At 60.4% G+C, this 105620-nt stretch carries 150 protein-coding genes, 3 tRNA genes and 1 pseudogene (2 of these 154 only partly in view); 109 read left to right on the top strand and 45 right to left on the bottom strand.

Translation table 11 applies throughout. From position 1 onward, the window contains the following. The 3 genes from ACWF6P_RS19080 to ACWF6P_RS19070 form a co-directional block, all read right to left on the bottom strand. Nucleotides 1–1002: the 5' portion of an aminotransferase class I/II-fold pyridoxal phosphate-dependent enzyme gene (locus tag ACWF6P_RS19080; protein WP_378635222.1), read on the bottom strand. It extends 162 nt beyond the left edge of the window; the window shows 1002 of its 1164 coding nt (coding positions 1–1002); the start codon lies at nt 1000–1002; the stop codon falls past the left edge of the window. Between the two features lie 822 nt (nt 1003–1824). Next, complete coding sequence (locus tag ACWF6P_RS19075) at nt 1825–3075, bottom strand: amidohydrolase (RefSeq protein WP_452622072.1); 1251 nt, start codon at nt 3073–3075, stop codon at nt 1825–1827. A gap of 97 nt (nt 3076–3172) precedes the next feature. Beyond that, nucleotides 3173–3592, bottom strand: coding sequence for a hypothetical protein (locus ACWF6P_RS19070; protein ID WP_452622071.1), 420 nt, complete (start codon nt 3590–3592; stop codon nt 3173–3175). Nucleotides 3593–3930: 338 nt separating this feature from the next. Here ACWF6P_RS19070 and ACWF6P_RS19065 point away from each other — a divergent pair, with 338 nt between their 5' ends. Next, nucleotides 3931–5628: a 3-ketosteroid-delta-1-dehydrogenase gene (locus ACWF6P_RS19065; protein WP_452622070.1), complete on the top strand. Its 1698-nt coding sequence runs from the start codon at nt 3931–3933 to the stop codon at nt 5626–5628. A gap of 777 nt (nt 5629–6405) precedes the next feature. Continuing rightward, a complete protein-coding gene (locus ACWF6P_RS19060; RefSeq protein WP_452622069.1) occupies nt 6406–7191 on the top strand; it encodes a peptidoglycan DD-metalloendopeptidase family protein in 786 nt (261 codons plus the stop codon). A 46-nt stretch (nt 7192–7237) separates the two neighbouring features. Here ACWF6P_RS19060 and ACWF6P_RS19055 read toward each other — a convergent pair whose 3' ends face one another. Beyond that, nucleotides 7238–8533 (bottom strand): MFS transporter, encoded by a 1296-nt coding sequence (locus ACWF6P_RS19055; protein ID WP_452622068.1) that lies wholly within the window; start codon nt 8531–8533, stop codon nt 7238–7240. Between the two features lie 81 nt (nt 8534–8614). Here ACWF6P_RS19055 and ACWF6P_RS19050 point away from each other — a divergent pair, with 81 nt between their 5' ends. From ACWF6P_RS19050 to ACWF6P_RS19040, 3 genes are all read left to right on the top strand, one after another. Next, nucleotides 8615–9064 carry a winged helix-turn-helix transcriptional regulator gene (locus ACWF6P_RS19050; protein ID WP_452622067.1) on the top strand — a complete coding sequence of 150 codons (450 nt, stop codon included), beginning with the start codon at nt 8615–8617 and terminating at the stop codon, nt 9062–9064. A gap of 22 nt (nt 9065–9086) precedes the next feature. Further along, nucleotides 9087–9848 (top strand): pentapeptide repeat-containing protein, encoded by a 762-nt coding sequence (locus ACWF6P_RS19045; protein WP_452622066.1) that lies wholly within the window; start codon nt 9087–9089, stop codon nt 9846–9848. 90 nt (nt 9849–9938) lie between these two features. Continuing rightward, nucleotides 9939–10349, top strand: coding sequence for a hypothetical protein (locus ACWF6P_RS19040; protein WP_452622065.1), 411 nt, complete (start codon nt 9939–9941; stop codon nt 10347–10349). A 14-nt stretch (nt 10350–10363) separates the two neighbouring features. Here the strand turns inward: ACWF6P_RS19040 and ACWF6P_RS19035 are convergent, their stop codons facing one another. The 7 genes from ACWF6P_RS19035 to ACWF6P_RS19005 form a co-directional block, all read right to left on the bottom strand. After that, nucleotides 10364–10783, bottom strand: coding sequence for an HtaA domain-containing protein (locus ACWF6P_RS19035; RefSeq protein ID WP_452622085.1), 420 nt, complete (start codon nt 10781–10783; stop codon nt 10364–10366). Nucleotides 10784–10957: 174 nt separating this feature from the next. Then, on the bottom strand, nt 10958–11590 hold the full coding sequence (locus ACWF6P_RS19030) for a TetR/AcrR family transcriptional regulator (protein WP_452622064.1): 633 nt from the start codon (nt 11588–11590) through the stop codon (nt 10958–10960). Between the two features lie 76 nt (nt 11591–11666). Further along, nucleotides 11667–13139, bottom strand: coding sequence for an MFS transporter (locus ACWF6P_RS19025; protein WP_452622063.1), 1473 nt, complete (start codon nt 13137–13139; stop codon nt 11667–11669). 898 nt (nt 13140–14037) lie between these two features. Next, nucleotides 14038–14586: a hypothetical protein gene (locus ACWF6P_RS19020; protein WP_452622062.1), complete on the bottom strand. Its 549-nt coding sequence runs from the start codon at nt 14584–14586 to the stop codon at nt 14038–14040. A 53-nt stretch (nt 14587–14639) separates the two neighbouring features. Further along, nucleotides 14640–15524 (bottom strand): MBL fold metallo-hydrolase, encoded by an 885-nt coding sequence (locus ACWF6P_RS19015; protein ID WP_452622061.1) that lies wholly within the window; start codon nt 15522–15524, stop codon nt 14640–14642. Between the two features lie 167 nt (nt 15525–15691). Then, entirely contained in the window at nt 15692–16972 is a 1281-nt protein-coding gene (locus ACWF6P_RS19010; RefSeq protein WP_452622060.1) for a wax ester/triacylglycerol synthase domain-containing protein, read from the bottom strand. Nucleotides 16973–17018: 46 nt separating this feature from the next. Then, nucleotides 17019–18683 (bottom strand): hypothetical protein, encoded by a 1665-nt coding sequence (locus ACWF6P_RS19005; RefSeq protein ID WP_452622059.1) that lies wholly within the window; start codon nt 18681–18683, stop codon nt 17019–17021. Between the two features lie 210 nt (nt 18684–18893). Between ACWF6P_RS19005 and ACWF6P_RS19000 the strand changes: the two genes are divergently transcribed. Both ACWF6P_RS19000 and ACWF6P_RS18995 read left to right on the top strand, forming a co-directional pair. Next, nucleotides 18894–19511 (top strand): DUF1109 domain-containing protein, encoded by a 618-nt coding sequence (locus ACWF6P_RS19000; protein WP_452622058.1) that lies wholly within the window; start codon nt 18894–18896, stop codon nt 19509–19511. 200 nt (nt 19512–19711) lie between these two features. Beyond that, nucleotides 19712–20203, top strand: coding sequence for an FBP domain-containing protein (locus ACWF6P_RS18995; protein ID WP_452622057.1), 492 nt, complete (start codon nt 19712–19714; stop codon nt 20201–20203). Between the two features lie 147 nt (nt 20204–20350). Here ACWF6P_RS18995 and ACWF6P_RS18990 read toward each other — a convergent pair whose 3' ends face one another. The 4 genes from ACWF6P_RS18990 to ACWF6P_RS18975 form a co-directional block, all read right to left on the bottom strand. After that, nucleotides 20351–21091: an ABC transporter permease gene (locus ACWF6P_RS18990; RefSeq protein ID WP_452622056.1), complete on the bottom strand. Its 741-nt coding sequence runs from the start codon at nt 21089–21091 to the stop codon at nt 20351–20353. Further along, nucleotides 21088–22023, bottom strand: coding sequence for an ABC transporter ATP-binding protein (locus tag ACWF6P_RS18985; RefSeq protein WP_452622055.1), 936 nt, complete (start codon nt 22021–22023; stop codon nt 21088–21090). Before ACWF6P_RS18985 ends, ACWF6P_RS18990 begins: the two co-directional genes overlap by 4 nt. Continuing rightward, nucleotides 22023–22382: a GntR family transcriptional regulator gene (locus ACWF6P_RS18980; RefSeq protein ID WP_378548251.1), complete on the bottom strand. Its 360-nt coding sequence runs from the start codon at nt 22380–22382 to the stop codon at nt 22023–22025. The genes ACWF6P_RS18985 and ACWF6P_RS18980 overlap by 1 nt, the downstream gene beginning before the upstream one ends. 779 nt (nt 22383–23161) lie before the next feature. Next, nucleotides 23162–24766: an MFS transporter gene (locus tag ACWF6P_RS18975; RefSeq protein ID WP_452622054.1), complete on the bottom strand. Its 1605-nt coding sequence runs from the start codon at nt 24764–24766 to the stop codon at nt 23162–23164. 271 nt (nt 24767–25037) lie between these two features. Here ACWF6P_RS18975 and ACWF6P_RS18970 point away from each other — a divergent pair, with 271 nt between their 5' ends. Together ACWF6P_RS18970 and ACWF6P_RS18965 are read left to right on the top strand one after the other, a co-directional pair. Beyond that, nucleotides 25038–25436, top strand: a complete 399-nt coding sequence (locus tag ACWF6P_RS18970; protein WP_452622053.1) for a DUF7144 family membrane protein — start codon at nt 25038–25040, stop codon at nt 25434–25436. Nucleotides 25437–25809: 373 nt separating this feature from the next. Continuing rightward, nucleotides 25810–27060: a tyrosine-type recombinase/integrase gene (locus ACWF6P_RS18965; protein ID WP_452622052.1), complete on the top strand. Its 1251-nt coding sequence runs from the start codon at nt 25810–25812 to the stop codon at nt 27058–27060. Nucleotides 27061–27125: 65 nt separating this feature from the next. On the opposite strand, the gene ACWF6P_RS18960 is transcribed toward ACWF6P_RS18965, so the two are convergent. Next, complete coding sequence (locus tag ACWF6P_RS18960; RefSeq protein WP_452622051.1) at nt 27126–27632, bottom strand: hypothetical protein; 507 nt, start codon at nt 27630–27632, stop codon at nt 27126–27128. Then, a complete protein-coding gene (locus tag ACWF6P_RS18955) occupies nt 27632–28042 on the bottom strand; it encodes a helix-turn-helix domain-containing protein (protein ID WP_452622050.1) in 411 nt (136 codons plus the stop codon). The genes ACWF6P_RS18960 and ACWF6P_RS18955 overlap by 1 nt, the downstream gene beginning before the upstream one ends. A gap of 162 nt (nt 28043–28204) precedes the next feature. Between ACWF6P_RS18955 and ACWF6P_RS18950 the strand changes: the two genes are divergently transcribed. The 35 genes from ACWF6P_RS18950 to ACWF6P_RS18780 all read left to right on the top strand — a co-directional run bounded on the left by ACWF6P_RS18950 (nt 28205) and on the right by ACWF6P_RS18780 (nt 43060). Continuing rightward, nucleotides 28205–28426 (top strand): helix-turn-helix domain-containing protein, encoded by a 222-nt coding sequence (locus tag ACWF6P_RS18950; protein ID WP_452622049.1) that lies wholly within the window; start codon nt 28205–28207, stop codon nt 28424–28426. Between the two features lie 41 nt (nt 28427–28467). Next, nucleotides 28468–28896, top strand: a complete 429-nt coding sequence (locus tag ACWF6P_RS18945) for a hypothetical protein (RefSeq protein ID WP_452622048.1) — start codon at nt 28468–28470, stop codon at nt 28894–28896. A 340-nt stretch (nt 28897–29236) separates the two neighbouring features. Next, nucleotides 29237–29419, top strand: a complete 183-nt coding sequence (locus ACWF6P_RS18940) for a hypothetical protein (RefSeq protein WP_452622047.1) — start codon at nt 29237–29239, stop codon at nt 29417–29419. Then, nucleotides 29416–30369, top strand: a complete 954-nt coding sequence (locus ACWF6P_RS18935; protein ID WP_452622046.1) for a hypothetical protein — start codon at nt 29416–29418, stop codon at nt 30367–30369. The genes ACWF6P_RS18940 and ACWF6P_RS18935 overlap by 4 nt, the downstream gene beginning before the upstream one ends. Continuing rightward, nucleotides 30366–31433 carry an AAA family ATPase gene (locus ACWF6P_RS18930; RefSeq protein WP_452622045.1) on the top strand — a complete coding sequence of 356 codons (1068 nt, stop codon included), beginning with the start codon at nt 30366–30368 and terminating at the stop codon, nt 31431–31433. Before ACWF6P_RS18935 ends, ACWF6P_RS18930 begins: the two co-directional genes overlap by 4 nt. A gap of 35 nt (nt 31434–31468) precedes the next feature. After that, the gene (locus tag ACWF6P_RS18925) at nt 31469–31693 is read left to right on the top strand and encodes a hypothetical protein (protein ID WP_452622044.1); all 225 of its coding nucleotides are present in this window, start codon (nt 31469–31471) and stop codon (nt 31691–31693) included. 395 nt (nt 31694–32088) lie between these two features. Then, nucleotides 32089–32937 carry a hypothetical protein gene (locus ACWF6P_RS18920; protein WP_452622043.1) on the top strand — a complete coding sequence of 283 codons (849 nt, stop codon included), beginning with the start codon at nt 32089–32091 and terminating at the stop codon, nt 32935–32937. Then, a complete protein-coding gene (locus ACWF6P_RS18915) occupies nt 32934–33464 on the top strand; it encodes a hypothetical protein (protein WP_452622042.1) in 531 nt (176 codons plus the stop codon). Before ACWF6P_RS18920 ends, ACWF6P_RS18915 begins: the two co-directional genes overlap by 4 nt. 135 nt (nt 33465–33599) lie before the next feature. Continuing rightward, entirely contained in the window at nt 33600–33956 is a 357-nt protein-coding gene (locus ACWF6P_RS18910) for a hypothetical protein (protein ID WP_452622041.1), read from the top strand. After that, a complete protein-coding gene (locus ACWF6P_RS18905) occupies nt 33953–34162 on the top strand; it encodes an FDXHR family putative zinc-binding protein (RefSeq protein ID WP_452622040.1) in 210 nt (69 codons plus the stop codon). The genes ACWF6P_RS18910 and ACWF6P_RS18905 overlap by 4 nt, the downstream gene beginning before the upstream one ends. After that, complete coding sequence (locus ACWF6P_RS18900) at nt 34159–34365, top strand: hypothetical protein (protein WP_452622039.1); 207 nt, start codon at nt 34159–34161, stop codon at nt 34363–34365. The genes ACWF6P_RS18905 and ACWF6P_RS18900 overlap by 4 nt, the downstream gene beginning before the upstream one ends. A 56-nt stretch (nt 34366–34421) precedes the next feature. Further along, complete coding sequence (locus ACWF6P_RS18895; RefSeq protein WP_452622038.1) at nt 34422–34727, top strand: DUF6197 family protein; 306 nt, start codon at nt 34422–34424, stop codon at nt 34725–34727. After that, nucleotides 34724–35347, top strand: coding sequence for a hypothetical protein (locus tag ACWF6P_RS18890; RefSeq protein WP_452622037.1), 624 nt, complete (start codon nt 34724–34726; stop codon nt 35345–35347). The genes ACWF6P_RS18895 and ACWF6P_RS18890 overlap by 4 nt, the downstream gene beginning before the upstream one ends. After that, nucleotides 35344–35754 (top strand): DUF4326 domain-containing protein, encoded by a 411-nt coding sequence (locus tag ACWF6P_RS18885; protein WP_452622036.1) that lies wholly within the window; start codon nt 35344–35346, stop codon nt 35752–35754. The genes ACWF6P_RS18890 and ACWF6P_RS18885 overlap by 4 nt, the downstream gene beginning before the upstream one ends. Continuing rightward, the gene (locus tag ACWF6P_RS18880) at nt 35751–36005 is read left to right on the top strand and encodes a hypothetical protein (protein WP_452622035.1); all 255 of its coding nucleotides are present in this window, start codon (nt 35751–35753) and stop codon (nt 36003–36005) included. The genes ACWF6P_RS18885 and ACWF6P_RS18880 overlap by 4 nt, the downstream gene beginning before the upstream one ends. Nucleotides 36006–36016: 11 nt before the next feature. After that, complete coding sequence (locus ACWF6P_RS18875; protein WP_452622034.1) at nt 36017–36322, top strand: WhiB family transcriptional regulator; 306 nt, start codon at nt 36017–36019, stop codon at nt 36320–36322. Beyond that, complete coding sequence (locus ACWF6P_RS18870) at nt 36319–36906, top strand: HNH endonuclease signature motif containing protein (protein ID WP_452622033.1); 588 nt, start codon at nt 36319–36321, stop codon at nt 36904–36906. Before ACWF6P_RS18875 ends, ACWF6P_RS18870 begins: the two co-directional genes overlap by 4 nt. Next, the gene (locus ACWF6P_RS18865) at nt 36828–37340 is read left to right on the top strand and encodes a hypothetical protein (RefSeq protein ID WP_452622086.1); all 513 of its coding nucleotides are present in this window, start codon (nt 36828–36830) and stop codon (nt 37338–37340) included. The genes ACWF6P_RS18870 and ACWF6P_RS18865 overlap by 79 nt, the downstream gene beginning before the upstream one ends. Further along, entirely contained in the window at nt 37337–37681 is a 345-nt protein-coding gene (locus ACWF6P_RS18860) for a hypothetical protein (protein WP_452622032.1), read from the top strand. Before ACWF6P_RS18865 ends, ACWF6P_RS18860 begins: the two co-directional genes overlap by 4 nt. Before the next feature lie 158 nt (nt 37682–37839). Continuing rightward, nucleotides 37840–38367: a hypothetical protein gene (locus ACWF6P_RS18855; RefSeq protein ID WP_452622031.1), complete on the top strand. Its 528-nt coding sequence runs from the start codon at nt 37840–37842 to the stop codon at nt 38365–38367. Nucleotides 38368–38369: 2 nt separating this feature from the next. Beyond that, nucleotides 38370–38585: a hypothetical protein gene (locus ACWF6P_RS18850; protein ID WP_452622030.1), complete on the top strand. Its 216-nt coding sequence runs from the start codon at nt 38370–38372 to the stop codon at nt 38583–38585. After that, the gene (locus ACWF6P_RS18845; protein ID WP_452622029.1) at nt 38582–38974 is read left to right on the top strand and encodes a hypothetical protein; all 393 of its coding nucleotides are present in this window, start codon (nt 38582–38584) and stop codon (nt 38972–38974) included. Before ACWF6P_RS18850 ends, ACWF6P_RS18845 begins: the two co-directional genes overlap by 4 nt. Then, complete coding sequence (locus tag ACWF6P_RS18840; protein WP_452622028.1) at nt 38971–39186, top strand: hypothetical protein; 216 nt, start codon at nt 38971–38973, stop codon at nt 39184–39186. The genes ACWF6P_RS18845 and ACWF6P_RS18840 overlap by 4 nt, the downstream gene beginning before the upstream one ends. After that, nucleotides 39183–39647 carry a hypothetical protein gene (locus tag ACWF6P_RS18835; protein WP_452622027.1) on the top strand — a complete coding sequence of 155 codons (465 nt, stop codon included), beginning with the start codon at nt 39183–39185 and terminating at the stop codon, nt 39645–39647. The genes ACWF6P_RS18840 and ACWF6P_RS18835 overlap by 4 nt, the downstream gene beginning before the upstream one ends. Next, entirely contained in the window at nt 39644–39832 is a 189-nt protein-coding gene (locus ACWF6P_RS18830) for a hypothetical protein (RefSeq protein ID WP_452622026.1), read from the top strand. The genes ACWF6P_RS18835 and ACWF6P_RS18830 overlap by 4 nt, the downstream gene beginning before the upstream one ends. Beyond that, nucleotides 39825–40016 (top strand): hypothetical protein, encoded by a 192-nt coding sequence (locus ACWF6P_RS18825; protein ID WP_452622025.1) that lies wholly within the window; start codon nt 39825–39827, stop codon nt 40014–40016. The genes ACWF6P_RS18830 and ACWF6P_RS18825 overlap by 8 nt, the downstream gene beginning before the upstream one ends. After that, nucleotides 40013–40414: a hypothetical protein gene (locus ACWF6P_RS18820; RefSeq protein WP_452622024.1), complete on the top strand. Its 402-nt coding sequence runs from the start codon at nt 40013–40015 to the stop codon at nt 40412–40414. The genes ACWF6P_RS18825 and ACWF6P_RS18820 overlap by 4 nt, the downstream gene beginning before the upstream one ends. Next, the gene (locus ACWF6P_RS18815) at nt 40411–40653 is read left to right on the top strand and encodes a hypothetical protein (protein WP_452622023.1); all 243 of its coding nucleotides are present in this window, start codon (nt 40411–40413) and stop codon (nt 40651–40653) included. Before ACWF6P_RS18820 ends, ACWF6P_RS18815 begins: the two co-directional genes overlap by 4 nt. Nucleotides 40654–40655: 2 nt before the next feature. After that, nucleotides 40656–40871 carry a hypothetical protein gene (locus ACWF6P_RS18810; RefSeq protein ID WP_452622022.1) on the top strand — a complete coding sequence of 72 codons (216 nt, stop codon included), beginning with the start codon at nt 40656–40658 and terminating at the stop codon, nt 40869–40871. An 89-nt stretch (nt 40872–40960) separates the two neighbouring features. Next, nucleotides 40961–41365 (top strand): hypothetical protein, encoded by a 405-nt coding sequence (locus ACWF6P_RS18805; protein ID WP_452622021.1) that lies wholly within the window; start codon nt 40961–40963, stop codon nt 41363–41365. A 187-nt stretch (nt 41366–41552) separates the two neighbouring features. Further along, nucleotides 41553–41786, top strand: coding sequence for a hypothetical protein (locus ACWF6P_RS18800; protein WP_221742327.1), 234 nt, complete (start codon nt 41553–41555; stop codon nt 41784–41786). Further along, a complete protein-coding gene (locus ACWF6P_RS18795; protein ID WP_452622020.1) occupies nt 41783–42088 on the top strand; it encodes a hypothetical protein in 306 nt (101 codons plus the stop codon). Before ACWF6P_RS18800 ends, ACWF6P_RS18795 begins: the two co-directional genes overlap by 4 nt. Continuing rightward, on the top strand, nt 42088–42276 hold the full coding sequence (locus tag ACWF6P_RS18790) for a hypothetical protein (protein ID WP_452622019.1): 189 nt from the start codon (nt 42088–42090) through the stop codon (nt 42274–42276). The genes ACWF6P_RS18795 and ACWF6P_RS18790 overlap by 1 nt, the downstream gene beginning before the upstream one ends. Beyond that, on the top strand, nt 42273–42590 hold the full coding sequence (locus tag ACWF6P_RS18785) for a hypothetical protein (RefSeq protein ID WP_452622018.1): 318 nt from the start codon (nt 42273–42275) through the stop codon (nt 42588–42590). The genes ACWF6P_RS18790 and ACWF6P_RS18785 overlap by 4 nt, the downstream gene beginning before the upstream one ends. A 2-nt stretch (nt 42591–42592) precedes the next feature. Next, nucleotides 42593–43060: a single-stranded DNA-binding protein gene (locus tag ACWF6P_RS18780; protein ID WP_452622017.1), complete on the top strand. Its 468-nt coding sequence runs from the start codon at nt 42593–42595 to the stop codon at nt 43058–43060. 302 nt (nt 43061–43362) lie between these two features. Here the strand turns inward: ACWF6P_RS18780 and ACWF6P_RS18775 are convergent, their stop codons facing one another. Next, entirely contained in the window at nt 43363–44025 is a 663-nt protein-coding gene (locus tag ACWF6P_RS18775; protein ID WP_452622016.1) for a serine recombinase, read from the bottom strand. 87 nt (nt 44026–44112) lie between these two features. On the opposite strand from ACWF6P_RS18775, the gene ACWF6P_RS18770 reads away from it, so the two are divergent. The 24 genes and pseudogenes from ACWF6P_RS18770 (at nt 44113) to ACWF6P_RS18655 (ending at nt 53751) form a co-directional block, all read left to right on the top strand. After that, a complete protein-coding gene (locus ACWF6P_RS18770) occupies nt 44113–44403 on the top strand; it encodes a hypothetical protein (protein WP_452622015.1) in 291 nt (96 codons plus the stop codon). Further along, nucleotides 44400–44930: a hypothetical protein gene (locus ACWF6P_RS18765; protein WP_452622014.1), complete on the top strand. Its 531-nt coding sequence runs from the start codon at nt 44400–44402 to the stop codon at nt 44928–44930. Before ACWF6P_RS18770 ends, ACWF6P_RS18765 begins: the two co-directional genes overlap by 4 nt. A gap of 74 nt (nt 44931–45004) precedes the next feature. After that, entirely contained in the window at nt 45005–45454 is a 450-nt protein-coding gene (locus ACWF6P_RS18760) for a hypothetical protein (RefSeq protein ID WP_452622013.1), read from the top strand. Further along, nucleotides 45451–45780, top strand: a complete 330-nt coding sequence (locus ACWF6P_RS18755) for a hypothetical protein (RefSeq protein ID WP_452622012.1) — start codon at nt 45451–45453, stop codon at nt 45778–45780. Before ACWF6P_RS18760 ends, ACWF6P_RS18755 begins: the two co-directional genes overlap by 4 nt. Beyond that, nucleotides 45777–46421, top strand: coding sequence for a hypothetical protein (locus ACWF6P_RS18750; protein WP_452622011.1), 645 nt, complete (start codon nt 45777–45779; stop codon nt 46419–46421). The genes ACWF6P_RS18755 and ACWF6P_RS18750 overlap by 4 nt, the downstream gene beginning before the upstream one ends. 82 nt (nt 46422–46503) lie before the next feature. After that, the gene (locus ACWF6P_RS18745; RefSeq protein WP_452622010.1) at nt 46504–46962 is read left to right on the top strand and encodes a WhiB family transcriptional regulator; all 459 of its coding nucleotides are present in this window, start codon (nt 46504–46506) and stop codon (nt 46960–46962) included. A gap of 8 nt (nt 46963–46970) precedes the next feature. Further along, on the top strand, nt 46971–47138 hold the full coding sequence (locus tag ACWF6P_RS18740; protein ID WP_452622009.1) for a hypothetical protein: 168 nt from the start codon (nt 46971–46973) through the stop codon (nt 47136–47138). Next, the gene (locus ACWF6P_RS18735; protein WP_452622008.1) at nt 47138–47383 is read left to right on the top strand and encodes a hypothetical protein; all 246 of its coding nucleotides are present in this window, start codon (nt 47138–47140) and stop codon (nt 47381–47383) included. Before ACWF6P_RS18740 ends, ACWF6P_RS18735 begins: the two co-directional genes overlap by 1 nt. Continuing rightward, entirely contained in the window at nt 47383–47679 is a 297-nt protein-coding gene (locus ACWF6P_RS18730) for a hypothetical protein (RefSeq protein ID WP_452622007.1), read from the top strand. The genes ACWF6P_RS18735 and ACWF6P_RS18730 overlap by 1 nt, the downstream gene beginning before the upstream one ends. Continuing rightward, nucleotides 47676–47885, top strand: coding sequence for a hypothetical protein (locus ACWF6P_RS18725; RefSeq protein WP_452622006.1), 210 nt, complete (start codon nt 47676–47678; stop codon nt 47883–47885). Before ACWF6P_RS18730 ends, ACWF6P_RS18725 begins: the two co-directional genes overlap by 4 nt. Beyond that, nucleotides 47882–48055 carry a hypothetical protein gene (locus ACWF6P_RS18720; RefSeq protein ID WP_452622005.1) on the top strand — a complete coding sequence of 58 codons (174 nt, stop codon included), beginning with the start codon at nt 47882–47884 and terminating at the stop codon, nt 48053–48055. Before ACWF6P_RS18725 ends, ACWF6P_RS18720 begins: the two co-directional genes overlap by 4 nt. Continuing rightward, nucleotides 48052–48222, top strand: a complete 171-nt coding sequence (locus ACWF6P_RS18715) for a hypothetical protein (protein ID WP_452622004.1) — start codon at nt 48052–48054, stop codon at nt 48220–48222. Before ACWF6P_RS18720 ends, ACWF6P_RS18715 begins: the two co-directional genes overlap by 4 nt. Then, nucleotides 48219–48614 carry a hypothetical protein gene (locus tag ACWF6P_RS18710; protein WP_452622003.1) on the top strand — a complete coding sequence of 132 codons (396 nt, stop codon included), beginning with the start codon at nt 48219–48221 and terminating at the stop codon, nt 48612–48614. Before ACWF6P_RS18715 ends, ACWF6P_RS18710 begins: the two co-directional genes overlap by 4 nt. A gap of 168 nt (nt 48615–48782) precedes the next feature. After that, nucleotides 48783–49133 (top strand): hypothetical protein, encoded by a 351-nt coding sequence (locus ACWF6P_RS18705; RefSeq protein WP_452622002.1) that lies wholly within the window; start codon nt 48783–48785, stop codon nt 49131–49133. Beyond that, on the top strand, nt 49123–49569 hold the full coding sequence (locus tag ACWF6P_RS18700) for a DUF6378 domain-containing protein (protein WP_452622001.1): 447 nt from the start codon (nt 49123–49125) through the stop codon (nt 49567–49569). Before ACWF6P_RS18705 ends, ACWF6P_RS18700 begins: the two co-directional genes overlap by 11 nt. Then, nucleotides 49566–49802 carry a hypothetical protein gene (locus ACWF6P_RS18695; RefSeq protein WP_452622000.1) on the top strand — a complete coding sequence of 79 codons (237 nt, stop codon included), beginning with the start codon at nt 49566–49568 and terminating at the stop codon, nt 49800–49802. The genes ACWF6P_RS18700 and ACWF6P_RS18695 overlap by 4 nt, the downstream gene beginning before the upstream one ends. 29 nt (nt 49803–49831) lie before the next feature. After that, nucleotides 49832–51016 carry a hypothetical protein gene (locus ACWF6P_RS18690; protein WP_452621999.1) on the top strand — a complete coding sequence of 395 codons (1185 nt, stop codon included), beginning with the start codon at nt 49832–49834 and terminating at the stop codon, nt 51014–51016. Further along, on the top strand, nt 51016–51273 hold the full coding sequence (locus ACWF6P_RS18685) for a hypothetical protein (RefSeq protein WP_452621998.1): 258 nt from the start codon (nt 51016–51018) through the stop codon (nt 51271–51273). The genes ACWF6P_RS18690 and ACWF6P_RS18685 overlap by 1 nt, the downstream gene beginning before the upstream one ends. A 76-nt stretch (nt 51274–51349) precedes the next feature. Beyond that, nucleotides 51350–51691, top strand: a complete 342-nt coding sequence (locus tag ACWF6P_RS18680) for a DUF6221 family protein (RefSeq protein ID WP_452621997.1) — start codon at nt 51350–51352, stop codon at nt 51689–51691. Further along, entirely contained in the window at nt 51688–51927 is a 240-nt protein-coding gene (locus tag ACWF6P_RS18675) for a hypothetical protein (protein ID WP_452621996.1), read from the top strand. Before ACWF6P_RS18680 ends, ACWF6P_RS18675 begins: the two co-directional genes overlap by 4 nt. 168 nt (nt 51928–52095) lie before the next feature. Further along, nucleotides 52096–52665: a hypothetical protein gene (locus ACWF6P_RS18670; RefSeq protein ID WP_452621995.1), complete on the top strand. Its 570-nt coding sequence runs from the start codon at nt 52096–52098 to the stop codon at nt 52663–52665. Nucleotides 52666–53233: 568 nt separating this feature from the next. Next, a pseudogene (locus ACWF6P_RS18665) lies at nt 53234–53318 on the top strand. Nucleotides 53319–53385: 67 nt separating this feature from the next. Next, a tRNA-Asn gene (locus tag ACWF6P_RS18660) sits at nt 53386–53458 on the top strand. 219 nt (nt 53459–53677) lie between these two features. Beyond that, nucleotides 53678–53751: transfer RNA gene (locus ACWF6P_RS18655), tRNA-Ile, on the top strand. 67 nt (nt 53752–53818) lie between these two features. Here ACWF6P_RS18655 and ACWF6P_RS18650 read toward each other — a convergent pair. From ACWF6P_RS18650 to ACWF6P_RS18640, 3 genes are all read right to left on the bottom strand, one after another. Then, nucleotides 53819–54205, bottom strand: coding sequence for a type II toxin-antitoxin system HicB family antitoxin (locus ACWF6P_RS18650; RefSeq protein ID WP_452621994.1), 387 nt, complete (start codon nt 54203–54205; stop codon nt 53819–53821). Then, nucleotides 54202–54402 (bottom strand): type II toxin-antitoxin system HicA family toxin, encoded by a 201-nt coding sequence (locus ACWF6P_RS18645; RefSeq protein ID WP_452621993.1) that lies wholly within the window; start codon nt 54400–54402, stop codon nt 54202–54204. Before ACWF6P_RS18645 ends, ACWF6P_RS18650 begins: the two co-directional genes overlap by 4 nt. Before the next feature lie 318 nt (nt 54403–54720). Then, nucleotides 54721–54927, bottom strand: a complete 207-nt coding sequence (locus tag ACWF6P_RS18640; RefSeq protein ID WP_452621992.1) for a hypothetical protein — start codon at nt 54925–54927, stop codon at nt 54721–54723. Nucleotides 54928–55080: 153 nt separating this feature from the next. Here ACWF6P_RS18640 and ACWF6P_RS18635 point away from each other — a divergent pair, with 153 nt between their 5' ends. From ACWF6P_RS18635 to ACWF6P_RS18590, 10 genes are all read left to right on the top strand, one after another. Then, the gene (locus ACWF6P_RS18635; protein WP_452621991.1) at nt 55081–55452 is read left to right on the top strand and encodes a RyR domain-containing protein; all 372 of its coding nucleotides are present in this window, start codon (nt 55081–55083) and stop codon (nt 55450–55452) included. Next, entirely contained in the window at nt 55449–55679 is a 231-nt protein-coding gene (locus tag ACWF6P_RS18630; RefSeq protein WP_452621990.1) for a hypothetical protein, read from the top strand. Before ACWF6P_RS18635 ends, ACWF6P_RS18630 begins: the two co-directional genes overlap by 4 nt. A gap of 574 nt (nt 55680–56253) precedes the next feature. Further along, entirely contained in the window at nt 56254–56424 is a 171-nt protein-coding gene (locus tag ACWF6P_RS18625) for a hypothetical protein (protein WP_376134763.1), read from the top strand. A gap of 7 nt (nt 56425–56431) precedes the next feature. Continuing rightward, entirely contained in the window at nt 56432–56980 is a 549-nt protein-coding gene (locus ACWF6P_RS18620) for a cutinase family protein (RefSeq protein ID WP_452621989.1), read from the top strand. A 127-nt stretch (nt 56981–57107) separates the two neighbouring features. Then, nucleotides 57108–57677, top strand: coding sequence for a helix-turn-helix domain-containing protein (locus ACWF6P_RS18615; RefSeq protein WP_452621988.1), 570 nt, complete (start codon nt 57108–57110; stop codon nt 57675–57677). Next, nucleotides 57670–58944 (top strand): PBSX family phage terminase large subunit, encoded by a 1275-nt coding sequence (locus tag ACWF6P_RS18610; RefSeq protein WP_452621987.1) that lies wholly within the window; start codon nt 57670–57672, stop codon nt 58942–58944. The genes ACWF6P_RS18615 and ACWF6P_RS18610 overlap by 8 nt, the downstream gene beginning before the upstream one ends. A gap of 16 nt (nt 58945–58960) precedes the next feature. Next, the gene (locus tag ACWF6P_RS18605) at nt 58961–60604 is read left to right on the top strand and encodes a phage portal protein (protein WP_452621986.1); all 1644 of its coding nucleotides are present in this window, start codon (nt 58961–58963) and stop codon (nt 60602–60604) included. 178 nt (nt 60605–60782) lie between these two features. After that, nucleotides 60783–62765: a phage minor capsid protein gene (locus ACWF6P_RS18600; RefSeq protein ID WP_452621985.1), complete on the top strand. Its 1983-nt coding sequence runs from the start codon at nt 60783–60785 to the stop codon at nt 62763–62765. Nucleotides 62766–63088: 323 nt separating this feature from the next. Continuing rightward, on the top strand, nt 63089–64033 hold the full coding sequence (locus tag ACWF6P_RS18595) for a hypothetical protein (RefSeq protein WP_452621984.1): 945 nt from the start codon (nt 63089–63091) through the stop codon (nt 64031–64033). Nucleotides 64034–64041: 8 nt separating this feature from the next. Next, nucleotides 64042–64287: a hypothetical protein gene (locus ACWF6P_RS18590; RefSeq protein WP_452621983.1), complete on the top strand. Its 246-nt coding sequence runs from the start codon at nt 64042–64044 to the stop codon at nt 64285–64287. Between the two features lie 532 nt (nt 64288–64819). Here the strand turns inward: ACWF6P_RS18590 and ACWF6P_RS18585 are convergent. Beyond that, a complete protein-coding gene (locus ACWF6P_RS18585; RefSeq protein ID WP_452621982.1) occupies nt 64820–65722 on the bottom strand; it encodes a pentapeptide repeat-containing protein in 903 nt (300 codons plus the stop codon). Nucleotides 65723–65919: 197 nt separating this feature from the next. Between ACWF6P_RS18585 and ACWF6P_RS18580 the strand changes: the two genes are divergently transcribed. The 19 genes from ACWF6P_RS18580 (at nt 65920) to ACWF6P_RS18490 (ending at nt 81807) form a co-directional block, all read left to right on the top strand. Next, nucleotides 65920–66579 carry a hypothetical protein gene (locus ACWF6P_RS18580; RefSeq protein WP_452621981.1) on the top strand — a complete coding sequence of 220 codons (660 nt, stop codon included), beginning with the start codon at nt 65920–65922 and terminating at the stop codon, nt 66577–66579. Between the two features lie 15 nt (nt 66580–66594). Further along, entirely contained in the window at nt 66595–67506 is a 912-nt protein-coding gene (locus ACWF6P_RS18575) for a P22 phage major capsid protein family protein (protein ID WP_452621980.1), read from the top strand. Nucleotides 67507–67562: 56 nt separating this feature from the next. Beyond that, entirely contained in the window at nt 67563–67838 is a 276-nt protein-coding gene (locus ACWF6P_RS18570) for a hypothetical protein (protein ID WP_452621979.1), read from the top strand. A 70-nt stretch (nt 67839–67908) separates the two neighbouring features. Further along, nucleotides 67909–68331, top strand: a complete 423-nt coding sequence (locus ACWF6P_RS18565) for a hypothetical protein (protein ID WP_452621978.1) — start codon at nt 67909–67911, stop codon at nt 68329–68331. 44 nt (nt 68332–68375) lie between these two features. Further along, entirely contained in the window at nt 68376–68657 is a 282-nt protein-coding gene (locus tag ACWF6P_RS18560; RefSeq protein WP_452621977.1) for a hypothetical protein, read from the top strand. A gap of 2 nt (nt 68658–68659) precedes the next feature. Then, nucleotides 68660–68989, top strand: coding sequence for a hypothetical protein (locus ACWF6P_RS18555; protein WP_452621976.1), 330 nt, complete (start codon nt 68660–68662; stop codon nt 68987–68989). Continuing rightward, nucleotides 68989–69372 carry a phage tail terminator protein gene (locus tag ACWF6P_RS18550; protein ID WP_452621975.1) on the top strand — a complete coding sequence of 128 codons (384 nt, stop codon included), beginning with the start codon at nt 68989–68991 and terminating at the stop codon, nt 69370–69372. The genes ACWF6P_RS18555 and ACWF6P_RS18550 overlap by 1 nt, the downstream gene beginning before the upstream one ends. Nucleotides 69373–69386: 14 nt before the next feature. Continuing rightward, nucleotides 69387–69878: a phage tail tube protein gene (locus tag ACWF6P_RS18545; RefSeq protein WP_452621974.1), complete on the top strand. Its 492-nt coding sequence runs from the start codon at nt 69387–69389 to the stop codon at nt 69876–69878. A 158-nt stretch (nt 69879–70036) separates the two neighbouring features. Further along, entirely contained in the window at nt 70037–70573 is a 537-nt protein-coding gene (locus ACWF6P_RS18540) for a DUF7426 family protein (RefSeq protein ID WP_452621973.1), read from the top strand. Nucleotides 70574–70671: 98 nt separating this feature from the next. Continuing rightward, on the top strand, nt 70672–70929 hold the full coding sequence (locus ACWF6P_RS18535) for a hypothetical protein (protein ID WP_452621972.1): 258 nt from the start codon (nt 70672–70674) through the stop codon (nt 70927–70929). A gap of 76 nt (nt 70930–71005) precedes the next feature. After that, a complete protein-coding gene (locus ACWF6P_RS18530) occupies nt 71006–71497 on the top strand; it encodes an HNH endonuclease signature motif containing protein (RefSeq protein ID WP_452621971.1) in 492 nt (163 codons plus the stop codon). A gap of 101 nt (nt 71498–71598) precedes the next feature. Further along, complete coding sequence (locus ACWF6P_RS18525) at nt 71599–75822, top strand: hypothetical protein (protein ID WP_452621970.1); 4224 nt, start codon at nt 71599–71601, stop codon at nt 75820–75822. After that, entirely contained in the window at nt 75822–76628 is an 807-nt protein-coding gene (locus tag ACWF6P_RS18520) for a hypothetical protein (protein ID WP_452621969.1), read from the top strand. The genes ACWF6P_RS18525 and ACWF6P_RS18520 overlap by 1 nt, the downstream gene beginning before the upstream one ends. After that, a complete protein-coding gene (locus ACWF6P_RS18515; RefSeq protein ID WP_452621968.1) occupies nt 76625–78139 on the top strand; it encodes a Gp37-like protein in 1515 nt (504 codons plus the stop codon). The genes ACWF6P_RS18520 and ACWF6P_RS18515 overlap by 4 nt, the downstream gene beginning before the upstream one ends. A 69-nt stretch (nt 78140–78208) precedes the next feature. After that, entirely contained in the window at nt 78209–79222 is a 1014-nt protein-coding gene (locus ACWF6P_RS18510) for an N-acetylmuramoyl-L-alanine amidase (RefSeq protein WP_452621967.1), read from the top strand. Then, entirely contained in the window at nt 79222–79443 is a 222-nt protein-coding gene (locus tag ACWF6P_RS18505) for a hypothetical protein (RefSeq protein WP_452621966.1), read from the top strand. The genes ACWF6P_RS18510 and ACWF6P_RS18505 overlap by 1 nt, the downstream gene beginning before the upstream one ends. After that, complete coding sequence (locus ACWF6P_RS18500; RefSeq protein ID WP_452621965.1) at nt 79440–79685, top strand: hypothetical protein; 246 nt, start codon at nt 79440–79442, stop codon at nt 79683–79685. The genes ACWF6P_RS18505 and ACWF6P_RS18500 overlap by 4 nt, the downstream gene beginning before the upstream one ends. 8 nt (nt 79686–79693) lie before the next feature. Then, a complete protein-coding gene (locus ACWF6P_RS18495) occupies nt 79694–81622 on the top strand; it encodes a hypothetical protein (RefSeq protein WP_452621964.1) in 1929 nt (642 codons plus the stop codon). Beyond that, a complete protein-coding gene (locus ACWF6P_RS18490; RefSeq protein ID WP_452621963.1) occupies nt 81619–81807 on the top strand; it encodes a hypothetical protein in 189 nt (62 codons plus the stop codon). Before ACWF6P_RS18495 ends, ACWF6P_RS18490 begins: the two co-directional genes overlap by 4 nt. A 46-nt stretch (nt 81808–81853) precedes the next feature. Here the strand turns inward: ACWF6P_RS18490 and ACWF6P_RS18485 are convergent, their stop codons facing one another. From ACWF6P_RS18485 to ACWF6P_RS18465, 5 genes are all read right to left on the bottom strand, one after another. After that, nucleotides 81854–82120, bottom strand: coding sequence for a hypothetical protein (locus ACWF6P_RS18485; protein ID WP_452621962.1), 267 nt, complete (start codon nt 82118–82120; stop codon nt 81854–81856). 223 nt (nt 82121–82343) lie between these two features. Further along, entirely contained in the window at nt 82344–82523 is a 180-nt protein-coding gene (locus ACWF6P_RS18480; RefSeq protein WP_452621961.1) for a hypothetical protein, read from the bottom strand. Between the two features lie 17 nt (nt 82524–82540). Beyond that, nucleotides 82541–82807 carry a hypothetical protein gene (locus ACWF6P_RS18475; protein ID WP_452621960.1) on the bottom strand — a complete coding sequence of 89 codons (267 nt, stop codon included), beginning with the start codon at nt 82805–82807 and terminating at the stop codon, nt 82541–82543. A gap of 39 nt (nt 82808–82846) precedes the next feature. Then, nucleotides 82847–83305 (bottom strand): hypothetical protein, encoded by a 459-nt coding sequence (locus ACWF6P_RS18470; RefSeq protein ID WP_452621959.1) that lies wholly within the window; start codon nt 83303–83305, stop codon nt 82847–82849. A 225-nt stretch (nt 83306–83530) separates the two neighbouring features. Beyond that, a tRNA-Gly gene (locus tag ACWF6P_RS18465) sits at nt 83531–83604 on the bottom strand. A 304-nt stretch (nt 83605–83908) separates the two neighbouring features. On the opposite strand from ACWF6P_RS18465, the gene dcd reads away from it, so the two are divergent. From dcd to ACWF6P_RS18445, 4 genes are all read left to right on the top strand, one after another. Continuing rightward, entirely contained in the window at nt 83909–84478 is a 570-nt protein-coding gene (dcd, locus tag ACWF6P_RS18460) for a dCTP deaminase (RefSeq protein WP_019747488.1), read from the top strand. Nucleotides 84479–84503: 25 nt separating this feature from the next. Next, nucleotides 84504–84788 (top strand): hypothetical protein, encoded by a 285-nt coding sequence (locus ACWF6P_RS18455; protein WP_378535855.1) that lies wholly within the window; start codon nt 84504–84506, stop codon nt 84786–84788. 91 nt (nt 84789–84879) lie between these two features. After that, a complete protein-coding gene (locus tag ACWF6P_RS18450) occupies nt 84880–85086 on the top strand; it encodes a hypothetical protein (protein ID WP_452621958.1) in 207 nt (68 codons plus the stop codon). 30 nt (nt 85087–85116) lie between these two features. Continuing rightward, nucleotides 85117–86640 carry a hypothetical protein gene (locus tag ACWF6P_RS18445; RefSeq protein ID WP_452621957.1) on the top strand — a complete coding sequence of 508 codons (1524 nt, stop codon included), beginning with the start codon at nt 85117–85119 and terminating at the stop codon, nt 86638–86640. 2 nt (nt 86641–86642) lie between these two features. Here ACWF6P_RS18445 and ACWF6P_RS18440 read toward each other — a convergent pair whose 3' ends face one another. After that, a complete protein-coding gene (locus ACWF6P_RS18440) occupies nt 86643–87395 on the bottom strand; it encodes an IclR family transcriptional regulator (protein WP_452621956.1) in 753 nt (250 codons plus the stop codon). Then, complete coding sequence (locus ACWF6P_RS18435) at nt 87395–88906, bottom strand: APC family permease (protein ID WP_452621955.1); 1512 nt, start codon at nt 88904–88906, stop codon at nt 87395–87397. The genes ACWF6P_RS18440 and ACWF6P_RS18435 overlap by 1 nt, the downstream gene beginning before the upstream one ends. A 238-nt stretch (nt 88907–89144) precedes the next feature. On the opposite strand from ACWF6P_RS18435, the gene ACWF6P_RS18430 reads away from it, so the two are divergent. From ACWF6P_RS18430 to ACWF6P_RS18415, 4 genes are all read left to right on the top strand, one after another. Beyond that, the gene (locus ACWF6P_RS18430; protein WP_452622084.1) at nt 89145–90725 is read left to right on the top strand and encodes a flavin monoamine oxidase family protein; all 1581 of its coding nucleotides are present in this window, start codon (nt 89145–89147) and stop codon (nt 90723–90725) included. 39 nt (nt 90726–90764) lie between these two features. Then, nucleotides 90765–91436 (top strand): Rid family hydrolase, encoded by a 672-nt coding sequence (locus ACWF6P_RS18425; RefSeq protein ID WP_378635355.1) that lies wholly within the window; start codon nt 90765–90767, stop codon nt 91434–91436. Further along, nucleotides 91436–91612 (top strand): Sec-independent protein translocase subunit TatA, encoded by a 177-nt coding sequence (tatA, locus tag ACWF6P_RS18420; RefSeq protein WP_019747480.1) that lies wholly within the window; start codon nt 91436–91438, stop codon nt 91610–91612. Before ACWF6P_RS18425 ends, tatA begins: the two co-directional genes overlap by 1 nt. 74 nt (nt 91613–91686) lie before the next feature. Beyond that, entirely contained in the window at nt 91687–92571 is an 885-nt protein-coding gene (locus tag ACWF6P_RS18415; protein WP_452621954.1) for a DMT family transporter, read from the top strand. Here ACWF6P_RS18415 and ACWF6P_RS18410 read toward each other — a convergent pair. The 5 genes from ACWF6P_RS18410 to ACWF6P_RS18390 all read right to left on the bottom strand — a co-directional run bounded on the left by ACWF6P_RS18410 (nt 92568) and on the right by ACWF6P_RS18390 (nt 96605). Next, complete coding sequence (locus ACWF6P_RS18410; protein WP_452621953.1) at nt 92568–93182, bottom strand: class I SAM-dependent DNA methyltransferase; 615 nt, start codon at nt 93180–93182, stop codon at nt 92568–92570. The genes ACWF6P_RS18415 and ACWF6P_RS18410 overlap by 4 nt on opposite strands. Continuing rightward, nucleotides 93179–93937, bottom strand: coding sequence for a PIG-L deacetylase family protein (locus tag ACWF6P_RS18405; protein WP_452621952.1), 759 nt, complete (start codon nt 93935–93937; stop codon nt 93179–93181). The genes ACWF6P_RS18410 and ACWF6P_RS18405 overlap by 4 nt, the downstream gene beginning before the upstream one ends. Continuing rightward, a complete protein-coding gene (locus ACWF6P_RS18400; protein ID WP_452621951.1) occupies nt 93931–94869 on the bottom strand; it encodes an acyl-CoA dehydrogenase in 939 nt (312 codons plus the stop codon). Before ACWF6P_RS18400 ends, ACWF6P_RS18405 begins: the two co-directional genes overlap by 7 nt. Then, on the bottom strand, nt 94866–95570 hold the full coding sequence (locus ACWF6P_RS18395; RefSeq protein ID WP_378535874.1) for a glycosyltransferase: 705 nt from the start codon (nt 95568–95570) through the stop codon (nt 94866–94868). Before ACWF6P_RS18395 ends, ACWF6P_RS18400 begins: the two co-directional genes overlap by 4 nt. A gap of 267 nt (nt 95571–95837) precedes the next feature. Continuing rightward, the gene (locus tag ACWF6P_RS18390) at nt 95838–96605 is read right to left on the bottom strand and encodes an ANTAR domain-containing protein (protein WP_452621950.1); all 768 of its coding nucleotides are present in this window, start codon (nt 96603–96605) and stop codon (nt 95838–95840) included. Between the two features lie 136 nt (nt 96606–96741). Here ACWF6P_RS18390 and ACWF6P_RS18385 point away from each other — a divergent pair, with 136 nt between their 5' ends. Beyond that, the gene (locus ACWF6P_RS18385) at nt 96742–97413 is read left to right on the top strand and encodes a HemK2/MTQ2 family protein methyltransferase (RefSeq protein WP_452621949.1); all 672 of its coding nucleotides are present in this window, start codon (nt 96742–96744) and stop codon (nt 97411–97413) included. On the opposite strand, the gene ACWF6P_RS18380 is transcribed toward ACWF6P_RS18385, so the two are convergent. After that, nucleotides 97370–98419 carry an iron-containing redox enzyme family protein gene (locus ACWF6P_RS18380; protein ID WP_452621948.1) on the bottom strand — a complete coding sequence of 350 codons (1050 nt, stop codon included), beginning with the start codon at nt 98417–98419 and terminating at the stop codon, nt 97370–97372. The genes ACWF6P_RS18385 and ACWF6P_RS18380 overlap by 44 nt on opposite strands. Here ACWF6P_RS18380 and ACWF6P_RS18375 point away from each other — a divergent pair, their 5' ends adjacent. Further along, complete coding sequence (locus tag ACWF6P_RS18375; protein WP_378535882.1) at nt 98420–98659, top strand: CDGSH iron-sulfur domain-containing protein; 240 nt, start codon at nt 98420–98422, stop codon at nt 98657–98659. Between the two features lie 146 nt (nt 98660–98805). Here ACWF6P_RS18375 and ACWF6P_RS18370 read toward each other — a convergent pair whose 3' ends face one another. From ACWF6P_RS18370 to ACWF6P_RS18360, 3 genes are all read right to left on the bottom strand, one after another. Beyond that, nucleotides 98806–99009 (bottom strand): cold-shock protein, encoded by a 204-nt coding sequence (locus tag ACWF6P_RS18370; protein WP_003943666.1) that lies wholly within the window; start codon nt 99007–99009, stop codon nt 98806–98808. A 316-nt stretch (nt 99010–99325) separates the two neighbouring features. Further along, the gene (locus ACWF6P_RS18365; protein WP_378535884.1) at nt 99326–100303 is read right to left on the bottom strand and encodes a YihY/virulence factor BrkB family protein; all 978 of its coding nucleotides are present in this window, start codon (nt 100301–100303) and stop codon (nt 99326–99328) included. Nucleotides 100304–100397: 94 nt separating this feature from the next. Then, on the bottom strand, nt 100398–100835 hold the full coding sequence (locus ACWF6P_RS18360) for an STAS domain-containing protein (protein ID WP_452621947.1): 438 nt from the start codon (nt 100833–100835) through the stop codon (nt 100398–100400). 330 nt (nt 100836–101165) lie between these two features. Between ACWF6P_RS18360 and ACWF6P_RS18355 the strand changes: the two genes are divergently transcribed. After that, nucleotides 101166–101414 carry a hypothetical protein gene (locus ACWF6P_RS18355; RefSeq protein ID WP_030535920.1) on the top strand — a complete coding sequence of 83 codons (249 nt, stop codon included), beginning with the start codon at nt 101166–101168 and terminating at the stop codon, nt 101412–101414. A gap of 16 nt (nt 101415–101430) precedes the next feature. Here the strand turns inward: ACWF6P_RS18355 and ACWF6P_RS18350 are convergent, their stop codons facing one another. Next, nucleotides 101431–102213 (bottom strand): SigB/SigF/SigG family RNA polymerase sigma factor, encoded by a 783-nt coding sequence (locus ACWF6P_RS18350; RefSeq protein ID WP_378535889.1) that lies wholly within the window; start codon nt 102211–102213, stop codon nt 101431–101433. Next, a complete protein-coding gene (locus ACWF6P_RS18345; protein ID WP_452621946.1) occupies nt 102210–102644 on the bottom strand; it encodes an ATP-binding protein in 435 nt (144 codons plus the stop codon). Before ACWF6P_RS18345 ends, ACWF6P_RS18350 begins: the two co-directional genes overlap by 4 nt. 236 nt (nt 102645–102880) lie before the next feature. Between ACWF6P_RS18345 and ACWF6P_RS18340 the strand changes: the two genes are divergently transcribed. Then, the gene (locus tag ACWF6P_RS18340) at nt 102881–103318 is read left to right on the top strand and encodes a hypothetical protein (RefSeq protein ID WP_378535893.1); all 438 of its coding nucleotides are present in this window, start codon (nt 102881–102883) and stop codon (nt 103316–103318) included. 30 nt (nt 103319–103348) lie between these two features. Here ACWF6P_RS18340 and ACWF6P_RS18335 read toward each other — a convergent pair whose 3' ends face one another. The 5 genes from ACWF6P_RS18335 to ACWF6P_RS18315 all read right to left on the bottom strand — a co-directional run. After that, nucleotides 103349–103669 carry a WhiB family transcriptional regulator gene (locus tag ACWF6P_RS18335; protein ID WP_378535895.1) on the bottom strand — a complete coding sequence of 107 codons (321 nt, stop codon included), beginning with the start codon at nt 103667–103669 and terminating at the stop codon, nt 103349–103351. Between the two features lie 185 nt (nt 103670–103854). After that, nucleotides 103855–104592 (bottom strand): ANTAR domain-containing protein, encoded by a 738-nt coding sequence (locus ACWF6P_RS18330; protein ID WP_452621945.1) that lies wholly within the window; start codon nt 104590–104592, stop codon nt 103855–103857. 48 nt (nt 104593–104640) lie between these two features. Further along, nucleotides 104641–104775 (bottom strand): hypothetical protein, encoded by a 135-nt coding sequence (locus tag ACWF6P_RS18325; protein WP_020968725.1) that lies wholly within the window; start codon nt 104773–104775, stop codon nt 104641–104643. A 73-nt stretch (nt 104776–104848) separates the two neighbouring features. After that, a complete protein-coding gene (locus ACWF6P_RS18320; protein ID WP_230816410.1) occupies nt 104849–105394 on the bottom strand; it encodes a Dps family protein in 546 nt (181 codons plus the stop codon). A gap of 84 nt (nt 105395–105478) precedes the next feature. Next, a protein-coding gene (locus tag ACWF6P_RS18315; RefSeq protein ID WP_378548304.1) for a hypothetical protein crosses the window boundary here: on the bottom strand, nt 105479–105620 show its 3' portion. 17 nt of this gene lie beyond the right edge of the window; the window shows 142 of its 159 coding nt (coding positions 18–159); its start codon lies off the right edge, out of view — the gene reads right to left on this strand; it ends in the stop codon at nt 105479–105481.

Genomic DNA, 105620 nt, shown 5'->3' with positions numbered 1-105620 from the left:
GATGGTTCTTTCTTCCTCGTGGAGTGTGACGAACCGGATCGGGAGGCCATCGCCCGATGCCGGCGTGTCGACGAGTGAATCGAACTGTTCCACAACCGTTTGCAGTCGCCGTTGGCGCTTGTCGACCTCTCCGCTGTGGTGAAGTTCCACGGACGCTGCGATAGCGCCCAGCCCGGCTACGTTCACACGTTGTGACCACGTGAGTGGGCCGCCGTAGCGAAGTGCTAGATCACGATTTCGGCTGCCACTGGTGCGGCTGAGTGCGATCGCGCCGCCGGAAGCGCCGAATCCCTTGTTCAGCGATGTCAGCAAGAATGTTCGATCATTCAAGCTGCCAATGAGATCCAGTACTGCACCACGGCCGTTGTGTCCGAGGACCGAGGTGCTGTGCGCCTCGTCGAGAACGAGGATCAGTCCGTATTTGGCCTGTAATGCGAACAGTTCGTTCAGCGGTGCCTTTCCACCGGTGCTGTAGACGGTGTCCGCCACGTATGCCACCTGAGAATTTGTGCGGCAGAGACTTTCGAGTTCATCGACGTCGTCGTGCCGAATGGTCACGATCGTCGTTTCGTCGGCGACGCTCGCCTTCATTGCATTCAGGCAGAAGTGTGCGTTCTTGTCGAACACCATGAGGGGAGGTTCGCCGCCGGTGAGCAATCCGGATGCGACGAGGGGGAGCAGACTCCACGCCGCGTTGGCCGCGGACCCGAGCGTGAGAACATGCGCGTCCAACAGTTCGCTCAGTGCGGCCTCGGTGTCGTCGAGGAGACGGGAGTGAACCCTCATCCGTGAGATGGAACTGTTCAACGTTCGTTCGCGCTCGAGAGCGGCGATTGCACCCGACCGAATCCGATCGTCGGTGTCGAGACCCAGGTACGAGTAGGTGGAGAAATTCTCGAATTCGTACCCTTCGGTCGTCCGGTGTTCGAAGCCTGCGACGCGGTCGGCGGTGATATCTGCCAGGCCCTCGCCGACTGCGCGATCCCAGAATGGGTTGCTCAAATCGGCAGCACGCCTGAGGTTCGAGTACAGGTTCCTATCTTTCAAGCTCTCGGCAACCGTCATTTTCGCGGCTGATCCCTTCACTGGATTCGATAGCGGAATTAATACGTTGATGCACGAAGGAGCATCACGTCAGTGGGCATCGCTAATTGAGAACGAAAGACAATTCGATGTCAAGCATTGCCAATTGAAATGCCGCGAAAAGTGAAGAGAACCCTGCGGTTTGGAATTAGTTGAATCTAGGACTTTTGCAGTTCTTCCAGTTCAAGGCCGGTGATGAATTATCACGATTTCCCGTGGTAAATCGGAAAATGCCGTGAGTCACACGCTGATCAGTGTTTACCGGCGATGATCGAGGAATATTATGATCCGGGTGCGTCAAAGGGTTGGCCTGGATGCGATGAGGCTTCGGCCTGATAGTTTCCGTCAATACTTCGGGGTGTTTTGTAGTCAGGCGTGGCCTATCTGGAATTGAATTTGTTCGAGGTAAATAGTGTGAAACTCGAAGACGGAGATGGGTAAAGCTTGTCAAGTTCTTTACTTGCGGCTATTGATGGTGTGCGGTTGAACCGGCAATGATTCAGCTTCGTCGGAACCACTTACCGCGCAGAATCATCAGTATCCGGTCTGTCCGCCTATGACGACGAAGACGATCCAGAGGAACTGCGCCAAGAAAGCTCGAGATCGACTGTCATTGCTCGGGTATGCGCGTACTTCGAATCCTGCACGTCCATCGATCGGTCTGCTGCAGCGTCATGCAATGTCAAACTGCCTCGCTCCCTTGAATTCTCATGGAGGGAGCCCAGTGGAGACGCTATGACGTCAGGGAATTGGTAGCCACGTCCTGGCCGCGACCACCAAGGCGTTCACGCCGATTGTCAGGGTCGGCTCGATCACGGGAGCGTAGTGCGGCGAATGGTTCGACGGCACGCTTCGCAGGGCTGGGTCGGTCATGTCACCTGTCGTGAACAGGTAAGGGTCGGTGCCGCCGAGCAACCAGTACGACAGCGGCGCACCGGCGCTGGTCGCGAGAATGCCGACATCCTCGCTCCCTGCTCCTGCGCCAGGGTCGAGAATCTTGTTGTTTCCCAGCCATTCGGCAAAGGCATCGAGTGTCTTGTCCAGCGCTGCCGGATCATTGACGACGATAGGAAAGTGCTCTGTCTCGGTGATGGTCGGTGGGGTGGGTGCGCCGGCGGTGGCCGCTTCGCCCCGGACGATGCGGTCGACGCTGTCGAGGATGCGTTGACGCACACCGGCGTCGTAGCTACGGATGTTGAGTTGGAGTTCCGCTTCGCCGGGAATGACATTGGCGGCATCTCCAGCATGAATGGAGCCGACGGTGAGGACCGCCGTCGCAGTGCTCGGCACTTCGCGTGAAATGACAGTTTGCAGGCGGAGCACGGTTTCAGCTGCCATGACCACGGGATCGACGGAGTTCTCCGGCATCGATCCGTGCGCGCCTTTTCCGACCAGTCGCACACGCAACGAGTCCGATCCCGCATACGAGGGCCCAGCATGCCCGGCGATGGTGCCTGCCGGTAGCGGAGCCACGTGTTGTCCGAGGACGATGTCGGGCTTCGGGAATCGCTCGAACAGTCCGTCGTCGACCATGGCTTGCGCACCCGCGCCAAGTTCTTCGGCCGGTTGGAAGACGAGGACAAGAGTGCCGGACCAGGACGACGTGTCCTGAGAAAGAATTCGGGCCGCACCGAGTAGGCAGGTTGTGTGCAGGTCATGGCCGCACGCGTGGCTGACCGAGACGGACTTCCCCTGATCGTCGGTGGTCGTCACCGTGCTGGCATAGTCCAAGCCGGTTTCTTCTCGAACCGGGAGGGCGTCCATGTCCGCACGCAGCAGCGCAGTAGGTCCCGGTCCGTTCTTCAGGACGGCGACGACTCCGCTCGAGCCGACGCCGGTTGTGATGTCGAATCCCAATGCTGCCAAATGTTTTTCGACAATCTTGGATGTTCTACCCTCGTGAAACCCCAGCTCCGGGTGACTGTGGAGGTCCTTGTAGACGTCGATCAGATTTGGATCTACGGCGACGGTTTCGTGCATAGTCGAGGTCATGAGCGTCCTCTCGGTAGCGTCTTTTCAGGCTAACCGGGATGACGTGTCGGCAAACACGACCCAGGTCCCATCGCGCCCGTGATTCGGAGTTCGGGTGCTACGGCACGTAGAACGATGCGACGCCTGGGGTGATCGTCCCGGCGACGGACAGGACAGCGACAGCGACGTGGCCGGTTCCGGTCTGAACGATCGCCTCTGCCGGGAATCCGTGCAGGCCGTCCGAGAGTCGGGCGGAACCGGAGGCCCCGGTCGAGAGGTTCAGCCAGCGCACTTCGGACGAGAGCAGGCATCCCCACCGGTCTTCCTTGCCGCCGGTGATCGTCACCGTGCCTGGTTGGTCGCCGACCACAGCTACGCAGCGGACTGCGGGCGCGTCGAAGCTGCCGTTCGGGTTGCCGTACGGCGCAGGGTTGACCTGGAATGGAATGGTCACCGCTGCAGATGCGAGCGCTACCGGCGTCAGAGCCGAAACGATCACGACAGATGCGCAGACGCTCAGTCGGCGAACGAGATTCATCACGAGAGACCTCCAATGTCCAGGTTGTTCATTCCCCGACGCACAGCTCGGTTCTTCGTGTGCCCGGAACTCGTCCAGCAATGTCGTTTGCAGTGGCCACTTTCCAACACTGTCGTGATCGAAGGGACAGCCTCACCATATCCGCTCGAATCGGAGAATTCAGAGATTGGCGATGATGCGATCGACGGGACCCTGCATGGGCGCCGCAATGGGCCAACCGTGACCGGTGTTGTTGAGTCAACCCGCTTGCAGTGTCCCGCTGAATGGGCATCCGGACCCTACTGCGTCTCGACTGCCCTAGCGTTTGCGTCGATAAACCACGTGAAGGGATTCGTTCAATGGCTAAGAATCAGGCACCCCCCGCGACTCGAGCCCATGACATCGCTGTCGACCTGCTTGTGATCGGGTCCGGTACCGGCATGGCTGCGGCCCTCACCGCGAACGAGCTCGGCTTGTCCACGCTGATCGTGGAGAAGACGCAGTACGTTGGCGGTTCGACGGCGCGGTCCGGTGGGGCGTTTTGGATGCCTGCCAACGCGGTACTGGCGGAAGCCGGTGCGGGCGACACCGTTGCGCGCGCGAAGACCTATGTGCATGCGGCGGTTGGTGATACGGCACCCGCCGCACGTGGTGAGGCGTTCGTCGACAACAGTGCCGCCACGGTCGACATGCTCAGTCGCACGACGCCCATGAAGTTTTTCTGGGCCAAGGAATACTCCGATTACCACCCCGAACTGCCGGGCGGCAGCGCGGCCGGCCGCACTTGCGAGTGCCAGCCGTTCGACGCGTCGGTACTGGGCACCGAACGCGCTCGCCTGCGCCCCGGCCTGATGGAAGCCGGGCTTCCGATGCCGGTCACTGGCGCGGACTACAAATGGATGAACCTGATGGTGAAGAAGCCGACCAAGGCTTTTCCGCGCATCATCCGCCGCTTGGCGCAGGGCGTTTACGGTAAGTACGTCCTCAAGCGCGAATACATCGCCGGCGGTCAGGCGCTCGCAGCGGGCCTGTTCGCCGGTGTGGTGCAAGCAGGTATCCCGGTGTGGACGGAAACGTCGTTGGTTCGGCTCGTCACCGAGGGCGACCGCGTGACCGGTGCGATCGTCGTGCAAGACGGTCGCGAGGTGACGGTGACGGCCCGCCGCGGTGTCGTTCTGGCCGCCGGCGGGTTCGACCACAACATGGAATGGCGTCACAAGTACCAGTCGGAGAGCCTCGGAGAGCACGAGAGCCTGGGCGCAGAGGGCAACATCGGCGAGGCGATCGAGGCTGCCCAGGAGTTGGGCGCGGGTATCGGCTCGATGGATCAGTCGTGGTGGTTCCCCGCAGTGGCGAGCATCAAGGGACGACCGCCAATGGTGATGCTCGCGGAGCGTGCGCTGCCTGGCTCGTTCATCGTCGACCACACCGGTCGTCGATTCGTCAACGAGGCAACCGACTACATGACGTTCGGTCAGCGCGTGCTCGAGAGGGAGAAGGCGGGCGACCCTGCCGAGTCCATGTGGTTCGTTTTCGACCAGGAGTACCGCAACAGTTATGTGTTCGCAGGCGGCATCTTCCCGCGTCAGCCCCTTCCACCAGCGTTCTTCGAGTCCGGTATCGCGCACAAGGCGAGCAGTCCTGCCGAGCTTGCCCGCAAGGTCGGACTTCCCGAGGATGCTTTTGCCGAGTCCTTCGAGAAGTTCAACGAGGCCGCAGCTGCCGGTAGCGATGCGGAATTCGGTCGCGGCGGAAGTGCATACGATCGGTACTACGGCGACCCGACAGTGTCGCCGAACCCGAACCTGAGGAAGCTCGACACGAGTGCCCTCTACGCGGTGAAGATGACGCTCAGCGACCTCGGCACCTGCGGCGGCGTGGAGGCCGACGATCGAGCGCGCGTGCTTCGTGAGGACGGCAGCGTCATCGACGGCCTGTACGCGATCGGCAATACCGCGGCCAACGCATTCGGACACTCTTACCCGGGCGCTGGCGCGACGATCGGCCAGGGCTTGGTTTACGGATACATCGCCGCGCATCACGCAGCAGAGCGGTAGCTCTACCGAACAACAGATCTACCTGAACGGGAGATCAGCGCACGTTCCGATACCGGGACATGCACTGGTCTCCCGTTCGACGTTCGGTGACGTCGAGGCGGGTGCAATTTCGACCGGTCGGGTCGACCTGGCAAAAACAGGTATGTATCCAGGTAATTCAACCGTCGTGTGGAGCACCACGAAGCGACAGCGTATGGGGTGATTCTCATCCGCAACGCAAGGATCCGCATGTTCCACCCCAATCTCGACCGCCCGTGCAGACACCCGCCCTGTCGATCTGCAACCGAAATGCCTTCGGTTCGCCGTGACGACATTCGTGGCCCACGATCAAGGATCGGTTCCCGCCCTGCCGCGAGTTGGCTCGGGATTTTGCCAGTGCTGTCACCAGTACTGACGGAATAGTCTCCGGACCTGCTCTCCGTCCACCCGCGTGACAAGTCCGCGGCGCACAGGATGAGCGCACCACAGTGTGGTCCGTGATGCGAGCTAGCGCACTCAGGTGTTCGCTGTTGTGGCCGTTTCCGTGCCACAGACCATGCCGTCGAAGATCCACGAGCTCGTCGGATTCTCGACATTTCGATCAGTACCCATGCGTCCCGCTGTCGCAAGAGTTGTCGCTCTGGTTATCGCCGTGGCGCATTCCGAAAAATTCACTCCAACGGAGTCGGTGCTGTCTGCCGTACCGCTCAGCACGTACCGAGTGCTGCCTGCAGGTAGAGCGTTGCACCTGCTCCGATCACATCAGTCAAGGAAAAAATGAGTAAGCACAGAAAACCCATGCGTTCCAACACGAAACGATTCATCGCTGCTACTGCGGGCGTGAGTGCTCTTGTGGGTGCCGGAGCGGTCGTCAATGCAGGTATCGCCGGTGCGCAAGGTTGGTCGGCGAGTTGTAACTGGGAGTGGCCGGTAGACGGGGCGCTGTCACAGGGCTTCCATGCAGGACATGACGGCGTCGACTTCGCCGTAAACGTAGGCACCGTACTCCACGCACCGACGTCGGGCACTATTTCGGTTGCAGGACCGAACGATCCGGGTGGATACGGAACATACATCCAGTTGGAAGCGGACTCGGGCGCGCAGATTCAGATGGGTCACCTCTCCGAAACATGGGTCGGTGTGGGGCAGCATGTCGAGGTAGGCGATCAGATCGGGGCAACGGGCAACACCGGCAGTTCCACCGGGCCACACTTGCATCTGCGGATTCACAATGGCGGTGCCGTCGATCCCATGACCTTCCTGAGTTCGGTCGGCGCGTGCGACACCGGCTCGAGCATTGTTCCTGCACCTGCACCTGCACCTGCACCTGCACCCGAGCCCGAAGTGGTACCCGAATCTGTGCCGGATCCGGTAGTCGAGTCTGCATCATTCGAATCTTCACCGGCAGAGAGCATTCCGGAGATCAACTCTCAGGCGTCGGGCGAAGTGGTGACCGTTGCGGCAGGGGATACGTTGTTCGGCCTCGGTGCCGAACGTGGGCTCACCTGGCAGCAGGTTTGGGACATGAACCCACAGATTGTCAATCCCGATCAGATCTTCGTGGGAGACGCAATCACTCTGTAACAGTGGAGGATTCGATGCCGAGTGAGGGTGGACGACTGGTGCTCGATCAGGTCCAGTAGTTGCGCTCATCCGGAATCCCAGTTGGTGCGTGAGAACTCTGCAGCCGGGCCGTGTTGCGGCCCGGCTGTTTTCGTGCCCGTGATGTGCGCGTCAGGTCGACGATCCAGACGATCAATGCAGCGGCAGCGTACCCGCCCCCGACGGCGCTCGAAGCACCCCAACCCGATACATGGAAGACCATGGTGGTGGAGATCGCTCCGATTGCGCTGCCCAGCGAATAGAACACCATGTAGCTGCCGATGATGCGGCCGGCTGATTCCGGTGCATGGGCGACGATGAGATTCTGACTTGTGACGTGTACAGCCTGGACGGCGAAGTCCAATGCAATCACGCCGATCGCGAGCAGAACAAGAGAGTGCGTAGCCTGCGCGCTCAGCACCCACGAGAGTACGAGAACGATCAGGGACAAGCCGGTGACGCGCTGCGACTTGCCTTCGTCTGCCCATCGGCCGGCGCTGATTGCACCCAGTGCGCCGACAAGTCCGGCTATGCCGAACAGCCCGATCTGTGTTGTGGACAATCGCCACGGTTCCTCGCTCAGTGGCAGGGTCATACCGCTCCACAATGCACCGAAGGACGCAAAGAGGAACAGGGTGATCAGCGCCCGGGTGCGGAATACTCGGTTCGTAGTTGTCAACGTCACGACTGACCCGACTGCCCGCGCGTAACTGCTCTTATTCCGTCGTGGGCACACGTCTTTCGGCAACATCGCCAAAGCGACCGCGGCGATCAGAAGAGAGAGAACGGCAGACCCCGAATAGACCGCCCGCCAGCCGGCCAGATCGGCAACCAGTCCCGCCACGGTGCGGGCGAGGATGATGCCCACCACGACGCCACTGGTGATGACGCCGATGTTTGCGCCCCGCTCCTCCGGGTGGCTGATTGCTGCGGCGTAGGCAACTATGACTTGGACGACGACTGAGAATGCGCCTGCGACAGTGATGCCGATCAACAGTTGAAGACTCGTGGTGGAAAATGCGACAAGCATCATTCCCGTTGCGGCAGAGCCTATCTGGAGTGCGATCAGTTTCTTGCGGTCCACCAGGTCGCTCAGTGGCACCAGCACGATCAGCCCTGCGAGGTAGCCGAGTTGGGCGAGTGCAACGACTAGTCCGAGACCGGCCGCTGGAAGTGACAGGTCCGCCCCGATTTGGCCGAGAAGTGGCTGTGCGTAGTAAATGTTTGCTACCGAGACCCCGCAGAGGACAGCCAAAAGGATGCGCAGTCTGTGAGGCATCCCGTGCCTGGTCGGCGCGGCCTCGTGCGCGGCATGATTGACCACTTTCACTCCATTTGGTTGCGTTTTGATACCATTTGAAGGCTATGTCATATCGGTTTCAAAACGCAACCAAAGAGGAATTTGATGGCTGATCGCATGCAGTGGACGGACTCTCACTGCCCGGTGGCCAGAGCAGCCGACATCATCGGGGACCGCTGGTCGCTGCTGATCGTGCGAGATGCCTTCGACGGGGCGCGTAGATTCAGTCAGTTTCAGCGCAACCTCGGCATCGCGAAGAACATTCTGACCGACAGGCTGCGGAGCCTTGTCGAACAGGAAATCCTGGAGGTTCGAGCAAACGAACAGGGGACCAGGAACGAGTACGTCTTGACCGCACGTGGCGCGGATCTATTCATCGTGATCGTGAGTTTGCGTCAGTGGGGCGAGCGCCACGCGTTCGACGACGGTGAACCATTTTCGACGTTGATCGACGACACGACGGGAGATCCTGTGCCGACGCTGCGATTAGCCAATGCACAGGAAATCGAACTTGATGTGGCAAATACGCACGTACGGAAGGTCGATCTCGATTGATACTTCATTCAGCGGGACCGCTGTGAAGCGAACCGACATCAGTGTTCTGCGTCGCCGTTGGTCAGACGAGGATGTCGAGAAATTACGGGCAGAGTTGCTTGATCAGTCGCGGATCGTCAAGCCACCTCACGCGCTCACCTCGCCATGGACGGAGACTGCCGACGGGTTGGTGGATTTGCGTGGCCTGACGGCAGGTAGCGGTGGTATCGACATCAGATTCCTCACTCTGGAACGCATCGACCTGAGCTTCGTCAAGGGTGCACTGTCAGTCTTCGAGTCCGAACTATTCGACTGCCGTTTCGATTTCGCCATGTTGACCGGTCAGCCGCGCATCAATCGCAGATTCGAGCGGTGCAGTTTCCGCGGTGCCACGCTCTCCCGTCTGGCTCTGGGGCCGCAGATCGTCGATTGCGATTTCACCGGAGCGAAAGCACTGCGGCTCAGGTCAGTGCCCAATACTGTGTTCGAGCGCTGCATATTCGACGGCGCGGACCTGACCGGTGCGCAGTTCTCGGACACGTCTTTCGTAGATTGCACCTTCGGCGCCGCGCGATTCTCCCCATCCTCGAGCTTCCTGCGGTGCTCCTTCACCCGCACCGTCGTCGAGTTCTCCACCGCGCGGGTGTCGCGAACGACGAGCGACGGGCTCGAGGTGCCGGACCAGTGGGCGGGTGAAGCAGATGCGACCGTCGCGTTGGAGCAGTATGCCGCGGGCTACGCCCAAACAATTGACGCGGGAGAAGAGGGTGGAATGGGACTCGATCCCGAAACTCAGGATCGATAGTTCGAGTTGGAATCGGGGGAGCGTCGTCAGGTGATTTCGGCGAGCGCTTGCTCGAAGGCCAGGTCACAGATATGTCCTAGTGTTTCGACCATGGATACTCGCAGGATCTCGTTCAGAACGGTGTTCGGTGGGCCCTCGATACCGCCAGACTTCATCGAGGAGTTGGTTCGGCTCCGGAACCGAATGAGAAGTGTGGAGTTCCAGTACGACTTCGACCTGTTCGTCGTCGTTGGTGGAGACATCACCGTGGTGACCGACCCGACCGGACTTCGGGTTCCGCGCGTGTTTCTGGGGCGACGTACGACAACGGCGCAGATTCAGATGAACAGTGCCGACGTGATGAATGCTTCCGACCCGCGTGCATTCCTGTCCCAGACAATCCATTCGACCATGGTGGAATTGATCAGCCGAATCGCCGCCCGCGACAACGACTTCGACGCGGACGACGAACTGCGGAAGATCGAGTTCCTGGTCCTGGACGGTATCGGTGAGCCGCGGTGACCATCCTCATTCTGTCAGCGTGAGCCAACCCCGATTGTCAATGGCGAAAGCTTTGTTCCCGAAGGGTAATTGGCGCCGAACACCATCGAACCTGCGGCAGTTACCCGCACCTGGGCCTGCACGGCTGATTCTGAGTTCTCGACGCTGTCGAGGGTCGCAATCACGATGCGTTCCGACCCGTCAAGGGTCGTCCTGACGCTCAATTGCCCCTGCGCCTCGGTCAGGAGAACCTCGGGATCGGCGATGACGATATCCAGGAGTCCGTCGTGCGCGCGGAGGTGGATCTCGCCGCTGTACTGGGCGATCCGAGTCCCATCGGGTTCATGACGATCTGCGACGAATGGCCAGATCAGTTCGTCATTCTCCTCGACTACGGCAGACACATATGTAATCTCGCCAAGTGCTCGAACGTATTGCAGCAATGACTCTTTCACTGACCATCTCAGTGGTGTGACGTTTCTGTGCTTTGGTGTTTCCACAGTCTTCTCAATTCTTTTCTGCCGGCGGGTCGGCAACGATCGGCTCTCAACGCTAACCGGAGATTGGACCAAGCGGGGGCTGACATGGTCGGCTCCCGGTTCGGTCGAGTTTTTTTCTACAACTCGAGATTATGTTTCAGTAGAACTGCTGTTGAACTTGAGGCCGCCGAGAACGAGGTCGACCACTGATTCGATGTATTTATCCGCGCTGGATTCGAACTCTTTGATTTTAGACATCGGCGTCATCAGGAAACGGTGCTCGATTGTTCCTGCCACGGCATCGAGTATCAAAGCTGGTGATGTGCCTTTGGAAATCTCTCCGCGTTCGATTGCGCGAAATATGGTTTCCCGACCGCCAACGATACTTTCATTGCGGAATTCAGCGATGTCGCCCTCGAAGAGTTCTGGGAATATTTTAGCGTCGATCATGGCTCGCATTCGTGCCGAACCATGTTCGCCGAGCAACCGCTCTACCGTTACTTGGCCGATAGCGACCAGATCCCCGCGAAGGGTTCCGGTATCGAAGTCGGCCACGGACATTTTGCTGGATCGCAGCGCTGCTGTCATTATTTGTTCTTTTGTCTGCCATCGTCGATAGAGGGCTGCTTTTCCGACTTTGGCGTGTCGCGCAATCAAGTCCAGATTCAGCCTTGCCCATCCAAGATCGCCGTACAACTCCAGCGTCGCGGATAGAAGACGTGCTTCTATCTCTGGATCGCTTGGTCGCCCACGGCCAGACGGTTGCGGGATGGCGCGTGACATCGGCCTATCATGCCACGCGCCATCCCTTGCGGTGCCAGAGAATCCCCGTCTGACGGCGGAAATCTCGTAGGCAGTATCAGGATGATTCTCGGACCGGAATGTCGGCCACTTGCTCCGGCAGGTCCGGTTGGTAGGCCTTTCCGCCTAGCTTGTTGAGAAGTGGGACCAGCACAAAGATGAGAACACCCACGCCGATGCAGGCGGACCAGATCGTCAGGAACGCAGTCTCACTGGGAATTTTCGACCCACTGATCACCATGCCGGACATGATCGCAGCGCACATCGCTCCAGCGGCTGCCCCGGCTACCGTTCGAGAGGTGTTGTACAGAGCGCCCGCGATCCCGGAGTCTTCCGGGCGTGCGCGAGAAATTACAAGTGCGGGAAGCAGTGCAACGAATAGTCCGATTCCGGTACCGCCGATCAATCCCATCGAAATGAAGCCCGTCAGACTGTGTCGAAATACGATCAACCCTCCAAACCAAATGGAAATCAGAAGAGCCGACATCTGCAGCACCGTTCGAGTCCCGAATCGTCGCGCGAGGCTGTCGGCGAGCGACGACGAAATCATGATGGCGAGGGGTACTGGGGTTATCGCGAGTCCGATGCCCATCGAGTCGAGGCCAAATCCGTAGCCGACGATCTCGGGTTTGGATGCAAAATACAGTGTAGAAACAGTGGCGGCTCCGTAGAACTGCAATCCGAATAATGCTGTCAGTCCTAGAAGGAATCCGACTCCTCCCTTCGTCAACAATGTCAAGTCGACCAACGGGTTGCTGATTTTCTTCTCGAGTACAACAAACGCGACAAGTAGTGCCAAGCCGCCGCCAATTGACATCAGGGTCGTTGTAGAGGTCCACCCCAGTTTGCTTCCATTGCTTATCCCGACGAGGAAGGCCGCGAGGCCGGTACCCAGTATTGCCGCACCTGTCCAGTCGATGGACCCTGTCGCACGAGTGGTGGTTTCGGGCACAAACCTGGCAATGGTCACAAGGCTTGCCAGTACCAGTGCGGCAGGCACGAAGAGGACAAGAGTCAGGTCGGCATGAGCTCCGAGGACTCCGACCAAAAGGTTCCCCGCCGCTCCTCCGGCACCAAGGCACCCGACAAGTATTCCGATTGCGCGTCCTGAACTGGCGCCCGCTCGTTCTCGGAGAATTGCCAACTCGAGTGGGAGCAGTGCCCCCAGCGTTCCTTGGATGATTCTGCCCAACAAGAAGATTCCAAATGATGGTGCTATCGCTGTCAGGAGCGTTCCGACGGTCACTGTGCCAAGGACAAATAGGACCATGCGCCGGTGGCCGTATCTGTCGCCCAGTTTGGCCAACACGGGTACGCAGATGACGGTCGAAAGTAGGTATGAAGCCAGTACCCAGTTGAGTTGCGCTGGATTGACGTCGAGCCTCTGTCCAATTTGCGGTATGAGTGGTATGTACCACGACTGCAGCATTCCGCTGGTGACTTCGGAAAATGCGAGGAAGCCAACGGCTGCGAGTCCTCCGACTTGGCGTGGGGACACCGCAAGGTTCGACTGAATGTTCGGTTCGGTCACTGGCACCCCTTGGTGGCGTATTCATTGCTGGTTGGGTTGCTAGGCATCGGTTCTCGCGTCCTTCTTATCGGGATTCGGAAGTAGGTAGAATTAGAGACGACTATCGTCCGCTGAACAGTATTGAGTGGGTTGCGGATGTGTCAAGGCTCACAATGTTGTTACCGGGAGGTAGTCAATGCAGTTGGTCGAACGGCAGAATCCTGACGGCCGGACATGCGTTCACTTCGCCGGGATTACGGCAGGGTGAGGGTGTTCCACGAGTTCGTGTCACGGATCATCTGTCGGTCGTGAGTGGACACCACAACGGCCGCATCAGTCGCGTCGAGAGTCGGATGGAGGGCAACGACACTACCGTGCCGGCGGACACGACTCGGTCGGAGGCCAATTTGTCTGTGTACGAACGGAAATGCTCTCCAACCTTGCACTGCTGGGGGAGGGGAGATTTGTGAACAAGAGTCAAGACGGAAGAGGCGTTGGTTCGGGTTGCTGCGCTGATTTGTGGGCTGGTCTCGAATCGAAAGACGCCTCGGATCAGTCTCGGCGCCTGTCAGAAGTCATCTTCTGCAATCGCTTTCATGGGGGCATTGACACGAGGCGACCTCGACGGCCACACAATTGAGGGGACCGACGAGGCCGGTAACCGTCGTAAGATCACTGACGTTTACATTTCTACCGTACGTGTCACGATTGGCCGGCGTCGGATAGCTTCGTCCTGATTGTGTGAGTGTTTCGTCCTGCTTCGCCCATTTCGGACGATTCTTCGTCTCGCGCCGATTGGTGCCCCGGCGTCGGTGTTGAGGATTTCGAGTTCTGAGGGGCGGGGACCTCGTAGATGTAGAGCCAGTGTCTCGAGTGACAGCGGGTGAGGGAGGGGTCAATCCCTGTCGGCACCGCTGTCTCAGATGTTACTGAGGTCGGAGATCACCTGATCCAGCGCGCCGGTACGGCCCGGTGTGACTACTTTCTGGAATATCGTCAGCACGCATTCGTCGAGGGCATCGGCCAGCGACACAGTTTTCCGAGTGACGTTGTTTCGGTTGGACCAGCGCCCGCGGGCCATATGTGCGAGAGCGATTCCGTCGCGCAGGGCCGTCGCTCTCCGGCTCGAGGAATGCGTGAAGATGTACGTCCGACCGGAGATGTCGACCTCACATCGCTTGTTCTTTCTGCGCATGGCCCCGCGCTTCTCATCAGTCACGGTTCCGATCGTTCCGTCGGCCAAGTGAAGTGTTGCGGGGTGACCTTTGCGGAACGTGAGTACATGTCGGTCTCGATCGGCAACCGACGATTTCGGCTTCCGTCTACCGGGAGTTCGATCGCCCTCGTCCGGGTGCCTGGGGGACACTTTGCCGTACAGACTTCCCGCTGGATCGAAAATGGCTACGGCAGAGCCATCTTCGGCAAGCTTGACGAACCATCCGACTTCCGTGGAACTGTCCCAATTCATGTCGACGATTATCCTACGAGTGATCGTTGAACGGCGCGCTGCCTGCTCGAACGTCAGAGGGCACGCCGGAACACCTTGTCTTCGTCTGTGGTGACGGCGCCGGAGGCGATGAGTCGTTCGAGGTGCAGCTGTGCTGTTCGTCGTTCGACTGCGTCGACGTAAGGGGCGGCGACGTGGGGGCGGTAGACGAGTCGATGGGCGACGATGTCTTCCAAGCGTTTTGGTTCACTGAGGAATCGAACGAGACGTTCTTCACGGCTGAGCAGTTTCTCACGGTAGGCGGTCAACCGGCGACGGAACTCGTCGCTGCCCTCGACCACGCCTTTCTGGTGGAAAGTTCCGTACCAGCGTGCGTCGATCATTGCGACGTGGTCGATGGAGTCGAGGAAGTCGTTGACGCTGCTACCCAGATCGCCGTACATCGGGCCGAAGGAGGTGAGGTCGATGTCGGCGACGTAGAAGAAGCCGTCGGGTTCGACGAGTACACCGCAGTGCCCGCGCGTATGCCCCGGCAAATGAATGACCGTCGCCGTGCGGTCACCGAGCTCGAAGATGTGGCCGTCCGCGATCCCCGCCACGTTCTCGTGCATCGGAGGTATGCCGTACTGCGTTGCTATCGATAGTCGGACCTCTGCTCGTTCGTCTGCGCGGAGGCCGTAGTTGTCGAGCAATGTTTCGAGTGATGCGACCGAGGGCGCGTCGAGGTGGTGTGCGAACGTCGGCACGTCGAAATGATGGAGGCCGGCGATGTGATCCTCGTGGCCGTGGCTGATGAACGCCAGGTCTGCACCTACGGGATCTCGGTCGAGGGAGAGTGAGGGGTCGATGACGAGAGTGCTTTCGGATCCGTGCACCACCACGGTGTTTCCGTAGGGGACGGCACCACCGTTCTCTGGAACCAATACCGACACCTTGCCGAATTCTGCAGGTGTGAACATCTTTCGCCTCCCTCGTGACGATCGTGTCGTGATGACACCGGCTTGCCGGCTCGTCTGACTCGAGTTGTAGTCGAGACCTCTCGACAGTATCCGTCGTCCAAGCGGCGGGGTAAATCGGATAGCGGCTCGATGGCATTGTGATCCACGAAATCCTCGGTTAGATCCAGTCAGGTTGCGGTGCTGGCTATTTCGTTGAGAGTCCGTTCGACGGCTTGTGCGATCCTGTGTGCAGGAGGGAGATGCTCGGCATCTGTCTGGATTCCGATCCAGAATCTGTCGTTGTAGGACGCTGCGGTGAATCCGACTCGAACATTGCCGGCCAACGGGCCCAACGGCCAGAGTTCGACGAGCGTTGCCCCGTCGAGCGTGAGCGGGCCACGCGGTCCGTGGACATTGGACACCACTGCACCGATCATGTGCTGGCGCTTCGCGAGCCTGTCGAAAATGCGGGCCATACGTGGTGACCGAAATGTTGTTCCCGCTGCGCGTGCGGACGGCTTTGCCGCAGCGGTTTGCTTCGCGACGATCGCGACGGCGCGTTCTCGGTCGGTTTCGAGAAGTGGGAGGTCGATGATCATGAACCCGACGGCATTGCGTGCGTCACCGATCGCGCTGACTGCGACGGGGACCGACACCGCGATCGACTTGGGAATGTGTTCACCGCAATCTTCGAGGATGAATCGCAGTCCGGCGCCCGCAGCAACGAGATAGGCGTCGTTCAATGTGCCTCCAGCCTTTTGCGCACCACGCTCGATCAACGAGGTGCCGACGTTGACGGACGAGATCGATCTCGTGGGGCCGATGGTGCCCAGGAGCGCCCGCGACCGGATCGGCCGGTGTAGGAACGTCCCCATTCGAAATCGGAGAAGATCCCCGGGGCTGGCTTTCTTCTGATCGCGGAGTTCGAGAGTCGGACGGATCTTCGTCCTTGGTGAGTTGCCCGTGCTTGGTTGTTTTGTCGGTGGAGCCGAGGTGAAGAGTCGTTCGAAAAGCTCGCTGGCTCTGGCACCGTCGAGTACCGCGTGATGGACTCGGATGACGATGCCGCACTGCCCCGGTCGAGCTGCGGGAACCACTGCGATGTGCCACAGGGGTCGGGAGGGGGCGAGGGGCAGCATCACGAGTCGACTGCAGATCGCTTCGAAGTCGGGTTCGGTGGGACCGCGTTCGTCCAGTGAGACATGGAGGTCGACGTCGATGTCGTTGTCAGTCCACCACCATGACCCATTCCGCATGATCGGTCGCTGCCGAAGTAACGGCTCCTTGGCGATGTGAGCGGCGAGTGTGCCATGAAGACGCGCAAGATCTGGTCGACCGTCGCGATCGACGAAGCCACCCGGAGAAAGCAGTCCGGCAATAGTGACGAGGTACGGCTGGACGTGCACGCCGAGCTGGAAGCTAGCAGCGTCGACGGGGGATACCGGCACGTCGCGTGTGGTTTCGACCATCTGCTGAGCCTAATCGAGTCGACAGGGAGGACGGCGCTGGTTTCGGCTAGCGGATCACCAAGTCATGGTCGGTGGCGCTGAGCGTGATCGCCGCAATGTGATTGCCGCGCATCCAGTCCTGTACGAACGCGTCCAGAGCGGGGTTCGATGCCCGATCCGCAAACGCGTCCGACGGAATTTCGATTGCCCCGACGAGGTGGCGCGGATCGGCGTCGAGGCCGGACGAGCGGGGAGTCATCCGTAGCCCGTCGGCGGTGTGCAGGACGACCGGAAGGACCGTGCCATCCGGTGCAGTCACGGTCGCGGTCCGGCTAGTGGCGACCGGGTCGAAGTGGTCCACGTCCAGTCGGTATCCGGAGGGCTGTGCGTGCTGGCCGATCGCGTCGAGTAGGCGCGGGTCCACCACAGAGTAGGGAAACCCGATGTCGATCAGAGTCTGACCGTCGATGGCACCGTTGCGGGCGGGCAGTGTCGTGGACAGGTGCCAGGGTGCGGTGGGGGACAGTGTGTCGGTCGAACGGTCTGTCGGCGAGTTCTCGACCGACATGCCGAGGAGGGCCGCGCCGGTCGGTGTGAAGTCCCAGTCGCCGCCGACGAGATCCTTGTGCCAGAAACCGGATTCGGCGCCGCGGAGGCCCTCGACGCGCAACTCCCGCCGGTTCGGGCCAGGACCGAGGGAGTGCACACTGATCGCGGATGTGACGTCACCGGGAATCTTGGGTTGGTGCACCCAGTCCGGCGCCGGCAGTTGGATCGCGGCGGTACTGCGGTCGAGGGTTTCGGCGACGAGGTTGGGTGCGCTGGGCTTGCCCGACTGGTCATCCCAGCTGTAGCGGAAGAAGATCGAGTCAGAACCCGAAGAGTCGAAATCAAATGTGCGGGTGTACATGTCGCCGTACTTGTTCATCACGAAGGTGGTTGACCCGGCCGCCGACAAGGACTCGGCCTGGAACCGTCCGCCGAGCGGACCGCCGATCTCGTAGCTGTCGTCGTTGGGCAGCCACGGGTCCGCGTAGGTTATTCGGCTGCCGTCCCCGGTCAACGTGGGGATCATCGTCATCTTGGCGAGTCCGACGAAGTGAATCCGTCCTGCGACGTCGGTGAAAGTTTGGTTGTCCCACGGCGACGAGACGCTCAGTGCCCACCCGTTCGGGCGGTCTCCGGGGAGTTGTCGGCCGGGACCGCTCCACAGAGGTGCACCCCATGCCGAGGTCCAGTTCCACACCAGCGGATCCTGGGATGCGTTGTCCATCGTGTAGATCCAGCCGTTGTCGTCGACCGCGACGAGTTCGTCGTCGTCCAGTGATATCCCGACCAGTCGGCCGCGCAGGCACTCCGGCATCGGCACGAAACGCCACGGTTCAGCCGTTGATGCGCCTGGCTCTCGGGGCCGAGTGAGTAAGTCGTGGTCGACGAGCGCGAAGTCCCAGAAACGATTGAACTGGGTAATTGGCGTGCGGATCTCGACCGAGCCGGGGGCGGTTGAGCTGGTGAATGCCGGTAGGTTTGCCAACCCGGCTCGACCTCCACCAGAGGGCGCACCTGGTGGCAGTTGGGCGGTTCCGAATGGTATGCAACTGGCCGGTCCGGGTTCGGTGGGCGCGGCGGCGGCGAGGGGAGTGGACCACAGCAGGGCGGCGGAGAGGAGGATGCCGACGCTCAGTAGTCGCGATCGGCGCGGTTGCGAAACTCCACTGTCGGTGTCGTTCACCGTCTGATTGTCGCACGATTCGCATTATTTGCTCGAATTATGAGTATTGTCCATGTTTGCCGATTGGCGCAGAGTGCCGATCGGTGTGCTCGGAATTCTTTTGATGGTTGGAGAGATTGTCCTGCAAGTGCTTTCGGAGGAATCGTCAGACCACTCCGTAGGTTTACCGTTCAGATGAGGCTTGCCATCACCGGCAGATACGGTGGGGTGATGAGAAGGCCGAAGTCGTTGGGTGAATGGTTGGTAGCTGATCCTCCGGCGTCCGCCAAGCCCCCAGGGCCGATTCTTCTTGCCTTCACCGTTGTTCCGCTTGTTGCGTTGATCTGCGAGCATTACGGTTGGTGGCCTTCGCCGTTCGGGGAGTACAGATGGTTGGATCCCTTCCTCGTCAGCGCTGCGGCTCTGCTCATCTTGATCGTGGTCGGTCTGGTGTGGGCGATCCGCACCCTCTATGTCCTTGGCCAAGACCGACGGTGGTCGTGGTCGATCCTGCCCTCTCCGATCGCCGTTATCGCTGCAGTCGCTCTGGTGTTGTTGATGCCACCGGCTACTTTCCTCGACAAGAGCGGAGAGTTCGAGACCATCGCGATTGGTCTTCTGGAGCAGCCTGAATCGACCGTGGAAAAGCTCGAGATCGGCCAGTTCGATATCAGTAGAGCCCATGTTGTGCGTCCCGATGAGGTCTACTTCATCGACGACAAAAGCATGTTCATCACCTCGAGTGGGTGGGTGTACTCGCCCAGCGGCCCACCATCGGGGTTCGATGATTTCTCCGCAACTCACCTCGGTGGACCTTGGTACGAGTTCACGGCGGTATGGCGTGACTGATAAATCGAGTGGCCTGTAACGCAGACCTGTAGCTACCATCGCGGTGTGGATACGTACACGGTGAAGCCCTATGGGCGTGAGGGGGTTGTCGGCGTCGCCTTCGCCGGCAACAGATAGCGCATTTCAGGCCCGACAGCACTTGGTGCTGGTCGGGCTATGAGCTGTACCCACCTTCACCGAGCCACGATTGGTATACACCCATGATCATTTTGACCGATACATCGATCCGTTCCAGCCTCGTCAACGCGAGTCGTAAGGAGAAGTCCGATCTCACCCTGCCGGACCGCTTCGACACCATCGACTTCGACGCTATCGATTTCCTGGGCTGGCGAGATCCGAAAATGGGCCGACGCGCCTACGCTATCGTCCCGGCACTCGACGGGGAGACCATCGGAGTCTTGCTCGTTCAAGCGGAGGCCACTCCGCGGTCGCGCGCCCAGTGTTCCTGGTGCCGAGACACGCGACTTCCCAACGAGGTCGTCTTCTACGGCGCCAAGTTGGCCGGGCCTGCTGGTCGACGCGGCAGCACAGTCGGAACGCTGATCTGCCGAGACTTCCAGTGCTCGGCCAATGTTCGCAACGACCCCCCGCTCCCTTATACCGGCTACGATGCCGCGGCTGCGCGCCAGGATCGGAAAGATGAACTGGTGCTGCGGGCTTCGAGTTTTGTCGAGCGGGTTGCTCGGCAGTAGAGCGGACCAAATCGGGGACGAGATAGCACCCTGTTGCGACGCTCGTCCCCTTCCCGGCTCAGGGAGGGGGACGAGCTGCCTAGACGGTTTTGATCCGAGGAGCAATCCCAGACGGCGCGACATGTGGCGTCGCACATGATTCCGCGGTCACGGCGTTGCGCGACGCAACGTCGCCCAGGCTCCGGCGATGCACGCGATGGCAAGGGCCAAGGGGAGTAGTGCTATTGGGACCACTCGGGGAGTATCGACAAACCACGAACCGATCGCCGGCCACCAACCAGCCCACGTGACAAGGATCGCTGACAAGCCGAGCAAGCCGAAAAGCCCGGTGAGGGAGGCGAGTAGGCCGGTGGTTCTCCACCGCTGGTAGATAGCACCTGTCAGCATTGCGATCGAACTGGTCAGCAGCAGCGTCGCGAACAGTGCGAGCAACTGTACGGCGGTGTTGTCGGTGAAATAGCGTGCGATGCCGAACATGCGCATGTGCACACCCCAGCCGTTGGTGGCGGACTCCACCACGGACAGCAGTTGCAGCGCGGTAGCGAAGACTGCGGACTGTGCCAGCGCGATTACCGTGGTGGCAGTGAAGAACTCGCGGCGAGTCACGCTCAGTCCGAGCGCGAACGGGAACGTCTGGGTCATCGACTGGAGGTAGAACGCCAAGACGAAACCGTATACGGAGAACACGCTGCCGGTGAACCCCTCACCCTCATCGTTCCGGACGATCGCGTAGATGGTGAAGCTGATCAGGAACGATATCAACAGGATGCCCACCGGCCAGGCGATCAGCAACGGCCACGCGACCGTGTGCAGTTGTAGGACGGAACCGATCCTGGACCGGGTGGGCGCCTTCGAGACCGTCCGTGGCGATGTCGTTGCGTTGCTCATACGGTGATCTCCTTGCGCTGAGTCGTGGTCGCGATGACAAGTTCCTGTAAAGACGCCGGTTCCACTGCGACACCCGCCTCCCGAAGTCGGTTTCGGTTGGTGTCTGTCAGATGGGCCTGCAACGTGATTCGGCTGTGGGCGCCCAGCGTCTCCCGGTGCAGGACGGTGCCGGACGTGGCAACAGCATCCACCGCGTCCAAGGGGCCGGTTACCACTACTGCGCGGCTTCGCAGTGTGTCCGCATCCTCGTCGACGACAATCCGGCCGGCGTCGACGACGATCACGTGCTCGAGCAGATTCGCTACCTCGTCGATCAGGTGAGTCGAAAGCACTACAGTGCGAGGATGTTCGGCGTAGTCGGCCAGTAGGCGGTCGTAGAACAGTTGGCGCGCAACCGCATCGAGACCGAGATATGGCTCGTCGAAAAGCGTCAGGGGTGCGCGGGAGGCAAGTCCGATGATTACCCCCAACGCCGACCGCATGCCGCGTGAAAGCTTCTTCACCTTGCGGCACAGGGGAAGTTGGAAGTCCTCGAGCAGTGTCTCGGCGAACGCGTGGTCCCAATGCGGGAGAAGATGGCCGGCGGCGACGAGTACGTGCTTGACCTTGAGGTCTTCGGGGTACGTCTGGCTTTCCTTGACGAAGCACACGTTCGCCAGTACGTCGGCATTCTCGAACGGGGCAGCCCCGAATACCTTGACGTCGCCGCTGGTGTGCAGGTCCTGCCCGGTCAGTATCTGCATGATCGTCGTCTTGCCTGCGCCGTTGCGGCCGAGCAGGCCGTAGATCTTGTTGCGGCTGATCTCGAACGAGACGTCCGCGAGCGCGTCGACGTCTCCGTACTTTCTGTCCACGGAGCGCATCGAGGCGATGAGTTCAGTTTCGTCGAAACGCCTGACATGGGGCTCGGTCGTTGTCGTGCTTGCGTTCATCAGTCCGCCTTCCTGTCGTCCAGCATGGATTTGAGTTCGTCGAGGGAAATTTGGAGGCGGTCCGCCTCCGCGACCAGAGGCTCGATGTACTGGCGCGCGAACGCTTCTCGGCGTCTGAACCTGAGTGCGTCGCGGGCGCCGACAGTGACAAACATTCCGATTCCCCGTTTCTTGTAGAGAATCCCCTCGCCCACGAGTTGATTGAGGCCCTTGGCTGCGGTGGCCGGATTGATCCGGTGGAAGGCCGCCAGTTCGTTCGTCGACGGCACCTGCCCGTCCTCGGGCAGCGAGCCGTCGACGATCGAGCTCTCGATCTGCTCGGCGATCTGCTGGAACAGTGGTCGTCCGTCGTCGATCACGATGATCGACGCTCGGTGTTCACTGGTTCATTACTCATGTAATGAACCATAGAACGTCGTGGGGCATGTTGGCAATGAGATCGCGGAAACTGGCATCGATGACTTGGGTCTCCGAGCGCTGCCCATCGGGACATTCACCGAGGCGACAGCGGTGGACAGTTCTGCTCGTGGGGGCATTCCGCATGGACGCTGTAGATGGGGAGTTCACCACTCGTTGGCGCGAACACCCGTCATCATCGGCAACCCGCCACCCAACGTGAAGTAGGCGAATTTAGAAGCCTCGGCTTCCGGTCGTAACCCGCAGTCGTAGAACAGAAGCCGGACCGCACGCCGCGGTCGGGCTGTTTTTCGTCACCCCAAAGACGGAGTCGTATCCACCGCAAGTAGGGACTTAGCGCCCCGTTTTGGTGTTTCTGTACTGATTCGCAATCCCGATACGTACGCTTCCGGCCAGGGAATCGGACACTCGACCAGCAGGGGTATCTATGCCGAATGTGACCGTGAAATTCGGGGGTTCAGACCCGGAAACAGCAGACCTTGCACGCCGGGCACTGCAACCAGTACTCGACAGCATCTACCGCACATACCGCAGGAAACCGCTCCCATTCGTCGAAGCCGCACTGAAACGCGCAGGCCGAGGAAGCTTCTCACAAGCAGGAATTGAACGATTCGCCAATTACATTTCAAGAGGAGACCGACCGATCCTCACCAAATAGTGGCCAAGGGTTTCATTCGGCGGCAGCTGATTTGAGAGCTTTCGGCTCCGGAGATGTCGAGTGTCAGAGCACATCCGGCTCGTCGCCGGAAGCCGTCGACGGGGTTTCCGGGATCCGGATCATCCGAAACGAATTGAACACCCCGACGAGGCCGGCGAGGAGGGGAATGAGAAGCGCGACCTGAAGCGCGAGAGGTCTTGTGTCGGTGTTGATGCGGATGATTTCGTTCTGAATTTCCGGAGGCTGGTTGACGAGTAGTTGTTCGAGCTGGGTGTTGCTCATGACTTCGGCATCGTCTTCGAGTACTTGCGCCACCTGCTGCTGCTCTGCCTGGGGGAGCACGCTGCTCGATTGCGCCATGGTGGTGAAAGTGATCGAGAGTGTCGCCAACATGATGGCGCCGGCGAATGCCAACCCGAATGACAATCCGAAGGACCCGGCCGCGGAATTGACGCCGGCAGCTTCGCTGATCCGCTGCTCCTCGATCGGGGCGAGTGTGTAGTTGTTGAGTTGAGAGACCAACAATCCCAACCCTGATCCCGCGATCAGCAGGGGGATTATCAGGCCCCAGCCGAACTCTGCCCGTGGCACGATCGGGATCAACGCCACGATTCCGATCGTGAGCAGTACGAAACCCCACCTGATGATTTTGCTCGGGCGCCGATCACCCGCCTTCTTCGCCGCAAGCAACGCCACTGCGAACATACTCAGGGAGAGGGGCGCGAGAGACAAACCTGCTTGCATGGCGTTGTACTCGAGCACCATTTGCAGGTAGATCGGCAGCGCGATCATCGTGCCACCCAGGGCTATTTGTTGGAGCATCTGTCCGGAGATGCCCAGCCGGAAGATCTTGGAGCGGAACAATTCCGGATCCAGCAGTGTCGGCCCTCCTCGGCGTTTGCGCCGCACGAGCCAGTACGCCAACAACGCCAGTGCAATCGCCCCAACCGCCAGCAGCGCACCAACGGCTTCACCGCCTTCCTGCCAGACCAGGATTCCCAACACGATCCCGCCCATACCCAGAACGGACAGGACCGCACCCACCAGATCGATGCCGGTAGGGCCCGTGTACGGCACATCGCGGACCAGCTTGATGCCGGAGAGGACGACCGCGATGACGACGACCTCGAGCACGAAACCGACGCGCCACGAGAGATAGGTGGTGATGAATCCTCCGAGTAGCGGTCCGACGGCGGCGGCAATCGCTGCCGCTGCACCGACCAAGGCGTAGACCTTCTTCTGCTCTGTTCCTTCGAAGTTGCCGTGGATGAGGGATTGCATTGCGGGCAGCAGGAGGGAGGCGCCGATCCCACCGAGCACTGCCCAGAAGATGACGATTGCGGTCAAGGACTGCGCAAACGCCATTGCCGAGGCACCGATGGCGTAGCCCAGGAGGCCTAGCACATAGGCCCGTTTGCGCCCGATGAGATCGCCGACTTTGCCTCCGATCAGAATGAATGCCGCGGATACCAGTGCTTCGAGTGCGATCGCCGCCTGGACGCCGCTCACTGTCGTGTGGAGGTCGCGGACGACGGAGGAGATCGAGACATTCATCAGTGATGTGTCGACGACGAGAACGAACATCGCCATCGCGAGCAGGAGGGCGAGCAGGCGTGGCGGACCGGCTGCCTGCTCGGCGGTGCTTTCGGTTGTCGGTTCCTCAGTCATGACGGATTAGCTGCCTCCGTAGTTAAGACACTCTCCCCGCAGAGTTCCACCTCGCGACGAGTCCCAATCTGCGCTCGCCCGTGGATGCCTGCGGTATCAGAGCGAACGTGCGGAGCGCCTGTGAACGACCCGACATCGCCGTGGTCGAGGGCCGCATGAGGCTGTCGACTTCGCGCCCCGCGATTGAGGACCGAGCAGCGGGTATCCACCCGTCGTGACCCTAGGGCAGGGGCACCCGACCGATTCGCACGTGAGACCTCGAGGGGCGGCTATGTCCGAGAAAATTCTGGTCCAGCAAAGTGTGGCAAAGGGAGCGACGATGGGCGGTGCGGTACTTCTCGTCACTGTCGGCGTGCTCGAGTTCTTACAAGGTGTCTCCGCGATAGCGAAGGACGAAGTGTTCGTCGTAGGTCCCGGTTACTCCTACCAATTCAATCTCACTGCGTGGGGGTGGATCCATCTTGTACTAGGTGTCGTCGTCGTGGTGGTCGGCGCCAGTTTGTTCACGGGGTCGATTTGGTCCCGGGTGGGCGCTTTGGTGATCTGCGGTGTGTCGGTTCTCGTCAATTTCTTGTGGTTGCCCTACTACCCGTGGTGGGCGACGATCATCATCGCGCTCAATGTTTTCGTGATCTGGGCGGTCACGACCTGGAATCGCGAGATCATCTGAGGCGCAACGCTGTGGGCACCTCGTTTGTATGTACACGTGTTCGAGAGTGTATGTACACGTGTTCGAGAGTTCGAAGTGCTCGGAGAATCATCGACACCGGCTTCGGACGCCTGATCAAGCAGAAATCGCCTATCGGAAGGAACTACGGATCGAATAGGTGAACTCAACAGTGCTTGATGGGCGAGAACCCTGTGGAGCCGATGACGGGAATCGAACCCGCGTATTCAGCTTGGGAAGCTGTCTAGAATCGCGTAATGACCATGCGATACGCAGGAAATAGCCAGTTGTCGCCCAATTAGAGTGCGTTCTAGTACGCAATCGTGCGATACTGTTTGCTGCCAGAACTGCTGCCACCAAAACTGCCAGGAGAATCATGCCGGAACGACTCAGTGACGCGAAGCCGTACAAGACTAAAGATGGTCGATGGCGAGCTGTTTTCAACCTCGGGCACAACCCGGATGGCACTCCCATCCGTCGGTACGCCTCAGGTCGCACTCGAAATGAGTGCATTGACAACCGCAATGAACTGAGAACCAAGCTTGAATCCGGCGATCTGTCGTCACCGAATAAGATAACCGTTGCTCAGTGGATGGAAGAGTGGCTGAACGATATCGCCAAACCTCGACTCCGGCCGCGGGTTTGGGAGACCTACAAATCCACAGTGAAATGCAACATCGTTCCTCATATCGGCGCACGCAAACTGAAGGACCTGACACCGACCGATGTCCGAACAATGCACAAAGCTGTAGCCAAGGCCGGTAAATCATCCCGCACCGTCGAAATAGCGCACAACACCTTGTCAAAGGCGCTGAGTGACGCGATCAAGAACCATAAGACCACCGGCATCAAAGAGAACGTCTGCGATCTAGTCGACAAGCCGAGAGTGGCATCCAAGAGTCGCGGCGCACTAACAGCAGAACAAGCACGCACGCTCCTAACCGTTTCCGCTGACACGAACGATCCAATGGTGTCGAGGTGGGCGACCGCACTCATGACCGGCGCGCGACAAGGCGAAGTTCTCGCGCTGCAGTGGGACCGGATCGACTTCGACAACAACCTCATCGACTTCTGTTGGCAATTGCAGGACATCCCGAAGAGACATGGATGCGGAGACATATCCGTCAAAGGCAACTACCCATGTGGGAAGAATCCCAAGCGACCATCAACCTGCCCCCAATCGACATGGGATGTCGAGCCAGGCTTCGAGTTGATTCCACTCGGCTCTGGCCGGCGCTGCATGGTGAAGCCGAAGACACCCAAGTCGATCCGTGTGATCCCTATGATCCCGCCACTGGCAGCGGCCCTTCGACAGCACAGGGACTCCGCGGAACCGAATCCGTACAACCTCGTGTGGGTGAGCGAACAGATTCGACCCGTTGCCACACGCGAAGACGAGGAAGCCTGGGATGACGCTCTGTCTCGCGCCGAACTACCGTCGATTGCATTGCACGCGGCCCGCCACACCACCGCGACGCTTCTGCTCGAAGCTGGCGTCGATCCGATGGTGATCGCACAGATCCTCGGCCACGTCTCCATCCTGACAACTCAGATGTACGCGCACGTCGATCAAACCCTCGCCCGAGCGGCGCTCGGCAAGCTCGACAAACTGATCCAAATCGCCTGACTTACAAAATTGCCCCCAACTGTCCGGGAATTCCGGACAGTTGGGGGCTTCTTTTGTGTTCTATATCAGGCGATCTTCCGGGCTTGCGTCCTTCGGAAGCGCTTCTGCGATTCGAGATCAACGACGACACATCGAAACTCTTGAACCTCGTTGGAATCCGGCCAGGAAACCTGACTCCACAAGCGCGCTGCGAGTTCCGAGTCCAATCCGGCGAGTCCGCTAATTCTGTTGCTCAAGGCCTGAACAGTCACGCCCAGCATCGCAGCGGCGCAGTGAGCAGACTTCGATTCGTGCAGTGCGATTTCCATCAGGCGCAGGTTCGGAATCAAGTGCGTAGCTGCGACCTGATCGGCCTCCGCGCAATCGTCAACACTGCGCATCAACGCGTGGAATCGTAAATGCGTTTCACCATAGTCGCGTTGCGGAGCGGACATCGTATGGTCGAGAAGAATTGCAGCCTGGTCGGCAACGTAGTAACCGCCACCCTCTGCCTCGCCTCGTACTGATACGTAGTCGACGCTGATATGCCTGTCATCGCCTAGGGGACGGACGTGGTGAGGTCGTGCGTTCATCAGACTGTTCCTTTGGTCGATCGGATGGTGTTGACGAGGGCTTGGATCTTCTCGATCTCGTCGTCCGACAAGCCGCTGGCGTCGATTGACTTCGAGATGATTGGTTTAACCGTATCGGAGCGAGAGTTCGGCGTCAGGTGTTTCCCAGCAGCGCTTCGTAATTGGTTTGGGTCTAGGCCGAGCGCGAGCGCGATTCTGTCGAGGGTGTCTTCGGTAGGGGCGGGCCAGCGCCGTTCTTCGGATCCCGGTATCGCGATACCGTTCTCGATTCCTCGCACAGTAGGTTCTTTGATTCCGGCGGCGCGCGCGAGTGCATACCGGCTGAGGTTCTTCTCGGCGCGGGTTTTCGCCACTAACTCTCCGAGCGCTTCTGCGCCGGTCTTGCTCTCGTCGGGTTTCCTCTTGGCCATGCGTAACAGTATGAGGTTGGTCCGGTGAAGTGTCCAACGACCTGCACATTCTGTGCGTATCAGGCGGTCGAACGTGCGCTACAGGCCGTTTCCGTTGGTTGGCATACGAAATGATACGCATCGACTGTTGACATAGCGCGAATCATTACGTAACTTAGGGATATGCCAGAGACAGGAACCAACCACATCGATCCAGAAGAACTTCGAATCGCATACTCCGACAAAACACTTGCCGCAGCGCTGGGGGTGTCAAAGGACATGGTCTTCAAAGCCCGTCATGCCGGCCAACTCAAGGCTTACAAGATCGGCGGCTGTGTCCGGATACTCCGAGAAGACGCCCACGAGTGGTACACCGCGACACCGTGGGAACCGTCGGCCGCATAGCAAGTGCAACTCAGCCCGACCCATCTATCGAAGGAATTGACATGGCTCTCGATCCGATCACCTTCAGCTATCCGACGCAGTTCGAGGACGACGACAGCATCATCACTTTCATCGGCAACACGCAGGCCAATGACAAGGGCATCGAAGTTCAGGTGTGGCGCTGGAACGAACCTACCGAACCCGTACGCATCACGATGAACCTGGATCTGATCGAGGCCACCGGATTCTCCGAGTCGATCATCGAACTCGATCAGCAGCAGGCACAGGAGCTTCGGGTTGCGCTTCGTCAGGACGACCTCGGGATGCGATGGCTGCTCCAGTTCGCCGCAAAGGAAGCTTGCGAGGCCTCGATTCACTGCGCCGCACTGATCGCGTTGCTGGCCAGCTCACCGGCGGTGAACGCGAAACTTCGTGATCTCGTGGACGGCGCACTGATAGCCATGAGTGAGCACGCGCAGATTCCGGCGTGACATGGCGAAAGCATCGAACGCTGAAATGACTGAACCGTGCCGGTGCAACACACCGCAAATGATGGATTACGCAACGCTTTCCCGCGAATACTGCATCGGGTTACGCACATCGAAGCGGCTAGTCGCCGAAGGTCACCTTCGTGCATATCGAACTGGCCCAACCGGGGTCCACGTTCGCATCAATTGCTGCGATGCGTTCGCATACTTCCACTCGACACCGTGGGAACCGAAAACCGTCTAACTCGCTGCCAGGCGAATCGAACCAACCAACAAAAGTGCCCGACCCACCTCTGCCAGGAGGAAATCAGGGTCGGGCGTGCACGAAAGGAACCAACCAAACATGCCCCTCGACAATACCGCACTCGGTTTGACCGAGAAGGACTTGGAGCAGGACTACGACGACATCCCCACTTGGGCGCTTGCCGTTGTAGCGGTCGTCGGACTCGGCGCCCTGTACGCCACCGTCTACATCGCACTCCACATCGCACTCCACATCGCAGTCACCCTCGGGTGGCACGCATGACCACCATCGCAGCCATCATCGAACCCGGCACCAAGCCGTGGCAGCTCACAATCTCCGCATCCAAAGTCCCCAAGATTTACGGCGTCGCCGGCGACTGGGGCGGACCCCGAAGCGTGTACGAACCGATGCGCGCAGCCCTCATGAATGAACCGTTCGACGACGAACCGTCTTCTCAGATCCAACGCGATGGGCACTTCCTCGAACCAGCCGTCCGGGCAATGTGGCATGACCGCAACCCCGAGCTGATCCTTCACGGCGAGGAAATCCAGTTCGTCACCGACGCATTCGGATTCCCCGCAATGGCAACGCCCGACGATCTAGCAACCCTGCCTGACGGGGAGCGCGTCACCGTTCAGTTGAAGACCGACCGCCACGGGTTCAAATTCGGGAAACCGGGCACCGACGAGATTCCACTCGTCTACTACGTGCAAGTCTTGTGGGAACTGCACGTTGCCCGCCAGACGGACCCGACGATCACCCGCGCATTCGTCGTCGTGGGGACGCCCTACTACGGCATTGCGGTGTACATCGTCCACTACAACGCGGAGCAAGCCGCGGCCCTCGAAGCGGTGTGCCTCGACTTCTACGTCAACAACGTGCTCGCAGGCGTGCCGCCGGCGGCCGACGGATCGAAGGGTGACTACGACATCATTCGTCGCCAGCATCCGGAGATTGAAGCGGACAGCAAGTGGGAGATCCATCCGCAGCTTGCGATCGATTTGGTCACGGCGCAGGGCGATGCGAAAACGGTTGACTCGCGGATCAATAAGGCGAAGTCCGACATTCTCGACCGCGTCGGCAACGCGAAAGAAGTGTGGTGCGGAGGGCAGAAGATCGCCCAGCGCCAACCCACCAAAAAGGGTGTCGCACTCTACCCAGCGCGCAAAGACGTGGACCTCGACAAGCTCCACGCACATCTCATCGACTTCGAAAGCGGGACAGCAGCATGACAACGATCAAGACACGCAAGCCGACCGGCGCTGTACCGTGGCCGCTGGTACTCGTCGAAGGCCCCGAGAAGACTGGAAAGTCCTGGGCGCTCGCAGAGTTCACCGGATCGAAGAGGGTAGGGCAGTCGTACTGGCTGGATCTCGGCGAAGGCGCGGCCGACGAGTACGCAGCCATCGAAGGGGCGGACTACCTCGTCCTCGAACACGACGGAACGTGGCGCGACATTCACGGCCAGGTCGCGGCAGTTCGCCAAGAAGCTCAGCGCGCACACGACGCCGGCGAGAAGCCAGTTGTCTTGCTCATCGACTCCATGAGTGCCGAATGGGACATGCTCAAAGACTGGGTCGGCAGCCGCGCGCGGCAATCGAACTACGCCAAGAAGCAACTCAAAGATGATCCGGACGCGGAAATCAAGCCCGCCATGAATCTCTGGAATGACGCGAACGAGCGCCACAACAGGCTCATGCACATGTTGATGACGTTTCCCGGCATCGTCGTCGTCACGGCCCGCGGGAAAATGGTCGCCTCGCTCGACAAGAATGGTCGACCGATTCCGAATGAGAAGGAATACAAGGTCGAAGGTCACAAGAACCTCGCCTTCGATGTGTCGGCGTGGGTACGCCTTTCGCGTGACGAAGCGCCCAAGATTGTCGGCATTCGCTCGGTGAATCACGGACTTCGGCCTGGCGTCGACAAAGCAAAACCCGCACCGCAGTTCACCCTGGACTGGCTGATCTTCGACGCGCTGCAGTGTGATCCAAAGACCGCGAAAGTTCGAGAGCTGCAAGCGTTGGACTCGACGCCTGATCCGGCGCCGGAACAGACTGCGCAGCAGTCGCGGTCGGCTGCGGATCGGTTTGGCGCGCAGCAGGCTGAGGGGGCGCAGGTGACGGCGGAGGGGTTGGTCACGAAGGCTCGTGCCGCGGACAGCATCAAGGCGCTGGGGGAGTTGTGGGGTCAGGTGAAGTTCCTGCCCGAGTCGAAACGTGAAGCGGTGTACAGCCTCATTCGGGAACTGAAGGCAGACATGACCGCTTTGGCTGCAGCATCGGAGGCGAGCTGATGGCCGCGGGACCGGGGATCCGGCACAGGCGGCGCATGGAATACGCTCCCGGGCACCGGCTGTGGTCGAACTGCGAGTACTGCGGGAAGCGCACGTTCGAGAAGAAGGCGCACGCGAAGCTGGCGCGCAAGCAGGTTCGCGATGCTCCGCGCGGTGTGTATCAGTGCGAGTCCGGTTCCGGCTGGCACTTTGGGAGGCTTCCCGCCGCGGTGAAAACCGGGGACACCACGCGAAGTGAGCATTACGGTGACGTGGCATGACAACTGTTGAACGAACGTCCAAAACCGCCGTCACCCCACTGTCCGCTGACCAGGACCAGAACCAGCCATCCTGTTCAGTTGGCGTCTTCCACGACACCCAATGGCCACCCTGCAACAACAAAGCCACCTGGGAAATGTGTGCGCACGGATGCCAAGGCATCGGGCAAGACGTAACCGGCTACATCACCGCCCAAATCTGCGACCAGCACGCAGAACTCGCACGCCGGATCCCCGCACCGATGCTGTGCCGGGAATGCGGGAAACCGTTCACCCACTGGGAAGACTACTTCCGGTACCTCCGCCGACTCTAACCCCTCGGTGTGGCGGTCCGGATGCCAGACCAGACCGCCACACCACCCCCGCAAAACTCGTAGGAACCAACCACCGAGGTAGATGTGAAGTACGTAAATCTGTCGACGACCTACTACATGGATCAGGCTGTGCAGCAGCTCTCGCCGAACGGTGAGCGGTTCCTCCTTCGCGCACTCGCCTACTGTGGCAACGCCGAAAACCGTGGAACCTTCACGCATTCTGATGCGAAAATGCTCGGAATTCCTGGCGTAAAGTCGCGCATATCTGAACTAGTTTCTGCCGGTATTTTGCGCGAAAATTCGGACGAAACTTTGACGTTCACGACGTGGGATAAGTGGCAAGAAAGTGGCAACAAGCTGCTAGAACGCCAAGAACGCGACCGTGAACGTAAGCGAAAAGTCCGCGGACAATCCACTGGACTGTCCGCGGAAAATCCACCCCTAGAGGAGAGAAGAGAAGAGAAAAGAGTAATTACTGACGTAATTACTCCCTCTACTCCCGACGCCGAACCGAAGCTCGACCTAGCCGTCGCCCCTGAACCGAAGCCGACGCGCAAGCGCGCGGAACGTGGAACCAGAATGAAATCCGACTGGTGGCCCACCGACGAAGACGCGGCGAAGATCAAACCCGACGTCCCAGACGTAGACCTCCGAGCCGAAACGACAATCTTCGTCGACTACTGGCTCGGCACCTCAGGCGCCAAGGGCATCAAGCAAGACTGGACCGCCACATGGCGGAACTGGATGCGACGCAAACAGTCCGATATCGACGAGCGAACCGTACGGACCGCGCCGACCCGGAACCTCCCTGCCCAATACGGCACCCCAGCCGCAACGTCCCCCGGCGTCGGCAAACCCACCATCAAAGCCATGGGCTGGCAACAAGCCGGCCAAGACCTCATCCGAGAAATGCGCGAAGGGCAAGCATCGTGAACATCAACGCCTCAGAGAGAACCATCGTTGCCGTAGCCGCAGCACTCGGCCGCGCAGCACTCTTCGACGACAAAATCACCGCCGACGACAAAGCACGCATCGCAGCCTGGTCAGAAGCACTGGACCCCTTCGGAATTGACCAAGCGACCATGCTCAACGCAGTCACCGCCTACTACCGCGACCCACGCGACCGATCCATCACAGTCGGTGAACTCACCCGCATTGCGAGAGACATTCGGCAAGTCGAAGCGACCTCCGAATCCCTTGCCGCACTGGAAGAACGCAACCTCCGCAACGATATCAAAAACGGACTGGAGCCACCCTCCGCGCTCACCGAACTCCAGGCCGCGCCACCCAAAGTGCGGGGTTCCGAGAGCGAGACCTTCCAGTACTTCCGCAGAAGCCAGCGCGGTGGAGAGCCAGCACAGGCATTCGTCGGCACAGGAAACACCAACCGGCCGAAGGTCACCGAAACGGAATCCATGCGGAAAGCGGCGCAGATCGTTGCAGAGTTCCGTTTAGCCTGAATTTGGGGGTGAACGTAGGAGTGGTGAACATTCGGCCCGCAAATCGATTCTGACGGTTTCGGCAGGCCGATACGCACCGAATCAGGTTCCAGTCCGTCACCGTTCGAACCAGCCGTGAAAGCGAGCAACGTAGGCATGCCGATCAGACCCGAAAATCGACATAGGTACCCGAAAGACTGGAAAGCCATCTCCCAACGCATCCGATTCGACCGAGCTCAAGGTCGATGCGAATGTGCTGGCGAATGCGGTCGAAACACCCATGAGGGCCGCTGTCCGAACGTCCACGGTGGGGCTGCGTACGGCACCGGTTCGCGGGTCATTCTGACGACAGCGCATTTGAATCACATGCCGGAAGACTGTGGTGACGGCAACCTGAGAGCGATGTGTCAGGGCTGTCATTTGCATTACGACCGGGAGCATCATGCGGAGACTCGTCGGGCGACGTTGGATGCGGAGCGTGCGCAGTTCGCGTTGTGGGGTGATGTGGCGTGACTGTGTGTCGTGATTGTGGTGCGAAGTGGTTCGGGTTGCGTGTGTGTCATTGTGCCGCTTGCCATGTGCGGTTTGAGACGCCGGCCGCGTTCGATGCGCATCGGGTTCGGGGGAAGTGTCCGCCGCCTATTGCTAAGTGCGTATCGGTACGCATACGATCATCGTGTCGGATGCCAGTCCGGCCAACTCGAAAGGAACCAACATGAACGACACCGCACTCCTCGCGAAGATCGAGGACGTTAGGGCTGTGCGAGATCGGTTTACTGCCAGCGCGAAACGCGCATCAAGTGAAGGTCGCGTCGACGATGTAGCCCGCGCCCTGAAGCTAGCGCAGGAAAGCTCCAAGGAACTCGTGCAGCTCCACTCGGAGCGCATCGCGCGCGGCCTCGAAATCCCTGCCAACGCTTAACCATCCGGGTTGGGGTGTCTGCCAGGGCACCCCAACCTCTCGAAAGGGAACCAACCATGTCTGAAGTATCGAACGTGCTCAACCATGCCGCCGACCTCCTCGAACACGACGGATGGACACAAGGAATGCTCCGCAACTACGCCACCGGATGTAGGTGTGCCCTCGGAGCGCTCAACGACGCCACCAACGACTGCCTGAAAGGGCCAGCGGTGCGCGGTTCATCGAAGGTTTGGCGGGCAGCGGAAGACGCGCTCCGGTCTGAAATCGCTTGCGTCAACATCCCCATCTGGAACGACACCCCTGGCCGCACCGCGACAGAAGTCATTGCAGCACTACGCAACGCAGCAAAGGACGCAGCATGACACGCTACGCAACGCCCAAAGAAGTGTTCGACCGCGACACCACCGAACATGAAATGACGATCCTTCACGATGACGGCGTGTACCGGCACGTTCGGTTCGCTCGGCCCGGAACCTCGATGATGCACTGGGATCTCGTCACCTGGCCGGGGCACCTGTGCATCGACGGTGACCTCGACTCGTTCACGTTCTCCCGTGAGCACGACATGTTCGGGTTCTTCGCGATGGACCGCGGGCGGATCAACCCGCATTACTGGGCGGAGAAGATCACCAACCGCAGTGTCCAGACCCGCGTCTACGAGCCCGACAAGGCCAAGGCTCGGATAGTCGAGGCTTTCCTCGAACAGCGCCACTGGATGTCGGACCCGGCCGGCCCTGCCTGGCGGTCACTACGCGAAGAGGTGCTCGACGAGTTCACCCTCGGTGACGAGTCCCTGACCCGCGATGCGCTCGCACGGTGGAGTTTCACCGACGTGGACTCGTCAGAAAGGTGGGAGTTCTCCGACACGTGGGAGTGGGATCTCCGCGAGTGGGACTACCACTACCTGATGGCCTGCTACGCGATCGCGTGGGGCATCCAGAAGTACCGGGCAGCAGCGGCGGACAAGTTGGTGGCAGCATGAGTGGCCCGAAACGTATCCAGCGCAAGCGAACCAAAGGCTGGAAGATGCCCGAGAACACGGTGTACGTCGGGCGGCCGAGCCGGTGGGGAAACCCGTTCGTAGTCAGCGAGTACTTCGTCAACCGCGGCCCGTGGGCTGACTGCCCCTATCGTGCAGCGGCCCCAGCGCGAGAGCGAGAAGCGTTGACCGGATGGGGCCAAGCGTACCGCGAGGTCGTTGCTCCGGTCGCGAACAGGGCGCACGCCGTCGACCTGTTCCGCGCCCACATCGCTTACGAGGACATCGACTGGGACCCGAAGATTATCCGCGCCGAACTAGCGGGCAAGGATCTCGCCTGCTGGTGCCCGCTCGATCAACCGTGCCACGCAGACGTGCTCCTCGAAATTGCCAACGGCGGTGAAGCATGAACGCCGTCGTGCTAGTCGAAACCCAGATCCGCGAGTGGGCTGCCGAGAACGCCCTCGAAGACGAAGCGTATCAACGCAACCAGCAGACCGCCGACGACTTCCCACCCGGAACCAGCGTGCTCCTGACCGGCGACTGCCGACGCTGGACCGTCGACACCCGATACCTGAACGGCGACATCACACTCGTACGACTTCCACACCACCTCTACGTCACCGCCGACCAACTCTGGCGCATCGACCCCACCCGATAGGACCACCCCACATGACCAACAACACCTGGCGGCAACTCGCCAAATGCCGCAACAAACCCGCCTACCAATACGAAACCCGCAACCTCCCCACCGCACCCACCCTCCGCGCAGAAGCAGCCGAACGAGCCTGCCAAGGATGCCCATCCCAACGCGGATGCGGACTCGCCGCACTCGAAAACACCCCAATCGGAATGGTCATGTGCGGCATCGCATTCCCTGACCACCCCGCCAGCGTCACCAACGCCCGAAACCGCGTCGCCCTCAAACTCGGAATCCCCATGCCCACCGCCCGAACCAAACAGCAGGCAGCCGCATGAAAGGACCAAAGCCTCACCCGCGGAAGCCCTGCGGAACCTGCGGGCAACCAGTCAAAAGAGCTGCAGCCAAGTACTGCACACGTGAATGCATGCACAAGAGCCAGATCGGTCGAAAGAACCCCGTAAAAGTCACGGATCCCATGACGCACATCCTCGCCCGAGTTCGCAAGGATGACAACGGATGCTGGAATTGGCTGAATGTCCCAACCAGTGAGGGATACGGCGAAGTCAACCTGACGATACTCGGCAGGAAACGTCTAGTTCACACCGTGACCTACGAGCTGTCGATAGGGCCGGTCCCGGACGGACTTGAGCTTGACCACCTATGCCGAAACCGACTGTGCTGCAATCCGGATCATCTTGAGCCGGTGACGCATACCGAGAACATACGCCGCGGCGAGATGGAGCCAAAGAAGCAGGAGTGGTTCGCCTCTCGAACTCACTGCAAGAACGGTCACGAGTACGCGGCTGAGAACACCGCTCGCCGGGTCGACGGTCGCCGCCGATGCCGAACCTGTCTACACGCGAGCTACCTACGGTCGCGGGACAAGAACATCAAGCATGCGCAACCGGTAGCGGCATGATGGTGGCACTCGGGATCGGCATAGCCCTCGCGATTGCCGCCCTCATCGTCGGGTGGCTGTGCCGCACCGACATCCGAAACAGAATCAACGAAGCTGCCGAACACGGAATCAGATTCGCGACCTTCAACCCGTACGCGCCAACGATCGCGGATGCTCGGAAACTGTTGGCCTCGGCTGAGTTCGAAGCGTGGACGCATTGCCCTAACTGTGGTCGGTACGCCGTCCACCAATGGCGGGAGCCCGCGAGGACACGAGAAGCCATCATGCGCGCCTACGACGACTTCGACGAGGAACGGGCCGGCAAGCCTAGTCGATACGGTTTGCCGTGGCAACGTGAACCCGGCCGCTCACTGAAGATGTCGTTCCCGTCCGCCGAATGGCTGTTCTCGGTGATCCGGGTCTGTGAATGCGGCAAGGAATGGGGGCAGCGATGACCAACCGTGTTCCGTGGCAGTGGCATCCGGACATGGAGACCGAAGAGTCGCGTCGCGCAGTGAGGGAACTCGTTGCGCGACGCGGTGTACCCGATCCGCACGACCCGGAGTTCCTGCTGTGCCTCGACAAAGTCGACATCATCAGCCGCTACCAACTCCTCCTGCAGCAGACGAACGCCCGCGAGCAGTCCGACAGGCTGCACCACGACCGCGAACTCCGCCGACTCCGTGAAACCGTCGAACACGCCGGCCGATGGTGGAATCACTGCCTCGCGCTGCGGCACAAGAAACGAAAGACAGCGAACCTCGCAGATATGATGCGTACCGATACGCAAAAGTGATACGCTCACGATGCTTGCCAGAGCACCCGGAAGGAACCACGATGACCGACAGCGAAACCAATGCAGCCTGACATCGAAGAAATCCAGGCCCGCAACCAAATCCACACTTATTTGCACCGTCTGTGCCAGCAGACCAACACCGAACTAAGGAACCAACAATGAGCGTCCGCGAATACCTGCCGAACACCAGCACACGACTCGCGATGGTGGCCCTCGACGATCAGCGTCCGTTTCGCGCCTACTGGCCGATGCGCATTACCCAAATCATCGGCGGAAAAACTTGGTCATTGTCTGTAATCAATCACCGCGCAACGCAGCTCGTGAAAGCCGATCCCGCCGAGGAGGAGACGAAAGCGGAGCGTTGCCCGTCTGAGATTGAGGGCTGGGGATGCTCGCTGACGAACGGTCACGACGGCGATCACACTGCACACGACCAGGACGGACCGGCTTACGTATGGCCAGCCTCCTCGCCGGTTGTCCCTGCCCCCACCGAAACCGAGTGGCAGACGTTAGATGCCGTGCCCGCCGACGTGCACACCGTATGGGACATGTCAGGTGACGAGTACCGGCGACGCAAGAACGGCGGCTGGAAGTTCCGTTACCGCGGCGGCAAGTGGCAGAAGATCACCCTCCCGCTAGCCGACTTCGACAATTACGCCCCGTTCGTTGCGGCCGAGGAGAGGTGAGCATGAGCAGAATCATCGACGACATCCAGTCCGCACGCGACAAGCTGCCTCTACCCCTTCCGATCGACTTCGTTCACCGTCACGTCGAAGCCGCCCGCAAAGCCACGCACGAGAGCACCGACGACGGACTCTACAAGCGCGACAGTCTGGTTCGTGCCGCAGCTGAATTGATCGTCGCACTCGAAATCCTGGACCGAGCAGACGAGGAACGGCGATGAGCGGCGTGACAGGGGTGGATGTTGAGCACACGAAAGCGCTGGAGGCAGCAGCAACACCAGGGCCTTGGGTTGCTCGACCTTCCCCGATGGGTGCGATGCTCCCGGATGAAGTGTTCGCGTCCGGCGAATCATTCGGCCGGAATGTTCCCGCCGAGTGTCACCAGCGGGAGGATGCGGAGTTCATTGCTCACGCTCGGACTGCGGTACCCGCCCTGGTTGCGGCTGTCGAGCGAGTCCAAGCGCAAGTCGACAAGGCCCTCGAAATCCTCGAAGAGTACGACATTTCCGAAGAAGAAGACTTCCATCAGTGCGCGCCTGAAGACCGCTGGCGGCTGTATCGCGACCTCACTGCCGCACTCAAGCCCGAAGCATTGGAGACAAAGCCATGAGCGAGAAGACATTCAATCTCCCGGAATCTCCCGAAGGCAGTGGCGTCTGGACTTCACCCATGTCCACAGTCGTTGCGGCAGGCGGGTCCGATGGCGCCGAGGTTCTACTCGTGAGCACGCTATGGGGCGATCAGTTCTATCCGGCCGCAGATGTCCGCGAGTTCGCGTTGGCTCTGCTTGCCGCCACTGATGCGGCCGAGGTGTCGTCGTGACCGCGCCTGATCCGGGGTTGACCGACCTCATCGCAGCGGAGATCAAGAAATTCCTGATCAACAGGTCCTGGGGCATATCAACTTCCGAAACCGAGGTCCGCGCATTCGGCAATGGCCAGATCAACGTGACCGAACTTGCTGACGCTCTCACCTCCGTGGTGGAGCAGCATGTCAACGGGCGGATGGCGGCGGTCGAAGCGGAGCTGGCTGAGGCGGAGGATGACAAGTTCTATGCCCGAGTCGAGTTGAACGCCGACATGCAGTGGAAAGTCCGCGCCGAGAAGGCTGAGGCCGCAGTCGCCAGAGTGGAGAACGCGTTACCGAACATCGAAGGCATCAACCCCGCCAGTTGCGACTACGACAAAGGCTGGGACCGGGGACAGCAGATCCTCACCGAATACATCCAGTCAGCAATCACCGGCGACGACAGCCCCGCAGCTTTGGAAGGGGAACAGCAATGAGCGCACTGGCAAGTATCGGAGTGGCGGCAGGAATGTGCATCTTCATGACCGCCACAATGTTCGTCGCCCTGAGGATCGCAGTAGGAGACGCGGACAGATTCAGGGAGATGCTCAAAGACGCCTGGAACGACAGACCTCGGCCATTCAGGAATCCCGGCCACTTCAAAAGGAACAACCATGAGTGAGACCTACGGCCCAGTACACAAATGGTTCGCATGGAGGCCGGTCGACACCAACGACCAGGGCTGGAAGTGGCTACGCACCGTCTATCGACGCCGCACCTACCTCGACATCGCAGACCATCCCGCACAGCGATTCTGGGACTACTCGATGACAGTCAGGGCCAAGCCTTCTGAGGAGTCGTTGTGAGTGGGATCCGATCACAGGCCACACCCGCGAGGGACGAACTGGCCGCGGCAATCAAGGGATACGGCAAGTCATTCCTGGGCGAATGCGAAGAAGTGGACCTAGCGAAGATCGAGCACTCGTTCGACTGCATGGCTGACGGACTCGCGGACTACCTGACGGAAGACGCTGGTTGGTCGAGGCCTCGCACGGTGAACAGCGCAGAGTTGGATGCGTTACCTGTGGAGTCCGTCATCGCCATCGACGGATACCCGAAGGCGTACTTCAAGCAGACAAGCACCCTCTGCTGGGCACCAGTCGGCAGGACAACACCTTCCTGCCTGACCTCCCGTGGACTGCTCGGCGGAGATCTCCCATCCCGCACTGCCCGCGTCCTCTTCACTCCGGGGGAAGCGGGATGAGCGAACCAACCCTCATGCAGATCTGCGAATACGGATGGCAACAACCAGACGGCACCATCGACTGGACCGAAACAATCCGCCGCCCCGACACCAGCGCCAACCGCACCCGAATCCTCAACCGCGACAGCACACACCCCACAGGTGCGGACGGCTGGAAGATCGTGCCAACAGGACCAAGCGGCTACATGTCCCGCATCCGATGGGACGACATCCGACTCTACGCAAAGGAACACCAGTGACTATGGATCTACGTACTGCGGCGACAATCGAGCTGGCGGCGTCGGATGCGAATCAGGAGGCCACCACGGTGGGGGAGCGGGCCGCGCTCACACGACTCGAAGCCGTCGCGGCGCGCGCGCTCAACGCCGGCGACCCCGACCAAGTCAGGGAAGCGCAATCGTTGGCGCGGATGGAACGCACCTACCGGCAACACGAACTGAGACTCGCTAACCGTTGACTAATGCGTATTGGTACGCAATACTTGGGGTGTCACTTGCCAGAGTGGCACCCCACTTTTGGAACCAACCACCTCGTGAAAGAGGAAACATGACAACAGCACTCAGGCATCCGCAGTTGGATCAGAAGGAACGCGCAGCGCTCGAATCATTGGGTGTCCCGCTCGACGACTCCGGACTGACCATCGAAATCACCCGCGGTGACGAATGGTTCGACGCGACACCCGCCCACGACGAAACCAACCAGCCGATCCATTGGACCGCAAGCATCCCCATCCTCGCATCCGAACCCCTCGGACGATGGTCCCACTACGCGCTTGAACACGGACCCGACGAAGAAACCACCGTCGTAATGTTCAACGACTCAGGAACATTGGACGACCTCGGGGACTGGTTCGACCAGCTCGACACGGAATGGCCGAACATTCACACCGACACCGGCATCAGCCTCAACATTTGCGGGTGGGCACTCTGGGCAGCAGGACACCTCGCATGACCGCTGATGGTGGAAACACCTACCTGGTCGCATCGTCCGCGCTGATCGAGTGCCACGACTGCTCTTGCCACATCAGCCCACCTTGCGGCGAATGCGTCAACTGCAAAGTCTGCAACCCCTGCTGGGCCTGCGACGAGATCCACGACGGACCACGAAACGACGACTGCCCGAAGGCTGTGACTGCATCATGATCCTCACCGAGTTCGACCTTGCCGAGCTGATCGACGACGCCCTACTGCAGGAACAGGAACCCGTCGACATTGCACGCGCAATCCTAGCTGGCGGCGTGAAACTCGCTGAGGCGCCGCGTGAAACACACAAGTGCACCGACTTCTGGAACCTCACCAACGACGCATACGGCGACTACAAAGCCTGCGTCGAATGCGGCCACCAAACCAACCCCCAAGGCGGAGAACTATGACCCCCGACGAGCACTACGCCCGCGCCGAAGAACTCCTCTCTCACGCAGTGATCGACGAATGCGCAGAACGGTACTTCCAGGACCGAGACTTCCTTGTCGCACAGGCTCAGGTTCACGCGACACTCGCCGCCGTCCACAACACACGCAAGCTCGACGAAGCGAACGCAGCGCTCGACAAGATTGCCGAGTACGCCACGCCCGATGATGCTCCCGGATGGTCCGACGCTGACGGACTCCTCGAATCCATCTGCAACACCATCGAATCCACCGGCCGCACCATCAACTACGAAGGCGACTACTGATGGCGACCTACCATGCCGTGCTGAATCAATCAGTCAGTGCAGTAATCGATGTCGAAGCCGACAACCTGGACGACGCCATCGACAAAGCGTATGCCGACGCGCCGAGCAGCCTCTGCCACCACTGCGCGGACAAAGTCGAAATGAGCAACGGCTGGGAAATCTACGACGTAGAGGAAGTGAAGCCATGACCGATGCGTTGACTGATCGCATCGAGAAAGCCTGGGAGGCAACCCCTAAAGGCGACTATGACGACCAGATGGCAGACCTCACCCAGGTAGCCATCCGCGAAGCTACTGCCTATTTCCTGCCCCGTGCCTGGACTGTCGAAGAGTTGCGAGCGTTACCAGTTGGGACTCGCATGGCCGACGCTGACGGATCGACCTGGGTCCAAACCGGCCACGGATTCGAGATCCCACAAATAGTCGGCCAACGCCTCGACGGCGCTGGCGTACTCGCCGAATACCCACCCCAACACATCACACACCTACCCGAGGAGAACTGACCATGGCCGGAGACACCATCATCACCGTGATCGGCAACCTGACCGCCGATCCGGAACTGCGCTACACGCCCGCCGGCGCCGCAGTCGCTAACTTCACCGTCGCGAGTACTCCGCGCACGTTCGATCGGAACTCGAACGAGTGGAAGGACGGCGATGCACTGTTCATGCGCTGCAACATCTGGAAGGAAGCAGCGGAGAATGTCGCCGAATCCCTGACCCGCGGCAGTCGGGTGATCGTGTCCGGACGGCTGAAGCAGAGAAGTTACGAGACTCGTGAGGGTGAGAAGCGGACCGTCGTGGAACTCGAAGTCGACGAGATCGGCCCTTCACTGAAGTACGCCACCGCCAAGGTCAACAAAGCCAACCGCAACGGTGGCGGGCAGCAGCGGTCCCAACAGAGCGGCGACGACCCGTGGGGCGCATCGCCTCAGTCCGGGAACTTCGGCGGCACCGAGGAACCACCCTTCTGACCGCGAAAAGTAGGTACCTATCCGGGTCAATCTGCCGATGTCACCACGCTGACGCATCCGCATCCTGGATAGGTACTTGCTCGGATGATCGGAGGTGATTCTGATGATGTCTTTAGAGGATCAGCTGGACAGCTGTGAATTCTTGCTCGCTGACGCGGAGTCGGCAGGCAGCGGTGATGCTGTCCGGAGATTCAAGGAGCATCGTCTGAACCTGGTTCAACAGCTAGCCAGGGTAAGGGCCGCCGGTCTCGCCGCCTAAGTACGACAGCCGGGTCGCGTATTGCGGCCCGGCTGTTTTCCATTCAACCCAACGACTGAATAGCGGACACCGCGAGCTGCGTCGCCTGCTGACCAACTGTCGTCCCGAAAGCGAGCGTGAACGCGCCGATAGCGCTGGCCAGCAGCGCCTGCAGCTTCAACTTGTTCACTTCGGGCTCCGGCGCAGCTCCGCGAAGACCCGCGGCGATCCGCCTGGCCTCATCCGCATTCGCAGGCCCGGACTCTGCGTGAGCTTCCAATGCGTCCGCGACCTCAAGGATCTTCTCGGTCTTCTGATCGACCGTGATCGTCTGCGTGAAGTCCGAGCTGTTCACGGCGTTATTCGACGGGCCGTGGTTATTGAAGGTGTTGTTGTACACGACGCCTGAAGTGTTGGCGGGTTCAGTGCGACCAGGACGGATAGTCGTACCACGCTCGGCCCAATCCTCCCCTTCTGCAGTTATTTGCGCACGCGATAGCTGGCCGTTCGAACGGTGTTGACCGTTCACCAGTCGCTTTTCAAATAGATATGTGGTCGCGTCGCGAATTTCGTCGGTCGTAATCGGCTCAGCTCGCCAGTCGGCGGCAGATTCCACGTCGGAAGCTTCGACGGTCATGTTCTCACCACGTCCGTTCGCCTTTTCGGTGTACATCCACAGCAACACGGCATCGCGAATATTCCACATACGATCGACTGCCTCGGTCATTCAGTTCCTCCTGTGATTGGTCCAGCGACCAGAACAACAGTACTGGCAGCAACCGACAAGCAAAGTCCGGATTGTCCGACTCGATGAATGCTGCCGGAACATATGATCTCTGGGGCTTCGGTGGTCGAGGCTGAAGGAGGCGTTGAATTGTCAGATCAGCAGACTTACACGGTGAAGGCGAAGTACATCAGAAAAGATGGCGTCGGCCGTCGACTGCTGGTGTCTCTGCCCGGGGCCACGGAAGTGTGGGGGAGGATCACGCGGATAAAGTCAAACCCGGAACGGCCAAACATCTTCGATGTCACCTATGAAACAAGTGACGCACCGACGAACTTCCTGATTTTGAACGATGACGAGGAAGTCACCCTTCTCGGATGATCAATTGGTGGCGGGAAATCTGGCAGACAGCGACACTTGAACAAGCCACGCTGATGGCGGGGCTGATTACCTTCGGTGGTGGACTACTGGCATTCCTCGGTGTCATCGCCACTATCCTTGTTACCGCCCGACACTCGAAACGCGCGCTCGCTGAACAACGCAGGCGGGAAGCAGACGCAGTAAAGCGAGATGTGCTGATCGGTGCCGCAGAAGCGGTTGCCGACCTCCATCACAAGATGGTCCGGTCAGTCATCGGATTCAAGTCAGCTGACGCCGAGGACCAAGCGCTCGCCCGTCGCGAGATGAGATCCGCACATGACCAATTTGATGTGATCACTATGAAGCTGCTCATGTTCGGATTCGACAAGGCGAGTGGGAAGGTCATCGATCTCAACGAAGCGATAGATTCCTGGGTCGCGGCAACTGTCAACCGTTCGGACCCGGAGGATCACACAGGCGCGGCTGTGTACGCCACGATCGCGGACACTCTTGACATGGTGACGGTTTCGCTCAAGTCGCTCGAATAAGTCAGCCACACAGAGTAAGCCCGCGAAATCTACGGATCCCGTTATCCGTAGAATCGCGGGCTTACTGTTTTTCTATGACTGATACCTGTTGTGCTGAAGCCACTTTGGATACCGTCTTCCGGCCCCACGAGGTTCTGTTCCACGCGTTGGACACCCTCGAAGACCTCGGGATCCTGACCCTGCACTCCGACCATGACGTGGCCGCCGCGCGACTCCTCGCAGCAATAGACGATGCTGGCGCAACCGTCACTGCGTACGAAGACGAGGAAGAGTCGCTGCCTGGCATCGTCGACGAAGTGTGGCCGTTCGTGGTCGGCCTGGTGCTGCGTGTGCCTGATGAGGTGGTCAACCGAATCAATGAGCGTGTCGACGCGAAGATCGCCGCCGACGAGGAAGCCCGCAAGGCCGCCACCGAGGTGTGCCCGTTTCTGATTCCGTTCATCAAGTCTGACCCATGGTGGAAGGACGGCGAAACGTACGAGCTTGGCGGCGTGCAGTTCACGGTTGTTCGGGGTGGCAAGTGAAGGCGCGGGTCGCTGCAGTCGCAGCCATCGCCGCACTCGCCCTCACGTTGCCGGCATGCTCGTCGATGAATCAGCAGTGGCATCACAACTGCGTGGTCGAACAGAAAGAGCGCCTGATCCGAGACGGCTCATCCGCGGATAAGCGGGTGTACACGTCGTGCGGTTCGTTCGTTGTGAACGATTCCATTGCAGGAGGTTTCAGTTCGCAGGATCGATACAACCAGCTCGTCGAAGGCCGCATGTATGACCTGCAGACCGGCGACTACCGTATCGGCATCCTGTCGAACTTCCCGAACATCATCGACGTGAACGAGGTGACGAAGTGAGCGTAGACCTGAGAATTCAGAAGGTGGCGGCGGAACTGCAGAATTCGCGGCTGGCTGCGACGAACGGCTTAGAGGTTAAGGCCTTGCGCCGTGCGGTAACGGAGCTGGCGAAGATCGTCGAAACGCTACTGCCAGAACCTGAACCGACACCGGACCCTGTGGACGCAATGTGCAAGCAGGTGGACGATCGGGTTCAGCCGAAGGTTCACTACTGGGAGCGCGGCCCATGGTGGCAGGCGCAGGGTTCCGGTTCGACTGTTGGTGCACGGGTGACGGAATCGCATGTGAACGTGCAGCATCCGACAGTGGCGCGGATCAAGTTCGCGGACGGCGGTGTTGTTGGCCCGTCGACTGCCGCCGCCCCTGGGGTGTCGGAGGCAACGAGGTTCGGGGCGCTGGTCGGAGAACTGACGTTGCGCCACAACGCCGAGCTGGCGAACAAGAACGACCAGATCGCGAATCTCGAAACACGGATCTTCAATCAGCGTCGCGAGCTTGCCGTGTTGAACGGGAAGCAGTCGGAGAACACGCAAGTGATGGGTTGGCTGGCTGCGATCGCCAATGCCGACAAGGACGTGGAAGCTGGTTTGGCTGCAGGGAAAGCGTTGTCGGAGTTCGCTCAAACCTTGCGCGCCGCTTAGAAACCCGTATGGGGTGTCGATTTGTGTGTGTCGACACCGCATATGTGTGCGTATCGGTACGCAATAGGTTAAAGTCACATGCATGTCATTCCGACAAGAAACTTGGCGAAACCAAGCCCCCTGCAAAGGTGTTGACGGTTTCGTACGCGAGGACGGGCAGGAATGGCCGAAAGCTTCGGCTCTGATGCTTTGCGATTCCTGCCCGTTCATCCGTGAATGCGCAACCACAGCACTCACTTCCGGCAGCACACTCGACGCGATCGCCACAACACCCGCCGACGACGTAATCGCAGCCGGAGTGGTTTGCGCTGGCGATGACAGAACCGCCCGAGCACTACGGGCGGTCATCGAAGAACGCGAATACAAACCACGACAGTCGATCCCGGACAACTGCAAGGTCTGCACGCGGCAACTCTGCTCCCAGAAAACCGCGCCAGACAAGTACGTTGCCCCGCATCACTCCAACGGGATCTGCACCCTCTGCTACCAGAAACACCGCTACCACCAAGCCCGCACCGCTGGAATGCCAGCACTCTTCTAGGAGAACCTGTGATCAATCCCAAGACTCGCGGTGACGCCATTCTCGCGACGATGCAAGCCGCACGCGCATACCGCGACGGCACCGCTGCAACCGACTACAGCCAGTTCGACGAAGCGCACGCCGTCATCGAACGCTTGCAGGCAGACGGATACCTCACCGAACTGGAGGCGAAGTAGTGGCTCTGAGAATGGAATACGTCACCGACAGTGGCCCGCACACGCTCGCGGACCTTCGCGACCTCGTCAACGAAACATCCGACTGGAACGCGAACACTATCGTGAAAGTGGAGCGCGTGCCCAGCGGAAAGTCCTACGCGGCAGACGGCTCGCAGTTGAAAGTCCTGAAAGGGCACGAGGTTCAGCGCGGATCGACTGACCCCCGCGACAATCCGGCGTCCTACTACTCGAACGGCGAACACTGATGAACATTGCTTTCGATGATCCGGCCGAGTTCAGCCCCGACAAGCCGCGCGCATGGGATCCGAACCACCCCAGCCTCAACCCAGTCGGTGCGCCCCACGAAACCGGCGGCGCGCTCCGCATGCAACGCAACGGATTCAACGGCGAAGCGATCGCTGCAACGCTCGGAACCAGCCGACTTGGCATCAAACGAACTGATGTCGTCGACCTCTTGAATTCCGCAGTGAACGGCGAAGAACAAGCGCAATTCGAGAACCGGCCCGTCCACTGCGAAACCATCCCCGAGGACTACACATGAACGCTCCCAAGTTGTTGGCCGTGGCCGCAATCGGCTGTGCGCTGATTCTCACCGGTTGCGCGGGAACGGACAGCGAAGGCAACGAGACGCCCCACAGTGTCAGTTCGCACTACGTCGACCTCGTGGATGGCCGAAAGGTTCTGTGTGTCTGGGAGAAGAGCGGCTACGCAGGTGGCCCGTCCTGCGATTGGGGGAGCGCCAAATGATCGCATCGGAGCTCAGTCGAGGGCATCGTGGGCAGATGTTGGTGTGGAACCGGCGCCGATACCTGATCAAAGACATTCAGCACGTCGGGAACTCACACGTTCGGGTGGTCGTCGGCAACGGACTCACCATCAGCTACGCGCCGTCCGACGAAGTGACAGTCGAACCATGAGAAACGACCGCAGCCCTGCATTCTGGATGACCGGCGCGCTCAGCCTTTCATTGATGATCTTCCCTGTGGGGCTGCTCGCCGCTGGTATCGGTTGGCCGTGCGGATTGGCGGCCATCTTCATTCTCAGCGTGGGTGTCGGGCACTGCATCAATCGAGCAGAATCATGAGCATTCCGTTCAATCCGGGGTGGACGAAATACGTTGTCCACCTGCCGTACGACAAGCCGCCACTGTCAATGAACGACAGGATGCACTGGGCCGAGAAAGCCCGCATCACAGCAGCAGTGCGGAAGACAGCACAACTGCAAGCGCGATCCCACCGTGTGCCGACCGGGCATGAGTACGTCACTGTCGGTCTGCACTACCGGCCAATCAACAATCGCAAACGTGACGCCGACAACCTCGTCCCCGTCCTCAAAGCATGTTGCGACGGCTTGGTGGACTACGGACTCACCGCCGACGACACCCCCGACCTGATGTCCAAATGGATGCCCGTCATCCATCCCGCCATCAAAGGCGAGAAGGGCCGCATGTGGCTCGAAATCAGCTGGAGGAACTGATGGAACTGTTCGGCTGGATCTTCGCGGCATTCGTGATCGCCATCCTCGCCTACGCGATCTTCAAAGACGACGACTGGGGCGGCGCAGCGTGAGAACCATTCGTTGGCATATCCGTAAGTACGGCACGCGGTGGAGCGTTCAAGTTGTTGCCACGGAAGGAGACGAGTCGTGGCAAGTTCGCCTGAACTGGACCGGGACATGGCAAGCGGCAGTCGAGCGCGTGGATTGGGAGCTTTGCCGGATAGGCAGTTCCACATGGTGACGCCGTTTAAGTCCTCCCGCAGCCTGCGGATGAAACCGAAACCCAAACCGCCGGCGGTCGCGGTGCCGGATCCGCTGCAGCAGTCGGAACCAACTGACTTGCGGTATCTCGACTACGACCGCATCCAGGTCATGCCGGATGGGCGTTACTGCATCGGTGACCCCGACAATCCCGAACTCATTCTCGAACCAGCGCACACCCCCGAACGCGCACCCCAAACCATCGACATCCACGAACGGACACCTCATGCCGACTGATGTTCAGCGAGCAACCACCGACCTACGGCAGCACCCTCACGCGCAGTTCTTCCGCGACAACCCCACCTTCGAACCAATCGAGGAAACGACGCAGAGAAGGGGCATCACTGATGACCCCAGAGCTAAGGGCGGACTGATGGCCGACATAACCGGAATCTACGAGCCGGTGCACACCACACCGAACCCGTTGACCGTTCTCGCTGAAGCCGACAAGATCGTCAACGGGTCACGGCAAATCGACTACGGCACGGGTGAAAAGAACCTGACCAGGATCGCCGCGATGTGGTCGGCCTACCTCGGCACGCACATCTCGCCACGCCAGGTGTCGATGATGATGGTTCTGCTGAAGGTGTCCAGGGATGCGCACAAGGAGAAGCGAGACAACCTCGTGGACCTGGCCGGATACGCGGCGCTTGCGGAGCAGGTGAGCCAGTGAGCCTTGCAGCGACATTGGAACGTGCCGACACTGCTACGTCGTCGATGGAGGTGTGGCTGTCGAAGCAGTCAGCCGAGGAACGCGGCTACTTCGACGAGTACCTGCGCCGGAACCTCGACGATCCTCACGGATGGCCGGTGACGGTTCTGCATGCGGCGTGCCGAGAGCACGGCCTAACCATACGTACGACCGCATTCCGCGACTACTGCCGAAACCGAAAGGCGAACCTTTGAGCCTCGCAGCAACACTCGATACACAGCCTGTGAATAACCCTGTGGGCAAAGGGACAATCGACGTAAGCGCAGACGGCGCCAAAGTGAACAACGTCGTAATCGAAGGCGAACTCAACGGAGACTGGACCCGAGTCTTCGACCTCTTCAACCTCGACGCCACACAATTCGAAGTAGTCGACGACACCGTCCGCATGTCCACCTGGCAGCAGTCAGCACGGGCGAAAGACGGCAGCCGAGACAGCATCCAGCTCTACTCGTACAGTGCACGGTTCCGGCGCGTCACTCGTGACATGATCCCCGCGGCGACGGTCGAATCGTGGCGCAAGGCCCTGCAGTCAGTGAAGGACCGGCCAACCAGGAAGCGGAAGACCGCCACTGTCCTCGCGGCGACGTACACCGTGTTCGTGGCGGATCCGCAGCTTGGGAAGAAGAACACCGAGCAGGCTGTCGAGAACTGGAAGCGCGGTGTCCTCGGGCACGTCGCGGCCATAGAAGCTCTGATCGCACAGGGCCGCAAGCCGTCCGGTATTCACGTCGCGTTCATGGGCGACGAGACGGAGGGAGTGTGCAACAACTACGGTAACCAGCCGCACACGATCGAACTGAACATGTCCAGGCAGTTGGAACTCGACTATGACATGAGGGTGTGGACGTTCCGCCAGTTCATCGTGTTCGGTCTGCCGATCAGTGCATCGTCCGTCATTTCGAACCACGGTGAGATGACGCGCAACGGATCGAAGGAACCCGTCACAACGCAAGGCGACAACGCATCCACACACATCGCCCGCCAGGTGCAGAAACTCTTCCAGGAGACTGAACCCTTCGGCGGCCCGCACATCGACTGGACCATCGGTGGTGGCGACCCTGCCGTGTTGGTGAACTTGTCCGGTGTTAATAGCTACTTCTCCCACGGCTACATCGAAAAAGGCAAAGGCGGATCCACCGAGATCCGAACCAAGACGGCCATCGAACGTCAAATCCTCGGGCGGACTGAAACCCTCGGAGCTGTCCCCCTCTATTTCGTTGCTCACTACCACCACTTCTACACCAACGAATTCGAAGGCCGTTCTCTGTTCGGGATGCCGGCACTCGAAGCGGAACGATCCTCGGAGTACATGCTGAATCAGTATGGTGTGTGGTCGCCGCCTGGGATGTTGGGAATGTTGGTGGGGGAGCACACCCGCCGCCGTTGGTCCGATCTGAGTGTCCTGTAGTGGCCGTGAAGTATGTGGTCCGCAAAGAGGGCGACAAGTGGGTGGTCCGTAAGCGCGCCAACTGGTTCCACCGCTACTTCGGGTTGGCCGAGTGGGATATGCGGACCATTCACCAGTGGCAGTTCGATTCGTGGGCTGACGCTTTCGAGGACGCCTTCTGGTGGTGCGAGCAGCAGCGGAATAATCGGACGGACATGGTGCCGATCCACTACTACGAGGGATACATGCGGACGGCGCATCAACTCCCGCAGGGTTGACTTCGGGGAATCTAGCTGTGGGCGTTGACTTCTACGGATCTGTGGATCGGCAGGATTCCACTCATAGGGTTTGTTCATGACTATCACCGTGGCGGATTTCGTGAACGCCAGACTCGACGAAGACGAGGACGCCGCGAACAGGGCGGTCTCGCTGCCATGGGTATACGCCGACGATTTGATCGTCGTCGACAGTGTTGATGACAGCGCATGGCTTGACCATGACGCGGAGGCACACATTCTTCATTTCAGCCCTGCACGCGGCCTCCTTGAGGTCGCCGCGAAACGGGCGATTATCAGACAGGCTGCTGAGATGGTCGACTGCGACACGGCTTGGCCGGAAGACGCGGAATGGGCCTTGCGTGCCCTCGCGACGGTTTGGTCCGATCATCCCGACTTCAACAAGGAATGGGAACTGTGACCGAGGTGTATGCGCCGTGGACTGATGAGCAGGTCGCGAACTTGAATGAATATCAGCAGCGCGGCATGTTCCACCCTTTCACCTGTAGGTGTCCTCACCCTGGCCGTGTGCTTGTTGCTGAGCGCGACGGCTGGAAATGCCCAAACGGCAAGTGCGACCACAAGCAGACATGGGCTTCGGCCGCGATGGCAGATGGCTCAATCAATCAGATTCGATATCCGTGGGAGAACAAGTGAGCGATCTGGTGTTCTGGCAGAAGCCAGGCGAAAACTATGTGCGCGTAGGGGAATTGATTCCGAGCACTTGGACTCGTGAGGTGGAGGGCGGTCGACGCGTGCGGGATTTGAAGCGTCATGGACGCAAAGAGACGGTATCCGTGTGGTCGCTCCGGGATGTGGTGCCTCGTGACTGACGATGACCGCCAGGCCGTGGTCGAGTTGATTCGCGAGTCTCCGTTGCAGCTGTTGGAGATTCAGCAGCATGTTGCGCCGACTCACCAGCGTGGCGCGGAAGATGGCTCCAGCCATGCGAAGCCGTCGTCTCGTCCACCACTCGCGATCGACCCGATCGACGCGATCCAGGCAGAAACGCAGCAGATCATTTACTGGTCGCAGGTTTACGGGTTCGGGTATCGCGGCACGGTCGGGCAGCGTATCGAGTTCCTGAAGCATGCCGATATCCCCGGCTGGGACATCGACAACATCCTCGAACGGTGGATGCCTATACGCAACACCAACCGCAAACTGTGGCCCACGGGGTATGAGCGGACATGGATTTCAGAAGTCGAAGCGATGGCCTGGGTAGGCAAAGGGTTGCGGACGTTGCAGCTCTGGCGCGCAGCGTATCCCGTGATCTCGAAGTCCAGCGACGGTGAAAACATGTACCACATCGGGAAGTTGAGCGAAGTGCAGAAGGCGATGGCGTTGGCGGCGTCGGAGCGGACTCGCAAGGCGAATGCGCAGGTCGCAGCGTAATTTCGTTTCGCTTTGTAGAGTTGTTCTTATGTGATTGATTGCAGCGAAACACTCCAAAGCTCGCCCCGCTTCCCGGTTCTGGCCACCGGTTGAGGCGGGGCGTTTCACTTCCCGGCAGATGAACCTCTAGCCATTGTCGGGTCCAGTTTGCGCGGCTGGGGTATCAAACCGGCCACTGACCCCCGACAGTGAGTTTACGAAATTTCGGGGGCACAACAACTTAGGGGAGTCATGGCGTCGGGTAAGTCCACCATCCAGCAGGCTGTCATGACCTGTCCTGCGTGTGCGGTCGAGATTCACGCAACGCTGTCTACGGACATCACCATGGATCCGGTCAACGTGAAGCCTGGCGTCGGGCAGATGCCAGGCACTGCGACGGTTCTGGTGACCGGCGTGCGTGTTTCTCATGACTGCATCCCGAAGACGAAGCGGTCTAGCGAATCCCAAACCTGGGCATCGTACGGACGATAAAACTTGGCAGTGGCCCTTCGGGTGAAACTGCCACGCGGGGTGCATTTCCACGGATCGGCGGTCCGCCCCGGCCCGGGCATGCCACGAACTGCCCGCTTCCCCTGTAGCTCAGTGGTATCCAGGCCGAGCACGCACCGCGGACATGTAAAGCGAAGACGCCGGTTCAAACCCGGCCAGGGGAACGATCCACGGCAAACGTCTGTGACACCTGACGGTGACGGTCCGCGACTCGGCGCGTAATCCGAGCATTGAGATATAGCTCAGTTGGCAGAGCGCGCGGTTGTTAACCGCTTGGTCCCTGGTTCGAGTCCAGGTATCTCAGCAAAGCATCGGTTTAGCGGCCGGTGCTGGTGGTGACAGAGTGTGCGTCTACGGACACGGGACGCAATGTGCATGATGGGTGGGCAAGCCCTCTAGGCCCAGGGTAGAAAGCGTAGCCGCTGAAATCCACTGCGTAGCTGCAACATCATGGCACCAGGGAGCTAACACATACTGACGTATTCCAGTCCTGGTCGGAGGCTAGTAACCTCCCCACCGTTTCGCCGTTGTAGCTCAGATGGTTAGAGCGCAGCCCTGATAAGGCTGAGGTCGCAGGTTCGACTCCTGCTGGCGGCACAATGTTCGGCCCGCCCCAACACGATTGGGAGCGGGCCGGATCTCGACTTTGCCTAAGTCCTGCGTTTCAGTGCTGAACGAGTTGGTGAGCACGCTGAAACGACACCTTCAGAAGGTCCCCAATGTCACGCACCGAAACACCTTCATCCGACAGTTCCTGCGCGAGTCGCTTCGATTCTTTGAGCGCTTCTGCCTCGTGGAATGCTGCCTCATTTTTGTGATGCTGAATCTGGCCGGCCTTCTCTGCGATATGGCGTGCTCTGCCAATGTCATTGATGTGGAGGTCAACGGCTACGTCGTCGACAGCTTGCCCTGTGTGAAGTGCGATGACTTCGCGGGCCATGAGTTCGGCCTCGCCTATGCGGCGGGCTTGCGTGACTGCGCCGAAGTCGGGGAACTCGATGAGCCACCACCGGCCCTCTCGGGTGACGGTGGCGGTGTAGGTGTTGGTCATTTGGTTGCCTCCTTGATTGCTTTGAGGATGTTTCGGTAGACGCCGGGGGAGATGGTGCGGTGTCCGTCTGGCACGGATACCTGGTGCTTCCCGTTTGCGGTGATCCACATTGTGTGGCTGCCTACCGTGCGGGCCGGGGCGAAGCCTGCTGCCTTCAGTTCCTTGGTGACCTTGCGGGTGGGCTGCTCTGCGATCATGACTTTAGTCTAGCCAAGTAGACGTTTTCAAGTCAAGCGGACTAGACAAAAATGGAGAGTCAATTGGCACCCATGCTCGGGAAGATCGGACTCCGTCCGTTCGTGTTTGGTGTCGGCACTGGACGCGTAACGAAATGCCTCGGCTGCCCAGTCGAAGACTGCGGTTACCAGAAGCCGAAGAAGACTTGGCGTCAACGCGAGAAGCGTGTGACCCAACGATGGTTGGACGAGTACGAGTCCCGATTCGACTACGTCGGCTGCCCTAACGACGGACTAGCCTGCACCTGCATCAAACAGCCTGAAGAGTGCCAATACCGTTCAGCCAGCTAGCGGCCACTGCGCTTCGACTTCGAACAGCCCGCGTTCAGCGATTACTCCGTGAACCCGTTCGATGTCGTATTCGAGTGCGGCCACGTAGAGCGGATCCGCGAACGGGGACGATCGCACGAGATCCACATATTCGGAACACAATGCGCAGTACAAGTCTGCGAGCTCGTCATTGGCCATGCCCTGTAGTGCGTTCATGGCTTGACCTCCAATGTGCGCGCGCAATCGCTGCTGCCCAACGGTCCGCGTGACTGCTCGACACCAACAGTTACTGGCCAGTTTATGACGCGCGCCCGGTGAAAACAATCCTCCAAACGGTGGACAATGCCACCCCCCAACCAAAGGATCCCTTTGCAGCCCTCAGGTCGTCAGTTCAGCCACGTCGATATCGCCCGCGTCTGCCACGAGGCGAACCGCGCGATACAGCAGATCCAGCAGGACCCCGGCATCGCCGTATCGCCGCCGTGGGATGAGCTGGACGAGCACACTTCCGCAAGCGCGATCGACGGCGTCGCGGGTGTTCTCGGTGGCAATACCCCCGAGGCGTCCCATGAGAACTGGTCAGCCTTCAAGCGCGCTGATGGTTGGGTTTACGGGCCGCTGAAAGATGCTGACGCCAAGACCCATCCGTGCCTCGTGCCGTACGCCGAACTGCCGGCGGAGCAGAAGGCCAAGGACGCCCTGTTCGGCGCCATCGTCAACGCACTCGGCGGTGCAGCATGAAGCCCTCAGTTGGTCGGATCGTTCACTACCAGTCGTACGGAACCCCGGGCGGTGAATACCTGCCGGAACCACGCGCGGCGATCATCACCAAGGTCGGCGGACAGTTCCTCGACGACGACACCGTTGGCCTCTGCATCCTGAACCCCACCGGCCAATTCTTCAACACGGCTGTGCGGTACGCCGACGAGCCAACGCCAGGCCACTGGAATTGGCCGCCGCGTGTTTGAGTGGCTGCTCATCGTGATCGCACTCATCCGACGATGGGTGGTCTAGTCCCTGGTGGACACCCAAATCCCAATTGCGAACACGGTCCCCATAGAAATAAAGAGCATGCCGAATCGTAGGCCTGCCTCGAATGATGGGCGCCCAATGGCCCACATTACGACTTGATAGATCCCGAAGATTGCCATCCCGCCAGCCATTGCCGCGCTCGTGATGCGGACTATCAACTGATAGCGGCGATCTTCGGACGGAGCGCGCACCTTATCTTCCACATACGCGGTGTATCTAGCCTCCAGGGATCGCTGAAAGATCTCGGTAGCCTCCGCCTCGGGGAACTTCGCCAGTAGTTCTGCGTCGGCCATTAGATGTGCACGTCGGTCTCTCGATTCGAGGCGACGAAACAGCAGAGCTGCAGCTCCCGCGATGAACGGTCCAATCATGAGTGCGCACGCCGCAACTATCCACGGCATCTGTTGCCACCAATTCATGCAGAAAGTTTGCCCTACAAGGCATCCAAATTCGCGTGAAGCCCCGTATCGGTCTAAATGCACCCAATCCCGCATCTACCCAGGAGTGAACGTGGCTGACGCCCGCAAGACCACCGCCGAGAAGCTCATCGCATTCCGCAAGGAACTGGACGCGGAAGGTGTGTTCCGGCCCGAGCACATCGAGCACCTGGTGAACAAGGCAGCCGAAAGCCTCCTGACGGTGGGCTACGACGGCGCATATTCTCTTCTCGTCGTGAAGTAGGCCAGCCATGCGCGGTCTTATTGTGGCCGCGCTTGTCGCGGTGATGCTTTCGTTCGGTGGTGTCGCTCAGGCCCGCAACGTGATCGTGGTCGACGGCACCACCAACAGCGGCGCAGTACTGCTCGCCCCGGACATCCAACCCGGCGACACCGTCACCTACGTCCGCTACCCGGCAACAGTGTTGTGGCCCAGCTACAACCGATCAGTCGAAGCAGGCAAGCAGGCGTTGCGTGAGGCCATAGCCGACGCACCCGAAGGCGCTGTCGTCGTTGGATACTCACAGGGCGCGAGGATCGTGGGGGATGTCCTCGCCGAACCGGAAACCGTTGGCGTCACCGGTGTCCTGTACTCCGACCCACGCCAGGCCGGCGCCGGAATTGAAACGCAACTCCCGTTCAACCTCCCCGGCGCAACCATGACCGGCGAACGAGATCCTTTCGTCGTTCCCGTCGAAACGCACTGCATCCCAACCGATGGCGTTTGCGACTGGAACAACCGCGACCCACTCAGATCCATCATCGGCTACCTGAAACACCACCAGACCTACTTCCCGTAGGCCACACACTTCCCTCCCCACTCCCGCACACACCACACACGCTGGCGGTTGAAGTCGGGAGGGAACCAGCTTTCCCCAACCGGGGATCACGACGCCAGGAGCGTCGATCACCCGCAAGGGGCACCACATGGCAATCAGCGAACAACGCCGTGAACGCATGGCACAAGCACTCAAACTGCGCGCCGACAACTGGACCTACCAACGGATCGCAGACCACCTCGGTATCAGCCGAACCCAAGCCTTCGAAGACGTAGACGAAGCGCTCAAAGAGATCACCACCGAACCCGCCGCGCACACACTCAAATTCGAACTCGACCGACTCGACGAAATGCAACGACCACTCAACGAAGTGATCCGAGCAGTCGACGTCATCCGAGAATTCGAAGCCGAAACACTCCGCGTCGCATCGCTGGAGATGGCGGAACCTGACCACAAAAAGGATCAGGCACAAGTCGAACGCGACTACGACCGCGAACTTGAAACCACCATCAAACGCACCGACGCAGCCCTCGAACGACTCTTCCGCGCCGTCGACCGATCCCTGAAAATCCAGGACCGACGCGCCAAATACTTGGGCCTCGACAACGCACCCGCACCCGACAACAGCGGCGAAGCACGCGAAGACCTCAAAGCCCTGCACAACGCGATCCTCACCGCAGCAGAGCAATTCGGAGTCACACAGGACACCGATGAGTGACCCCAAGCCCGGAATGAGCCTCAAACAGATCACCTCATACGCCCAAGCAACAGGGCGCGTGAACATCTTCGAAGGGTCCATCCGCGCCGGCAAAACATTCTCGTGGCTCCTGCTACTGCTCTTCAAGATCGCGGCTGCTGGCAAGCACGGCGCAATCGTCATTGTCGGCAAGAACCGGGATTCGATCTACCGCAACGTCTTCGAACCGATCGAGACGATCGCAGCATTCGCGCCATTCGCGAAACACGTCCACTACCGACAAGGGTCACCGACCGCCCGGATCTTCGGGAAATCTGTCCACGTTATCGGCGCAAACGATGCGAAGGCAGAGAACAAGATCCGCGGCATGACCATCCAGCTCGCATTCCTGGACGAGGTCACCGTCCTGCACGTCGACTTCTTCAAACAGTTGCTCGGCCGCATGTCCGTCAAGGGCGCACAGTTGTTCGGGACTACGAACCCTGACAACCCGAACCACTGGCTGAAGAAGGAATACCTCGACCGCATCGGCAAAGTCGACGACGAGGGCGAGCAGCTGCTTCCGGGATGGAAGCGGTTCCACTTCACCATCGACGACAACCGGTCGCTGGAAGAGGACTACAAGGCGTCGATGCGACGCGAGTACGTCGGATTGTGGTTCAAGCGGTTCATTCTCGGCCTGTGGGTCAGCGCTGACGGCGCGATCTACGACATGTACGACGAAGACCAACACGTCATCCCGCACGACCAGTTGCCGCAAATGCAGAGGCTCGTTGCGATTGGCATCGACGTGGGAGCGAACCACCCCACCGCCGGAACCGTCATCGGACTCGGCTACGACAACCGCCTGTACGTCGTTGCAGAGTGGGCGCCCGGAATCTCCACGGACTCGAAGCTCGCGGACTCCCTCGACGAGTTCCTCCCGCAAGTTCAAGAGACCTACGGATCGATCCTCGAAGGCGTCTACGTCGACCCCGCAGCACTGTCCATGAAACTGGAACTCGGGGAACGCGGCTACACCGTCTACAACGCATCGAACAAGGTGCTCCCCGGAATCCGCACAGTCTCATCGCTCCTCGCGAACGGCCGACTGAAAATCTCCGACCGCTGCACGAACCTGATCGACGAGATACCCGGCTACGTCTGGGACCAAGCGGCAGCCGACGCCGGCGAAGACAAACCCGTCAAAGAGAACGACGACTTCTGCGACACCCTCCGCTACGCGCTGCAGTCCAGTCGATTCATCTGGCAGCACTACATGCAGGACCCCATCCGCGAAAACACCTAACCACCAAGGAGTCCGAGTGAGCCTGCCTGACTCCAACACCACCTGGCCACCCAAACCTTTCGATGACCTGATCGCCTCCATCGCTGAACAGCAGGTGTGGTGGGAAGGAATCCCGGAAGGCCTCGCCAACTATTACGGGCAAGGACAGGCACGCCGGAAGTCCGCTGGGTTCGACCTCGGCGGCATTGGTGTCAAGGTGTTTTGGGGAAAGAAGGACACGCAGCAGCACGTCACGTCGCGGCTGCATCTTCCGATCCCCGCGGACATTTGTGCGACCTCGGCGAACCTGTTGTTCGCGGATGGGCCGAAGTTCCTGATCCCGGAACTCACGTCGACACCGGAAGCGACAGACGGGAATCCTGAACCGGAGCCCGTCGTCGACCCGGTGAAGCAGGCCGCGCAGGAACGCGTCGACCGGATCCTGAACACTCCGAACATGCATTCTGCGTTCCTCGTCGCCGCCGAAACATGCGCAGCGTTGGGCGGTGTGTGGCCACGCATCGTGTGGGATCCCGAGTTGACGAAGAACGCGTTCATCGACTTCGTGGACCCCGACCGTGCGATCCCCGAATTCAAATGGGGCCGCCTGCAAGCGGTCACGTTCTGGTCAGAGCTCCCATCCACGGACAAAGCCGTGTGGCGTCACCTCGAACGGTACGAGGCCGGCAAGATTTGGCACGGCCTCTACGAGGGCACCGACGATCACCTCGGCCGCGCCATGGCGCTCGACGATCACCCGGCGACGAAGAACATCAAACTCGGCGCATTCGGATTCATCGCAACCGGATCCAAGTCGATTGCCGCCGGCTACATCCCGAACCAGCTCCCGAACCCGGCATGGCGACTCGTCCCGGCGTTGCGGCACCTTGGCCGCTCGGACATCTCCGACGACCTCCTCGGCCTGTTCGACCAGATCGATGAGGCGTACTCATCGTTGATGCGGGACCTCAGGTTGGGTCGCGCGCGGGCGTTCGTGTCGGAGAACTTCACGAAGGTCGGCAAGGCAGGACAGGGCGCGTCGGTCGACAATGACCGCGAGCTGTACCAGATTCTCGCGAACGCTCCCGGCAAGGACGGTACGTCGGCTGGGTTCTTCGAAGTGAAGCAGTTCGCGATTCGAGTCGACGAACATCTGCGGACGATCGATGCTTTGACACGTGAAGTTCTGCGCCGTGTGGGTTATTCGCCGTTGACGTTCGGTTTGTCGGAGGGCAATTCGGCGGCGACCGCCACCGAAATCACAGCGAAGACAACAGCATCGAACACCACCCGGACAGCGAAGCATCGACTCTGGGGTAACACCCTGACGCGTTTGTCTCGGACGCTGCTGGAGATCGACGCCGTGCAATTCAAGACCGGCGTGACGGTCGATGAGGATCTGCAGATTCAGTGGCCCCCGGTCCGCGAATCCGCCTACAACCGCTCATTGACTGCAAAGGCATTGCGTGAAGCGAAAGCCGCCTCAACGGAAACGATTGTTGCTCTGGTGAACCCGGACTGGGATTCGGAAGCCGTCCAGACTGAGACTGAACGCATCCTGAATGAGGACCGCATGACGTTCGCAGATCCGTTCGGGATGCCACCCGACCAGAATCCGAACGACACGACCGATCCAGACGAGTCGGGTGGCGCGGAGATCGAGTCGGACGACGAGGAGTAGCCGGTGTCAACTCTTGATCCGGTTTTCGCGGCGCGGTTGGCGGAGGCTATCGGCCAGATTTACGCCGATGCTGAAGTGACCCTGATGAAGTTGATTGCGGATCGGGTTGCGAAGGGTTTGGATGCCCCGAATTGGGCTGAGCGGCAACTGATCGAGGTACAGCTCCTTCGTTTCGGATGTGCGACGTCATGTTGCATCGTTGGATGCGGTGTCTGCTTGGGAGATCGAATCCGCGGTCGGTCGCGCACATTCTCGTGGCGCTGTGGTCGGTCAGGCTGAGGTCGCTGCGGTTCGCGCGCAGCCGATCACATTCAGCGCAGCTGGCGTGATTGATACTCGTGCGGTGTCGGCGTTGGCGTACGAGACGATCAATGCGTCGCGTTCGGCGCAGTCGTACATGTTGCGGTCGACGGATGATGCGTACCGCAGGGTGATCGCTGAAGTATCTGGCCGTGTGATCACGGGCGTTTCGACAAGGCAGCAGGCAGCGCAGCAGGCATTGAACAATCTCGCCAGGCAGGGCATCACAGGTTTCGTAGATGCCCGTAACCGTCAGTGGTCAGCGTCCTCGTATGTCGAGATGGCGCTGCGAACTTCGACGCACCGCGCGATGATGCAAGGCCATGCTGAACGACTGCAGTCGGCTGGCTTCGATCTGGTGCTGATTTCGTCGCACCCGAATCCGGCGCCGATGTGCCAACCGTACGAAGGAAAAGTGTTGTCACTGTCCGGGAATACGTCCGGCACCGTGCAGATGAACAACGCACTCGACGGTTCCCCGATGTCAGTGGAGGTGTATTCGTCGATCGCCGAAGCTCGGATGAACGGATTTGAGCACCCGAACTGCTTCCCAGCCGACACGATGGTCACCTCACCCAGCGGCCTTAAGGCGGTTGATAAGCGGTGGTACGAAGGCGATATGGTCGTCATCCGTACGGCCAGCGGCAATGAACTCACCAGTACCCCAAATCACCCGATACTGACCCCTGAAGGCTGGGTTGGCGCGGGAAGTTTGAAGGTAGGCCAGAGCGTCTTCCGCAACAGCGTTGATGTTGAGGGGTCGGGAGTTGATACTCCAGACCATGAGGACGTTCCAGCCCCGATCTCCGAGGTCTTTGATTCGTTTCGGGGTTCGGTCGAAGTGACTTCCGTAAGCGTGCCATCCTCCGCCGAACAGTTCCACGGCGACGGGGAAGGTTCCGATGTCGAGATTGTATTTGCCGACCGCTTGTTGAGTTATGGTGTTGACGCCCAGAGCATTCAATCGGGCGGCGACGGCGAACTCTTCGTCGGTTCCCATCGACTTCGTCCGCTCTTTCCCCTTGGCTCGGGCCTCAAGATCAGTGATGTCTCGGACCTTCCCCTGGACGGCTTCATGAGCGGCAGCGACTTGCCGATCACGTTGCTCGGCAGTCATCTTCGCCCACTTGAGAGTTTCGGACTCGGATCGGGTTCGCTTTTCGATGTCACTGAACCTGGTGAGTCCGGCGCTGATGTTCGCTTGGGAGATCCCGAAGTGGAGTCCGATTTGGGCCTGAGTCATTCCGGCGCTGTACATTTCGGCGGCTTCGGAGACCCACTTGGGGCCAGGGTTGTTGGCACGTCTGACGAGACCTGCGTCCTTGGCGGATCTCGTGACGTTAGCGGTTTTGAGTCTGTTGTAGATGAGGGTCTGGCTTACGCCGAAACTGTTCGCGAGGTCTGCGACGGCCTCGCCGGACTGGTAACGGAAGATGAGATTGTCGATATCGATCGACGTGTTTTTGCGGGTCATGTTTACAACCTTGAATCCGGGGATGGTTGGTACACAGCGGATTCCGTAATTGTACACAACTGTCGACATACCCACACGCTGCTGGTTCCGGGTGCTTCACAGCCGGCGGTGGCTCCGTATGACCCTCAGGGGTATAAGGATTCGCAGAGGCAACGCTATTTGGAGCGGGGTGTTCGTCGGGCTCGTGAGCATCAGGCAGTGCAATTGACGGCTGCGGATAAGAAAGCTGCTCGCGCTCGTGTGAAGACGTGGCAGGACCGCGCGAAGGAGCATTCGGAGCGGACGGGTATTCCTCGCCATTTGGATCGTGAACGTGTCCGTGTTGGTGATCCCAGTTTGGCGGACGCCCCCCAGTTGGTTGGCGCTCGTATCGCCGGAGTGGAGTAGTTGTGACTGTTTTTGTTGAGCCGTTGGGTGATATTGCGGGTTTGGCTGATGGTCGTGAGGTTGTTTTCGAGATCGGTGTTGTGCGTGAGAATCATGCTGGCACTGGGATGGTCACGCCTCGTCGGGTGTCTGTTCGGCCAGTGAACGGTGTGTTGACGACTCCGAGTTTGGATCCGGGTCCGGCGCGGGTGTGTATCGCTTTCGAGTGGTTCGACATCACGATTCCGGATGCGTCCGTGTCGCAGCGTTTGTGGCCTGTGATTAAGGATTCGGTTCCGTATGAGCCGCCGGTTGTTTCGTTGGTGAAGCAGTACCGCGATGAGATGGTGTCAACGAAGGAGGCTGTCGAAACCTCATTGGAGCACTACGGCGGTGTCATCACTGGTCTGACGGATCGTGCAGAGGATGCTGCGGAACGCGCTGAGGCCGCAGCGGATCGTGCCGAAGGCGCTGAGGGCGGGGGCGGTGGCGGCACAATTCCGAACGGTTCGGTTACGAAGCCGAAACTGTCGCAGGGTGTTCAGGCTTCGCTGGACAAGGCTGACAGTGCCGTTCAGGGTGATGACTCGCGGCTCATCGACGCTCGTACGCCGACAGCGCACTCGCACACCATCGCAGGCGTTGACGGCCTAGCTGACGCACTGACTGGCAAGGCTTCAAGTTCACATTCGCACACGATCGCGGGTGTCGAGTACCTCTCAGACGCCCTCGATGCGAAAGCGCCGAAGAATAATCCGACTTTCACCGGCACGGTCACAACCCCCGCTGTGAAGGTGACGACAGGTGCAGGCACGGGGAAAGTCTTCACCTCCGATGGTGATGGTGTCGGATCCTGGCAGGCAGCCGCAGGTGGAGGCTCCGCTCAAGGCGTGGTGGTGACCGGACTGAGTGCGGGTGCGCCGCCAAGCGGCCCGACAGCGTCCGGCAACGAGATCGTTGCGATCGGGCATGCCGCGTCGGCAACAAACTATGCGGCCACAGCGGTCGGATCGTCGACTGTGGCGAGCGGGCAGGTCAGTACTGCGGTCGGTACAGGCGCGAAAGCAACCCACGTGAATTCGACCGCAGTCGGCATGTATGCGACAACAACCGCAAATGATCAGGTCATGCTCGGACGAACGACCCAGACAGTAGTCGCGCCGAACAAATTCCAGATCGGCTCCGGCACAACGATGGTCACGCTCTCTACCCGTCTGACCGCAGGCAAAGCGGAACTCATTGCCACACTGCCGTCCGGCAAGATCATCTCACTCGGAATCGACACCTAGGAATCCTCATGCCGCTCACCCTGACCATCACCATCCCCGACGAGCACGCGCCGAGAGCGTTGCGGACCGCGTGCCGATCTACCGGTCATCTCCCCGAGACGTGCCCGAATCCGCAGGACTGCATCGGAGATTTCGTCACCCGGCGCACAGCCGAAGAGATTAGCCGCGACGAACGACAAAAAGCAGAGGAAGCCGCAGCAGCCGCAGCCGTACCCCTCGACACCAGCGAATGGACAGTCGAATTGGGCGGGTAGCGATAAAAGTGGTCCCCAACCCTCGGGGGGAGAATTGGGGACCGGCGACAACGGTACCGGACAGTCGTCTTCGACTTACGGGATATTGCGCAGTGGGGCCGAGCTGGTCTTCCCTTACCCTCCCGACCCCACGTAACCGACGCTACCACTAGTCGAACGTGTGTGCGAAAATAGTGCACGTGTCCACCGAAACCGCACCAACCCAGTGCCCAAACGGACACCCCCTCGCACCAAACACATGCCTCGTCGGCTGGGAAGTCTGCGGATGCCCCAACACCCACAACGGCGGACACCGCACCCACTACTGCCGACAATGCGGCGAAACCATCCGGACGCCCACATGCCTCGGCGCCACCCCACAAAAATCCCGCTGGACCAACCCAAAAACGACGAAACCCCGCCCTCGTCAGTAGAGCGGGGAAACGCCGACCCAGCGAGCATCGGTGTCCGATCCAATGCTCACCGAATCGCGCAGCAGTAATGCGGCTGCCACGCTCAAGCGCGACCGAAGAACGCGCCCAAGAACCAGGAACTAACTACCAAACGGAGATCCGAGCGAACCGAGCGAACCACTGCCACCCGGATTGCCGGGGTTACCTGGATTGCCAGGGTTACCGGGGTTTCCGGGATTCGGCGGCGCATCAAAGAACACCGAGATGAAGAACGTCGCAGACCCAACAGTCGCAGGAACAGGCGCAATACTCGTCCGGTAGTTGCAATTCACAGAACGAGATTCCGTCAACACCTCCCCAGGCTGCGAATCGCACGAGTCCACCCACAGGCCCTCAAGTTCCAGGGCTTTCGGCCACTCATAAACCCAACCTGCCGAATCGTGAGGCAGCGTTACGGTCACATCCTTTGGCGCAACTGGCGAACCACTGAAATTCGCCTCACCGACCCTCGCATCGACAAACGTCGCACCACTCATAGAAGCGTCACGCCATACCGTGCTCCGAACGTCGGCACGCGTGAAATCGGCATCATCGGCCTTTACCGACTGGAGTTTCGCCAAGTACAGTCGCGCATCAACAAATGATGCGTTCTTGGCAATCGCGCCATTCAATGTCGCGCCAGGCAAGTCTGCTTTGTCGAACGATGCGCCTTCTGCGTCGGCGTTGTTCATTGTTACGAACCACAGATCAGCGCGATCGAAGTTCGCTCCACGAATATTCGCGCGACTCAAGTTGGCTTCTCGGAACTGTGCACCCGACAGATTTGCGCCCTCAAGGTTCGCGTAACTCAGATTCGCCTTGCTCAAGTTCGCGCCGCTCAAATCGGCTCCAGGGCAACTAGTGAAGCGCTGCGCATTCGGGCTCGACACAATGTTGCAGCCGTTGACGTTGAAGTCGGCGGACGCGGTGCCTAGGCCGACCGTCATCGTCGCACCAACAGCTATGGCGAGCGCACCAACTGCGCTCGTGATCTTCAGTTTCACTCTTTGCTCCTGGGTTGCCAACTTTTGTTTGAGACATATCAAACCAGACAAACTGGACGGTTGGTAACCCTTGCCCAAACTGCACCCCAAGTAACACCTAAAACCCAAAAGAATCCCGCCCCACAGCAACCCTGCCGTGGGGCATTTTTCATGCCCGCACGTCGGGCCAACCTCGACTGTCCCAGGAGGACACGACCATGCCCGACACCACCGACAACACCACCGCAACCGAAACTGCGGAGACTGTCGACACCACCACCGCCGAGGCAACCACCACGGAAACCGCGGCAACCGAAACCACGGCGACGACCGAACCCAAGGTCTACACCCAGGAGTACGTGGAAAGCCTCCGAAGCGAAGCCGCCAACGCCCGAGTGAAGGGCAACGAGAAAGCCGCAGCCGCAGCCACCGAGGCCGCCGAAAAGGCGCGCACCGAACTGCTCGAAAATCTCGGCAAGGAACTCGGTTTCATCAAGGGCGACGAAACACCGAAGCCCGAAGAAGTCATCGCCCAGCTGACCACTGAACGAGACACCACCGCGAAGAAGCTCCGCGAGCTCACCGAAGACCGGGCCCTACGCAACGCAGCCACCACACACAGTGGCGACTACGGATCGCTCTCGGACTCAAAGAAACTCAGCAAAGCGATCGCAGAACTAGACCACACCGCCGACGACTACGCCTCCCAGGTGGATGCAGCAGTCAAGGCAGCAATCACAAACGACCCGAAGCTGAAAGCCCAGGCGGCCACCACAGCATCGTCCGTCGAGCACGGCGGAACCGTCACCGTCCCAACGGATGACGTCGATTCCTTCCGCAAATCACGCCGCGAAGACCGCGGCCACACCTTCAACTAGCCACGGAGAAACGACATGGCAAATACCTTCTTGACCCCTCAGGTCATCGCCAAGGCCGCCCTCGCAACGCTTTACGAGACCTGCGTAGCCGCACAGCTCGTCCACCGCGACTACTCCTCGGAGTTCGCCGCGAAGATCGGTGACACCGTCACCATCCGCAAGCCCGCCGTGTTCGAAGCCAAGGAATACGTTCAGGGTTCGGGCATCACCGTCCAGAACGCGGAAGAGACTGGCGTCGCTGTCAAGCTGAACCACCACGCTGACACGTCGTTCGCGGTCACGAACCGCGACCTGACGATGAAGATTGCGGACTTCCGCACCCAGCTCCTCGACCCCGCGCTGGAATCCATCGCCCAGAAGATCGACCGCGACATCCTCGCCTTCCGCAACGACATCACCCAGACTGTCGGCGTCGCTACCGGCCGCGAGTACAGCAAGCCTGAATCGCTCATCGACGCCGGCACTCTCCTGAATATTGCGAAGGTTCCCTCGCTGGATCGTCACGCGATTATCGGCCCCGTCGCCAATGGCAACTGGCTGAACGCGGACATCCTCAAGAACCACAACTCCTCGGGTGACACCGAAGCGTTGCGTGAGGCGTACATTGGCCGGCGACTGTTCGGGTTCGATCCGTACTGGTCGCAGAACATCGGCCAGCCGAAGGACGTCCCAGCAACGGGCGATCCGACCACTGAGGTTGGTGTTGCGTTCCACCGCACTGCGGTTGCTCTCGTGACGCGTCCGCTGGAACTGCCCCTCGGTTCCTCGAATGCGTTCGTGGAGAACTACAAGGGCTTCGGTCTCCGCGTGGTCATCGGCTACGACCAGAACCACAAGACGGACACCGTCTCGGTCGACACCATCTACGGCGTCAAGACCCTCGACGCCAACCGCGCGGTCCTGATCAAGGGACCGAACAAGGCGTAACCCGTCTGGCAGCCTGATTCGTCAGGCTGCCAGCAGGTTTCATCGATTGGAGCATCGTGACTTACCGATACACCAGTGCTGAAAATGGGCAGATTGTCGAGTCGGAGGATCGACTCGACTACCTTGAAGGGCTTGCCAGGTGGCAGGTTTCGGAGGTCGCCCCCGCGAACCCCGATCCCGATCCGGCAGCGGACGCCGAAGCTGAGGCCGCAGCGATCGAAGCATGGCTCGCCGCCGAAGCTGAAGCCAAGGCGGAGGCCGAAGCTGAAGCCAAGGCGGAGGCCGAAGCTGAGGCCGCAGCGGCCACCCCGAAGGGTCGCACTCGCAAGTAACCCCCTGTTCGGCGACGCCCGCACCTGACTATCCGGTGCGGGCGTTGTCGCACCACCTTCTAGGAGACCTGTGCAGATCTACGCCACGTGGGAACACCTCGCGGAATGGCTAGCGCCCGATGACCTCCCCACCGAAGATGAATCGAAACGTTGGCTGCGGATCGCATCCGAACGGGTCCGTACCGCAACACGCGCCGACATCTACTCCACCGATCCCGCCGGATACCCGGACGAGCCTGACGAGATCGTCGCGTTCCGTGAAGCGACCTGCGCGCAGATCACCGAATGGATCGAAGCCGACCTGGATCCGTTCAAGGGCGTTGCGGGACAGGAACTGTTGGAATCGAAGTCGTCCATCGCAGGTGGCCTGATTGAACTCGACACCAACGGATCTGCCGAAGCCCGAGCACGCGCACTCACGGTCCTCTGCGATCGCGGGTACGACATCCTCCGTAACGCCGGCCTCGCATCGAACGCACCCGGATTCGTCTGATGGCGCGTGATCGTTTCGCACGCTGGTGGCGACACAAAGTCCTCGTGGAACGGAAGACCGGACAAGGACCACGCGGCCCGACCTACGCCGCACCGGAACCGCTCAAATCCGCGATCGACGACAAAGCGCGACTAGTTCGCGATGCGACAGGCAAAGAAGTCCTGTCATCGACCACGGTGGCGTTCCCTGCGGGGACCGCGTTCATCGAACCCGGCTCGTGGGTGACACTTCCCGCCAAGTACGGCGGCCGTCGCTCGAAAGTGATCATCTCCACCGTCGCTGACGGCGGAATACTCGCAGACCACGTGCAGGTCAGTTTGGAGTAACCATGGCCCTGCAATGGAACGGCCCAGCGATCGCAGCCCGAGTGCAAGCCGCAGCAGAACGTGCCAACATCCAGGCTGGTGAAGTGCTGCTGGCGAAGGCCCGCGCGAAGACGCCCATCCAGGACGGATTGCTCCGCGCATCAGGGAAAATTTCAGCGTCAGGCAAGTCCACGGCGGTGTCATTCAACACCGTGTACGCGGCCCGCCAGCATGAGGAAGTCGGCTGGAGCCACCCCAACGGCGGCGAAGCGAAGTACCTCGAAAAGGCGAAAAACGAGTTGGCTGGAGAGTACTCGCAGATCGTCGCCAACGGGATCGCGGGGGCGATCTGATGATCACACGCACTCGCATCGAAGACGGGCTCGCAGATTTTTTGAAAGACGTTGGCGCGCCGCTCATCATCGGCAAAGTCACCCCCACCCCAGACCGGGCCGTCTTCATCAACGTCTACGACGAGCAGCATCTCCGCGACCCAGATCGGGCGAACCCAGACGTGTGGATCCAGTTGCGCGGCCGAACACCTGGCGAAGATCCGGCGCCGACAAACGATCTGATGGACAGCATCTTCCGGCTCCTCGACAACAAGTCGCACTACCGGATGGGTGACATTCGGGTGGCTCGCTCCATCCGGGTAGTCACCACATCCACCGACGAGGACGGCAGTGGGCGCCACGAACGCGCCGACTCCTACAAATTCCATCTCAACCCTAGCTAAGAAAAGAGCCTGCTATGGCCGATACCCTTCTGGCCCCAGACACATCCACTCTCGACTCTCACCTCGCCCGCGACTGGGCAGTCCAGGTCAAGGACGACGGCGGAGACTGGGTGTTCGTTAACGCTCTCTCGCAGTTCGCGCCCACTAGCGACAAGACCTTGCAGGACGACGGCGACATCGGCATGAAGGGCGGAAAGTCGTCCCTGGCCACCGCCATCGGATTCAACATTGAAATCACCGGCCTCCGCAAGGGCACCCTCGCCGGTACCGCATACGAGCCCGATGAGGGCCAGGAAATCCTGCGCGGTAAGGGCGATGAGATCGGTGCGCTTGCTATCGCGGACATCCGCTACTGGCGCACCGACGGCCTCAAGGATGCATTCCAGGGCCGCTACACCGTCGATTGGAAGGACGGCACCGAAGACAAGGAAGGTCTCCTGTCGTTCACGTGCACCCTCACCGGCCGCGGTCGTCGCACCAAGATCGCGAAGCCACTGGGAAACTAGTCGACCCCTCGCCGCCGCCCGGTGATGGTGGCGATGAGGGGCTGCCCCCTGAAGACGATCTGAACGTCGAAGAAGACGACTAGAACACCCCACCGCCCGACCGCATTCGTGTGGTCGGGCGGTTCCTGTTCCACCACACACTTTTGGAGCCAGACACCGTGCGCGACCTACGCGAACTATTCGACCCCAATCTTTATCTCCCCATCAACGGGAAGACGTACACCATCACGTCGCCGAACGCCGAAGAGGGACTGCGGCTGAGGCTCATGTTCTCAACCCTCGACGCGAAGATCGGTGACGACGATCAAGTCGGAGAGATCGCGAAACTTCTCGGCGCGACGTGGGTTCCGAACATGGTCACCAAAACCGTCCTCGACATCGCGACCGGCGAACCTGTTCTCGGCGAGAACAACGAACCCACCACCGTTGAAGTCGACGAAGGAAAGTACGAAGGCGGCGTCTGGTCGGAGATGGCCAACGACGGCGTCGATTGGGTCTCCCTCATGCACGCCGGCACCACCGCCCTCTTGTACTACGGCCAAGGTCCATACATCGGCGAAATCTACTGGGAGACAGGACTCACTGATACCCCGGGAAACTCACTACCCCCGAAGCCGGAAATGGTGACGGGGGATCGCAGCAGCAATCCGCAGCGCCGGAAGAACGCGAAGCGGAACAACCGCAAACGGAAGTAGACCCCGACAGCCTCCCCGGCCGATACGGGGACGACGACGCGGGTGGCGGACCGTACAACCCGAAAACCGGATTGCGCGCCTGGTACAACCCACGCCACATGCAACCCCGCCACGCCAACAAGCCTGCAGCCAAACAGGTTGAAGGGCAGAAGATTCGACTGTCGTGGCCAGACATCCTCGGCGAATGGGCTTCCATAGAACTCGACTTCCAGGACTGGAACATCGACCTCGAATCCGGTGTCCTCAAGGAACGCTCGTGGCGGTGGATGAACCGACGAATCTTCGGTCTCGTCGCCAACCCGGAATCACGCCTCCACAAGGCGCTCAAGATCCCGCTCACTCACACACCTGAATAGCTAGGGGAACGCGTTGGCGATTGAATGCAAGGTGCCAGCGTGCACTACAAGCCGTCGGCTGTACGGGTTTTGCCCGATGCATGCGGCACGGTTCAAGAAGTATGGCAATCCGCTCAAGACGAAAGTCCACTTCGATCCTCGTGAGCGTTTCGACGCGCTTGCGAAGCAGGGCGAAGGTGGCTGCCTGGTCTGGACCGGCGAAATCACGAATCGTGGCTACGGTCGAATTGTCATTAAGCGCCAGAAGGTTCTGGCGCACAGGTGGTCCTACGAGACGTTCGTTGGTGAGATTCCAGACGGATACGTAGTTGATCACAAGTGCAACAGGCCATCATGCGTGAACCCTGCGCACCTGCAGGCAGTAACTCAGCAACACAACGTCATTCGATCGGAAACCGATCTCGCTGCGATCAATGCGCGCAAGACGGAGTGCCTTAATGGCCATCCGTTCGACGCTGCAAATACATACGTCAATCCCAAATCCGGTTCGCGAAAGTGCCGGGCTTGCGCTCGGGCGCGGCAGGGGACGTACACCCGTAGGAGGGCAGAGTCATTGCGCTCGATGTAGGAACCCTCTACGCGACTCTGACAATCCGGGACGAAGACTTCCAGTCGGCGTTGTCGCGCGCCCGCAGCAACATGGAAGGCACGGGCCGATCGTCAACTTCGATGGCGTCGACTGTTCAGCGGGCTTCAGCAGCGGCCCAGGCCGCGCATGCCGCACACGCTACTGCGACCACGAGGCTGTCGTCGGCGCAGCGTGACTTGAACACGCTGATGAACAACTCGGCTCGCACCACCGACCAGGTCGCGCAAGCCGAGCAGCGTGTGGCGCAGGCCCGCGCCCAGGTCGCACAGACCACGGTTCGGGCACACGATTCTCTGGCGAATCTCAACCGCGAAAACGACGCAGCCGCAACGAGTACGAACAACCTGACCACGGCACTGGGTAAGGCGAAGTCCGCGGCAGCGTTGATGGGTGTCACGGTCGGCGCTTCCGGGTCGGTCAAATTTTTGACGGACGCGATCACGAACGCCCGAGCCTTGGGCGCACAAACGAACCAGATGACTGTTCTCTTCGGCGACTCGAAGAGCACCATCAGCGACTGGGGATCAACAGCATCATCGACTCTCCGCATGTCGCAACGCGAAGCGCAGGGCGCCGCTATCCAATTCGCCACCTTCGGCAAGGCCATCGGACGCTCAGGGCCCGAATTGGCGGCGTGGTCGCAGGATCTCACGAAGCTAGCCGGCAACCTCGGCAGTTTCTACGGAATGGACACCGCTACCGCGGTGGAGGCTATGTCGTCGGCATTCGCAGGTTCCGCTGAGACGATGCGCCCCTACGGCGTGCTCTTGGATGACGCAACCCTCCGAAACATCGCGTTCAAAGAGGGAATCACCGAATCCAACCGACAGCTGACTTCGCAAGAGAAGATCCTCGCCACGTATGTAGGCATGAAGCAACAGCTCGCCCACGTCGACGGCGATATCGAGCGGTCGAACGGCAAGTACGGTGCGTCACTCAAAGAGTTGAAGGCGCGCTACGAGGACACATCCGCAGCGATCGGCGGGAAGATCATCCCGATCGCGAACACTTTCGTTCAAACCCTTTCCGGCCCAGGGATGCAGACATTCGGTGTCCTTGCCGAAAAGGTCGGCGGCCTCGCTGAAGGGCTTCGGCTGTTAGGCAGCGTCTTTGGACTACTGCCGGGACCGATACAGGCAGCCGTCGCCGCACTCGTCGCCGGAAAGATCGCCTCGCTCGCACTAGCGCCTGCTGTTAACCGTGCAGGCACCGCAATCACAGGCATGGCAACCACCGCACGACTCCAAGGCATGATGGCAATGGACCGCCTACGCGGAGCGTTCCTCAACGCTGGTCTCGGCGCCGCAGGATTCACACGCACCGCTGCCACAACTGGCGGCGCGATGTCAGCCATTGGCCGCGGCGCGAAATCCGCGCTCGCCGCCATGGGCGGACCTTGGATGCTGGCCGTGACTGCCGGCATTCTTCTCTTGGCTCGGCACGCGAAGAAGTCGCAGGAAGCTAAGCAGCGGCAGGACGAGTTCGCTTCCGCGACGCAGGGTCTTGCGCAGATCATGTCGAACACGAACGGCACGTATTCGCAGGCTGGACAGAAGGCCGCTTCGACCATGCTTGAAACGGTCAAGTTGGCGGACGGTTCGAAGACCCTCGGTCAAGCATTCGACGACATGGGCATCAGCGGATCCCGTGCCGCACGAGGCCTGGCAGGGATCGGCACCGACGCGGCACGCACACGCTCGGACCTGGAAGGTCTGCACGCTGAGCAACGGAAGAACCTGGGCTTCTGGGACAAAATGGGCCAGCAAGTCTCGAACACTTTCCGCGGCGAAGAGTGGGACTACGAGACCGACGCGTCGAAGCTCCTGGACTCGTATGACCTTGCGCAGCAAAAGATCAAAGAGAATCAAGAGAAGCTGAAGCGGGAAGCGCAAAACGGCGGCGATGTCGTTATCGCCTCGGACGGTACGGCCTACATCGGCGCGATGACCGAAGCGATGATCGATTTCGACAAGGCATCGTCGTCGGCCTCGAAGCAGGTCGACATTCTCGCGAAAGCGCTATCGGGTCTGCGGAACGACAGTCTCACCATCCATGATGCTGAGGCCGCGGTCAATGACTCGATGCGCGGGATGAGCGACCTCAAAGGCACATTGGGTGATGTCGGTCTCGATCGGTTCGGAATGATCGACACTGCAACCGAAAAGGGCGCGAAAGCTGACGGTGCAGCGCGGAAAGCGGCCGAGGACTACGACCAACTCGCTGCCGCGATCTTCACTGCCACCGGGTCTGCTGAAGCTGTCGAGAAAGCCATGCAGGGCACGTACGACAGGTTCGTCGAGAACGCCACCGCGATGCTCGGATCGAAGGAACAAGCACTTCAGCTCGCAGAAGCGTTGGGTTTGATCCCGAAGGACGCTGCCGCTGAGCTTGGGGTCAAGAATGAGGCGGAAACCCGGTCGCTGATTGACACGATCGCCGGCAAGGTCACCGATTTCAACAACACATCCGCGACAGTCACTGTTGATGTGCTGGACGAGAAAGCAATCGAAAAGCTGGAGGCGGCAGGGTTCGCTGTAGAGGAACTTCCAGACGAGAAGGGCTTCACGCTCACCGCGACAACCGCCAATGCGGTGGCCGCCCTGAACGGCGCCAAGGGAATTGTGGACGGGATCCCAGCCTCGAAGGTGATCACGGTCGACACGCCTGGCGCATCGGAGACCATCGACAAGCTGACCGAAGCGAACATCCTGACGCACGTTGACAATGAGAAGCGGATCGTCGTTGAGGACAATTCGGCTGACACGATCATCGCGTTGGCGAAACTCGGTGTAGCAACTACGTCGCTGCCTGACGGCACGATCGTTATCACCGATAACTCGGCTGCGGTCGCCGGGAACATCGAGAGGAATCTCGACGGGAAGCGCACCACCGGAACGCACACGATCTACACATCGACGTTCCTGACACAAGCCCAGGTCACTGACAGTCAGACGTTTTCGACTGACGGTTCGGGCGGCAAAGTCCCGATGGCAGACGGCGGAATCCTCGCCGGGAAGTACGCGAACGGCGGAATCAATCGTATGCCGGCGTCCGCGGAGATCATGTCGCCGCGACCGAACTACATCATGGTCGCTGAACCCGAGACGATGGGTGAAGCGTTCATTCCGTTGGCGCCGTCGAAGCGTGCCCGTTCCGAGCAGCTCCTCGGAACCGTTGCCAATAAGTTCGGCATGAGTCTCATGCGCGGTGATGTCGAAGCATTCGCTGAGGGCGGTTTCGGTGGCAACCACGGCTCGATGCCTGAAACAGCTGCAGTCACTTTGTCGGCCCGGAAGGGCGTCGACGCTCGCGGAACCGGGTTGGTTGGCGCTGCCGGCGTGGGTCACATGGTGGCATCCCTACTTGGCGGCAAAGGCTTTGACACAGGCGGAACGAGCATCCCAGGCATGTCCGACTGGGGACTCGAAGAGAAACTCCGCAAGCAACTCGAAGCGTGGGCCGGGATTCAGTCGACGGAACATCAGCTGTCCGAGGATGAACTTCGCCAGTTGGATCGTGACATCGAGGATGGAAACGCGAACCTCCGTGGCGCGCGCATTGATGTGCAGAAGGCGAATGACGCGCTGCATGAAGCGGAGACAGCTGAGAAGCCGGATGAGTACGCGATCCGTAGCGCCCGCATCAGCGTGCAAGAGGCCGAGGCGAAACTCCGCGAGACGGAGCGTGAGAACGCGAAGCTCGCTGACCGGAAGGCGAAGGCCGGTGACACGGCGAAGGCTGCGGACCTGCCCGAGTTCAAGGACTGGTTGTCGGAGCAGATCAACGGCCCGAAGCCTATGTCTGAAGAGGATCGGGAAGCTCTCAGAGAGAGCGTCGAATCGGGTGTATCCGCAGAGGAACGCGCGATGTTCGCGGTGGAGAAGGCGCAGATCGCGTTGGACAAAGCGAACCGTGCCCCGAAGGACGACAAGGACAAGGGCGCAACGCAAGCCGAGAAAGACGACGCTCTCGAATCGTTTGAGACGGCTAAGCGTGCGTTGGCTCGGGTGCAGGAAGACAATGCGCGGCTCGCGAGTAAGTACGCCGGAAATGTCGCTGCCACATCGGGCGGTTCTGGCGCGTCCAGCCCGCCTGGTGGCGGTGGTTTGTCTGGTGAGCAGCAGAGCATCGTCAACTCGCTCGGCAGTGTCGCACAGGGCAATCCGGGTGCGACGTACCAGATCATCGTTGGTCAGGTGAACAACGGACCTGTGTCGGTCAACGATCCGCAAAAGCTCTTGGAGACACCGAATTCGACGGGTGATCCGATCCACGAAGCAATGATGCGCCTAGGAGTGAAGTAGTGATCCGTTACGAGTTTGTGGGCGTGGATGGTTCGTTGTGGGTGTTCGGCTCACCGTTGTGCCCGATCCGGTTGGCAGCGACGCCAACCGGGTTGGGTGGTGCCCCGTTCAAGCATCAGCGGGTGGCGAATGCTCGTCAGGCTGGCGCAGATTGGGTTGGTCGCGACGACGAGATCAACGTCATCGGATTGAAGGTGACGATCGGACCGATGCGTGCGGGGAAGCCTGCACGTGAGGTGTTCACCAGGTGGCGCAACGCACTCGGCTACGGCGACGAGGTCGGCGAATTCCACGTCTACTGCGACGGCGAACATTTCTGGCAGTACGTCCGATACGAGGAACCCGCTAAGGATCCGAAGATCGATCTGCTGGACGACATCGGCTGGATGCAGGAAGAGATCAAACTCTCGTCGGATCTGTCTTGGTGGCGCGCACCGGACTTCGAAGAAACATACGACCAGGCGACGTTTTTCGATGCACGGATCCGCAATGACGGTGACGTTGATTCGTGGCCGCACTACGACATCACCGGCCCTGGAGTGTTCGTCATCGGGCAGGCCGATGACTTCGTCACTCTCCCCGCGATCGGTGTGGGGCAGAAGTGGGACATCAACACCGACCCCGAGGATGCGTACATCCGCGACGGCAACGGCGTCGACAAATGGAAGTCCGTGGGAATTCAGCGTTGGCGCAAGCCTTTCAAACGGAAATCCGTCACTCCGATCATGATCAGCACGGGCAGCACCACCTCGGCGTCATCGGTGAAAGTCACGTTGCCGCAACTCTATAGAAGGGGGACAGGTTGACCCCAAACGTCAAATCCCCTCCCGCGTTCGATATCGACATTTTCGCCGGCGACTACAGTCACGCAGAACCTTTCGGCCCGTACATCAGGGCTAAATTTCAGTGGAAACGCAATGAAGCTACTGCGGCCACGATCCAAGTCAAAGCAAGTCACCCTCACGCTGACCGCTTGAAGCAATGCAAGACCAGCGTTGTACCCATTCGCACGTTCTACAACGGCAAGGTGTGGGACGGCCGCGTCATGGACGTCACAATCGAGGGCAAGCCTGGGCAGGAAACCGTTACGGCGATCTGCGCGTCGAACATGAAGTGGCTCGAATCGATTCTCGGTTGGCCGATGCCGCTCGCCCCGGAGTGGGCGCAGGTCAAGAAGCAGGACATCATGATCGGCCCAATCGACTTCGTATGCCCCTATTTTATTGCGAAGAACGCGACGCGCTTGAACAAGCCGGTGTATGTGAAGGTTCCGTCCGGTGGCAATCAGATCAAACTGCCGAAGATCCCCGCGAGCATCGATTCGGTGGACAAGTTCTTCGAGTTCATTGCCTCACTGGATCTTTGCGCGATGTACACGCGGATGACGCCGTTGGACGAACTGTTTCAGAACGCATTGAAGTCCTCGGAATCTGAGATCACTTGCAACCTATGGGTTCCCGGCGATCCTGACCCCGGAAGAATTTTCAATACCAACTCACTTGGTCGACTGCAGAACATCTTCGACCTGCACGGCGACAACTTCATGTTCTTCACCAACCCGAACAACATCCTCGGACTGCTGAACCCGGAAACGTACGGCAAAGCCACCGAGGCCTGCTACATCGTTGACACCCGCAAGAAGCGGGACCGCAAGTGGATGCAATGGACCACCGATGGTGGCCAGATTATCGACTACAAGCGGAACATCACGCATCCGACCGCGCACCAGGTGATTACTGGCGGTCAGTCACCTGAGTGGCTGAACGAATTGGGTCGCATCCTCGCGGACGGAATTATCGGGCTGATCCTGTCCGTGTTCGGTGCGGGGTTCCTGGCGCCGTCCGTCGGCGGGTTGCTCGATGACCGGTTCGGGTCGTTCAACAAATTCAACAACAGTGAACTCGAAGAACTGTTGGGCCGTCACGGTTTCGGTGAGGCGTACGCGAACGCGCAGGTTGCGTTCACGCTCGATTCCCTGATGGCTGGACTGCAGGGTCTGCGTGATCATGCGGGCCGCGACTCCATCAAGATCCGTGTATTGGATGGCGGCGCAGCAGGTAAGGGCTTCCAGTTCGGCGCCGACGACAACTCGGGACAGCGGTACCAAGAGGGCGACATCATGTCGTTCGTCGACGGCGACACCGTGATCACCGACTACGTATCCGAGGTGACCATCGAAGACCAGCGCGGCGGATTCTGCGTCGCGGAAGTGACCATTGGCGACGACCAGCCGGTGAAGGATCCGTTCCTCCGAATGGTCGACAAATTCAAAGAATTCGGCTCAACAGGCCGAGTTATCGCAACAACTGCGCGTTGATTGAAGGGGCCTTCTATGGCATGGAAAGGTGATCCCGTTTGGCTTGAGCAAGTCATTCGTGATGCAGGAGTGAGCGTCTCGGTGTTTCCGGGCGCACTCAATCGAGGTAAGGGCGACTTTGGCACCATCTGGGGTGTCATTGCACACCACACCGGAGCGCCAGTTGGCAGTAACCCAGGGCCGGGCGCGATCGCGAACCATCCGTCGCTCGGGTTGGCGTCGCAGATCCACCTGTCCCGCAGCGGCCACGCAACAGTGTGCGGCGTGGGTATCGCCTGGCATGCGGGCGTCGGCTCGTGGCCAGGTATCACGGCGAACGCCGCAAACCAGGTGACGATCGGCGTCGAGGCCGAGAATTCGGGAACCGAGGGTTGGTCGAGTGCGCAATATTGGGCGTACGTGCGCATCGTCGCAGCGGTCCTCCGCAGACTCGGACACCCGTCGACCCGCACGATCGGCCACAAGGAATGGGCTGCGATCCAAGGCAAGTGGGATCCGGGCGGAATGGACATGGGCAAGTTCCGGGCTGATGTCGACAACATGATCGCTGAACTGAACGGTGTGAAGCCAGACGTTCCGGTGATCGAGAACCAGATCGATCGCGTTCGGTTCTTCTCCGACTGGCTCGGCAAGCGCCTCCACGACGGAGAACGCAAATGCAAGGACGGCGTCGGACGCTACGCGGACTTCGAAAACGGTTCCATCTACTGGCATCCCGATACCGGAGCTGTCCCGGTCCCGAAGTTGGTCTACGAAGTGTGGGCGGCGCGCGGATGGGAGATCGAGTTCCTCGGCTACCCACAGCGATTCCACGTCGTCTACGAAGCCGAGGGCGACCTGCAGTCCTTCCAGGGCGGAACGATCGCCCGACGCTACGGCACAAAGGGCTTCGTCTGCCACGGCGTGATCGGCCGCCGATGGATCGAAGAGGGCGGCGTCCGCGGTGTCGACGACAAGCCCACCAAGCTCGGCTGGCCTACCTCGGATGAATACGACTTCGACGGTGGCCGCCGGCAGGACTTCGAGCGTGGATCTCTCGTCTGGCATCCGTCGGGCGCAATTCAAATCGTAGGAGACAACTGATGACTCATAGGGCTGAAGGTAGTTTCCGGTTTCCGTCGTTGTCGGAGCCACAGCGCGCGTATTTCTATCGACTGTCGTCGGCGGCTTTGCTGGTCGCTGGCGGGTACGGCATGGTCGATTCTGTTACGAGCGGGAATCTGTCGGTGTTCCTGGTTGCACTGTTCGGGCTGCCCATCTCAGGTCTCGCGCAGATGCACACATCAACAAAAGCCGTCGAGTGACCCCGGAGCACATCAACGCGATCTTCGCGGGCGTCGTGCTCGTCATCGGCGCAGTCACGTCCTGGCAGGGACGGCAGATCAGCCGCTTGCGCACCGAAATGGATGAACTGCGAGCCGCTTTCGACACCACACGCGACAAATTCCGCATCGCGAAACGTCACATCCGGGACTGGATGCGCTGGGAAACAACCCGCCAAGGCGATCCACCCGAAATTCCGGCTGAACTGGCCGACGACATCTAGGACACAGCATGGCTGATGAGGCGACTCCCGAGGATTACACGAAGAAACTGATCGAGCTGCAGGGGCGGGATCTGCCGTCGGATGAGTTGGAGCGGTGGAAACACATCCTCGGGATCGACCGCAGTCTGCTGGATATGATCGCGGATTTCATACCGTCGATCGGGTTCCTGGTCGAGAAGGTCGACAAGGTCATCAAGGATATTGCGCACGCGATCACGGGTGTTGTCGGCGGCGGACTTTCAGCGATCGGTGATTGGGTCGAAGACTTCGTGAAGAAAGTCAATCGCACGGTCAACCAGATCGGAGAGGTCTTCCGTGGGCTGATCGTGACGCCGATCAACGAAATCGTGTCCGGTGTCCGCGACTGGTTCTACGGCCTGTGGCAGCCAGGCAAGGGCGGCGCGGCAGAAGCTCAGCAGTCTCAGCTCACTGATCAGCAGGGCCGGATCATCCTCACGGAGGAGCAGGCCGAGGCCGCGATGCAGGAGGCGCAGGAGGCTGCCGCGGTAGCCGCTGCCGCAGAGGAGACAGGGAAGATCCTCGACAAGAACATCGCCGCTCTGGTCCCTGACATCGGCACCCGCGCGAGACATGAGGATGTCCCGAAGGACACCCCAGGCTGGCAGTCCCTGAACCCCCTCGAGGATGTGTCGTTCCCTCGGAGTGACTTGGAGCGGGTTCCGTGGCGCATTCAAGGGTTCACCAGCACGGAGGGTGGCGGTTCGCACCGGCATTTCATCGATGAGGCGACGACTTCGTTTGTGTGGGCGGACCCGGTCTATACGCCACCCGCTGGCCGCTATGAGTTCGTGTTCATCAAGTCGACCCGTAAGCGGGTCTACAACACGATCACTCTGGCGCTAGGGCCACGGCCCGCCAGCCCCGCGACGTTCTATCTCTGGCTGTTCCGGATGGGCACCACGAACGATGTCCCCAACGGCGCGTTGACGATCGTCGACGGGGACTGGGGCGGAGGCTTGGCCACTCCCGTCCTTCCGGCAATCAGTTCGGATGTGACGTGGGAGTTCGATGACGTGAAAGCGGAGCCGGGTGAATGGTTCGCGGTGTGCGTCATGCAGACGGGTGGGGCGGTTCGGCCACTGTTCCGAAAGACGACCGCGGTGATCGCAGCACGAGCCGGCGTCAATCCGTCGCGACTCTCGATGACAGGCAATGCGATCTCCGCCAACATCCCGGCTGGAACGCTCGACACCGCCAGCCTCGACATCCCCTGGGCCGCTCTCGGACAGAAGTCTGCACTATCCCCCGCGAGTTATGTTGACACGTTCGACCGACCGAACTCCAACACCATCGGACCGAACTGGGGCGTAACAGGAATCGGGATCACACTGTGGGACAACGCCGTCGAATCACGCCGAGTCGACTACGGCAAACTCGACTCCCGCGAAAACTACACAACCGCAGTGTGGGCGCTACCGACAAACACGAAATCGCAGAGCGTCGGCACCCGCACGAAGACGTGGCCTAACTACGACATCATCAACGAGATCCGCAACAAGCCGTACAACTCGATGGTCTGGCTACGCGGAAACGCCGACCTCACTGTTGGTGTCGCAGCGATGATCTATCAGAACAAAATCGAGATCCGCGGATTCAACGCGGCCTACCCGCGCAACACTTCGAACCCGTCACACATCGGCGGAAAGATGATGGCCGAAGTCCTGCACCCGAACACGGAGAACGCGAACTGGTATCTCCACGCGGCAGGTGACGGCTACACGCTCTACAAAAACGGCGAGACGATCAGCCACGCAGTTCTGACCGCACCTGACCCTGCCCGCGAATTCGCGACCGGCCCCAACGACAAGTACGGCGGTATGAGTCTCTACGCCTTCTCGCGTGGCGACCTCGTGCCTGGCTGGCACGGCACATACCTATCTATCGCTCTTGATGAATGGAGGTTGCGGGACCTATGAGCCTCGACAACAACAAAGCTGAATTCGCGATCCCGTCACGACCGGACCTGACGTTCAAAGCCTGGTACAACCCGGACGACGACTGGCTAGCCATCGAAGGGTTCGACGCGGATCAAGTGATGCGCGTCGGCGTTGGGTGCCGTATGGCGCAGGCGGCACCCGCGCCCCAGGCCACATCAGAGTGACTACGATTTCCCCCGCCCCAGTGTGGGTGGGGGAGTTGTGGTCTATCTAGGCGTGTTTGATCTTCACAACTCTGGCGTGCTCGACGTTGATGTTCTTGTTGCCGAGGAAGATGTTGACGCGCTTCCCGCCACCTTCGGCGACTTCCGCCATGGCGATGAGTGCGTCAGCTTGCTCTTGTTCGGTCATCTCAGTCAGCCGCGGACCGACGAGGCTCACCCACCGGAGGATCTCCACGGGCAGCCCGAGAACGTCATCAGCCAACTCTTTGGGGATGCCCTTGGGGATGGCTGGTCGATCACTGTGGGTGCTCACTTCTACCAGTTTACGGTGACGAGCAGTTGCTGTGAATCGGTGACCTGCGTTAATAACCGTCATGACGTACCCAAGCGTCCATTAGCGGATTCATCGTCCAAGCAAATCAGAGGCCTGGACGCTTGGTATATATCAAGACCAAAGAACAGGTAAAGTTCCTACTAAAGTAGGAGGACGTTAGTCCTCCACGTCAGTGTGTGCACGCCGCGGCCCTCGTGCGCAATCACTTGCTAACTGCCCGTCTCTTCCGCTCCTCATGTCGAACTATCACGACGCCGGCGGTGATCCAGACGGCCCACATGATTCCGGCTTTGGCGGGATCCCAAGACGTGGCGGTGAGGTAGATGCCGTACGTCCCGGTGGCGGCCATAAGCCCGGTTGCGGGGGTGATGTAACGCTTCACTGACGTTATCCTTTCCGCTAGCTTGCCAACTTCTCGGGCGGATACTGACCGTAGATACCGCGCTCATCATTGGACAAGAATTGTGCATCTTCGATCTCGGCGCGGTTCGCGGCTGCGTAGATGGCTTGCCGGCGAATTCCGTCCCGCTCCCATTTGCGTGTCGCCAAGGTGAATGCCGCCCACGCTGCCAACCCGCCAGTGAGTACCAGGGCGAGAATCGGCGCGAACTTAAACCCAATCGCAAGAACGACTATCGCGGCGACAACCTTAATTGTGAAATTCATGGTGTGCCTTCCATTGGCGGGATGTCGGGTGGAGGAACGTCAGGCGGGTTTGGTCGGAGCGCTGTGGGGACAGAAGGAACCTAAGGCGCCTCCGACGATTTGAATTGACTGTTGTAGGTCGAATCCCGACTCTTCGAGAGAATCTAGTTCAAGCTTTATTGCAGCTTCACGCCCTTCGCTGCCACTCGGGTACGCCTCGTACATGTTGGTGCACACCCTCTTTGCGAGCGACCTAAAGTAGGAGTTCCTAGCTTCAGGATTCATGCCTGCAGCTTTCAAGCCTGCCTCATATCGAGAGCTTCGAGAAGTGTCCGAGGTCATGATGGAATCACGGTCCCCGCTCCCGATGGTGTCTGAGTTGCCCGACGCCGAGATGGAATAGATTGCTTCCATTACCGAATCTGGGACGGCGGGCTCAGGCTCTTTGCTGCATCCAATTGCCGCGCCTGTGAGCGCTATCCCGATGATCAGGGCTGCCATCTTTGCGGTGCGGGTCATGACCGTTCCTTTAGTCGAATGGCTTGATCGTGCCCGATAGATCTGATGGTGACAAGCGGCCGTCCAGTTTGGTTCGGCCCCGAGGGCTCTGCTGCCAGCACTTTTGATTGGCGCATGGAATGCTGCCATTTGTGCTGCCATCGTCGCCCTGCGGGCAACTCAGGGGCTCGTTTTCGGCATGAAATTACCCCGCTCCGTTGCTGCTGGGGCGGGGTATTGATACTCTGGAGCCGATGACGGGAATCGAACCCGCGTATTCAGCTTGGGAAGCTGATGTTCTACCATTGAACTACATCGGCGTCGCAGCCGACCGGGCGTGTTTTCACCGCCGACCAACCTGCGTTCCGAACATTATCAGACGAGCTTTCACACAGCGTGTCCCCGGCCGTCATTGATCAGATGGCGTGTGTCGAAGTCGGCGCGATTGGTGGATGGTTTGTCCACAAGTTCTGCGCGGGAAAGCCTTTCGGCATGGACAGCTCGAGGTATGTGGGGCAGAGGCACTGCGGGGGAGTCCCGAACTCACCCATCGCGCTTCGTCACCGCAACGTGATCGCCGCGGCGATGGGTCGGCACTGCTCGCAGAACCGGTAGCCTCTACCTGTGCTGCTCTCCGATCGTGACATCCGTGCCGAAATCTCCGTTGGACGTCTGGGTATCGACCCTTTCGACGATTCTATGGTGCAACCGTCGAGCGTCGACGTGCGCCTGGACGGTCTGTTTCGGGTCTTCAACAACACGCGGTACACGCACATCGACCCGGCACTTCGCCAGGACGAGTTGACCAGCCTGGTCGAACCGGCAGAGGGCGAGCCGTTTGTGCTTCATCCCGGTGAGTTCGTTCTCGGTTCGACTCTCGAAGTGTGCTCACTGCCGAACGACCTCGCCGGCCGCCTCGAAGGTAAGTCGAGCCTCGGGCGCCTCGGCCTGCTGACGCACTCCACCGCCGGTTTCATCGACCCGGGTTTCAGCGGCCACATCACACTGGAGCTGTCCAATGTCGCAAACCTGCCGATCACGCTCTGGCCGGGAATGAAGATCGGACAGCTCTGCCTGCTCAAGCTCTCGAGCGCCGCAGAGTTCCCGTACGGAAGCTCCGAGGCCGGATCCAAGTACCAGGGCCAGCGCGGCCCGACACCGTCGAAGGCGTACCTGAACTTCAACCGCAGCTGAACGAACGAACTTCGGGGGGAGTCGCATGATCGGACTTTTCTACGGTCTGGTTTTCATGAACTTGTTGTTCGTGACCAGCACCGTGTGTTTGATGAAGCCGTCGAAAGTCAGTGTTGTTGCGACCGCCTGTGCAGGGGTGGCGTGGCTGTTCTTCAATGGACCGCTGGAAGGTCAGGTCTTGTGGTCGTTGAACAGAGAACACGGTTTGACGGTCTCGGATCTGATGTCGCTTGTTGCCTTCGGCATCGCCGTCCGGGGATGGAATCAGGTTCGCAAAGTCCGTGAAACCGTCGACGCAGATCGTTTCTGACCTGCGCGCTCACCTGGATTGACCGCCACGATTCGGACAGATGTTTCGACCTGGAGCACAACAGTCGTCGAATCGGGCACAATTACTGGTTATGTGGTGGATTGTCGGTGGCGTACTACTCGTATGGGTCGTGTGTTCCATTCCGATTGCCATCCTGGTGGGGCGGGGTATCGCGCGTCGGGACCGCGCAGAATTCGACGGGCGAAATCAACAGTGGGCCGACGAGGTTGTCAGGTCGATCGAGAAGCAATCGGAGCAGAACAATGCCGATCGGCGTAAGCCACCACTGATCAGCTGACCAGCTGGACTTTTCCGGAGGTGAGTGGGCATGGAACTTCCATCCGATACTCCCGACGACGTCGTGGCCGCGGCCGCCGGCGGACCAAGGGTTCCGCAGTTCGATCCCACAGTGGGGATTCCGGTAGTTCCACCTGGGGGAGATGCTCCCCACCGGTTGGTGGTCATCGGCGATTCGCTGTCGCAGGGATTCCAGAGCGGGGCGATCTTCAATACCGATCTGTCATATCCGGCGATCATTGCTCACCAGCTGGGCCGGCTCGACGAGTTCCGCTTTCCCCGTTACGGCGGCCCGGGCGGGCTTCCGCTCAACATCGAACTGTTGCTCCGCACCCTCGATGAGCGCTTCGGCCCACGGCTCGACCTCTGGGAGGTTCCGCTCGCACTCTTCGCTGCGCGTGCGTTCATGGACCAGGTGGAGGACTACTGGGAACGCGGACCGGGCAGCGAAGCGCCGACGTTCTCGGCAATCAACCACAACCTCTCGGTGTACGGGTGGGATCTTCGTGACGCTCTGACCAAGACGGCGCAGGGCTGTGAGGACGCTCTTCACCAGCCGCACGACGATTTGCTCAGCCAGATCGTCGAGAATAACGGTGAGCGCGCCGCACTGCGAGTTCTTCCGCGAGGCTCCGATGCCGAGAAGCGCATGACCGCGTTCGATGCAGCAGCGGAGTTGGGTAAGGAAGGCATCGAAACTCTGATCGTCTTCCTCGGTGCCAACAACGCGCTCCGCACCGTCACCGAACTCCGAGTCGAATGGAGCGGCAACAACTTCCGTGATCCGGACGGCAAGCGCGACTACACGGTGTGGCAACCCGAGCACTTCGCGTCGGAGTATGCCGAGGTACTCGCTGCGATTCGAAAGATCAACGCGCAGCACGTCATCCTCTGCACGGTCCCACACGTGACCATCGCACCGATCGCCCACGGGCTCGGTGGGAAGATCGAAATCGGATCCCGCTATTTCCCGTATTACGCGAGACCGTGGGTGCGCGATACCGACTTCGACCCACAACGCGATCAACACATCACCGGCGCGCAGGCATGGGCTGTCGATACCGCAATCGACATGTACAACGACGGAATCGAGCAGGCCGTCGCGAACGCCCGTCGGGTAGGGAAGGACTGGTACCTCTGCGATATTGCCGGGTTGCTCGAGCGCGTGGCCTCACGGCGCTACGTCACCGACGTCAATGCGCGGCCGTCATGGTGGACGCCGTACCCCCTCCCCAAAGCGCTGACCGACCTGCAACCCGTGCCGGACTCGCTGTTCCTCTCCGCCGACGGTCACGGTGGCCGCGCTTCGGGCGGACTCTTCTCGCTCGACGGCGTTCATCCCACGACAGTCGCGTACGGGGTGATGGCGCAAGAACTGGCGAACATCATGGTCGCGGCCGGAGTCCAGTTCGACCGTGCACAGGTCGATTTCGACCGTCTCGTCCGACGCGACACCTTGGTGCGCACTCCGCCGCAGAATCTCGATTCCACACTCGGCGTCATCGGGTGGGCGGACGAGCATCTCGGCTTCGCCAAACGCGTCTTCGGCCTCTGAATTCAGCTTGCCTTCGACATCGTCGGTGCAACGATGCGTTCCGCGTACTCCCGCAAGAGCGCCACAAGTTCTGCGTCGTCCACGGAAAGTCTGCCGGTCGGACCTATCGCAGCCAAGGCACCGACGACACACCTTTCCGCGTCGTGGATCGGGACGGCGACGGCGGAGCGTCCGACACGAATCTCGTCCACCTCACGGGCGGGCTCACCGCGCCGGATCCGCGAGAGCTCGAGTTCCAAAGCGTCGCCGTCGGTGATGGTGTGGGCGGTGACCTTTCGCAGTGGGGTCTCGGCCAGCTCGGGTCGGTTGGCGAGGAGCAGCTTTCCGATAGCCGACGCGTGAACGGCGGTGACCAGTGTCCGTTCACCGCTGAGTTCGTGGTCGGGATCGCGATCGACGAGCCGAATTCTGTTTTCTGCAAACGACGCGAGATAGACGCCGAACCGTAGCTGCTCGCGGAGTTCTTCGAGGAGTACCGAATTGTCGATGGGTGTGGGTTCGGCGGCAGCCCCGGCTAATTCGCGGGTGCGTCGGCCTAGGGCGAATCCGGAGAGATCGGCGATCCGAACCAGGTAGCCGTCGGCGACAAGAATGTTGAGTAACCGGTATGCAGTGGCAGGTGGAATGTCGGCCAGGGCGGCAATGTCTTTGGCGGTGGCACCCGATCCGAGCCGGGCCGCCGCTTCGAGCAGGGCAAGGGCGCGCTGAACGGCTCGGGGTTCGTGCCCGCCGAGGTCGCGTGGTCGACCCACCATCAGCGGACGCCGGCAGTCGGCTCGCCCACCAGCACGATGTTTCCGGCTGCGTCGGTGGCGAACACCCCAGCTCCTGGTAGTACGTCCTCGGTTTCGGGACTGTCGAAGGCTCCGACGTGCAGCAGGCTTTTGGGGCTTCGGCGTCGCAGGTAGAACTGCCAGAGTGTGCCGGAGGTCAGGATCACGAGTACGGCGATCGGTGCAACGTACGCGTGGTCGATCGTGTTGGCATAAACCAGGTAACCGAGGACTATCGCGCCGGCACCACTGCCACACGACGCGGCCGCGAGAACGCCGGGAGTGTGCTCGCCGATCCGTGTCAGGAAGACAACGGATGCGATAGCCGTCAGTGCATAGGCCACGATGACGGCGCCGCGAACAGTCAGTCGAACGTCGTCGAAGATTTCTCCTCGCCCGAGTACGGCAAAGGTTCCGCCGCCCAGCAAGACGGTGAAGACCACGGCAGTCAATGCGAAGTAGGGCGTGCGGAAGGCACTGTGAACCGAGGCGAACCGACGGGGGAGTAAGCGCTCGACGCCGAACGAATAGACCAGGCGTGACGCAGCATTGGACGAGGCCATCGACGACGCCAGCCACGAGCAACCCAGACCGACGTTGAGAGCGATCACGACACCGGGGCTCACGCCCGTCGCCGTTCCGTGGAGATAGGCGTTGACGAGGGTGTCACTGCGCCCGGACCAAGCGGCCCAGCCGGCAAAGATGAAGAGCGATCCACAGATGATCGGAGTGAGAAGGACTGTGCGGGTGACGGTTACCAGCGGCCGACGGGCCTCGGGGCCGAAGAAGGCCGCGCTCTCGAATCCGGCGAGAGCAAACACGGCAGCCAGAGCGGTGAGCAGTAGTCCGTGGCCGGAGGTGGGCGGAACGATCTGCGCTTGTTGACTTCCGGAACCGCCCAGGATCATGAGCCCGACGATGAACAGAAGGGAACAGCTTTCGACGACGAGGATCGCGAGCGCGGCGAATCTGACACTTCGCACGAGGGCGCCGAGAATCAGCAAGGCTATCCCCAGATAGAGCGCGATGACGTGAAAAGTCTTGTCCACGTGCACACCCGCGAAGCCGAGCAGCGCGATTGCCGCCTGCCCGCCGTGATAGAGCGTCATGACCGCGCTGCCGACGTATTTGACCAGCATGGCGATGCCGGTGGTCAATGCTGCCCGGGTGCCGAGGCCACGAAATACGAAGCTGTGCAGTCCGCCCGACGCCGCCATTCGGCGGGTGAACTGCGATACACAGAAAGCTATGAGCGTCACCAGCACGGTGGCGGCGATGATGGTGATCATCCCGCTCAACAACCGGCCGTGCGTCAGCATGGTGACGGGCAGAACGACCATCGACACAGCGGGAGCAGTGGTCGCCACCGACTGGGCCAGCACCTCGGCACCGGAGAGTTGCCGACGGCCCAACGCGCGCAGCGGCGATCGCGCCGGGGGCTGCTTCTCGCGCGTGGTGAACGACCGCGCGATGGCTTCGGTGAGAGCGGACATGTCGCGTCACGCTAGTCCGGTTCTGTAACGCCGATATTGCGGACATGCTTCCGCTGATCGCACTCGGGTGAGAGAGCAAGATGCGAAAGCTCGCACGTTTCTCACTCGGTCCCCACCGACTGTTTCCTGCGCGTCAAGTTCCGGACCCAACGCTCCTGAAGTCTGTGTTCAACACCAACCACCCGGGTCACCGGGAGCACACTGGGGAGCTCGAATGCCATACACACGTAGATCTTTCATGCGCAGCCTGGGAATCACCGGCGGCGCGGGCCTGGCACTCGGTGCTATGTCGTCCATCGGCCTGGCGCCGGCAGTGGCGTCGACGCCGAGACGATTCCAGGCACCCGCCGCGGGTGACCTGATCGGAAAGGTCAAGGGAAATCACTCCGTCGTGATCCTCGGCGGCGGACCCGCAGGGCTGTGCTCCGCCTACGAACTGCAGAAGGCCGGATACAAGGTCACCGTCCTCGAAGCGCGCAACCGCCCGGGTGGTCGGGTGTGGTCGATCCGCAACGGCACCGAAGAAACCGACCTGAACGGCGAGACACAGACCTGTACGTTCTCGGAAGGGCACTTCTACAACCTCGGTGCGACGCGTATTCCGCAGAATCACAACACCATCGACTACTGCCGCGAACTGGGCGTCGAACTGCAGATGTTCGGAAACCAGAACGCGAACACCTTCGTCAACTACTCCGGCAACAAGCCGCTCGCGAATCAGTCGATCACCTACCGAGCAGCCAAGGCTGACACATACGGATACATGTCCGAGCTACTGCAGAAGGCCACCAATCAGGGTGCCCTCGACCAGGTTCTGAGCAAGGAAGACAAGGAGGCGCTCTCGTCGTTCCTCACCGACTTCGGTGATCTCTCCAGCGACGGCCGCTACGTCGGTTCCTCGCGTCGCGGGCACTCTGCAGAACCGGGGGCCGGCCTCAACTTCGGAACCGAGATCGAACCCTTCGGGATGAGCGATGTGATCCAGGGCGGCATCGGGCGCGCATTCTCCTTCGAGTTCGGTTACGACCAGGCCATGACGATGATGACCCCCGTGGGCGGCATGGACCGGATCTACTACAAGTTCCAGGACGCGATCGGCATGGACAACATCGAGTTCGGCGCCGAGGTCAGCGGGATGAAAAATGTCCCGGAAGGCGTCACCGTCGATTACGTCGTCGACGGTAAAGCCAAGTCGATCACCGCCGACTACGCGATCTGCACGATCCCACCGCACTTGATCAAGCGGCTGAACAACAACCTGCCCTCCGATATCCTGCTCGCGCTGGATGCCGCCAAGCCGTCGTCGTCGGGCAAGCTCGGTATCGAGTACTCGCGTCGGTGGTGGGAGACCGAGGACCGCATCTACGGCGGCGCCTCCAATACCGACCGCGACATCTCCCAGATCATGTTCCCCTACGACCACTACAACTCCGACCGCGGCGTCGTCGTCGCGTACTACAGCTCGGGTAAGCGTCAACAGGCGTTCGAATCACTGACCCATCGTCAGCGCCTGGCAAAGGCCATCGCCGAAGGCGCAGAGATTCACGGCGACAAATACACTCGCGACATCTCGTCGTCCTTCTCCGGAAGCTGGCGGCGCACCAAGTATTCGGAATCCGCCTGGGCATCGTGGGCCGGCGCGGGAGATTCCCACGGCGGCATGGCAACTCCCGAATACACCAAGCTGCTCGATCCCGTCGACCGGATCTACTTCGCCGGCGATCACCTCTCCAACGCCATCGCCTGGCAGCACGGGGCCTTCACGTCCGCGCAGGACGTCGTCACTCATCTTCATCAGCGTGTTGCGCAAACCGCCTGACGTGCTTCGTTTTCCATCCCTTTCTCTGGAGGTCAGATCATGAAATCTCGCAGCACCAAGATCCTTGCAGCCGCATTTGCCGCCACCGCGCTGCTGGGCACCGCCACAGCCTGTTCATCCGATGAAGCGGACGCCGAGACCACATCGAGTTCGTTCGTCTCCAAGTCGGTCATCGAAGCGGGGCAGGCCAACCCGATGATCGCTCAGGGAGTCGCAATCGGCGGCGACACCGCGATCTACAAGACCAGTGGCATCGGCCCCTCGGCAGGCAACAAGGCGGCGCCGGAAGGATCCCCCGAGTCGTACATCGACGGCCAGTTCTCCGGCGGAGTTCTGCCCACCGGGGTGACCGTCACCGAGGCTCAGGGCATCAACGTCCTCAAGAAGATCCGCGACAATCTCGAAGCGCAGGGGTTGAGTCTCGAGGACGTCGTCACGATGCGCGTCTTCCTCGACAACGCACCGGGGTCGGACAAGGCCGACTACACCGGATGGAATCGCGCGTACCGCCAGTTCTTCGCCAATACCAATCTCGACACGGGCGACACGGAGTTGGTGCCGATGGGCACTGCCGAACCGATCGCCCCGATCGAGCGCAACAGCGCCCGGCCGACCCGCTTCGCCCTGGAAGTTGCGGGACTGCCGGTGGCCGGTTGGCTCGTCGAGGTAGAGGTCGACGCGGTGTACCCCGAGGGCAAGGAACCCGCCTGATGGGCGCGCTCAGCCCGACCCACTGGGCGATCGTCGCAGTAGTACTCGTGGTGCTGTTCGGTTCGAAGAAGCTGCCAGACGCCGCCCGCGGACTCGGTCGGTCGATGCGGATCCTCAAGACCGAAGTCGGTGAACTGCACTCGGATACGGACCTCGCGCTGGAGAAGCGAGACTGACCCCTGTGCGCGGTTGAGGAGTCCCCACACTCCTCAACCGCGCACAGGTGGGGGTGCTGTGCAAAAGTGAAAGCGTGTCCCACACTCTGCTTGCCGCGATCTTCGCCATCGGTGCGGCGCTCTGCATCGCCGTTGGCACCGTGGTGCGCCAGCGCACGGCCGCTGTTGTTCCGGACGATTCGATCGGGGCACTCGGACCCATCACCACGCTCGTCCACCGCCCGGTCTGGTGGCTCGGCACCGTGGTCGGAATCGCGGGATATGCGCTGCAAGCGTCGGCCCTCGGCCTCGGATCGTTGCTCCTCGTTCAGCCGCTCCTCGTGCTCTCACTGCTGTTCGCACTGCCGTTGGGCGCCCGGTTCAGTGGACGCCGTATCAGCGCTCGCGAGTGGTTGTGGGCCGCGGCACTCACCACATCTGTTGCAGTATTGGTGATTGTGGGAGATCCGCGGCCGGGTGAGCCCCGAGCCGAAACACACCACTGGATCGTGATCTCCGCGATCGGATTGCCGTTCATCGCGCTCTGCCTGTTCGGGGCACATCGTCGAACAGGCTCCGCCCGAGCGCTCCTACTCGGCCTCGCCGGCGGAACACTCTTCGGCGTAGCAGCGGTATTGACCAAGGGCGTCGTTCATCTGGTGAGCCTCGGACCGCACGCGGTCCTGACGTCTTTCGAGTTCTACGCACTGATCGTCGTTGCCGCCGTCGCGACGTCGTTGCAGCAGTCGGCTTTTCAGGCCGGGGACCTTCAGGCTTCGCTGCCTGCCACCACGATCATGGAACCGGTCGTGGCGTCGCTGCTCGGATTCGTGGTGCTCGGTGAATATCTTGATGCGGATCGAAAGGTCGCCGCCGTGCTCGTCCTCGCGCTCGCGGCCATGGCTGCGGCGACCGTTGCCCTGGCGAGAGGGGCCGCGAACGACGACGCGATCGCCGCCCCTCGCACGCCGGTCGGCTAGATCAGACCTTCGGAACGAGCCACCGACGGTGGTGACGGCGGACCCTTCACGAAGACGTCGATCAGCACGTCCTCGTTCTGGTACGACGCGAACTGTGCCAACCCCGGCGTCTGGCGCACAGCCGAATGAACGGCGTCACCGTTCTGCGGATACTCCGGTACGACGTGACGCCAGTGGGCGCACAGCAGAGTGCCGCCAGGCTCGAGATGCTCGACGACCTGCAGCATGGCGTCGACGAGTTTGTCGAAGGTCAGGTAATAGCCGACCTCGCTGATGACGACGAGGTCGAAGGTCTCGCCGGGCCAGTCGTCACCCAATGCCCAGAGGCGGAATTCGGCGTCGCGACCGGCAAGCCGCGCGCGAGCACTCTCGAGTGCGGCCGGGACGATGTCGGTGGCGAGAACGCTGTCGCAGCGCTCGGCCAACTTCTCGGTGAGAACTCCGATCGAGCACCCAGGTTCGAACGCGCGACGGTATCGGGGCTTCGGGAGCATCGCGATACTGAGCGCGTATTTTCGCTGCTCGTACCAACGCGATTCGAAGTCCCATGGATCGGATTGTGCGGCATACATCTTGGCGAAGTAGTCCGCGGGAAGTTCACGATCGGTCATACGAACACCGTTTCGTACGGTCGCAGTAAGCGTTCCATCACGTGTCGGGGGAGTATGGGCGCATCCGCAGGGTGATCGGAGAGTGGTGCGATCTGTGATGTGAACTCTTGGGCAGCAGCAGATTTTGCAGCCTGAACATCAGACGGCAGGGTCACTCTTCTGGCTCGTTCCCACGGGACTGCCGCATGATCCGGCGCGGCCCAATGCCACGCCCAGATGGGGTACTCGATCAACCGTGATCCCGTGTCCTCACAGGCCTTCGCAGCAGCGTCCCCGGTGGCTTCATGGTCCGGATGGCCGTCCCCGCGCCACGTCGAGGCGCACCAGGTTTCCGCCGAGGAATCACCGAGAATCGAGCTGAGGCGGTCGGTCAACTCCTGCCGGCTCTCGCCGATCCTCCCGTCCGGGATGCTCAGTCGAACCGGCGCGGGAATTCCGAGTACACGCGCTGCCTGATCCGACTCGGACCGTCGAAGTCGTTCCATCTCGGGCCGAGTCACAGTCGGTGAATCGGGATGTGAAGCTCCGCCGTCAGTGACGGACACCACTTGAACCTCGATTCCGGAAAGTGCTGCCAGAAGGGCGGTTCCACCCACCCCGAGTACTTCGTCGTCGGGATGGGGAGCGACGACGATCAATCGCGAGCACCCGGTTAGGTCCAGTTCCGGAAAACTGCGTCCCCACTGCCGCCACGTCGATTCGGGGGTGCCGCCGTCGTCGACAGGCTTCTGCGCGAACAGTTTCGAATTCACCACGGCCGTTTCCCCTTGGCCGCAATCCGGCCGAGTTCGGCGAGATCCTTCTCGGCGTGGCTCTGACGCAAGTAGACGGTGAGGTCGGCTACCCGCGCGGCATGTTCGGCGTCCATGCAGAGCGGTGCGGCTCCGAGAGCGCGTCCCACCCGATCGAGGGTCTCCGTCGCGGCACGCTCCACGATTGCACGAACGCGTAGGGCCCGTTGCATGGCTTCTGCATTCTTGTCAGCGGGATCCGCGTCGATCTCTGCTGCCGCGACTGCGAGCGCGTTGCGTGCTGCGGCCAACGCTGCGTCGACTGCGCCGAGATGTGCGAGGACGTACGGATCTTCGGTGCTCGCAGCCTTGTCGTACAACGGATCTGCGACTCCGCAGGCACCGCCGTACCAGCATGCAGCCACGCCTATCGCCCCGTGCCAGAACCCCGCCCGGCTGAGGTAGTCGCCTGCCGTCCCAACCGGTATGGCCGGAACCATGTCGAAGTCGACTGCGCTGGAGTCGCTTTCGGCCATGCCGACGGCCTTCCACGAATCGGGAACCGGATGCACTCCAGGTAGTCCGAGTTCAACCGCGAAGAGAGAGGGGACTCCCTCGACCAAGGCGGTGATCAGTGCATGCGTGCAGGTGTTGGCGCCAGAACACCACAACTTGCGACCGGTGAGTGTCCAGATCCCCACGTGCTCAGACGCATTCACCACCGGTGTGGGTGGCTCGGCTGCCCACACGCCCCACAGCTGTCCCGGTTCGGGATCGGGGCCGTCGAGTTCGGTGAGTATCGCGACGGCGTCGGTGTGAGCCTCAGCCATCCGGCCGAGAACCACGTTCTCCCGTGTGAGCTCTGCGAGGGAGGTCCACCGTGCGGCCGTTGCGCCGCCGCCGGGCAGTGGCAAATACAGTCCGCCTGCATCCAAGAGTGTGTGTAGTCGTTTCATCGTGCCAGCTCCGCTTCTTCGTTATCGGCGGTCGTACCACCCAGGTTACGGATATGTCCGGCAAAGCCGCCCGGAGTTCGGCCGTCGAGACGCGCAGACGTAGTGACCGCAATGTCTTCTGCCCACGCGATACACGCGCCCGCCGCGCTCAATCGTCGGACGAGATCGACGTCCTCGTCCTCCTCGAGATCGGAGAATCCTCCGACGCTCCAGTACATGTCAGCGCGAACACCGAGGTTGGCGCCGTGGATGTGACCGTGTCGACCATATGGATGTGCGTGGTACATACGTTCGTATCGTTCGCGGACGGACTGGGGCTGACCCTCCCAATCTGCGATGCGAACGGTTCCCGCAACCACGTCCGCGGTACGCGCATATTCCAATTGGCGCGCAATCCAGGTGGGTCCGACCACCGAATCGGCATCGGTGGTGGTGAACCACGCTGAAGGACCCAAATCTCGGCCGAACTCGGAGAAGCCCGTCGCTCGTGAGCGCCCGACGTTCTGGTGCTCGACGCGGAGCACATCCACGCCTTCGGGGATGACTCCCGCAGTTCCGTCCGAACAGTTGTCGAGGACGGCGACAACTCGGACGGGGACAACGCAAGCCGACGCCGCTGTTGCGAGTGCACGAAGGCAATTGGGAAGGTCTTCGGCTTCGTTGTGGGCGGGAACTACGACAAGAACCTGGTCGATTGGCACAGTGACGATCCTTTCCTCACCCTGGTACGGTCGGGTTTTCTTTCGTCCCGGTTCTCAACAGATAACCACATTTCAGACGAGTGCCGCCGCTCGACCGCCAGCAGTCGCGCAGGTCGAAACCTGTTTCGGTGAAACATCTCTGGATACGTTTGGGAGCTGAAACTTCGGGGTACAAAACGGGGTTTTGCGACTGTGCCTTCGGGTGCAAAACGGGGTTTTGCGACTGTGTCTTCGGGTGCAAAACGGGGTTTTGCGACCGAAGAATCTTCAGAACCTGCGGTGGCGCACCGAATCGATGAGCATCCGTGCAACGTCGTGGAGTTTGACGTTGGTGTGCTGTGATTGCTGCACGAGTCGACTGAATGCTTCCTCGGCGTCGATACCGTGGACGGCGATCAGGACGCCCTTGGCCTGCTCGATCTCGGCCCGAGACTCCATGGCGCAGTGCAATTGTTCGATGTGCTCGTGTGCCTGACGCCAGCGTCGTGAATCCGCGATCGCCGCGCCCGCACCGGCGGTGAACAATTTCATCAACTCTTCGTCGAAGGCCTTGAACTCAGTCGATGCGAATCCGTAGACGTTGAAAGCGCCGAGAAGTTCGGTGCTCTCCTCGCCCATGGTGATCGGCACTGACAGGTAGGACCGGACGCCTTGTTTGCGGGCCTCGACGGTGAATTCCGGCCATTCGGCTTCGTGATCACCTACCTTTGCCCGGACCGACGAGACTGAGCGTGCGGCGTCCACACACGGTCCGCGATCGGCGGAGTGTTGGGCGTGGTCGATCGCGGAGAGATAGTCCGCGGTAGATGCAGCAGTTCGCGGGCCATCGGCCGACAACACGGTCACGCTGACTGCGTCGGCGTCCGGCAGTGCCTTGACCGCCGTCTCGGCCAGACGTTGGAGCATGGAGTCGAGGTGCTCGTCCGTGTTCAGATTGGACCGGAGTCCGGCAATCGCTTCGGCGAGAGTGTCGAGTGAATCTGCTGCGGAAGCAAACGCCGCGGCCCCTTGTGGAGTGTCCGCATTGCCTGTCATGACTCAGGTCTACTCCGCAAACTGCGGCGATGTAACCGTTCCAGGCTGCCGATGCTCCAATATTGCATGAAATTCGGGGTTCCGGGGTAGCCGCACGCAGCGATGCGCGATGTCGCCTGAAAAAGAGGAGCCGATGATGATCCTGCGTTTACCCGGTGTGTATCCACCGCAACATGACACGTCGTTACTCGCGGATGCACTGCTGTTCGAGCACCTCACTGCTCGCAGTCGCGTGCTGGATTTGTGCACCGGGACCGGCGCCCTCGCCGTCGCGGCATCTACGGCAGGTGCAGGCCACGTTGTCGCGGTCGACATATCTCGCCGAGCGTGCGCCAATGCTCGTCTCAACGGAATCCTCAACGGCACCTTGATCGATTCCCGTCGTGGCGATCTCACCGAGGCCGTGCACGGCGAACTCTTCGATCTGGTGATCTCCAACCCGCCGTACGTCCCCGCACTTGCCGATGATCTTCCCACCACTGGAATCGAACGAGCTTGGGACGCAGGCAAGGACGGACGCGCCCTCATCGACAGGATCGCGGCCACCGTTCACGACGTACTCGTCCCCGGCGGCACACTTCTTCTCCTGCAGTCGGTACTGTGCGGGGTCGACAAGACCGAGGCGATACTCGAGGAACACGGTATGGCCGTGGAGATTTCGGCCCGGAAGTACATTCCGTTCGGGCCAGTGATGCGTGAGAGACGCACGATGCTCGAGGCGCGGGGGTTGATCACCACCGGTCAGGAAATCGAACAACTCGTGATCATTCGCGCAACGAAGTCTCACCCTTCTCCCAACTCGATGTGAGGTGTTCGCCGAGAAGATCGTCGAACGCGAGGCAAGCTGCGGCGCCGAACAAGATGTCGCCGGCGCGGTGTGGCTGCGAAGAAGCAAGGCCGCCGGCAAGTTCGCGAACGGCAATCTGTTCGTGGACGGAATCCGCTTCGACGTGCTCGTCGTAGAACAGGGTCGCGTCCGAACCGTATCCGAGTCGGCGCAGGCCGGCGCTGTAACGCTTGCTCGGCAGCGCCGACGTGGTCTCGACGGCGCACAGGTGCCCGACCAGGGTGCCGAGATGTCGGCGATGAAAACCGAAGAGCGAGAGAGCATTCAACGACGCCAAGGTCACGGCGGGAACGGCATCGATGTAGTGACCGTAGCGGTCCGAAAGGCCGACGGCCCGCATCGTGTCGGCAAACAGACGCGAATGCATACGCTCTGCGCGGCCGCCTCCGTACTCGTCGCTCTGCACTTCGACGAGGGCTGCCTTGACGGCGCCGGAGAGCCGAGAAATTCCAAGGGTGTGCACATCCGCTTCGCGGAGCTGATTGAGCGAACGGTGAATCAGCACCTCCGCGAACTGATCGACCGTGGCGTCCTTCGCCATGTAAGACGCAAGACCGGGTCCGGCACTGGGCGCCGTCATCGCCCACAGGTCGGCCACCACGTCGCCAGACGACGGCACAGTCCCCACGAGTTGCGCGATGGCGGACTCGAAGTGCGTTTCGAGACGAGACCGCACCGCGAGCAGGTCCGGATTCCACTCCCACTCGTCCGAGACGTTCTCTATTCCCTGCAGATGAAGCTCGTAGAGGAGCGTCAGCGTCAACTGGGCGTCGTCGTCTCGAAGAATGTCGTAGGTGTGGTCGGTGGAGCGTGCGTCTTCGTACGCGTCAAAGGCAGCCTTCAGCTCCCTCGGATCGGCGGAGGAGAGCAGAATGGAAACGAGAGTGGCGCTTAATGGGCCGCGAGCCTGCGGAACAGGCATGGAAGTAGGCACGCCAGTGGCCGAATCGAGAAGTGAAGAGGACATATGACCGCGTTTCCCGAATCGTCATCTGCCGAAACACCGGATGGTTCCGGGTGCAACACCACCATAACCGCCTGCTCGGACGGACCGCTGCTGGTGCGTGGTGACTTCGAGTTGCTCCGCGACGACGGCACTCCGATAGAGAACAAGCGCTCTACGGTCGCTTTGTGCCGATGTGGACGGACCGCCATTGCGCCGTTCTGCGACAGCTCCCACAAGAAGAAGCGGGCGCGAGCGAGTTAACCGGTACCGAACTCGGCACGCGCCGGACCTGAAAATCAAGGAGTCCCGGAAATCCAGGGGACCCAGAAACCAAGAAAAGGCTGGATGCCGGCACCGTGCGGTGCAGCGTCCAGCCTTTTCAGTCTGAATTCAGACTGGGATCGAACTCAGATGGCGCGAACGTTCTGAGCCTGGGGGCCCTTCTGGCCCTGTCCGATCTCGAACTCGACCTTCTGGCCCTCGTCGAGGGACTTGTAGCCGCTGCCCTGGATCTCCGAGTAGTGAACGAACACATCCGGTCCGCCACCTTCCTGCTCGATGAATCCGAAGCCCTTTTCACCGTTGAACCACTTGACACTGCCCTGAGCCATAACCAAATTCTCCTGGATCCATCGAGCCGAGCCCTCCCATCGAGAGTCCGGTCTCACACCTGATCCTGCCATGCTCTTCTTTTTCTGTCTCCAATTACATGCATGGCGAGTTGCAGTAATTGACGGGTTTGTCCCGTTCCGGGGCAGCTCCGGAAGCACGTGATTGTTCAACTATGTGCGTTTACCTGCTGTGATGTATTCGTCGCTTCGATACAGCGCGAAATGACAACACCTGTGTTAAATCTGGATTCGCGGCGCAGAATGTCACCCCGATACTCAGGACGGGACCAAATACCCAACTCGATCGGGGTCGAGATCAGTCCGATTCGTCGGGTTTGGTGTGCCCGTCGAACGTCACGTGGATGTTCTCGTGGGGAACCGCGCGTTGTGCTTTTGCTTGATCGGCGAAGGTACGTCGATCGCCTTCGATGAGTTCGGTGTTGTCGGTGAACGGAGCCAACAACGCCCGCGGATGGAGTTTGTCGACTCGCACGACGTTGATTTCCGCGCACATGACGATCGAGGCGGCAGCGAGGAACAAGAAGGCCAGCAAACCCAGAACGATGGCAAAGACGCCGTTGGTGGTGGAGGCGCCCCGCACCACGGATGTCACGTAGAGGGCACCGAAGGACTGAAGTGCTTGCCAGAGAACAGCAGCGGCGATCGCACCAGGTGCCACATCGGCTACCGAGAGCGGGCGGGCGCAGGTGAGCCGGAAAGCGACGATGAAGATGCCCGCATTCAAGACGACTACCGCGAGGGTCAGCAGGAAGCTGAACGAACCGCCCAGATGAAGCGCACCGCCGATGTTGGAGACAGCGGTGGTCCCCAAGATCGCGAGACCGATCGTGCCGAGGAGTAGTAGCCCTTGAAGACGCCCGCGGATGGGATCCGGTCGCATGTTTCGGGGCACCGACCACACCGTGTTCATCGCATTCTGGCAAGCCAGAGCGACACCGAGGCCACCGTAGAGACCACCGACGATTCCGATCACCAAACCCGTGACGCCGCCGCCGATCTGTTGCGCATTGCCCAGGTCGTCACCGATGACCGGGAACTGATGCAAGGCCGAGTCCAAGATCTGTTGCTGAAGTTCAGGGTTGTCCGACAACACGAAGCCGAGAATCGTGGAGAGCAAGAGAAGCAGCGGAAACAGCGAGACGAAGCCGTAGTAAGCGATCAGCGCGGCGAGATAAACACCTTGATCGTCGAGGAACTTGTAGAGGACCGCTATAGGGAACCCCAGTGCCGGATGCTTCTGTTGCAAGGCATCGAGGCGCTTGGCGATTGTCATTCTCGGTCTCTCTCAGCTCGTCGGACAGCCCGACGAACCTTAGTCGCTGCGAGCGCACAGCGCTCGGCGCTCGACGTGGGTGCCGGGCGTGCCGTCAGGAGGCTTCGAGCGACTTCTCTGCTTCGCGGAGCGCGCGCATGGCTCCCTCGACGGAGTTCGTAACCGGAAATTCTTCTTCGGCCCGCGCTGCCCGAAGCAAGCGTCGAAGTGGGTGCGACCCGATGACGGACCACTGGAAGTCGTGGGCTTGCGAACGGGAGTTCAGCTCGGCGAACAGTTCGAGGCATACCGCACCGACGAACAGTGAATTCGACAGGTCGAGGATGACGCGAGACCACTCCGCAGCGTATGAGTTGAGAAGCTCTTGCAGTGCGGGGGCGGAGAGTTTGTCGAGGTCGACATCGACCTGGATCAGGACTGTCGAGGGTGCTACCCGCCAGGCGGCGAAGCCTTGTGTTTCCACGATCAAACCCAATTGTGTTGAGGGATCGATGGAATCGATCGAAGTGTGGTCGAGTTCATTCAGATTCATGGCAGATCCGGTCTGTGTGCTTTCATCGAAAGGCTGACGACCGATCTGGCGGCGCGGAAAGTGAATGCGTCCAGGCGTGGAAAGCTGTAGAGCTCAATGGATATGCGCAGGGCAGACACGCGGAGAACGTACTCACCTGATCCAGAGCCTTGATGCGAACCGAGCGCCAGTGGCTTCAACCCCGGCTGTATTCTCAACCTCGGTACCGCTCAGTGTAGCTCGAGGGTGTAAATCGGTCCAGGTGTGGAGTCGAACATCAAGCAGTGCAATGTTTTTGGCTATACGCTTCGGTAGGGTGGGGGATCAGCGTCACCGGACGAAGGGATTCAGATGAACGACCGCGATGCACTTACGGCCATCTCGACCAAGCTCGACACGCTGATCGGAGCGGAGACCAACGGTCTGCGGGACGAGGTTCCGCCCGGTTCCAGTGTTCAGCGCACCGAGCAGGACGGGGAGCACGGAAGGTGGGGTCACGATTACCGCCTCGCCAACAAGTATCTCGAGGCCCTTGACATCGGTCAGCCCGGGCTCATCGACCGAGACGAGATGGAACGTCTTGCGCAGGAGTACATCTGATCGCCGAGACGTACCGTCAGAAGATTTCGCCCATCTCGGTGCGTAGCTGTTTCAGTGTCTGCGTGAGGATTCTGGACACATGCATCTGGGAAAGACCGACCTTCTCGGCAATCTGAGACTGGGTGAGATGACCGAAGAATCTCAGAACGACGATCGTGCGCTCGCGCTCCGGTAATGCCAGGAGCGCGGGCCGCAATGTTTCGTGATTGTCGATCTGACTGATCGCTTCGTCGTACTGACCCAATGTGTCGATCAGAGTCAGTCCGCTCCCGTCGCCGGCGGATGCGGTGTCGAGCGGTGTGGTCCGATACGAGTTGCCCGCCGTCAGCCCCTGTTCGACCTCGTCCGGCTCGATGTCGAGTTCTTTCGCGAGTTCCGCGACGGTCGGAGCACGCCCGAGCGTCTGGGACAGCGACGTCAGCGCCCGGTTCAGGGCAAGGTGTCGTTCTTGAAGGCTTCGCGGGACGCGCACGGACCAGCCGTGATCGCGAAAATGCTTGCGTACCTCACCCATTACCGTCGGGACGGCGAACGACAGGAAATCCGATCCCTTTTCCACGTCGAATCGCTGCACGGCTTGTACCAACCCGACACGCGCAACTTGTTCCAAGTCCTCGAAAGGCTGGCCGCGCCCCTGGTAGCGGCGTGCGACGTGGGTGGCGAGCGGCAGGCACAATTCGATGATCGAGTTGGTGATCTTTTCTCGGGTCGGATCTTCAGGCGGAAGCGAAGCCATCGAAACGAACAATTCGACAGCTAGTTCGTACTGGTCCTTCTTGTCCGGTGGGACAGTGGTCACGCACGCTCCTGGAGCAAGCCCTTTTCAAGCGTCATCGTCAGCGTGATGTGACCGTCCGCGTCGATTTCCGACTGTTCCAAGCGGACGGAGTCGACCAGTGCCTCGAGAACGAACCATCCGAAGCTGTGCGACTTGTCGGGAATCTCGGAGTGCGCAATCACTGAAACGACGGTCCGAAGTGTGCGACCGAACGTCTCGAAACGGCAGGTCAAGTCGCTGGACGGTATCGCATGGCCGATGAGGATACTCGCGACTTCGTCCATCGCCAGGGCAAGATCGGCTGTCCCGTCGACATCCAATCCGGTGTTGTTGGCGACCGTGCGGGTGATTCCACGCAGAGTCGGAAGTTGAGAGTACGACGCTCGGACGCGGAGCGAGGCAATGGAGTCGTGAGTAAGTTCGGCTTCGGTCGAACTCGACAGAGGGATCAAGGGACTTCCTGTAGGTAGATGTGGCGGTATTCCGGCAGAACGAGGCAAGGACCGGTAGCGGCCATGCGTGCCGACCATCTCGACCCCAGAGGTGTTCATGCCCTTCGATTACCCTTCGCCCGGCGAACTAACCCTCTTTACTTGAACTAGAGGATGAATTGTGAGACACATCACCTGTGGTGCGCTCGTACCGAATCTCATCTTTCATTTGTGCCGCCTTCGGGTACTGCGACCTCATGGGCACCCATTCGGACAGGCAGATCCCCGTACACATACGACCGGAAGGCGTCACGGATGATGCGGTGAAGGCGGCGGGGGTACTGTCGAATGCCCTCGAAACCGTGGAGCGTGCGCGCGGCGCTCTGTACGACTTCCATCAGCTGATCGGGCACGCGGATTTGATGCTCGACGAGGTTGTCGAGCATCTGCGCACCAGCGGCAACGACGAACTGGCGGATCAAGTCGAGGACGAGTTGATGGGCCGGAACGTGGTCGAGGGGCGTTGGACTTTCCAACTGGTCGAGGAGTTCGACGAGAACTACTGGTCCTTCTTCCGCGAATGCGAGAAGGTGGTGCGCGACCGACTGGCGGGCGGAGTGCCGCATCTCTTCGAATCCGAGATGAAGGAGCGTCGACGCACGCATGGGCGTCGACACCACGAGGCGCGGCCCTGAGTTTCCACACTACGAGGTCTGTCCCCGAAGTTATTGCGCCGGCGGGCTCGATACAGCACTGACCAGTGGTCCAGTTCGCGCCTTACGCAACGATTCTCGTTCGGTGGCCGTCATCCCGCCCCAGATGCCGTGTGGTTCCCCGGTCTGGATGGCGTGCACCAGGCATCGCTGCACGACGGGGCACCTGGCACACACCAGCTTCGCCGAACTCTCGCGCTTCGCCCGCCTCGATCCGCGCTCGTTCGTGTCGTCGTAGAACAGAGCGGGGTCGGTGTCGCGGCAGGTGCCGGACAGTTGCCAATCCCACTCGTCGGCAAGGGGCCGCGGAGATGTGTAGGAGCGCATGAACATGGACGTTCCCTTCGCTGCGTGACGAACTCGACTCGGATCGCGGATCCAGGTCGGGTGTTAAGGCAAAGCTCGGTCCCGCCGGCCTGAACCGGCGGGACCTTCGAGGCTCCTCCCTCGAGAGGGAGGATTTCGGGGGTACCTCTGGTCGGTCATTACCCAGCCGTACAACTTTTGAATCCCGGTCGTCAGGAATTCTTTTGATCCACGGCTCGTCTCTCTGCTGCGGCGACAAGACCGCCGGCTCGTCTCTCTGCTGCGGCGACAAGACCGCCGGCTCGTCTCTCTGCTGCGGCGACAAGACCGCCGGCGATGTCGCGCACCTTGACGTTCCACTCTTGCGACATCTCGACCAGAAGGTCGAAAGCTTGGTCGGCTGAGCACTCACGCTCGGCCATCAGCAATCCCTTGGCCTGCTCGATCACGGGCCGAGAATCCAAAGCTCTTCTCAGTTCGTCATTTTCCGCACGAAGGCGGGCCAGTACGTCTGACGCCGAACCGGACTGCTGAGCCTGCGGTCGTGAAACCTCGTACACACGATGAAGCACCCCGATCACCCGGCCGTCGTCATCGGTGACGGCGGAATTCACCGTATTCCAATAGCGCGTGACAAACAGCCCGGAACCGCGCTCGTCGCGCACGTCGTAACGCTGAGTCGGCAGCGCATCACGAGATTTGGTTTGCATCACCCGCTCGAACGACATTGTCAACGAGGAGATTCCGTCCGCAAAAGAGTCGGCAGGATTGTCGGGAAAGGCCTCGAACACTTCCACTCCGTGCAGCTGATCCAAACTGCGATCGGACATGGCAAGGTATTCCTCGTTTGCTCCCCGGACGCGAAAATCGCTGTCCACGAGGAGGAGAGAAGAAGTGCTTGCCGCAAACCGATCGCTACGGGCGATCGAGCGGAGAGTGCTCGAACTCATGATTGTGTCGTTTCTGTCCTGTCTTCGACGGCCGTGGCGCGTAGTGATTCAGAAGTAGTTGATGGCCAGGACCCCGAGAGCAGTGCCTGCCACGATCGATCCGAACAACAAGCGCTGTTGCAGTACGAACATTTGATACTCGCGACGCGTTTGCGCTGACGTGCCGCGCGAGTCCGCAGACATGCTCCTACCCTTTCCGGTTGTGGGGAGCGCGATTTCGGCCGACCCCCGATCGGCCGAAATCGAGGACGGTGAATCAGTTCTGACGTGCCTCGTTTGCGGCATCCTGCTCGGTGGACGCGCCTTCGTGAACGAGGCTGCCACCGGAGTTCTCGAGGTGCGCGCGAACGAACCACTGGAACTTTTCCAACTGTGCCGTCTGGCCGATCAACATGTCTTCGGTGATCGGGTCGATCTTTCCGACGCTCTCGATTGCAGCGCGACTGTCTGTGATGACCCCGGTGTAGACGAGGTCGAGCGCCGCGAGGTGAGCGCGAGCGTCGTCGCGGCCGACGGAGTAGTCGTCCCACGTCCGGTCGCGTTCGATAGCTCCTGCGGTGCCCTTGGGCGAATTGCCAAGTGCCGCGATACGTTCCGCCACATCATCGGCGTAACCGCGAACCAGTTCCACCTGCGGGTCGATCATCTCGTGCACGCCGATGAAGTTGGGTCCGACGACGTTCCAGTGGACGTGCTTGAGCGTCAGGTGGAGATCGTTGTAGGCGCTGAGCCGTTCCTGCAGGGTATCGGCGACGGTCGAGCCGTCTGCGCTGCTCAGTCCCGGTACGGTGAACTCGGACATATGTTTTCCTCTCGTCATGATGGGGATCGCCCTCCAACGGGGCGGTCGCGCGCCATCGTCAATCGGATCGCGGATCGGTCAGGTTCAGTGCGCGAGTGCGGCTGGTTCCTCTGTCACCGGGTCGCCGAACATCATCGCGATTCGGCGCTTGACCTCGACGGTCGTCAAAGTCGCGCTTGCGGCAGTGATCGCGATGCCGGTGTTGCTCTCGCCCTGTGTGGGCGGG

The organism is Rhodococcus sp. NPDC055024 (assembly GCF_053608585.1).
Note: the sequence above shows the minus strand (reverse complement) of the source record. Positions and strands in the feature narration are given on the sequence as shown.

Coding starts and splice junctions, on each gene's coding strand:
- ACWF6P_RS18855 (WP_452622031.1), top strand. CDS start 37,840: ATGAGCGTCCGCGAATACCTGCCGAACACCAGCACACGACTCGCGATG.
- ACWF6P_RS18780 (WP_452622017.1), top strand. CDS start 42,593: ATGGCCGGAGACACCATCATCACCGTGATCGGCAACCTGACCGCCGAT.
- ACWF6P_RS18425 (WP_378635355.1), top strand. CDS start 90,765: ATGAAATCTCGCAGCACCAAGATCCTTGCAGCCGCATTTGCCGCCACC.
- ACWF6P_RS18595 (WP_452621984.1), top strand. CDS start 63,089: ATGGTGTCAACGAAGGAGGCTGTCGAAACCTCATTGGAGCACTACGGC.
- ACWF6P_RS18880 (WP_452622035.1), top strand. CDS start 35,751: ATGAACGCCGTCGTGCTAGTCGAAACCCAGATCCGCGAGTGGGCTGCC.
- ACWF6P_RS18630 (WP_452621990.1), top strand. CDS start 55,449: ATGAAGCCCTCAGTTGGTCGGATCGTTCACTACCAGTCGTACGGAACC.
- ACWF6P_RS18805 (WP_452622021.1), top strand. CDS start 40,961: ATGACAACAGCACTCAGGCATCCGCAGTTGGATCAGAAGGAACGCGCA.
- ACWF6P_RS18555 (WP_452621976.1), top strand. CDS start 68,660: ATGGCCCTGCAATGGAACGGCCCAGCGATCGCAGCCCGAGTGCAAGCC.
- ACWF6P_RS19040 (WP_452622065.1), top strand. CDS start 9,939: ATGGATACTCGCAGGATCTCGTTCAGAACGGTGTTCGGTGGGCCCTCG.
- ACWF6P_RS18650 (WP_452621994.1), bottom strand. CDS start 54,205: ATGACCAACACCTACACCGCCACCGTCACCCGAGAGGGCCGGTGGTGG.
- ACWF6P_RS18830 (WP_452622026.1), top strand. CDS start 39,644: ATGAGCGCACTGGCAAGTATCGGAGTGGCGGCAGGAATGTGCATCTTC.
- ACWF6P_RS19060 (WP_452622069.1), top strand. CDS start 6,406: ATGCGTTCCAACACGAAACGATTCATCGCTGCTACTGCGGGCGTGAGT.
- ACWF6P_RS18525 (WP_452621970.1), top strand. CDS start 71,599: ATGGCGTCGACTGTTCAGCGGGCTTCAGCAGCGGCCCAGGCCGCGCAT.
- ACWF6P_RS18725 (WP_452622006.1), top strand. CDS start 47,676: ATGAACGCTCCCAAGTTGTTGGCCGTGGCCGCAATCGGCTGTGCGCTG.
- ACWF6P_RS18620 (WP_452621989.1), top strand. CDS start 56,432: ATGCGCGGTCTTATTGTGGCCGCGCTTGTCGCGGTGATGCTTTCGTTC.
- ACWF6P_RS18885 (WP_452622036.1), top strand. CDS start 35,344: ATGAGTGGCCCGAAACGTATCCAGCGCAAGCGAACCAAAGGCTGGAAG.
- ACWF6P_RS18455 (WP_378535855.1), top strand. CDS start 84,504: ATGATCGGACTTTTCTACGGTCTGGTTTTCATGAACTTGTTGTTCGTG.
- ACWF6P_RS18575 (WP_452621980.1), top strand. CDS start 66,595: ATGGCAAATACCTTCTTGACCCCTCAGGTCATCGCCAAGGCCGCCCTC.
- ACWF6P_RS18955 (WP_452622050.1), bottom strand. CDS start 28,042: ATGGCCAAGAGGAAACCCGACGAGAGCAAGACCGGCGCAGAAGCGCTC.
- ACWF6P_RS19000 (WP_452622058.1), top strand. CDS start 18,894: ATGAGAAGGCCGAAGTCGTTGGGTGAATGGTTGGTAGCTGATCCTCCG.
- ACWF6P_RS18505 (WP_452621966.1), top strand. CDS start 79,222: ATGACTCATAGGGCTGAAGGTAGTTTCCGGTTTCCGTCGTTGTCGGAG.
- ACWF6P_RS18470 (WP_452621959.1), bottom strand. CDS start 83,305: ATGACCCGCACCGCAAAGATGGCAGCCCTGATCATCGGGATAGCGCTC.
- ACWF6P_RS18795 (WP_452622020.1), top strand. CDS start 41,783: ATGACCCCCGACGAGCACTACGCCCGCGCCGAAGAACTCCTCTCTCAC.
- ACWF6P_RS18745 (WP_452622010.1), top strand. CDS start 46,504: ATGTCATTCCGACAAGAAACTTGGCGAAACCAAGCCCCCTGCAAAGGT.
- ACWF6P_RS18925 (WP_452622044.1), top strand. CDS start 31,469: ATGGAATACGCTCCCGGGCACCGGCTGTGGTCGAACTGCGAGTACTGC.
- ACWF6P_RS18730 (WP_452622007.1), top strand. CDS start 47,383: ATGAACATTGCTTTCGATGATCCGGCCGAGTTCAGCCCCGACAAGCCG.
- ACWF6P_RS18895 (WP_452622038.1), top strand. CDS start 34,422: ATGTCTGAAGTATCGAACGTGCTCAACCATGCCGCCGACCTCCTCGAA.
- ACWF6P_RS18910 (WP_452622041.1), top strand. CDS start 33,600: ATGCCGATCAGACCCGAAAATCGACATAGGTACCCGAAAGACTGGAAA.
- tatA (WP_019747480.1), top strand. CDS start 91,436: ATGGGCGCGCTCAGCCCGACCCACTGGGCGATCGTCGCAGTAGTACTC.
- ACWF6P_RS18785 (WP_452622018.1), top strand. CDS start 42,273: ATGACCGATGCGTTGACTGATCGCATCGAGAAAGCCTGGGAGGCAACC.
- ACWF6P_RS18810 (WP_452622022.1), top strand. CDS start 40,656: ATGGATCTACGTACTGCGGCGACAATCGAGCTGGCGGCGTCGGATGCG.
- ACWF6P_RS18340 (WP_378535893.1), top strand. CDS start 102,881: ATGGGCACCCATTCGGACAGGCAGATCCCCGTACACATACGACCGGAA.
- ACWF6P_RS18365 (WP_378535884.1), bottom strand. CDS start 100,303: ATGACAATCGCCAAGCGCCTCGATGCCTTGCAACAGAAGCATCCGGCA.
- ACWF6P_RS18645 (WP_452621993.1), bottom strand. CDS start 54,402: ATGATCGCAGAGCAGCCCACCCGCAAGGTCACCAAGGAACTGAAGGCA.
- ACWF6P_RS18615 (WP_452621988.1), top strand. CDS start 57,108: ATGGCAATCAGCGAACAACGCCGTGAACGCATGGCACAAGCACTCAAA.
- ACWF6P_RS18945 (WP_452622048.1), top strand. CDS start 28,468: ATGGCTCTCGATCCGATCACCTTCAGCTATCCGACGCAGTTCGAGGAC.
- ACWF6P_RS18700 (WP_452622001.1), top strand. CDS start 49,123: ATGCCGACTGATGTTCAGCGAGCAACCACCGACCTACGGCAGCACCCT.
- ACWF6P_RS18490 (WP_452621963.1), top strand. CDS start 81,619: ATGAGCCTCGACAACAACAAAGCTGAATTCGCGATCCCGTCACGACCG.
- ACWF6P_RS18865 (WP_452622086.1), top strand. CDS start 36,828: ATGCCGAACCTGTCTACACGCGAGCTACCTACGGTCGCGGGACAAGAA.
- ACWF6P_RS18710 (WP_452622003.1), top strand. CDS start 48,219: ATGAGCATTCCGTTCAATCCGGGGTGGACGAAATACGTTGTCCACCTG.
- ACWF6P_RS18680 (WP_452621997.1), top strand. CDS start 51,350: ATGACTATCACCGTGGCGGATTTCGTGAACGCCAGACTCGACGAAGAC.
- ACWF6P_RS18790 (WP_452622019.1), top strand. CDS start 42,088: ATGGCGACCTACCATGCCGTGCTGAATCAATCAGTCAGTGCAGTAATC.
- ACWF6P_RS18535 (WP_452621972.1), top strand. CDS start 70,672: ATGCAACCCCGCCACGCCAACAAGCCTGCAGCCAAACAGGTTGAAGGG.
- ACWF6P_RS18765 (WP_452622014.1), top strand. CDS start 44,400: ATGATCAATTGGTGGCGGGAAATCTGGCAGACAGCGACACTTGAACAA.
- ACWF6P_RS18325 (WP_020968725.1), bottom strand. CDS start 104,775: ATGTCTGCGGACTCGCGCGGCACGTCAGCGCAAACGCGTCGCGAGTAT.
- ACWF6P_RS18550 (WP_452621975.1), top strand. CDS start 68,989: ATGATCACACGCACTCGCATCGAAGACGGGCTCGCAGATTTTTTGAAA.
- ACWF6P_RS18590 (WP_452621983.1), top strand. CDS start 64,042: ATGCCGCTCACCCTGACCATCACCATCCCCGACGAGCACGCGCCGAGA.
- ACWF6P_RS18870 (WP_452622033.1), top strand. CDS start 36,319: ATGAAAGGACCAAAGCCTCACCCGCGGAAGCCCTGCGGAACCTGCGGG.
- ACWF6P_RS18900 (WP_452622039.1), top strand. CDS start 34,159: ATGAACGACACCGCACTCCTCGCGAAGATCGAGGACGTTAGGGCTGTG.
- ACWF6P_RS18385 (WP_452621949.1), top strand. CDS start 96,742: ATGATCCTGCGTTTACCCGGTGTGTATCCACCGCAACATGACACGTCG.
- ACWF6P_RS18940 (WP_452622047.1), top strand. CDS start 29,237: ATGCCCCTCGACAATACCGCACTCGGTTTGACCGAGAAGGACTTGGAG.
- ACWF6P_RS18475 (WP_452621960.1), bottom strand. CDS start 82,807: ATGAATTTCACAATTAAGGTTGTCGCCGCGATAGTCGTTCTTGCGATT.
- ACWF6P_RS19015 (WP_452622061.1), bottom strand. CDS start 15,524: ATGTTCACACCTGCAGAATTCGGCAAGGTGTCGGTATTGGTTCCAGAG.
- ACWF6P_RS18760 (WP_452622013.1), top strand. CDS start 45,005: ATGACTGATACCTGTTGTGCTGAAGCCACTTTGGATACCGTCTTCCGG.
- ACWF6P_RS18495 (WP_452621964.1), top strand. CDS start 79,694: ATGGCTGATGAGGCGACTCCCGAGGATTACACGAAGAAACTGATCGAG.
- ACWF6P_RS18355 (WP_030535920.1), top strand. CDS start 101,166: ATGAACGACCGCGATGCACTTACGGCCATCTCGACCAAGCTCGACACG.
- ACWF6P_RS18720 (WP_452622005.1), top strand. CDS start 47,882: ATGATCGCATCGGAGCTCAGTCGAGGGCATCGTGGGCAGATGTTGGTG.
- ACWF6P_RS18410 (WP_452621953.1), bottom strand. CDS start 93,182: ATGACCGATCGTGAACTTCCCGCGGACTACTTCGCCAAGATGTATGCC.
- ACWF6P_RS18545 (WP_452621974.1), top strand. CDS start 69,387: ATGGCCGATACCCTTCTGGCCCCAGACACATCCACTCTCGACTCTCAC.
- ACWF6P_RS18770 (WP_452622015.1), top strand. CDS start 44,113: ATGCTGCCGGAACATATGATCTCTGGGGCTTCGGTGGTCGAGGCTGAA.
- ACWF6P_RS18935 (WP_452622046.1), top strand. CDS start 29,416: ATGACCACCATCGCAGCCATCATCGAACCCGGCACCAAGCCGTGGCAG.
- ACWF6P_RS18430 (WP_452622084.1), top strand. CDS start 89,145: ATGCGCAGCCTGGGAATCACCGGCGGCGCGGGCCTGGCACTCGGTGCT.
- ACWF6P_RS18850 (WP_452622030.1), top strand. CDS start 38,370: ATGAGCAGAATCATCGACGACATCCAGTCCGCACGCGACAAGCTGCCT.
- ACWF6P_RS18580 (WP_452621981.1), top strand. CDS start 65,920: ATGCCCGACACCACCGACAACACCACCGCAACCGAAACTGCGGAGACT.
- ACWF6P_RS18950 (WP_452622049.1), top strand. CDS start 28,205: ATGCCAGAGACAGGAACCAACCACATCGATCCAGAAGAACTTCGAATC.
- ACWF6P_RS18775 (WP_452622016.1), bottom strand. CDS start 44,025: ATGACCGAGGCAGTCGATCGTATGTGGAATATTCGCGATGCCGTGTTG.
- ACWF6P_RS19070 (WP_452622071.1), bottom strand. CDS start 3,592: ATGAATCTCGTTCGCCGACTGAGCGTCTGCGCATCTGTCGTGATCGTT.
- ACWF6P_RS18860 (WP_452622032.1), top strand. CDS start 37,337: ATGACCAACCGTGTTCCGTGGCAGTGGCATCCGGACATGGAGACCGAA.
- ACWF6P_RS18640 (WP_452621992.1), bottom strand. CDS start 54,927: ATGAACGCACTACAGGGCATGGCCAATGACGAGCTCGCAGACTTGTAC.
- ACWF6P_RS18990 (WP_452622056.1), bottom strand. CDS start 21,091: ATGAGCAACGCAACGACATCGCCACGGACGGTCTCGAAGGCGCCCACC.
- ACWF6P_RS18970 (WP_452622053.1), top strand. CDS start 25,038: ATGTCCGAGAAAATTCTGGTCCAGCAAAGTGTGGCAAAGGGAGCGACG.
- ACWF6P_RS18845 (WP_452622029.1), top strand. CDS start 38,582: ATGAGCGGCGTGACAGGGGTGGATGTTGAGCACACGAAAGCGCTGGAG.
- ACWF6P_RS18985 (WP_452622055.1), bottom strand. CDS start 22,023: ATGAACGCAAGCACGACAACGACCGAGCCCCATGTCAGGCGTTTCGAC.
- ACWF6P_RS19030 (WP_452622064.1), bottom strand. CDS start 11,590: ATGTCACGCGCCATCCCGCAACCGTCTGGCCGTGGGCGACCAAGCGAT.
- ACWF6P_RS18335 (WP_378535895.1), bottom strand. CDS start 103,669: ATGTTCATGCGCTCCTACACATCTCCGCGGCCCCTTGCCGACGAGTGG.
- ACWF6P_RS18400 (WP_452621951.1), bottom strand. CDS start 94,869: ATGAAACGACTACACACACTCTTGGATGCAGGCGGACTGTATTTGCCA.
- ACWF6P_RS18960 (WP_452622051.1), bottom strand. CDS start 27,632: ATGAACGCACGACCTCACCACGTCCGTCCCCTAGGCGATGACAGGCAT.
- ACWF6P_RS18890 (WP_452622037.1), top strand. CDS start 34,724: ATGACACGCTACGCAACGCCCAAAGAAGTGTTCGACCGCGACACCACC.
- ACWF6P_RS18965 (WP_452622052.1), top strand. CDS start 25,810: ATGCCGGAACGACTCAGTGACGCGAAGCCGTACAAGACTAAAGATGGT.
- ACWF6P_RS18530 (WP_452621971.1), top strand. CDS start 71,006: ATGCATGCGGCACGGTTCAAGAAGTATGGCAATCCGCTCAAGACGAAA.
- ACWF6P_RS18390 (WP_452621950.1), bottom strand. CDS start 96,605: ATGACAGGCAATGCGGACACTCCACAAGGGGCCGCGGCGTTTGCTTCC.
- ACWF6P_RS18840 (WP_452622028.1), top strand. CDS start 38,971: ATGAGCGAGAAGACATTCAATCTCCCGGAATCTCCCGAAGGCAGTGGC.
- ACWF6P_RS19075 (WP_452622072.1), bottom strand. CDS start 3,075: ATGACCTCGACTATGCACGAAACCGTCGCCGTAGATCCAAATCTGATC.
- ACWF6P_RS18930 (WP_452622045.1), top strand. CDS start 30,366: ATGACAACGATCAAGACACGCAAGCCGACCGGCGCTGTACCGTGGCCG.
- ACWF6P_RS18610 (WP_452621987.1), top strand. CDS start 57,670: ATGAGTGACCCCAAGCCCGGAATGAGCCTCAAACAGATCACCTCATAC.
- ACWF6P_RS18330 (WP_452621945.1), bottom strand. CDS start 104,592: ATGAGTTCGAGCACTCTCCGCTCGATCGCCCGTAGCGATCGGTTTGCG.
- ACWF6P_RS18445 (WP_452621957.1), top strand. CDS start 85,117: ATGGAACTTCCATCCGATACTCCCGACGACGTCGTGGCCGCGGCCGCC.
- ACWF6P_RS18320 (WP_230816410.1), bottom strand. CDS start 105,394: ATGTCCGAGTTCACCGTACCGGGACTGAGCAGCGCAGACGGCTCGACC.
- ACWF6P_RS18715 (WP_452622004.1), top strand. CDS start 48,052: ATGAGAAACGACCGCAGCCCTGCATTCTGGATGACCGGCGCGCTCAGC.
- ACWF6P_RS18875 (WP_452622034.1), top strand. CDS start 36,017: ATGACCAACAACACCTGGCGGCAACTCGCCAAATGCCGCAACAAACCC.
- ACWF6P_RS18380 (WP_452621948.1), bottom strand. CDS start 98,419: ATGTCCTCTTCACTTCTCGATTCGGCCACTGGCGTGCCTACTTCCATG.
- ACWF6P_RS19010 (WP_452622060.1), bottom strand. CDS start 16,972: ATGGTCGAAACCACACGCGACGTGCCGGTATCCCCCGTCGACGCTGCT.
- ACWF6P_RS18995 (WP_452622057.1), top strand. CDS start 19,712: ATGATCATTTTGACCGATACATCGATCCGTTCCAGCCTCGTCAACGCG.
- ACWF6P_RS18800 (WP_221742327.1), top strand. CDS start 41,553: ATGATCCTCACCGAGTTCGACCTTGCCGAGCTGATCGACGACGCCCTA.
- ACWF6P_RS19050 (WP_452622067.1), top strand. CDS start 8,615: ATGGCTGATCGCATGCAGTGGACGGACTCTCACTGCCCGGTGGCCAGA.
- ACWF6P_RS18370 (WP_003943666.1), bottom strand. CDS start 99,009: ATGGCTCAGGGCAGTGTCAAGTGGTTCAACGGTGAAAAGGGCTTCGGA.
- ACWF6P_RS18975 (WP_452622054.1), bottom strand. CDS start 24,766: ATGACTGAGGAACCGACAACCGAAAGCACCGCCGAGCAGGCAGCCGGT.
- ACWF6P_RS18815 (WP_452622023.1), top strand. CDS start 40,411: ATGAGCGAACCAACCCTCATGCAGATCTGCGAATACGGATGGCAACAA.
- ACWF6P_RS18435 (WP_452621955.1), bottom strand. CDS start 88,906: ATGTCCGCTCTCACCGAAGCCATCGCGCGGTCGTTCACCACGCGCGAG.
- ACWF6P_RS18825 (WP_452622025.1), top strand. CDS start 39,825: ATGAGTGAGACCTACGGCCCAGTACACAAATGGTTCGCATGGAGGCCG.
- ACWF6P_RS18450 (WP_452621958.1), top strand. CDS start 84,880: ATGTGGTGGATTGTCGGTGGCGTACTACTCGTATGGGTCGTGTGTTCC.
- ACWF6P_RS18375 (WP_378535882.1), top strand. CDS start 98,420: ATGACCGCGTTTCCCGAATCGTCATCTGCCGAAACACCGGATGGTTCC.
- ACWF6P_RS18440 (WP_452621956.1), bottom strand. CDS start 87,395: ATGGTGGGTCGACCACGCGACCTCGGCGGGCACGAACCCCGAGCCGTT.
- ACWF6P_RS18360 (WP_452621947.1), bottom strand. CDS start 100,835: ATGAATCTGAATGAACTCGACCACACTTCGATCGATTCCATCGATCCC.
- ACWF6P_RS19020 (WP_452622062.1), bottom strand. CDS start 14,586: ATGAATTGGGACAGTTCCACGGAAGTCGGATGGTTCGTCAAGCTTGCC.
- ACWF6P_RS19065 (WP_452622070.1), top strand. CDS start 3,931: ATGGCTAAGAATCAGGCACCCCCCGCGACTCGAGCCCATGACATCGCT.